The following is a 113,290-nucleotide window of genomic DNA, read 5'->3' on the forward strand; positions in this document are numbered from 1 at the left end:
GATCGCCCAGCAGGTCGCCGGACTGCACGCCATCGGTGAGTTGCGGGCGATCTTTCACCGAAGCGATCACCGCCGGGGCCAGGCCCGGCAGCAACAGGCCGGCGCCGACGGCTTGCATCACGCGGCGACGGCCGAGGTCGAAGTGGCTCATGCAGGTGCCCTCTTGAGTATCAAAAGGGAAACTTAACCACGTCGGGATGAAAGCCAGATGACACCCCACTGTAGGCGCCGGCAAGCCGGCCCCTACAGGATCAGGCAGGGGCGACGGCCAGCTCCACCGCTTCCGGGCGCTTGATCAGCGCGTACACCAACCCGGTCAGCAGGCTACCCGCGACAATCGCCAGCAAGTACAGCAACGCATGGTTCATCGCATTCGGGATCACCAGCACAAACAGGCCGCCATGGGGCGCCGCCAGTTTGCAGCCGAAGTACATCGACAGCGCGCCGGTCAACGCGCCGCCGGCGATGCTGGCCGGGATCACGCGCAGCGGGTCCTTGGCGGCAAACGGGATCGCGCCTTCGGAGATAAAGCACAGGCCCAGGATCATCGCGGCCTTGCCGGCCTCGCGTTCAGTCTGGGCGAACTTGCGCCGCGCCAGGAACGTGGCGATGCCCATGCCGATCGGCGGCACCATGCCGGCGGCCATGGTCGCGGCCATCGGTGCGCCACTCTGCGCGGCCAACAGGCCGACGGAAAACGCATACGCGGCCTTGTTGATCGGCCCGCCGAGATCCACGCACATCATGCCGCCCAGCAGGATGCCCAGCAGCACCGCATTAGTGGTGCCCATGGTGCTGAGAAAATCCGTCAGCCCGGTGAGCATGCGCGCCACCGGCGGGCCGACCAGGTAGATCATCGCCAGGCCGGTAAACAGGCTCGCCAGCAACGGGATGATCAGGATCGGCTTGAGCGCTTCCAGGCTTTGCGGCAACTTCACCGCGCGGGTGATCAGCTTGACGCAATAGCCGGCGAGGAAACCGGCGAAGATCCCGCCGATAAACCCGGCGCCCAGCGTCCCCGCGAGCAGGCCGCCGATCATGCCGGGCGCAATGCCCGGACGGTCGGCAATCGAGTAGGCGATATAGCCCGCCAGCAACGGCACCATCAGCATGAAGGCGCGGTCGCCGACGGTTTTCAGCGCCGCCGCCAAGGTGCCTTCCTGTTCGAACGCGTGGATGCCGAACACGAATGACAAGGCGATCAGCAAGCCCCCCGCCACCACCATCGGCAACATGAACGACACGCCCGTGAGCAGGTGTTTGTAGACGCCGGTTTTTTCCGGCTTCTTGCTCGCCGCACCGCCGGCCGCGCTTTCCACCGCGCCTTCGGCCAGGGCCTTGTTGAGGGTCGCTTCGGACTGCTTGAGCGCAATACCGGTGCCGCAGCGGTAAATTTTCTTGCCGGCGAAGCGCTCGGTGGCGACTTCAATGTCGGCCGCCAGCAACACCACATCGGCGTCGGCGATGGCCTGCGGGCTCAACGGCGTGCGGGCGCCGACTGAGCCTTGGGTCTCGACCTGCAAGTCATACCCCAGGCGCTTGGCCGTTTGCTGCAAGGCTTCGGCAGCCATGAAGGTGTGGGCCACGCCGGTGGGGCAAGCCGTGACGGCAACGATGCGCGGGACGTTTTTCGCGGCGACGGGGGCCGTCGCGACATACACCTGGGCCTCTTGCGCACCGCGGCGCAAGACCGCCTCGACATCCGCCAGCGCCTGGGCCGGGGTGCTCTGGAACACGCGCTTGCCGACAAACCGCTGCATGTCCACCGCGGTGCTGCTGACCAGCAACACCCATTCGGCCGCGTCGAGGGTCGCCTGGGACAGCTGGCGCTCCGGACGTTGCACGTCAACCACTTCGACGCTGGTGCTCCAGCCTTGACGCTGCGCGGCTGCGTCCAACAAGCGGGCGCACAGCACACTGGTGACCATGCCGTTCGGGCAGGCAGTAACAATGGCTAACTTCATCACAATCCCTCTTATTGTTCTGTCAGCGTGCGGACGTCGACGCCGTTTTGCAGGCGCGCCAACTGCGCGTCATCGCTGATGCCGAAACCGATCTGCGTCACCGCCATCGCGGCAATCGCCGTCGCGCGGCGCAGGGTGTGCTCCGGTGTATCGCCACTGAGCAGACCGTGAAGCATCCCGGCCAGCAGCGAGTCACCGGCGCCGACCGTACTGGCGACCGTCACCCTGGGCGGCGTGGCATGCAGGGCCGCCTGCGGGCTGTACCAGGTCACGCCTGCGGCGCCGTCGGAGACGACCACGTGTTCCACCCCTTGCTGATGCAGTTGGTGGATGACGTCAGTGGAATGCCCCAGGGCATCGGCCAGCTCCTCGGTATTGGGCTTGACCAGCCATGGGCTGGCCTTCAGGCCGGCGCGCAGGGCCTCGCCGCTGGTATCCAGGGCGACTTTCAAACCCAGGTCCTTGAGTTGCGCCAGCATGCCCTGGAACCACTGCGCACTGACGCCGCGCGGCAAGCTGCCAGCCACCACCACGGCATCGAACTCAGGGCCGATCACCGCGAGCAGCTTGAGCAAGGCGTGTTGTGCCTGCTCGCTCACCAGCGGCCCCGGCGCGTTGATGTCGGTGACCCGACCGTCCTGTTCGGCAATCTTGATATTGCTGCGGGTTTCGCCCGGCACGCGAATGAACGCGTCGCCAAACCCTCGGCTGGCGATCAGCGCCTCGAACGCCTCGGGGTTGGCCGCACCGAGAAAGCCGCCCACGCTCACCTGATGGCCGAGGTCGGCCAGCACCTGCGCCACATTCACGCCCTTGCCGGCCGCGTGGGTCAGCAGGGTTTCGCTACGGTTGACTTCACCCGGCTCCAGGCGCCCCAGGCGTACCGTCAGGTCCAACGCCGGGTTCAGCGTCAGGGTCAGAATCATTGCCATCTACACGGCCTCCACAAGGGCACGCACTTCGGCGGGCGAACCCACCGCGAGTGCTTTTTGCGCCAGACCCTGGGCCTCGCTCAGACTGAATTCACGCACGCGCGCCTTCACCTCAGGAATGCTGCGGGCCGACACGCTCAGCTCATCCACCCCCAGGCCGACCAGCACCGGCACTGCCAGCGGGTCTGCCGCCAGCTCACCGCACACACCCACCCATTTGCCCTGGGCATGGGCGGCGCGCACGGTGATGTCGATCAGTTGCAGCACGGCCGGATGCAGGCCGTCGGCCTGGGCTGACAGGGTCGGGTGGCCACGGTCGATGGCCAGGGTGTACTGGGTCAGGTCATTGGTGCCGACGCTGAAGAAATCCACTTCCTTGGCCAGCACCGGCGCGAGCAATGCCGCAGATGGCACCTCGATCATGATCCCCAGTTGCAGGTCGGCTACCGGGATTTCCAGGCGCAGGCGCTCGGTCATGTCGCGGGCCGCGCGCCATTCATCCACGCTGCCGACCATGGGGAACATGATGCGCAACGGGCGGTTGTCCGCCGAGCGCAGCAGCGCGCGCAATTGCGCCTCCATGATCTGCGGACGTTGCAAGGTCAGGCGAATGCCACGCACGCCCAGGAAAGGATTTTCTTCCTCGGCGATCGGCCAATACGGCAGCGGTTTGTCGCCGCCCACATCGAGGGTGCGCACCACCAGCGGACGGCCGCCCAGGCCGTCGAGCACGCGGCGGTATTCGGCTTCCTGGGTGGCTTCATCCGGCGCTTGCGGATGGGCCATGAAAATCAGTTCGGTGCGCAGCAAGCCAATGCCTTCGGCGCCCTGCTCCACCGCGCTGGCCACACCGGCGCTTTCGCCGATATTGGCGAACACTTCCACCGCGTGGCCGTCACGGGTCAGGGCCGGCTCATGACGCTGGGCCGAGGCGGCTTGCAGGCGTTGTTCGCGGGTATCGCGTTCGACGGTGGCTCGTTGCAGGGTGGCGGCATCGGGGTCGACATGCAGGCGGCCGCGCTGCCCATCCAGCAACAACGCGGTGCCGGCAGCCAGCAGCAACACCGTCGGACCGGCGCCCACCAGCGCGGGAATCCCCAGGGCGCGAGCGACGATGGCGCTGTGGGCCGTGGCGCCGCCACGCGCGGTGAGGATGCCGGCGACGCGCGCCGGGTCCAGCCGCGCGACGTCCGAGGGGCCCACTTCGTCCATCACCAGGATGTAGGGTTCGCTCGGCTCCTGGGCGGTTTCGACGCCGCACAGTTGCGCCAGCACGCGGCGACCAATGTCGCGCAAATCGGCCGCGCGCTCGGCGAGCAAGGCGTCCTGCAACGACTCCTGCTGTCTGGCGGCGGCTTCGATCACGCTCATCCAAGCCGCTTCGGCGCTTTCGCCTTGCTTGAGGCGGGTGTCGACTTCGTCGGTGAGTTCCGGGTCGTCGAGCATTTCCTGGTGGGTGATGAAAATTTCGCGGATAGCCTTGGCCTGGCTGCGTTCGATCAGGCCCTGGATATCGCCGCGCACGTCGGCCAATGCGGCCTGCAGGCGCTGGCGCTCGATGACCGAGGACTCGCCGCGCAGCGGGTACTCGAACACCTGCTGAACCTGGACATGCGCCGGACCAATCGCGATGCCGGGGGCGGCGGCGATGGCCTGGAGCTGGCTGCCGGCCAGCGGTGCGCTGAGCACCGGTGCGCTATCCGGAGTGGCAGGCTGGGCACTCACGGTCGGCAGCGGCTCGACTTCTTCGCCGAGGCCGGCTTCAACGGCAGCCAACAGCGCGGGCAGCGCGTCACCGGCAATCGCCGGTTCAGCGACAAACTCCAGCACCTGGCCACGTCGGGCGCCGAGGCTGAGCAGCTTGCTCAGGCTCTTTACCGACACGGCGCCTACCGGGCCGTCGACAATGCGCAGACGGATATCGCCGTCAAAACTTTTCGCCAACTGCGCGAGGATCTTCGCCGGCCGCGCGTGCAGGCCATGGGCATTGGCGAGGGTGGCGCGCACGCTGGGCCAGTCCGGCGGCAGTTCGCCACCCAACACTTCGAGCACCGCGCGGCTGCTGGTGGCGCGGCCCAATTCCTGGCCGCGCCCTTCGATCAGCAATGCACACAGGCGTTCCAGCAGGGCCTGGTGCGCTTCGCCCAGGCTGGCCAGGCAGAACAGGCCGTTGAGCGGCTGGCCAAGGTAGCGCATGGGTTTGTCCGGGGTGACAAACGCCAAGCCCGGACGCTTGACGGTCTGCTCGCTGTGCAACCACCACAGGCCATCGCCCAGGGGCAGCGCATCGACCTGTTGCAAGACGGCGGCGAAACCATTGCTCACACAATCGGCCTGACGCAACAGCCGGGCGCCGCGCCATACCAGCTCTTCAAAGTCATCGGCGGACACGCCCAGGCTGATCATCTGCGCGTCCAGCGCCAGCTCCTGTGGCGCACCCTGCAACAGTTTCAGCAGCGCTTCGGCACTGCCGGCACGCCGCAGCGCCTGGCCCAGGTCGGTTTCACCGAGGGCACGGGTAAGCAGTTGCAACAGGCGCAGGTGTTCATCGGACTTGGCCGCGATGCCGATCGCCAGGTAGACGATCTGGCCGTCGCCCCAGTCCACCCCTTCGGGGAACTGCAGCAGGCGCACGCCGGTGGAGAACACCTGGTCGCGGGTTTCGGGGGTGCCGTGGGGGATGGCAATACCTTGGCCGAGAAAGGTCGAGCCTTGGGCTTCACGGGCTTGCAAGCCACTGAGATACCCCTCGGCGACCAGGCCGTCAGCCACCAGTTTGTCAGCGAGCAGGTGCAGGGCGGCAGATTTATCCACAGCCGTCTGGCCCATGGAAATCTGCTCTACAGTGAGCTCAAGCATGCCGTTCTCCTAGTTAGTGCGGGGGCCGCACTAGGTATTGTTTTGAATAAAACAGTGTAAGGGCGTTTCGGAATAACTGACTGAGCAGTCAATTGGCAGTAGGTACTCAGTCGCGAACGTCGTAAAAATACGCTGGCTGAAACGTTTAATCTAGAATTTATGGCAGATTACGCGTTAATTGCGCATCCTTGAAGGACCACTCGGCACTTGCGCTGAGACATTGGTCGCGTGCCGTAATCGGTTACGATTGGACAAAATGTCGGGGCAAGCTCCAAAAAACAAGGAAATCCCGGTTTGAAACTCAGTGATATCGCGCGTCTCGCCGGTGTGTCCGTGACCACCGCCAGCTACGTCATCAATGGCAAGGCTGAACAGCAACGGATCAGCAACGCCACCGTCGAACGGGTGCGTGCCGTGGTCGAAGCCCATGGCTTCACCCCCAACCCCCAGGCCGCCGGGCTGCGCAGCCGGCACACGCGTACCTTGGGGTTTATCCTGCCGGATCTGGAAAACCCCAGTTACGCGCGCATCGCCAAGCTGCTGGAGCAAGGCGCACGGGCACGTGGCTATCAGTTGCTGATCGCCAGTTCCGATGACGAGGCCGACAGCGAGCGCCAACTGCTGCAGCTGTTCCGCGCACGCCGTTGTGACGCGCTGTTCGTCGCCAGCTGCCTGCCCGCCAGCGATGACAGTTACCGCGAGTTGCAGGCCAAGGGCTTGCCGGTGATCGCCATCGACCGGGTGATGGAGCCCGGGCAGTTCTGCTCGGTGGTCAGCGACGACCGCCAGGCCTGCCAGCAATTGACCAGCAGCCTGCTGCAGCCGCTGCCCAAGCAGATCGTGCTGATCGGCGCGCGTCCCGAGCTGAGCATCAGCCAGGAGCGCGCGGCAGGTTTCCATGAGGCGCTGCAAGGCTTCAAGGGCGAGGTAGTGGTCGAACACGGCGAAGCCTTCAGCCGTGACTGTGGCCGACAATTGATGGAGCAATTACTGCAACGCCTGGGGCATTTGCCTGACGCGCTGGTGACCACGTCCTACGTGCTGCTGCAAGGCGTGTTCGATGCGCTGCATGACTTCCCGTTGAAGTCGCGGCCCCTGAGCCTCGGCACCTTCGGTGACACCCAACTGCTGGACTTCCTGCCGTTGCCTGTCAACGCCATGGCCCAGCAGCATCAACTGATCGCCGACACCGCCCTGCGCCTGGCCCTGGCCGCCATCGAAGACGAGCAGTACCAACCCGGCGTGCACGCCATCGGCCGCACGTTCAAGCAGCGTATTCACGAGGCCTGAGCGTGGAGCTGATCGACACCCACACCCACCTGGACTTCCCGGACTTCGACAGTGATCGCCGCGAAGTCCTCGCCCACAGCCGCGCGCTGGGCGTTCGGCGCATGGTGGTGTTGGGCGTGTATCAGCAGAATTGGCAGCGGCTGTGGGACCTGGTGCAAGCAGACGAAAACCTGTTCGCCGCCTTCGGCCTGCACCCGGTGTACCTCGATGATCATCGACCTGCCGACCTGACCGAACTGGGCGACTGGCTGACCCGCCTGCAGGGCCATCGGCAACTGTGCGCCGTGGGCGAGATTGGCCTGGATTATTTCCTCGAAACCCTGGACCGCGAACGCCAGCAACACCTGTTTGAAGCCCAGCTCAAGCTCGCCGTGGACTGCCAACTGCCGGCATTGCTGCATGTACGCCGCAGTCACGCGGCGGTGATCGCCACCCTCAAGCGCATCCGCCTGCCACGGGGCGGCATCATCCATGCCTTTGCCGGTAGCCGGGAAGAAGCCCGCGAGTACATCAAGCTCGGCTTCAAACTCGGACTGGGCGGCGCCGCCACCTGGCCCCAGGCCTTGCGTATGCACAAGGTACTGGCGCAATTGCCGTTGGACGCGGTGGTGCTGGAAACCGACTCACCGGACATGGCGCCCGCCATGTACCCTGGCCAACGCAATAGCCCGCAGCATTTGCAGGCGATTTGCACCGACCTGGCCGCGCGCATGGGGACCACGCCCCTATTGCTGGCTGAGGCGAGCACACGCAATGCGTGCGAGGTGTTCAACTGGTAGTGCCGGCATGACCGCTTGCAGGTCCAGGGTGATCCGCTGCCGCGAACGGGCATAACGCAATGCCAGGAAGTGCACCAGCAGCACCACCAATGACACGTTGAGCTGGCCGATCACACTGATCAATCCCACCCACTCCGCCACCAGTGCCACGATCAGCACCACACACGTCAGGACCGCCATGCTCGGGTGCACCAGCGCCCAGTGGTCGAGCGCCTTGAACTGACGCAGTTGCCGCGGACAGCTCAGCTGCAACACCCGATGACAATACGGGCAATCGAAGGGCTCTTCGATGGCGATGGCATTCAACTGCCAAGGCTTGAGCTCAAACGTGATGTCGCAATGGGCGCAGTGCCCTTTGATGCCAATTGCCGTGGCCATCGCCGTGCTCCCCAGTACCTTGAGTGTGTGAAACAAATTCTCACCCATTCACACAGCCACAGAAGAGCGAGCGGCGAATCAAGACACGAACTACGTCATAAGTAGACAATTCCTACTCTTGCGCCTTACACACGAAACGCCCCGATCAGTTGCTTCAATTCGATCACCTGCATCGACAGCTGCCGGCTCGCCGCTTCGGTCTGATGTGCGCCCTCCGCTGCATGCTCGCCGGCACGATTGATTTCGACGATGTTCTGGTCGATATCGTGGGCGACGGCGGTCTGCTGCTCCACCGCGGCGGCAATCTGCTGGTTCTGATCGACGATCATGCCTACGGCCCCGAGGATGTTTTCCAGGGCCTGCTGGACTTTTTCCGACTGCCCTACCGTGCCATTCGCCATTTCATGGCTGGTGCCCATGGCCTTCACCGCAGCCGCCACACCGCTGTGCAAACGACTGATCATCTGCTCGATTTCTTCGGTGGAATGCTGGGTGCGGCGGGCCAACGTGCGCACCTCATCGGCCACCACCGCAAACCCGCGCCCCTGCTCACCCGCCCGCGCCGCCTCGATGGCAGCATTGAGCGCGAGCAGGTTGGTTTGCTCGGCGATGCTCTTGATCACTTCCAACACGCTGCTGATCGACTGGCTGTCGGTGGCCAGTTGGTTGATGACCCGCACTGACTCATCGATCTCCGAGGCCAGCCGGGCGATGCTGCCCTGCTGGGATTGCACCAGGCCACGGCCGCTGACAGTTTCATCATTGACACTGTGGGCACTGCTGACCGCCGCCGCCGCACTGCGCGCGACTTCTTGGGCAGTAGACGACATCTGGTTCATGGCCGTTGCGACCTGCTCGATCTGAGTGCGCTGGCCGGAGACCGCCTGGTTGCTCTGCGCCGAGACCGCTTCCACCTGGCCGGCCTGCAGTTCAACCTGGCTGACGGTGTGACCGACGCGCTCGATCAAGTCATGGATTTTTGCCACGGTGCCGTTGAACACCTGGCCCAGGTCGCCCAATTCATCGCGGCTGTGGGCGACAAAAGTGACGGTCATGTCACCGGCGGCGACCTTGTCCATCATCGCCCCCAGGCGCCGCAGCGTGGTACGCGTGGAGGCGTAGAAGCCTGCATACAAGTAAAAGATCAACAGGAACACCGCGCTGAGGGCCGACACCAGCACCACCATGTGTGTGCGGTTCTGCGCCAGACGCTGCTCCAGTTGCTGGCCGATGAAGCTCAGGGTCGCTTCATCCAATTGATACGTCTGCGCCATCAGTTGGGTGACGTTGTCGTAGAACGCCTGCCAGGGCGCGTCGAGGGTCTCGGCCATCACCACCTGTTCTTCAAACAGCTCGCTGCCTTGCTTGAGACTGGCGTTGCTGGCCTTGGCCAAACTGTCGAGCGCGGTGTGCGCGGTCTTGCTGGAACCCAACGCGTCCTGCAACTTCAAGCCGTATTCGGCCTGGAGCTTTTCCAACTGCTGCAACAACTCGTCAAAGCGCGTGCTGGAGGATGAATTGAGAAACCCCTGGCCCAGCGAATACGCGCCCATCGCCCGGCCCTCCCCCAGGGTTTGCGTGACCTGCGGGGTCACGCTGGTGATGAGTTCGCTGAGTTGGCGCAAATCGCTCTGGGGGTCGCGGCTCAAGCCGGATTGGCTGGCGATGATCTGGCTGAGCATCTGCGCCTTGTTGAGCAATTTGCCGATCAACGCACTTTTACTCAGCAGCGAGGTTTCCTGTTGCTGGGCCTTGAAGGCCGCGACCAACTCGTCGCGCTTGGCGTCAAAGGCGGCGATTTGCTCAGGGTCGGTGGCCATCGCGCTGAGGCCTTGCAGGCGGGTCAGCACGCTTTGCTCCAGGGCAGTGATCTTGCCCTCCAAGTCACCGGCTTTACCGGCCTGCCCCAGGGTCGCGTTGATCTGCACCTGATTATTGAGGGTTTCTAGGTCGCGGCGCAGCGCCAGGCTGCTGCCGAGTAGATCCAGGCTTTGCAGTTCGATACGCGTGCCCTGGAACTCGCGCCAGGAATCACGTACCAGGTAATAGTTGGTTGCCAGCATCGGCAGCAGGAACAGCACGCTGATCAGGCTGAACTTCATGCCGAAACTCAGACGGTTCATCAGCGCGACGGCGGGATAGAGCAAGCTCTTCACAGGTGAACTCCCTTTCTATTATTTTTATTTGAGGCGCAGGGCGGCGGCAGAAAGCCACTATTTGGCGCTCTGTCTGTATAGCTCAATTTGAAAGGGAGTTTTGTAACGTAAAGTTAACGAGATAGGCGCCGGCTTGCCGGCGATCGACGCAACTCGGGGGGGTGTAACCACCAAAGTGCTCGTATCGCCAGCGAACCGGGGGTCTGCGAGGATCAGGGCAACACGGTCCAAATAGCGAACCCGGCATACCACAGCACCGCCGCGCGCAGCAGCAGCTCCCACAGGCGGTCCAGGCTGTTGATGCCATCGGCACCGACCACTGGCGGCGGGATTTCGGCGGCAACCAGGCCCACCTTTTCCACCAGTTGGGCGGCGCTGATATCCCAGTTCAACAGCTCGTGCAGCATCACGCGGCTGACCGCGACGAAATTGCCTACCAGGGCGAAGCTGGCTGCCAGCAGGCGAACCGGCAACCAGTCAAATGCATGCCGCAATTGCCCGGCACGCTCGGCCACCAGCGGGTTCTTGCTGTGTTCGCTGGCCAGCGCCAGCAGGCGATACGCCAGGGCGGCCACCGGGCCCAGCAGGAAGTACCAGAAAATCACCGCGAAAAAGCTTTGGTAGGCCTGCCACAGCAGATGCCCCTGGACGCGCTCGAGCAACTGTTCGCCGCTGTCGGCATTCAGGCTCAGGTCGCGCTCGGCCACGTGCTCTGCGGCTTGGAGGTCGCCGCGCCGCCAGGCATCGCGAAACGGGCCCAGCCCGGCCAGTAGATCGCCACGCCCCAGGCTGTAGATCACCACCACCAGGTGCACTGGCAGTGCCAACAACCCGTAGGCCACCGGCTCCAGCACCAGAAGCAACAGCGCCAGCAACGCCACCGGCAGCAACACCATCACGGTCAGAATCAGCCAGGGCTGCTTGCCCATGCGCGGGCTGGATTCCAGCTTGGCCAGCTCGCGCAACCAGCCGCCATCGCGTTGCACACGCCGGCGCAGGGCCGAGAATTTCTCGATCCAGACCGCCAGCACCAACACCAGAAAACTCATTGTGCGTGTCCTCCATCCAGCAGGGCGCTGCGAAAGCGCGTCCAATCAAAAGCGGGGCCGGGATCGGTCTTGCGTCCCGGCGCGATATCGCTGTGGCCACAAATCCGCTGCGGCGTGATCCCTGGATAGGCCGCCAGCAACTGGCGGGCCAGGTCGATCAGCGACACATACTGGGCGTCGGTGAACGGCAGGTCATCGGTGCCTTCCAGCTCGATTCCCAGGGAAAAATCATTGCACGTCTCTCGCCCTTCGAAGCACGAGACCCCGGCATGCCAGGCGCGGTCGATGCAGGACACAAACTGCGTCACCGCGCCGTCACGCTCAATCAGAAAATGCGCGGACACCCGTAGGTCAGCAATCCCTTCAAAGTAGGGATGTTCCGTGACATCCAGGCGGTTCTGGAAAAACTCCTGCACCTTGCCGGTAGCGAACTGCGCGGGCGGCAGGCTGATGTTATGCACCACCAACAGTGAGATTTCGCCTGCGGGGCGCTCGTTGAAGTTGGGCGAAGGGCAATGACGAATACCCTTGCACCAACCGCTGGCGGAGTCCAACTGCATACCGGTTCCTTGAACGAGACAAAGTGTCACCAGTATGCCGCGTTCGCCCCTGTGGTTGCGATCACTTGCCGCGATTGAGTTGTCGCAGCTTGCCCACCACCGCCGCCAGCGCGCGCTCGAACAAGGGCCCATCGTCGAGCATATGCAGCGTGCCAGCCTTGAATGCCGCCGCCAGTTGGCCGGGGCTTTGCTCCAGGACCTTGAGCCCCGTGCGACTGACAAAGATGTAGCGATTGGCCGGCGCCATGACCATCGTGAGCTTGCATCGCAGGCTGCTGGCAGTCTCGCGTTGGAACTCCAACCACTGCCCCATCCGCAACTGCCGAGCCTGGAGCAGGTCGGGATCGTTGTCCGGCAGCTCTTCATCCGCCTCATGCGGGACCGCCCCAAGTACAAAGGGCTCACTCACCTCGATCAGCTCATCGAGGTCGTCAGGCGCCTGCCTATGCAGGGCCTGCAGCCGCACAAAAAAATCACGCGTGCTGAATGGGTCGAACGCAGCGCTGGTCAATCCGTCACGCAACGCCTTGAGCAACCCCGGTAACTGCTCCAGCAAGTGGCGCCCGGCTTCGGTGTCTTGCTGCAGGCTGACACTCCAGATCAGTTCGTCGAGGGTGCGCAGCCCCGCTTGCCATTGCACCGACTGCTCACCGTGCTTGAGGCTGGCCAGCAACAGCACCTGGCTCCAGGCCTGCTGCAGGAACTGCACCACCGTGCGTGGCAGGACCTTACCCAGCAGCCGCCGGTTGAGCACATCGGCCACTCGCTGACGGGCCGCTTCGGTGCGTACGCGAGCTTCTTCGGCCTCGCGGGTGTGCTGTTCGAGCAATTCGCTGCGGTGCCGCTCATCGGCGGTAAACGCACTGAACTCGGTCAACAACCCGGAAAAAATCGCCGGGTCTTCGACATAGTCGTTGAGCAGGCGCTGCACCACTTGTTCGATACGCAGGTACAGGTGGTCGCGCTGATAGTCATCACACGGGCTCCAGCCCATGGCCGCCGCCGCGACTTCATTGAGCAGGCGCCGCGCGGGGTGGTTGGCGCGGGTGAAAAAGCTCTTGTCCAACACCGCGACTTTGAGCATCGGGATCTGCAATCGGCCGATCAAGGCCTTGAAGGCATCGGGCACCGTGCGGTCATTGAGGATGAACTCGAACAACAGCGCGACCAGGTTGATCACGTCTTCGTCCGCATCCTCCACCACCCGCGACTTGCCACTCTTGACGCTGACACGCGTAAGCAGTTGTTCCAGCTGGTTGCGCAGATCGAAGTCGTCTTCAAGCTCCGGCTCCGGCACATACTGCTGCAAATGGGACAGCAGCCGGAGCAGGTCACGGGTGGCGATTGGCTGGGGCTCGGCGCTGGCTTCGAGGGTAGGGGCCACGCTGCCGCGCACGGCTTTGAGCAGCTCCTGCAGGACGGCGAACGCTTGCTGGCCGCTGTCATCGACAGGCTGCTCGGCGCCCGGCTGCGCATCCGGGCTGGGTTGTTCACGGGCGGCACGCCCACCGGGGCGGCGCGAGGGGGCGGCCTTGAGTTCCGGCAACACCCCCGTCGCGACCAGCAATTGGTTGGCTTCGCCGTACAACTGGTCGGCATCGCTGAGCACGTATTTTTCGAAGAGCTTGAGCATGATCAGCTTGACGCGAATTTCCACGCCGAGGCTGCGCCCCGCCCGCAGGAAAAACTCGCAGAGCAGCGCCGGACCGAGCGGGTTCTCCCGATCGTCCAGGCGATTGCCGAGCAATGCACTCAAACGGGCGGTCAGTTGCCCCAGCGCCAGGCCGTCGCGGTGATGCACCCGACCCAGCATGGCTTCCAGCGCCACGGCTTTTTCCAGTTGATCCCTGGAGGTACCGGGTGCAGCGTCGTAGGACATCACCGGCACCCATTTCAACGCCCCCCGCCCCGCGTCGCCCAGGTTGGCAAAGGCTTCGAACAGGCGCTCCATGAACACGCGCTCGAAATTCTTGCGCTTGAGGCGCAGGTCGCGCATGGCTTCGAAGAAAATATGGTGATCGACGTTGTTACGGGCCTTGTCGGCCATTTCGAACAACGTGTCGTCGGCGTTATCGAACAGTTCCTGCAGCCCCTGCTGCAGCTGTTGCGCCGCCTTGTCGCGAACCTGCAGCAACACCACCGGCAACCGGGCGAGCGGAGATGGCGTGGCGTGTGCCTTGTTGATTGGCACCACCTTTCCGTCATTGTGCATCCTGGCCTCCTGAAACGGCGGTATTGAGTGGGGCAAAGATCGGCTACAGGCCCGCGTGGGCACACTGGATAGCCGGTGATTACCATGACGTCAAAGCTATGACGCCAATTGAAAGGCGCGAGATTATCTTGCAAATGAGGGGGGTTGCGCCAGCAAACTCTGCGACGGCGCGGTAAATGAGCAGCGAGTGTGGGTTCGGACGCGCACTGCCCCTATAATCGGGGCACTTTGTTTGTGGAGCCTGTTATGCCGAATCTCCGTCTTGCCGACCTCACCGCCGAAATCGAAGCCAACGTGCGCCGCGCACTGCTGGAAGACATCGGCAGCGGCGACATCACCGCACAGTTGATCCCGGCCGAACGGCTGGCCACGGCCGCCATCATTACCCGCGACAACGCAGTCATTTCCGGTACGGCCTGGGTCGATGCAGTGTTCCGCCAGTTGGACCCACGCGTCGCCGTGCATTGGCAGGTGGCCGACGGTGAGCGCGTCAGCCCCAATCAGGTGCTGTTCCGCCTTGAAGGACCGGCACGCTCGCTGCTCAGCGGCGAACGCTGTGCGCTGAATTTCCTGCAATTGCTCTCCGGGGTCGCTACCCGCGCGCAGTACCTGGCGGATTTTGTCGCGAGCACTCAGGTCAAGCTGTTGGACACCCGCAAAACGCTGCCGGGCCTGCGCCTGGCGCAGAAGTACGCGGTGACCTGCGGCGGCTGCCACAACCACCGTATCGGTTTGTACGACGCGTTCCTGATCAAGGAAAACCATATTGCCGCCTGTGGTGGCATCGCCCAAGCCATCACCGCCGCGCACAAGATCGCCCCCGGCAAACCGGTGGAAATCGAAGTGGAAAGCCTGCAGGAACTGCGCGAAGCGCTGGCGGCGGGCGCCGATATCATCATGCTCGATGAGCTGAGCCTGGAAGACATGCGTGAAGCCGTGCGCCTGAATGGCGGCAAGGCCAAGCTGGAGGCCAGCGGCGGGATCAATGAAAGCACGCTGCTGCCTATCGCCGAGACCGGGGTGGACTACATCTCCATCGGCGCGATGACCAAGGATGTAAAAGCGGTGGATCTGTCGATGCGTCTCAGCATCTGAGGATAATCTGCAGGAGCCGGGTTGCCGGCTCCTGCAGGTTGATTCAAACGACCAGGCCGTTCATCTCGCAATATTCTTCCCAGTCGACGCCCAGTACCTCGGACGCCTCTTTGTGCAAGGCGAGCCTGGCGGCTTCGAATTCTTCCGGTGTCGAGGTGTAATAAAGGGTCAGCTCCCAGGGCTGGTAGCCCCGGCTCTCGGCCTCGTCCTCGAATGCCCACTGAATCTGGTCGCGCTGATCATCGGCGCTCAGGTCCTTGATCTCTTCTTTAAGCTGCGGCGACTCCTCGAGGTATTTTTCGAGGGCTGCTTGATGCCGAACTTCCTGGGTCATTTCAGTTGTGGTCATGTTGTTCTCTTAGATCGAGGAATGGGGATGCATCTGGGTCATCAAGGTTGCGCAGATACAAAAGAGCGGGCGCAAATGCCAGCTCGTCTGGCCTTCAGAACCATTCTGGGATCATCTGAAAACAGTGTTGCCTTTGAGACAGTGTTGCCTTTGAAACAGTAGTGCCCTTTTGCCCGAGACAGGAATCGAACCTGCGACCTTCGCGTTACGAGTGCGCTGCTCTACCGGCTGAGCTACACGGGCGGTGGGCTAAAGCTAGCACCGCATCGGGCGTCCGGCAACTTGCGGCCCTCAACGGGCAATCACGCCCTGGGTCCAGAAGCGGGGTTGCAGCAAATTGCCATGGCTGTCCAGGTACTGCTGCTGGGCTTGGGTGATGTGTGGGATGTCGCGCGCTGCGATGAAGATCAACAGACCAACGGCCAATACACTCAGGGCTTTCCATGCCCCCCGCAACCATGGCACCGCTGCGAAGGCCGGCAACCGCCACTCATGCAGTGCCAGCAGCCAGCCCACGACCAGCGCCAGCCAGACCTGGGAGACTGGCATCACAATCACGCCGTCGACCATGGACTGCACCAACGCGCCAACCAATGCCGCAAACAGGCATAGCCTCAGCAGGTCCGCACGTTCGGCGGACAGCGCGCGCTCACGCAGCACAGCCAACGTGGCCCAGCCACCTCGCCACGCCAAGGCCGCAACGCACACGGCGGATGGCACTCCCCATTCACTGGCCCATTGCAGGATAGCCTGGTGGGGGTGAGCGGCAATTTTGTTGGCAATATCGGCAAAATGCATCGGCCCGAAGCCCAGCCAGGGGCGCTCGACGAGCATATGCCACGCTTGCCACCAGATCGGGCCACGCCCCGACAGCGAGGTGGTGAGGCGATCACGCGCAGCATTGGTAATCTCGATTCCCAGGTAATTCGCCAACACTGTGAACAACAGCCAGTACAACAACAAGCCGCATGACACCGCAGCCAATTGCCAGCCGAGCCAGCGCCGCCCCCACGGCCCCAACATCGCCAGCGCCGCCCCGGCCACGCCGAGGCCAAGCCATGTACCGCGCGTGCCGCCGCTGATCGCGATCAACCACCAGACACACAGCAACGCAAATACCAGGCCTCGCTGGGTTCGAGAGGCCTTGGGCAGTAACAGGGGGAGCGCCAGCAGCGGCAAGGTAAAGGTCTGGAACTGGCCGTAAAAGCGCTTGTTGGAAAAGCTCGACAGCAACAGGTCAGGGTCCAGCGTCAGCGCACCACTGCTGAAGGCCACCGCGCCGGCGTACAGGTATTGGATGGATTTGATCAGGCACAGCAACACCACGACCAGGACCAGCAAACGGTCCAGAGGCTCACCTTCGCGGCGACGCAGCACGGCAAACGCCACGGTGATCGCCGCGCAACCGACAAACAACGCCACTTCGGTAAACGCCCAGAGCGGCTGTCGGGCCAGCGCCGAGGACACCAGCCCCAGCACAATGATCAGCGCGAGCCCAAGGGCCGTGAGCCGATCCACCAACCGTTCCTGCGAAGTCACCGACAGCCCATACAGCACCGCGCAGACGGCAATGGCAATCTGCAATGTCCGCTGTAGATCATGCCCACTGAAGGGCACGCATATGCCAACAACCAGCAAACACACCGTCACTACCAGGAAAATACTGCCACGCTGCTGTTCAGATAACGACATCGGCCACCTCTACGTCCATGTGGATGGTTTAGCAGTCAGGCACCGTCGGCGCCGCAACCTTTGGCTGCATATTTGGCATCGGCGGTCGTACTGCACTTCCAGCCCGTGGTGGCATTGCGCGTGAGGTTGATGCTCTTGCCCAGCACCGGTGCCGGTGCGTCGAGTATTTCGCAGCTGATGGAACCGGCCCCCGTGGCAACGTCGCCGGAGACGTCGATCTTGCAGTTGGCCGTGGGGCTGGTGCCGCCGATCAATGCCAGGGTGGGCACGGTCCCTTGATTGAGGGTGTCTTCGTACCCGGCTTTCAACGCCGTGATTTCAGCCAGGCCGGCAGTGAATTTAGCCTTGGCCTGGTGGGTGGTGTACATCGGCAGGCCGATGGTGGCCAAAATGCCGATGATTGCCACGACGATCAGTAACTCGATCAGGGTAAAACCTTTCTGACGCATCACATTCACTCTCCAGAATAAAACTCATGACCAGGCGCGTCCTGCGCCCCGTATTTTGCAGCGGCGCCAGTGTACTCATCCACAAGCGGTCAATCGCGCACAAGACGCACATTCTGACATTTTATCGGTGGTTCCCCGCCAGCCCGAATCCGTCACCTGACTAAGCTATAAATCTTCGACGACTTGTGTGCGGAACCGTGACATGAACAACGCCTCGACGATTTACGCCTGGGAAGGCATCAACCGCAAAGGACGCAAGGTCTGCGGGCATGCCACGGCGCACAACCCGGCCCTGGTAAAGGCGCAGCTGCGCCAGCAAGGCATCAGCCCCGGTCGCGTGCGCGAACGATCGCATTGGCTGCCGAGCCTCACCCCGCCCGTTAAACCGGCGGACATCACCTTGTTCACGCGCCAGTTGGCCACGCTGCTCAAAGCCGGGATCGCACTGCTGCAGGCCTTCGACATCATCAGTGAAGGCTTCGACAACCCCTCGGTGCGCGAGCGGGTGCAGCGCCTGAAGCAGGAGGTCGCCGCCGGTACCAACCTGAGTGAAGCGTTGCGCAAACAGCCGCGCTATTTCGATGAGCTGTACTGCAACCTGGTGGCTGCCGGTGAACAAGCGGGGGCACTTGAGACCTTGCTGGAGCGCGTGGCGGTCCACCGGGAAAAGAGCGAACGGCTCAAAGCCAGAATCAAAAAGGCCATGACCTACCCGATCGCAGTGCTGGTCGTCGCGAGCGTCGTCACCGGCGTGCTGTTGATCCACGTGGTGCCGCAATTCCAGACGTTGTTTGCCGGGGTCGACGGCAAGCTGCCGGATTTCACCCTCCACGTGATCGCGCTGTCCGAGTTCATGCAACGCGCCTGGTGGATCGTGGCGCTGGGCCTGGGGTCTGCAGCCATGGGGTTGCGTCACGCCTATCGCGCTTCAGTAGAGGTTCGTCGCTGGCTGGACGCCGGTTTGTTGAAAACGCCCCTGGCAGGCAAACTGCTGCAGAAATCGGCAGTAGCCCGCTTCGCCCGTACGCTCTCCACGACGTTTGCTGCCGGCGTTCCGCTGGTGCAGGCGCTGGGGTCTGTGGCCGGCGCTGCTGGTTCAGAACCGTTCAAACAGGCAATCGAGCTTATGCGACACGATGTATCCACCGGTATGCAATTGAATCAATCCATGGCCGCCAGCGGGCTGTTTCCCGGCATGGCGATCCAGATGACGGCGATCGGCGAAGAGTCGGGCACCCTGGACCGCATGCTGGAAAAAGTCGCCAGTCATTACGAGGCCGCAGTGGACGATCAGGTCGATAACCTCACGAGTTTGATGGAACCGCTGATCATGGTGGTATTGGGCGGGATTGTCGGGGCACTGGTCGTCGCCATGTACCTGCCGGTTTTCCAATTGGGGAGCGCATTTTGAGCCTGCTGCTGAGCGAGCACGCCTGGTTTTTTGTGTCGATGGCCTTGGTGCTGGGTGTGATCGCAGGCAGTTTTCTCAACGTACTGGTGTGGCGCCTGCCAAAAATGCTCGAACGGGAATGGCGAGCCCAGGCCCATGAAGTGCTCGGCTTGCCCGCCGAACCTGCCGGGCCGACCTACAACCTGATGCTGCCCCACTCATGCTGCCCCCACTGCAATCACCCGATCCGCCCTTGGGAAAACATTCCTCTGCTCAGTTATCTGTTGCTCAAGGGCCGCTGCGCTCACTGCCGGGGAGCGATCAGTGCGCGCTACCCACTCACCGAACTGGCGAGCGGGTTGCTCTGCGCGCTGGTGGCCTGGCATTTCGGTTTCGGTTGGCAAGCCGCAGCGCTGATGCTGTTGAGCTGTGGGTTATTGGCGATGAGCTTGATCGATGCCGACCACCAACTGCTGCCGGATGTGCTGGTATTGCCGCTGCTGTGGCTGGGGCTGATCGTCAATAGCTTCGGGCTGTTCACCACATTGCCCGATGCCCTGTGGGGCGCCTTGATCGGCTACCTGAGCCTGTGGAGCGTGTTCTGGCTGTTCAAGCTGGCCACCGGCAAGGACGGCATGGGCCACGGCGACTTCAAGTTGCTCGCCCTGCTCGGGGCCTGGGGCGGCTGGCAGATCCTGCCCATGACACTGCTGATGTCATCGCTGGTGGGGGTATTTTGTGGATTGATCCTGATGCGAATGCGCAAGGCCAAGGCGTCGACACCCATGCCATTTGGTCCGTATCTGGCGATTGCCGGCTGGATTGCATTGCTCTGGGGTGGTCAAATAACCGACTTCTATTTGCAGTCTGTCGGTTTCAGATGACCAATTCTGTTGCAACACCCTGGATTCTTGGCCTGACTGGCGGTATCGGCAGTGGCAAGAGCGCAGCAGCCCAGCACTTTGTCGACCTGGGCATCGACCTGGTGGACGCCGATCACGCCGCGCGCTGGGTGGTCGAACCTGGGCGGCCGGCACTGGCATGCATCGCCGAGCATTTCGGCGACGGCGTGCTGCAACCTGACGGCCAACTGGATCGCGCCGCACTGCGCAAGCTGATCTTTGAAGTACCTGAAGAGCGACGCTGGCTCGAAGCCTTGCTGCACCCGCTGATTGGCGAAGAGATTCGCAGCCACCTGGCGCGCGCGCAGTCACCCTACGCGATTCTGGTGTCGCCGCTGCTGATCGAGTCCGGCCAGTACAGCATGACCCAGCGCATCCTGGTGATCGACGTGCCGCAATCGCTGCAGATTCAGCGTACCCTGCAGCGCGATGGCATCAGCGAACAGCAGGTGCAGGCGATCCTCAAGGCCCAGTCCAGCCGCGAAGACCGCCTGAACCATGCCGATGACGTACTGGTCAATGACCAGGACCTGGCCTGGCTGCACAGCGAGGTCGAGCGACTGCACCACTTTTACCTTACTTTGCGTGGAGGCCGATCATGAGCCAACCCTTGACCGTCGACTGCCCAACCTGCGGCGCCCCCGTGGAATGGAAAGCGACCAACCTCAACCGGCCGTTCTGCTCGGACCGTTGCAAACTCATCGACCTCGGCGCGTGGGCCGCTGAGGAACACAAGATCCCAGTGGCTCCGGATGCTGAAGACGAGCTGTTCTCCGAAGACCTGCCGCCGCGCCATTAAGGGCGCATAAAGGCGTATTCCTGCTGGTCGTCGAGATTCTCTGCAAGGTATTGCAGCTCGTCGGCCAGGTCTTCGAAACTGCGCACTCCCTTGCTCTGCTGCACCACCGCGCTGAGCATGGCGCGCAGGGTCAAGCCCGGGTCGAAACCGATTTCCTGTGCCGCGTCCTGGCTTCTGCGCAACTCCTGCCGTGCCCATTCGTACACACTCATGTCCGTGCTCCTGGAAAATTTTGCAGAGCATGGGCCTGCGCGACCCCGCGGGATTTGATCTGGATCAACGCCGCGAATCGTCATCCTTCCAGGGCGCCGACAGGTATCGTGTGCGATTGAACGTCTCCAACCACTCCGGGCAAAACACCACCAGGGCGCTGATGACCATGCCGTTGATAAAGGCCTCGGGGAAGATGATCAGCCACAGGTAGCCGATGAAATCTTCCAGCCATTCCGGCATGGCAAAACGCCCGTCCAGCCACAGCAGGCCCAATGCGGCTAGCAGGCAGAGCAACGCCGACAACGCCGCAGCGAAGAAACCGGAACAGAAGATGTACACGAAGGGATTGCGCGGTTGCGCCCGCTCCACCAGCAGTGCGCAGCCTTCAGTGACCAGCACCGGCAACACAATCAGCAGCATGCCGTTGACGCCGAGGGCTGCGAGATCCTGGCGCCCCAGTGCCATCAGGCCCAGTTGGGCGGCAAACCCACCGACAATGGCCAACGGCCAATCCAGCAACAGGGTCACGGCAGTCATGCCGATAAAGTGGTAGGAAACCCCGGTATCGAAATCACGCCGTACCAGCCACAGCATGAACAGCGCGAATACCGTGCCGAACAGCAAATGCTGGCGCCGCCGGTCGGCAAACAACTCGACCCACGGCGAGCGCAGGATCGCCCACAGCAACACCGGCGCGTACAACAACCAACCGATGCCGAGCGTCGTCGGTGCCAGCACGGCGGCGCTGATCACGGCTTCACCTGCTCCAGGGCCTGGCGCAGATCGGTGGCGGAGCTGTATTCGCGCTGCTCAATCAATTGGCCTTTATCCAGCTGCAGCCACAGCACTTTATCCGCAGCGCCCGGGTAGCGCGGGGCGATGCGCGCGTCCCGATCGAGCATGACCCGGTAGTTGTAGGCCTGCATGGCGGGCACCGCGAATAACTTGGCGATCAGCCGCGGCATGCGCTGAATGTCCGCGACAAACACCGCATGCCGCGCTTCCAGGTAACCTTTGGGCTGGCCTTGCAGCGCTGCGTCCACTTGCTTGGCGGCGTCCATGCTGCGCGCGACCAGCAGAATCTGCGCCTGATCATTCAGGGTGTAGGCCTGGTCAAATTGATCCAGCAGGGTCCACGGCGCCAGGCGCTCACCCACCTCGACGGCCTGGGCGCACAAGGGCAGCAGGCCAAGCAACAGCAGCAGAAAAAACTTCACAGCGGACTCCTCATCCTCGGCATAGCGGTCGAGTGGCCAGTCTACACCGACCTTTTGCAGCGGGACTTCCTGCGGTCATCATTTGGACGCTAAGCTGCAAGCATGGATGACTCAGATTATTTGCGCCTGCTCACCGTAGCGGCCGAACAAGCCAATGCGTTCCTGTCCAATGCCCGCAAATGGGAGCGTGAGCGTTGGGTCTGCCAGCGCCTGCTGCAAGGCTTGAATGTGCCTTATCGCGCCGAGGAGTTTCATGCCGCCGGGCAGGAACCGCCGGACGTGCTGTTTCGCGATGCCAGTTTCGAAGTGTTTTTCGTATTGGATGAGGGACGGCGCCTGAACGACGAATGGCGCGACGAATTGCTGCGCCGGCGCAGTGCGTTTTCCCTCAGCCAACTGGTGCGGCGCGAAGCCAAGCCTCGGCGTATTCCCGCCCACGAATTCCTGCTGCGCCTGGCGCCGACCCTGCGCAAGAAGGCCCATAACTACAAGGAACGCGGGATGGACCTGGGCGAGTTGGACATCGTTGCCTTCACCAGCCTCAAACGCGAAGTGCTGGACCTCAACAGCCACTTCCCGCCGCCTACCGAATACCTGCGCCAGGGCTGGCGCTCGCTGTCGCTGGTTGGGCCGACATTTGCGCGGGTATTGTTCGCGCATCCGGATGCACCGGATTTCTTGCGCAACAACCTGGGGCGCAGCATAGTGTTCGACGTGGGTATCAGCCTGTGAAGCAGGCACAGGCTACGCTTGTGGCGAGACCGCCCACTTCCCGACTGTAACGTGGCGCCCTTTTGCAACGTCTACCTGACGAGGCCTTTATGACCAGCCGCCTGAACCCCGATGACCAACAGCATGTCGAAGAGTACCTGCAACTCTCCCAGAACCGAGTCGAGCGCAAGCCTTTCCGGCCGTGGCTGCTCCTTGGTGTGGTGCTGGTGGCGGTGATCGGGCTCGGATTGCTGAGCCGCCTTTTGAGTTACCTGACGCTATGAGCTGCCTGGCGCTCGCGGGGGTAACTGCTCCGATTTCTTTTAGCCTTGCGAGATATCCCCATGACCCATCGTATTATTATCGTCGGCGGCGGCGCCGGCGGCCTGGAGTTGGCTACCCGCCTGGGTAAGACTCTGGGCAAGCGCGGCACCGCCAGCATCACGCTGGTAGACGCCAACCTGACCCATATCTGGAAGCCGTTGCTGCACGAAGTGGCTGCCGGCTCGCTGAACTCTTCGGAAGACGAACTCAATTACGTCGCCCAGGCCAAATGGAACCACTTCGAGTTCCAACTGGGGCGCATGAGCGGACTCGACCGTGAGCAGAAAAAAATCCAGCTGGCCGCCACCCTCGATGAAGAGGGCCGTGAGCTGGTGCCCGCGCGCGTGCTGGGCTATGACAGCCTGGTGATTGCAGTCGGTAGCACCACCAACGACTTCGGTACCGAAGGCGCCGCGCAACACTGTCTGTTCCTCGACACCCGCAAGCAGGCCGAGCGCTTCCATCAGCAATTGCTCAACCACTACCTGCGCGCCCATGCCGGGCAGACCGATACCATTGAACAGATCAGCGTCGCCATCGTCGGCGCCGGTGCCACCGGCGTGGAACTGGCCGCCGAGCTGCATAACGCCGCCCACGAACTGGCAGCGTACGGCCTGGACCGGATCAAGCCGGAAAACATGCACATCACCCTGATCGAAGCCGGCCCACGGGTATTGCCCGCGCTGCCGGAGCGTATCGGCGGACCCGTGCATAAAACCCTGGAGAAACTTGGGGTGACCGTGCTGACCAACTCGGCGGTCAGCGAAGTGACGGCCGACGCGCTGATCACCAGCAGCGGCCAGGTGATTCCTGCCAGCCTCAAGGTGTGGGCAGCCGGTATTCGCGCGCCTGGCTTCCTCAAGGATATCGATGGCCTGGAAACCAACCGCATTAATCAGCTGCAAGTGCTGCCGACGCTGCAGACCACCCGCGACGAAAATATCTTCGCCTTTGGCGATTGCGCCGCCTGCCCGCAACCGGGCACTGACCGTAATGTACCGCCACGCGCCCAGGCGGCTCACCAGCAGGCCTCATTGCTGGCCAAGTCGCTGAAGCTGCGGATCGAGGGCAAGGACCTGCCGTCCTACAAGTACACCGACTACGGCTCGCTGATCTCGCTGTCGCGGTTCTCGGCGGTAGGTAACCTGATGGGCAACCTCACCGGCAGCGTGATGCTCGAAGGCTGGCTGGCGCGGATGTTCTATGTGTCGCTGTACCGCATGCACCAGATGGCGCTGTATGGCTTCTTCCGCACGGCGATGCTGATGCTGGGCAGCAAGATCGGACGCGGGACCGAGCCGCGCCTCAAGCTGCACTGATACCTCACAACCCTGTGGGCGCTGGCTTGCTGGCGATGGCGGTGGGTCAGTCGACTAAGCCGTCGCTGATACAACGCTTTCGCGGGCAAGCCCGCTCCCACAGGGGAATTGCGCTGGCTGCCAGCTCCCACATGGGAATTGCGCCGGCTCGTACAGAGGTTGAATTTCGGGCAAAAAAAATCCCCGTATCTTTCGATACGGGGATTTTTAATATGGTCGGGGTAAGGGGATTCGAACTCCTGACATCCTGCTCCCAAAGCAGGCGCGCTACCGGACTGCGCTATACCCCGGTAAAAAAAAGGCGACCTTTCAGTCGCCTTCTTCGATCAGCGCTTTTGGCCTCTGATCTTAAGATTCGATTCCAGCGTTAACTGGTCTCAAAAATGGTGGGTCGTGTGGGATTCGAACCTACGACCAATTGGTTAAAAGCCAACTGCTCTACCAACTGAGCTAACGACCCAAATATGGTCGGGGTAGGGGGATTCGAACTCCCGACATCCTGCTCCCAAAGCAGGCGCGCTACCGGACTGCGCTATACCCCGGTTTGAAATTGGCTCCGTGACCAGGACTCGAACCTGGGACCCAATGATTAACAGTCATTTGCTCTACCGACTGAGCTATCACGGAACTACATATTTCAAAGTACAACTTTTGCTGCGGTGTAACCTTCTCTTCGACCCGTCCGTATCGCTACGTTCATGTCTCTGAGGCGCGCTATTCTACAATCTTAAAAACCCCTGTCAACCCTTTAAATTGCTTTTAAGACAATGATTTGCGCTTCTTTCTGATTTCTTCTTGGGGAGAAGAAACCCGTGGGCTGACGTTGCTGCGGGGCGCACTTTACAAGCCTTTGCCTTACAGTTCAACGCCCTATCGAAAAAAAAGGCCCCGCAATGCGGGGCCTCCTCTTATCGCCATACAGGCCGGGCTCAGTGGAAGACGATTTCGTCGTTTTCCACCGTCGCCGTGACGCTGGTGCCTGGCATGAAGCTGCCCGACAGGATCAACTGCGCCAGCGGGTTTTCGATCCAGCGCTGGATCGCACGCTTCAACGGCCGTGCGCCATACACCGGGTCGTAACCGACCGCGATCAGTTTGTCCAACGCCTCGCGGCTCAGCTCCAGCGACAGCTCGCGCTCGGCCAGGCGGCCACGCAAGCGACCCAACTGGATCTCGGTAATGCCCGCGATCTGATCCCGCGCCAAAGGCTCGAAGATCACCACTTCATCGACCCGGTTGATAAATTCCGGACGGAAGTGCGTGGTCAGTGCGTCCATCACTGCAGCACGCTGCGCTTCGCGATCACCCACCAACTCCTGGATCTGCGCCGAGCCCAGGTTGGAGGTCATCACGATCACCGTATTGCGGAAGTCCACGGTACGCCCGTGGCTGTCCGTCAGACGGCCATCTTCCAGCACCTGCAGCAGGATGTTGAACACATCCGGGTGGGCCTTCTCGACCTCGTCCAGCAGGATCACCGAGTAAGGCTTGCGCCGCACGGCTTCGGTCAGGTAACCGCCCTCCTCGTAGCCCACATAGCCTGGTGGCGCACCGATCAAGCGGGCCACCGAATGTTTCTCCATGAATTCGGACATATCGATCCGCACCATGGCCTCTTCGGTATCGAAGAGGAACTCGGCCAAGGCCTTGCACAGCTCGGTCTTGCCCACGCCGGTCGGGCCGAGGAACATGAACGAACCGCTTGGGCGGTTCGGGTCGGACAAGCCGGCCCGGGAACGCCGCACCGCGTTGGACACCGCGACCACCGCCTCTTCCTGGCCGATGACGCGTTGGTGCAACAGGTGCTCCATCTTCAGCAACTTGTCGCGCTCGCCTTCGAGCATCTTCGACACCGGGATGCCGGTCCACTTGGAGACGACTTCGGCGATTTCCTCCTCGGTCACTTTGCTGCGCAGCAGCTGGTTCTCGCTGTGGCCATGCTGGTCGACCATCTGCAGGCTGCGCTCCAGGTCCGGGATTACCCCGTACTGCAACTCGGCCATGCGGTTCAGGTCGCCTTTGCGGCGCGCCGCTTCCAACTCCTGACGCGACTGCTCGATCTTTTGCTGGATCTGGGCAGAGCCCTGTACTTCGGCCTTTTCCGAGGTCCAGATTTCTTCGAGGTCCGAGTATTCGCGTTCGAGGCGGACGATTTCTTCCTGAAGTTTTTCCAGGCGTTTCTTCGCCGCATCGTCCTCTTCTTTCTTCAGGGCCTGGGATTCGACTTTCAGTTGAATCAGGCGCCGATCCAGACGGTCGAGCACTTCCGGCTTGGAGTCGATCTCCATGCGGATGCGGCTGGCCGCTTCGTCGATCAGGTCGATGGCCTTGTCCGGCAACTGCCGGTCAGTGATATAGCGATGGCTCAATTTGGCCGCCGCAATGATCGCGCCGTCGGTAATCGCCACCTTATGGTGGACCTCATAGCGTTCTTTCAGGCCACGCAGGATCGCGATGGTGTCTTCTTCGCTCGGCTCTTCCACCAGCACTTTCTGGAAACGCCGCTCCAGGGCTGCGTCTTTCTCGATGTACTGGCGGTACTCGTTGAGCGTCGTGGCACCCACGCAATGCAACTCACCCCGCGCCAATGCGGGCTTGAGCATGTTGCCTGCGTCCATCGAGCCTTCGCCTTTACCGGCGCCGACCATGGTGTGCAGTTCGTCGATAAACAGAATGATCTGCCCTTCCTGCTTCGACAGCTCGTTCAACAGGGATTTGAGGCGCTCTTCGAATTCACCACGGAACTTGGCACCGGCGATCAGCGAGCCCATGTCCAGGGACAACAGGCGCTTGCCTTTGAGACCGTCCGGCACTTCACCATTGATGATGCGCTGGGCCAGGCCTTCGGCAATCGCGGTTTTACCCACGCCAGGCTCGCCGATCAGCACCGGGTTGTTCTTGGTGCGACGCTGCAGGACCTGGATGGTGCGACGAATCTCATCGTCACGGCCGATCACCGGATCCAGCTTGCCTTCTTCGGCGCGCTTGGTCAGGTCGACGGTGTACTTGTCCAGGGCCTGGCGCGATTCCTCATGGTTTGGGTCGTTGACCGCCTCGCCGCCGCGCAGGTTGTTGATGGCGTTTTCCAGGGCTTTCTTGCTCACGCCCTGGCCCAGCAACAATTTGCCAAGCTTGCTGTTGTCGTCCATGGCGGCGAGCAATACCAGCTCGCTGGAAATGAACTGGTCACCTTTCTGCTGGGCCAGGCGATCGGCCTGGTTGAGCAGACGTGCCAGGTCCTGCGACATGTTCACGTCGCCGGTAGGGTTTTGGATTTTCGGCAATTGGTCGAGCTCTTTGCTCAACTCCTTGCGCAGGCTGTTGACGTCAAAGCCCACCTGCATCAGCAAGGGCTTGATAGAACCACCTTGCTGATCCAGAAGCGCCTGCATCAAGTGCGCAGGCTCGATGGCCGGGTGGTCGAGGCCCACCGCCAACGATTGAGAGTCCGATAAGGCCAACTGCAATTTGCTGGTTAAACGATCTATACGCATTAGTCACCTTCCTTTTGAGCAGGCCGGAGCTATGTGCGAGCGAGCTTGCTCGCGATAAACACATCCTGAATGAAGAAACCTGCCAGATACCCCTATAGATGGGGTGGATTCTGGAAGATTCAAGCGACCGACGGTTGATATGGATCAGCGTTGACCCAGATCAACAGAGTCTAGCGTTCAAGCCAGATAAGGGAGGCAAAACGACCGGTGCGGGGGCTGCGCCGGTAAGAAAAGAAGCGCGGGTCGGTGACGGTGCAGAAGCCGCCCCCATAAACCGCGGTGATGCCACGTGCCGCCAGGCGCAGGCGGGCCAACTGGTAGATATCGGCCATGAACTTGCCTGGATTGCGGCTCGGCACAAAGGCTTCGGCGGTAACCGGCAGTTGCTGCATAAAGGCCTCACGCACTTCCGGGCCGACCTCAAAGGCCTGTGGACCGATGGCCGGGCCCAGCCACACCAACACCTCACCGGGCTCGGTATCCAGGCTTTCGAAGGCGGCTTCGAGCACACCCGCTGCCAGGCCACGCCAGCCGGCATGGGCTGCTGCGACACGCGTGCCGGCACGGTTGCAGAATAATGCGGGCAGGCAATCGGCGGTCATGGACGTGCAGGCGATGCCGGGCGTACTGCTCCAACTGCCATCGGCTTCGGCGGTCACTCCAGGATTCGCCTCGACCACCTTCACCCCATGGACCTGACGCAGCCAGGCGGGCTGGATATCGAAGGCATCAGTGAGGCGACGGCGGTTTTCGAGTACAGCCTCCAGGCTGTCCTCGACATGATCGCCCAGGTTGAGACTGTCGAACGGCGCCAGGCTGACGCCGCCCGCACGGGTGGTGACGCAGGCCTTGACCTGAGCCGGCGCGGGCCAGTCAGGAATCAGCCAGTCACTCATCCGATAAACGCCTCGCGATCCTGCTTGAGCAGCGACAGCAACCAGACTAGATCGTCTGGAAGAGGCGATTCCCAACTCATCCGCTTACCGCTCGTCGGATGATCCAGCTCCAGGAAACGTGCATGCAGTGCCTGGCGCGGGAAGTTTTTCAGCGAATCAACCATGGTCGCACTGGCCGCCGGCGGAATGCGGAAGCGGCCACCGTAGGCCGGGTCGCCGACCAACGGGAAGTTGATGTGGGCCATGTGCACACGAATCTGGTGGGTACGCCCGGTTTCCAGCTTGACCCGCACATGGGTGTGGGACCGGAAACGCTCCAGCACACGGTAGTGGCTGACGGCCTGCTTGCCACCTTCCATTACCGCCATACGCTGGCGCTGCTGGCCGTGGCGACCGATTGGGGCGTTGATCTTGCCACCCGCCACCACCACGCCGATCACGATGCACTCGTAGATCCGGCTGACACTGCGGCTCTGCAATTGCGTCACCAGCTGTGTCTGCGCCTGGATGGTCTTGGCCACCACCATCAGGCCGGTAGTGTCCTTGTCCAGGCGGTGCACGATGCCACAACGCGGGACATTGATGATGTCCGGCACGTGGTGCAACAGGGCATTGAGCAAGGTGCCATCAGCGTGCCCGGCCGCCGGGTGAACCACCAGGCCTGCGGGTTTGTTGATGACCAGGATGTCATCGTCTTCATAGACGATATCCAGCTCGATGTCCTGGGCGACCCATTCTCCCTGGGCTTCCTGCTCGGCAGTCAGCTCAAGAATCGCACCGCCATGCACTATGTCTCGCGGGCGGATAACCGCTCCATCCACAGTCAGGCGGCCGTCTTTGATCCAGGCGGAAAGGCGCGAGCGCGAGTGCTCAGCGAATAATTGTGCGGCGACTTGATCGAGGCGTTGGCCGCCCAATTCGGACGGCACCTCTGCGCGAAGTTCAATTTTATCGGACATGCTCAGACTAGGCGTGGCACAGCCTTTGGTTTCGGCTGCGCGCTTGTGGTTAAATACGGCGTCTTTTGCCCCGAGGCTTTCAACGGGGCGCTCATCATAACAGGACGGCCCCGCCCAAGACAGCGGCCGTCATAGGGACGCAAGCCGCCATGCAAGTGAAACACCTGCTGCTGATCGCCATCCTCGCCATGACTGCTGCTTGCTCGTCAACAAAGGAAGTCGTCGACGAAAACCTGAGCGAAGTCGAGTTGTACCAACTGGCTCAGAAAGACTTGGACAATAATAGCTACACCAGCGCCACAGCGAAGCTGAAGGCACTGGAGTCGCGCTATCCGTTCGGGCGCTACGCCGACCAGGCCCAGCTCGAGCTGATCTACGCCAACTACAAGAACGCCGAGCCGGAAGCTGCCAAGTCCGCCGCCGAGCGTTTCATCCGCCTGCACCCGCAGCACCCGAACGTCGACTACGCCTACTACATGAAGGGCCTGACCTCGTTCGACCAGGACGTCGGCCTGCTGGCGCGCTTCCTGCCGCTGGACATGACCAAGCGTGACCCGGGCGCTGCCCGCGACTCCTACAACGAGTTCGCCCAGCTGACCAGCCGCTTCCCCAACAGCCGCTACGCGCCGGACGCCAAGCAGCGCATGATCTACCTGCGCAACCTGCTGGCTTCCTACGAGATTCACGTGGCTCACTACTACCTGACCCGTCAGGCTTATGTAGCGGCAGCCAACCGTGGTCGTTATGTCGTGGAAAACTTCCAGGAAACCCCTTCGGTCGGTGATGGCCTGGCAGTGATGACCGAGGCTTACCAGCGCCTGCACCTGGACGACCTGGCCAGCACCAGCCTGGAAACCCTCAAGCTCAACTACCCTGACCACCCAAGCCTGAAGGATGGCCAGTTCGTGCCTCAGGTTGCCGAAGCCGACAACCGTTCGTGGCTGAGCAAATACACCCTGGGCCTGATCGAGTCCCGTCCGCCGCTGCCGCCGGGCGAAACCCGCGCCAACCAGGACGTGATCAAGCAGTACCAGGACGCCAAGGACGCGATCCCTTCGGACCTCAAGCCACACGACGAGAACGGCGACGTGATCGAAGAGCAAGAGCCGCAGGCCCTGGGCAACAACCAGGACCGCTCGTGGTTCAGCTACATGACCTTCGGTGTGTTCGACTGATTCAGTCGACGCAACGCAAAAGGGAGCCCCACGGGGCTCCCTTTTTTATGCACCAGCATTATTGCGCTGTGCGCCTGTCGCGTCCTTGGCTAAACTGGCGCATTACTCATCGAGAAACTGCCCATCATGGTTCGTCTACTGTTCTGGATTGCCGTCATTGCTGCCGCGGTATGGTTCTGGCGCAAATTCAAAAGCCCGACCGCCAGACAGCAACGCCCCGGCGAACCGGGCGCAGCCCTGATGGTGCGCTGCGCACATTGCGGCGTGCACCTGCCGCAGGATCGCGCCCTCAGCTCACGCCAGGAGTGGTATTGCACCCAGGCGCATCTGGAACAGGGGCCGAAGTCTATCCAGCGTTGAGGCGACCAGCGGGCGCGTAGGGTGCTGGATCAATGATCGGCGCTCGCTCCAGCAACAAATCCGCAAACAGCTGGCAGGACGCCGGCGCCAGCACCAGGCCATTGCGGTAATGCCCGCAGTTGAGCCATAGGCCATTAAAGCCCGGCACCTGGCCGATATACGGAATACCTTCCGGAGAGCCGGGGCGTAAACCGGCCCAGTGCCCCACCACTTCGGCATCTGCCAAGGCTGGAATCAGCTCCACCGCCGACGCCTTCAAGCTTTCCAACGCAGTGTCGGTTGGCGTCTTGTCGAAGCCTTCATGCTCCAGGGTGCTGCCGATCAGGATGTGCCCGTCGCGCCGGGGAATCGCATAGCGCCCCTTGGCCAGGACCATGCTCGAGAGGAAATCCGAGGCACATTTGTACAGAATCATCTGTCCCTTGACCGGCTCCACCGGCAACGCCAACCCCAGCGTACCGAGCAGCTGACCACTCCACGCCCCCGCCGCCAGCACGACCTGATCGCCATGGATCGGGCCATCCGCGGTGTTCACGCCCACGACATCGCCATCCTCGAGGATAAAACCGGACACCTCGCATTGCTCGTGAATCGTCACACCCGGTAACGCCAACAGTGCCGCCTTGAGCGATTTGACCAACCGCGGGTTGCGCACATTGGCCACGTTGGCCATGTAGATCGCCCGGGCATAGCCGCCGCCCAGTACCGGGACGGCATCGTGGGCAGCGGACACATCCACTTTGCTCAACGGCCGACCTTCACGTGCCGCCCAGGCCAGGGCCTCGGCCTCATCATCCAGATCGAGCCAGTACAACCCCGTGGTGTGCACCTCCGGGTCAACGCCCGTTGCCGCATACAGCCGCTCGGCCAGCTGTGGATAAAAATCCTGGGACCAATGGGCCAGCGCAGTGACCGCCGGGCTGTAGCGCCATGGGTACAAGGGCGAAACAATGCCACCGCCGGCCCAGGAAGACTCCTGCCCCACGCCCGCGCGCTCCAGCAGCACCACCGCCTGCCCTTGCGTCGCCAGGTTGTACGCCGTCAACAAGCCGATAACACCGCCACCGACAATCACCACTTGCTGTTGCTTAGCCATCATTTGATCCAGCCGATAAATAGGAACAAGCGCACCCGGCGCCCAATCATCCAGCACTCTCATCATTGCCCCCAGCATGTCTTGCGCGACATGGCGGGTTTGGCGCCAGGGTTGGCCCGCGCACCGCTGCTGGTCAGGCTGAAGTCACCGCAGGGATCGCCGGCCATTCCAGAGTCGACGGCAGGCGTAGCCACCAGGCGGTAATCCTGAGGGTTCAATGCTGCGGTGATTCTATAGCGATCATTGCCCGTACTGACGCCGCTTACGTCAATAAAAGTACCGTTCCTCGCATAAAAGCGCTCCAGGTACTGAGCCTGCTCGGTCAAGAGCGCGACGATCTCGGCGCGATAGACCTTTTTCACATGACCGGCGTACCCGGGGTAAGCGATACCGGCCAGAAGCGCGATGATCGCCACGGCGATCAGTAACTCGATCAGGGTAAAACCCTGGCTATCCATGTCCATCCCTCTACTCCTTATTGAAGTTGTCGCCAGGCCACTCGCCGAAACCACGACCGCCCGTCCTCCTCTACCCGCACATACACACTCTCCAGCACCGTACGCGATTGGCCACTGAACCCGACCGCGGTCACTCGGTACAAGGTGGCCGGGGTTTGCGCCGGCAAATGCGCCACCCCCACGCCAGTCCCCAGGGATTGCACACCGTAGAGACCACTTTTCAGGCCGGCCCAATTCACGCCCGACACGGGATTCACGCCAGCACCTGTCACCGAGAACGCCTCACCGGGGGGCGCACAGGTGACGAACGATTGGCACGGCGCCAACCCCGCGAACTCCCGCTGCACCCTTGACTCTCCCAGCCTCAAGCCACTTTCAGCCGTCTGAAGTGACTGGTTGCGATGCCAGAGGCTCGCGGCAATCTTTTGCTGAGTCACAGCCATCTGCATCGATGACAAACCGACCAGCGACAACAGCAGCAGAAACACCAGGCTGATCAACAGCACCATGCCGCCTTGACGAGAAAACACCATGGCCGCCCTACCCCACACGGTTTCGCAGCGCCACCGCGACGCTGTAGGTTTGATCCTTGACCCGGCCGGTCGGGTCTTGCAGCGTCATCAGGATGCGCACGCTGCGTATCAAGGCAGCGTCGACCGGGCTGTCGTCGTAGCGCGCCACCGTCAATGAGTCCAACCTGTCGGCCACGCCAAAACTGATTTCGAAACGCTGCACGTTATCCACCAGCACCGCCTTGGCCGGCGCAGCGGGCGTGCTGACCTTCAACTGCCCCGCCTCAAAGGTGTAGGTAAGCTGGCGTAGCGCAAAAGAGATTTGCCCAGGCGTTGGCGCAGGTGCGCTGGCGGAGTAGGCATGGGCAGTGCCGGTGCAGTCGGACAGCACCGTCCAGTCGGGTTTGCCACCTGCGATATCAGCGGTGATCAACGTCAGCGACTTTGAGGCGCCCACGGCACTCCAGGCGACAGGCCGATCAAAGGCCGGCGGGGCATTCTCGATAACCGCTGTCGCCAGGCAGCCAAACATGCCGGCCTGGCGAATGTCCTGGATCAACTTGCCCAGGGCAAACCGCGCATCATCCTGCAGCAACATCGCCGCCTGCTGACTGGCAGAGGTCGTTCGCGAGCTGATCGCCACCTGGCTCACGCCGAGGATCAGCACCAGCCCGACGGCCAGGGCTAACAGTAATTCCACCAGGCTGAAACCGCGTGCGTCCCTCCTCACTGTGCGGCCTCCATGCGACTGGTCAGGGTGAAGGTTTCGCGCGCACCCGGGGCATGCGTGCCGCGCTGATCGTTCCAACTGATGCTGACAGTCACCTCATTGGCGCCGATCACCACCGAACCCGTCGCGCTCTCCCCGGCGAAACCGCGAATATTCGCCTCGAAGTCATGCAGATCCAGATCGCGCACGCTGGCGTTTGCGGTACTGGCCGGCACACTCGCCCCAGCGCGCCAAGCGTAATCGGCACCGGCATTGGCGCGAATTCGGTCGAGCATGTCGTAGGCGATGAAACTGGCCTGGCTGGTCATCCGCGAACTGTCGGTGTACTTGAGCGCGTTCAATTGGATCACTGCCGCACCGAGCAGGCCGACGGCGAGAATCAGCACCGCCATCAGCACCTCGATCAATGTAGTGCCGCGCTGGTGCCTGGGCGCCGCATTCAAAAAGCAGGTAGTCGGACAGGCAAGCATTACCGTCGTCATCCGTGTCGAAGGCCAAGGGAAGCAGGAAAATCCTGCTGTGCGGCCCAAGACTAGCGTCGGTTTTCAGCCCGCGCTGCTGCGGGAACAAAGGGAAATACTTTGGACATGAAGGCCATCATCCGTTACCGCCGACGTGGCGCTATACCTACGGCAGCACCCCAACACTGAATCGGGTCCACGGAGGGACAGCACATGCGACAACGAGGTTTTACCCTGATCGAATTGCTGCTCGGGCTGATCGTGAGCAGCATCCTGGCGCAACTGGCGGTGCCCAACTTCAAGCACCTGCTGGCGTCCCAGCAACGACAAAGTGCAGCACAATCGCTGGCGAGCGGACTGCGCTTTGCACGCACGCAAGCCATTGCACGCAACCAGGCGGTGGTGATTCACGCACGCGAAGACGATTGGAGCCAGGGTTGGCGGGTGATAGTGGATGTGAGTGGACGCGGCCATCTGGACGACGACAACCCGGTGCTGCTGGAGCGCCAGGACAGCGGGCAAGTAGCGATCGTGGGCAATGGGCCGGTCAAGAGCCAGGTTCGCTTCAGCGGGTTGGGCGAACCGGTGTTTTCAGGTGGGGGGTTCCGTGCCGGTACCGTGCACGTGTGCGCCACGGACGAAGCTCAGAGCCTGCACCAGATAGTGCTGGCCCCCAGCGGGCGCATCAGCCTGCGCAGCGACAGGGCCGAGCAGGCGTTGTGCCGCAGCTACTCCGGCACCCTGGCATTCAGAGCAGCGAGCGAACCCGCAGCTCCTTGGGCATGGAGAAAGTGATGTTCTCTTCACGACCGGCCAATTCATCCGCGCCTGTAGCGCCCCAGGCGTGCAACTGCTGGATAACACCGCGCACCAGCACTTCCGGGGCCGAAGCGCCCGCAGTAATACCAATTCGCTCGACGCCATCGAACCAGCTGCGCTGCATGTCCTCGGCACCGTCGATCAGGTACGCCGGTGTCGCCATGCGCTCAGCCAACTCGCGCAGGCGGTTGGAGTTGGAGCTGTTAGGGCTGCCGACCACCAGCACGACGTCGCACTCATTGGCCAGTTGCTTGACCGCGTCCTGGCGGTTCTGGGTGGCGTAGCAGATGTCGTCCTTGCGTGGCCCACCAATGGCCGGAAAGCGGCTGCGCAGCGCGTCGATCACGCGGCTGGTATCGTCCATGGACAACGTGGTCTGGGTCACGAAGGCCAAACGCTCGGGGTTGCGCACCTGCAGGTTGGCGACGTCTTTCTCGTCTTCCACCAGGTAGATGGCGCCGCCGTTGCTGGCGTCGTACTGCCCCATGGTGCCTTCGACTTCCGGGTGCCCGGCGTGGCCGATGAGGATGCATTCACGGCCGTCACGGCTGTAGCGCGCGACCTCGATATGCACTTTGGTGACCAGTGGGCAGGTGGCATCGAATACTTTCAGGCCACGGCCTGCCGCTTCGGTACGCACCGCCTGGGAAACACCGTGGGCGCTGAAGATGACGATAACGTCGTCCGGCACCTGGTCCAGCTCTTCGACGAAGATGGCACCGCGCGCGCGCAGGTCTTCGACCACGAATTTGTTGTGGACGACTTCATGGCGCACGTAAATCGGCGGCCCGAAGACTTCCAGGGCGCGATTGACGATTTCGATCGCCCGGTCCACGCCGGCGCAGAAGCCACGCGGGTTGGCGAGTTTGATTTGCATGCTGTGCCTCGTGTCTTTGTAGGAGCTGGCTTGCCTGCGATGCAGTCGACTCGGTGTAGAAGGCAAACCGAGTGGATGCAATCGCAGGCAAGCCAGCTCCTACAGGAACCGGTTTTGTCGGTCAGATTGCTTTAACGTCGATGATTTCAACGTCGAACGTCAAGGTTTTACCGGCCAACGGGTGGTTGAAGTCGATGGTCACTTGCGCGTCATCGAAGGTTTTGACCACACCTGGCAGCTCGGTATTCGCCGCGTCGTTGAAGATCACCAACAGGCCTTCCGACAGGTCCATGTCCTGGAACTGCGAACGCGGGATGATCTGCACGTTTTGCGGGTTGGGCTGGCCAAAAGCGTTTTCCGGCAGGATTTGCAGGGTGCGCTTGTCGCCGGCCTTGAAACCGAACAGGGCGGCCTCAAAACCCGGCAGCAGGTTGCCGTCGCCGACCTTGAAGGTCGCCGGGGCTTTGTCGAACGTACTGTCGACCGTGTCGCCATTCTCCAGGCGCAGTGCGAAATGCAAAGTGACTTCCGTGTTCTGGCCGATGCGTTGCTCAGCCAATACCTGATCAGTCATTGACGGTCTCTCCGGTTTTCTTGCTCTTGAACATATCCAACGCCAGCATGATTGCACCGACGGTGATGGCGCTGTCGGCGAAGTTGAATGCCGGGAAATACCAGCGGTTCTGCCAATGCAACAGAATGAAGTCGATCACATGGCCCAGGGCAATGCGGTCGTACAGGTTGCCGAGCGCGCCACCCAGCACCAGCGCCAGGGCGATGGCGAGCCAGGTGTCATCGCGGCCAAGGCGTTTGAGCCAGACCACCAGCACCGCACTGACCACCACGGCGATCAGGGCGAACAGCCAGCGCTGCCAGCCGCCACTGTCAGCCAGGAAGCTGAAAGCGGCGCCGGTGTTGTAGGCCAAGGTCCAGCTGAAGTAATCCGGGATCACCACGATCTGCTGGAACATCTCCAGCGAGCCTTCGAAATGAGCCTTGCTGACCTGGTCGATGACCAGGACCAGCACGCTCAGTACGAGCCAGCCCAGGCGTCCGAAACGGCTGGCGTTAGGCATAGTGGCGAACCTCGCCAGTACCGCTGATGTTATCCACGCAACGGCCGCAGATTTCCGGATGCTCAGGGTTCACGCCGACATCTTCACGGCAGTGCCAGCAACGGGCGCACTTGGGGAAGGCCGACTTGACGACTTTGAGCTTGAGACCCGGCACTTCAGTGGCCACGGCATCGGCCGGCGCCTGGGCAAAAGGTGCCAGGCTCGCGGTCGAGGTGATCAGCACGAAGCGCAGCTCGTTGCTCAGCTTGGCCAGGTCAGCGGTCAGGCCTTCCTCGGCAAACAGGGTGACTTCGGCTTGCAGGTTGCCACCGACGGCCTTGGCCGCACGCTGCACTTCCAGCTCCTTGTTCACCGCAACCTTCACGGCCATCACGCCTTCCCAGTACTCACGGCCCAGTTCGAAGTCGGCCGGCAGTTCGGTCAGGCCTTCGTACCAGGTGTTGAGCATCACCGATTCGTTACGCTCGCCCGGCAGGTATTCCCACAGTTCGTCGGCGGTGAAGGCCAGGATCGGTGCGATCCAGCGCACCAGCGCTTCGGAGATGTGATACAGCGCGGTCTGCGCCGAACGGCGTGCCTTGCTGTTGGCGCCGGTGGTGTACTGGCGATCCTTGATGATGTCGAGGTAGAAACCACCCAGCTCCTGCACGCAGAAGTTGTGGATCTTCGAGTAGACGTTCCAGAAGCGGTATTCGCCGTAGTGTTCCTGCAACTCGCGTTGCAGCAACAGGGTACGGTCCACGGCCCAACGGTCCAGGGCGAGCATGTCCTCGGCCGGCAGGATGTCGGTGGCCGGGTTGAAACCGGTCAGGTTCGACAGCAGGAAGCGTGCGGTATTACGGATCCGGCGGTAGGCATCGGCGCTACGCTGCAGGATCTGGTCCGACACGGCGATTTCGCCCGAGTAGTCGGTCGACGCGACCCACAGGCGCATGATGTCGGCGCCCAGGGTGTCGTTGATCTTTTTCGGCTCGATCACGTTCTTCAGCGACTTGGACATCTTGCGACCCGTCTCGTCGACGGTGAAGCCGTGGGTCAGCAATTCGCGATACGGTGCGTGGTTGTCGATGGCACAACCCGTCAGCAACGAGGAGTGGAACCAGCCACGGTGCTGGTCCGAGCCTTCCAGGTACAGGTCGGCGCGCGGGCCGCTCGCGTGGCCCATCGGGTGCGAGCCGCGCAGCACGTGCCAGTGGGTGGTACCCGAATCGAACCAGACGTCGAGGGTGTCGCTGATCTTGTCGTACAGCGGCGCTTCGTCGCCCAGCAGTTCGGCAGCGTCCAGCTTGAACCAGGCTTCGATGCCTTCCTGTTCAACGCGCTGGGCCACTTCTTCCATCAGCTCGACGGTACGCGGGTGCAGCTCGCCGCTTTCCTTGTTGAGGAAAAACGGGATCGGTACGCCCCAGTTACGCTGGCGGGAGATACACCAGTCCGGGCGATTGGCGATCATCGAGTGCAGGCGCGCCTGGCCCCAGGCCGGGACGAACTTGGTGTCTTCGATGGCTTTGAGCGAACGGACACGCAGGGTGTCGCCGCTGGTCGGCTCTTTGTCCATGCCGATAAACCACTGCGCGGTGGCGCGGTAGATCAGCGGGGTCTTGTGGCGCCAGCAGTGCATGTAGCTGTGCTTGATGGTGTCGGTCTGCATCAGCGCACCGACTTCGCGCAGCTTGTCGATGATCGGCTGGTCGGCCTTGAAGATGAACTGGCCGCCGAAGAATTCGAGCGAAGGCACGTAGACGCCGTTGCTTTGCACCGGGTTGATGATGTCGTCGTTGACCAGGCCGTATTTCTTGCAGATGACAAAGTCGTCCACGCCATACGCTGGCGAGCAGTGAACAATGCCAGTACCCGAACCCAGTTCGACGTAGTCAGCCAGGTACACCGGCGACAGGCGGTCATAGAACGGGTGACGGAAATTGATCAGCTCCAGCGCGGAGCCAGTGGTGGTGGCGATCACCGCACCTTGCAGCTCATAACGCGCCAGGCAGGCCTCGACCATTTCCTCGGCCAGCACCAGCAGGCGATCACCGACGTCCACCAGGGCGTAGGTAAATTCCGGGTGCACGTTCAGCGCCTGGTTGGCCGGGATGGTCCACGGCGTGGTGGTCCAGATCACGATGGCTGCGGGCTTGCTCAGGCTTGCCAGGCCAAAGGCCTCGGCCAGCTTGGCGTCGTCGGCAATCGGGAAGGCCACGTCGATGGTCGAGGACTTCTTGTCTTCGTACTCGACTTCCGCTTCAGCCAGGGCCGAGCCGCAGTCGAAACACCAGTTCACCGGCTTGAGGCCCTTGAACACGAAACCGCCCTTGACGATTTCGGCCAAGGCACGGATTTCACCGGCCTCGTTCTTGAAGTTCATGGTCTTGTACGGGTTGTCCCACTCGCCGAGCACGCCCAGGCGGATGAATTCGGACTTCTGCCCTTCGATCTGCTCGGTGGCGTAGGCACGGCACAGTTCGCGGGTTTTATCCGCGCCCAGGTTCTTGCCGTAGGTCACTTCGACTTTGTGTTCGATCGGCAGGCCGTGGCAGTCCCAGCCAGGGACATACGGCGCGTCGAAACCGGAAAGGGTTTTCGAGCGCAGGATCATGTCCTTGAGAATCTTGTTCAGCGCATGACCGATGTGAATCGTGCCGTTGGCATAAGGAGGGCCGTCGTGCAGGACGAACTTCGGACGATCCTTGCCAATTTCGCGCAACTTTCCGTACAGGCCAATACTGTCCCAGCGCTGCAGGATCTGCGGTTCGCGCTGTGGCAGGCCGGCCTTCATTGGGAAGGCGGTGTCCGGAAGGTTTAGCGTGGCTTTATAGTCGGTCATTTAAGGCTCTTCGGTTAGCGATGGGCGCTAGGTGCGGCTAGTGCACGGGCGGCGGCGACATCCGCATTGATCGCCGTTTTCAACGCCTCAAGCGAGGCGAAACGCTGCTCTTCACGCAGCTTCTGGTGGAAAACCACCGTCAAACGCCGGTCATACAAATCACCGGCAAAATCCAAAAGATGAACTTCCAGGTGGGCCTTGCCATCACCTGCAACCGTGGGCCTGACGCCTATGTTGGCGACTCCTGGCCACGATTGGCCATCGATGTCGACGCTGACCAGGTAAACCCCGGTCAGCGGCACACGACGGCGCTTGAGTTGCACGTTGGCGGTTGGCGTGCCCAATTGGCGCGCCAGCTTCTGGCCGTGCAGTACCCGTCCGGCAATGCGGAACGGGCGACCGAGCAAACGCTCGGCCAGGGCGAAGTCGGCAGCGGCCAGGGCATTACGCACCTGGGTGCTGCTCACGCGCAGGCCGTCCAACTCGACGGTTTGCGCGGCTTCGACGGTGAAACCCTGGGTGATACCGGCGTGTTGCAGGAAATCGAAGTCGCCGACGCGGTCGCAGCCGAAACGGAAGTCGTCACCGACCTCCAGGTGCTGCACGCCCAGGCCATCGACAAGGATCCGGTCGACGAACTCGGCAGCGCTGAGGCTCTGCAAACGCTGGTTGAAGGCCAGGCACAGGACGCGGTCCACGCCTTCTTCGGCCAGCAATTGCAGTTTGTCCCGCAGGCGGGCCAGACGGGCCGGCGCCGTTTCGGGGGTAAAGTATTCCCGCGGCTGTGGCTCAAAAATCACCACGCAGCTGGGCACGCCCAACTCGACCGCACGCTCGCGCAGCCTGGCCAGGATAGCCTGGTGGCCACGGTGAACACCGTCAAAGTTGCCAATAGTGGCGACGCAGCCCCGATGCTGGGGGCGCAGGTTGTGGAGACCTCGAACCAGCTGCATAACGCGCTTCTTGCTCATAAAGTGGTCGATTATAACCACACCCGGCCCCGGACGACAGGCAACAGCGCAGGCCAAATGGATCGAATCGATAAAACAACCGTTTTATCCCGGCAAACGCTCTATCCGAGGGACTTGCGATTGAAATCCCGCAGGCGGAAGCCCTGCAGCAGCAACATCCCGAAGTACACCACCACGCCCGCCACCACCAGAACGCCCAGGCGCATGAAGCGCTCCAGCATATGGCCTTCGTCCCAGGCCGGCATAAAGTGCATCAGCCCGAGCAACACCGCCGACATTGCCGCCACTGCCACCAGCAACTTGAGGGCAAACATGCCCCAGCCTGGCTGTGGTTGGAACATCTGCTGTTTGCGCAGCTGGTAAAACAGCAGGCCCGCATTGATGCAGGCGCCGGCGCTGATCGCCAGGGCGAGGCCGGAGTGAGCCAGCGGGCCGATAAACACCAGGTTGAGCAGTTGCGTGACGACCAGCGTGAAAATCGCGATCTTCACCGGCGTGCGGATGTTCTGCTGGGCATAGAAGCCCGGCGCCAGCACCTTGATCACAATGATCCCGAGCAGCCCGACGGAGTAGGCAATCAGCGCACGCTGGGTCATCAAGGCATCATGGGCATCGAACTGACCGTACTGGAACAACGACACGGTGAGCGGCTCGGCCAGGATCCCCAGCGCCAGGGAGCACGGCAGCACCAGCACAAAGCACAGGCGCAGGCCCCAATCGAGGATCCGCGAGTATTCCTGGCGGTCCTTGCTCGCGTAGGTGCGCGCCAGCGTGGGCAGCAGGATCGTGCCAAGGGCCACGCCAAGTACGCCTGACGGCAGCTCCATCAGGCGGTCGGCGTAGTACATCCAGGATACCGAGCCCGAGACCAGCAGCGAGGCGAATGCGGTGTTGATGATCAAAGAGATCTGGCTGACCGACACGCCGAGGATCGCCGGCAGCATGTTGCGCATCACCCGCCATACGCCGGTGTCCTTGAGGTTCAGGCGCGGCAAGACGAGCATGCCGATTTTTTTCAGGTGTGGCAGCTGGTAGAGCAATTGCGCCAGGCCACCCGCCAGTACGGCCCACCCGAGGGCCATCACCGGTGGATCGAAGTACGGCGTGAGGAACAGCGCGAAGATGATCATGCTGACGTTGAGCAACGTCGGTACAAAGGCCGGCACCGAGAAGCGGTTCCAGGTATTGAGGATCGCCCCGGCCAGGGACGACAACGAGATCAGCAATATATAAGGAAAGGTCACGCGCAGCAGATCAGTGGTCAGCGCGAATTTTTCCGGGGTATTGGCAAAGCCCGGCGCGGTAGCCCAGATCACCCAGGGCGCGGCGAGCATGCCGGCGATCGTCACCAGCATCAGCACCAGGGTCAGCAGGCCCGAGACGTAGGCAATAAAGGTACAGGTCGCTTCCTCGCCCTGCTGGGTCTTGTATTCGGCCAGGATCGGCACGAACGCCTGGGAAAACGCACCTTCGGCGAAGATACGCCGCAACAGGTTCGGCAACTTGAAGGCAATAAAGAAGGCATCCGTGGCCATGCTGGCGCCAAAAATGCGCGCCAGCAGGGTGTCACGCACAAACCCCAATACCCGGGAGATCATCGTGATAGAGCTGACGGCAGCCAACGATTTGAGCAGATTCATTGAAAGAGTTTGCGCCTATAGGTAAAGAGCAGGCGAACTGTGCGCCTACTTATGCGATACTGCGCGCCTGCAACAGCACAGAGCCAAAGCTCGCGAGTTTACAGGTCAAGCGCCGGAAATAAATCACCCGCCTCTTCAGATCGACCACTCAGCAGTTCGCATCAGCCGCCCTTGACAACCCATCAAGTCATCGGCATGATTCGCGGCCTATTTTGTTTGCTATTTCCTAAAAAGTCTTTCGAGGAGCTCGACGGTGGCCAACACACCTTCCGCCAAAAAACGTGCAAAACAGGCTGAGAAGCGTCGCAGCCACAACGCCAGCCTGCGTTCCATGGTTCGTACCTACATCAAGAATGTAGTTAAGGCCATCGACACCAAAGACGCTGAAAAAGCCCAAGCTGCTTACGTTCTGGCCGTGCCAGTTATCGACCGTATGGCCGATAAAGGCATCATCCACAAGAACAAGGCCGCTCGCCATAAGAGCCGCCTGAATGGCCACATCAAGGCTCTGAGCGTCGCTGCTGCAGCCTAAGTGGTAACAACTGCAACGCAACCTCGGTTGCGAAACAGTTAAGAAATGCCCCGAACCGAAAGGTCCGGGGCATTTTTGTTTGTGCTGTTTTTTTGTTTGTGCGGGCTTTTTGTGGTGAGCGGGCTTGCCCCGCGTTGGGCTGCGTAGCGGCCCCAAAACCAGAGGACGCAGTCCCACTGGAGGAATGCGGTGATCTTGAGGGGGCCGCTGCGCGGCCCAACGCGGGGCAAGCCCGCTCGCCACAAAAGCCCGGTGCATAAGAGCCCTGTGCATAAAGAGCCCGCTGGAGCAAACAGCTGTGCTCGGCTGGATTTTCAGGCACAAAAAAAAACGCCCCGAACCAGTCGGGGCGTTTTGCTACCTATTGATCAAACATCAATCAATGGTGGTGACCGCCTTCACCGTGGACGTGGCCGTGAGCCACTTCTTCCTGGGAAGCGTCGCGGATGGCAACGATCTTCACTTGGAAGTTCAGGCGCTGGCCAGCCAGAGGGTGGTTGCCGTCGACGGTAACGTCGTCGCCGTCCAGGTCACGGATGGTGACGATCTGCATTTGGCCGTCCGGCGCGGAAGCGTGGAACTGCATGCCCACTTCCAACTCATCCACACCTTCGAACATGCTGCGGCTCAGGGTGCTGACCAGTTCGGCGGAGTATTCGCCGTAGGCATCTTCAGGTTCTACGGCAACGGTCAGTTCATCACCGACGTTCTTGCCTTCCAGCGCCTTTTCCAGGCCCGGGATGATGTTACCTGCGCCTTGCAGGTAGACCAGCGGCGCGCCGCCGGCGGAGCTGTCGATGACCTCACCAGCGTCGTTGGTCAGGGTATAGTCGATGGAGACAGCCTTGTTAGCGGCGATCGTCATGGGGCGAGACCTTTTGCATAAGAATGAAGAACGGACAAGTCTAAACAAGGATTTGCCCGAAAGCGAACAGAACCCGGACGGACGGGACCGATCAACGGTCGCGACGATCACCGGATTCCACCAGGATGATGACCAGCACTGGGTTGCCGAGCTGTCTTGTGGCCATACCCAGCACCTGCGCCACCAGCCGCCCTGGCAGTCCCGCGCCTGGGTGCTGGACCCCGCGCAACGCCTGGAAAAAATAGGCCAGCCCTTTGCCTGCGGCTGGTGTGCGCAAGTGCGCGAATAACGATAACCTTGGCGCCTGATTCCCGGTAGGCACTCACGCATAGAGCGCCACCGAAGCCATGCACCTCCAGAGAATTCGCATGCAGACTTTTTTTATCGCGCCCACCGATTTTGGTGTGGGTCTGACCTCCATCAGCCTTGGTCTGGTGCGTACCCTCGAGCGGGCCGGGCTGAAAGTCGGTTTCTTCAAGCCGATTGCCCAGCCACACCCCGGCGACACCGGGCCCGAACGCTCCACCGAACTGATCGCCCGCACCCACGGCTTGAAGCCGCCGCAACCGCTGGGCCTGGCCCACGTCGAGCGCATGCTCGGCGACGGCCAACTCGACGAACTGCTCGAAGAGATCATCACCCTGTATCAACAGGCCGCCGTCGGTAAGGACGTGCTGATCGTCGAAGGCATGGTGCCGACCCGCAGCGCCAGCTATGCCGCGCGGGTCAACCTGCACCTGGCCAAGAGCCTGGACGCGGAAGTGATCCTGGTCTCGGCCCCGGAAAACGAAGTGCTCACCGAGCTCTCCGGCCGCGTGGAACTGCAGGCCCAGCTGTTCGGCGGCCCGAAAGACCCGAAAGTGCTGGGCGTGATCCTCAACAAAGTGCGCACCGATGAAAGCATGGAGGCTTTTTCAGCACGCCTGAAAGAGCATTCGCCGTTGTTGCGCAGCGGCGATTTCCGCCTGCTCGGCTGCATCCCCTACCAACCCGAACTCAACGCGCCGCGTACCCGCGACGTCGCCGACCTGATGGGCGCGCAGATCCTCAATGCCGGTGATTACGAAACCCGGCGCATGACCAAGATCATCATCTGCGCGCGCACCATGCGCAACACCGTGGAGCTGCTCAAGCCGGGCGTGCTGGTGGTAACGCCGGGCGACCGCGACGACATCATCCTCGCCGTGAGCCTGGCCGCGATCAACGGCGTGCCGCTGGCCGGCCTGCTGCTGACCAGCGACACCCTGCCCGACCCACGCATCATGGAGCTGTGCCGCGGCGCGTTCCAGGCCGGGTTGCCGGTGCTGTCGGTGAGCACCGGTTCCTACGACACGGCCAACCAGCTCAACAGCCTGAACAAGGAGATCCCCATCGATGACCGCGAGCGCGCGGAGATCATCACCGATTTCGTTGCCAGCCACCTCGATGCGCGCTGGCTGCACCAGCGCTGCGGCACGCCACGGGAAATGCGCCTGTCGCCGGCGGTGTTCCGTTACCAGTTGATCCAGCGCGCCCAGGCCGCGAACAAGCGCATCGTCTTGCCCGAAGGCAGCGAACCACTGACCGTGCAGGCTGCGGCCATCTGCCAGGCGCGTGGCATCGCACGCTGCGTGCTGCTGGCCAAGCCGGCGGATGTGGAAGCTGTCGCCCGCGCCCAGGGCATCGAATTGCCCGAAGGCCTGGAAATTCTCGACCCGGACCTGATTCGTCAACGCTACGTCGAGCCGATGGTTGCCCTGCGCAAGAGCAAGAGCCTCAACGCGCCGATGGCCGAGCAGCAGTTGGAAGACACCGTGGTGATCGCCACCATGATGCTTGCATTGGATGAGGTCGACGGCCTGGTTTCCGGGGTTATCCACTCCACGGCCAACACCATTCGCCCCGCCCTGCAGTTGATCAAGACCGCACCGGGTTGCACGCTGGTGTCGTCGGTATTCTTCATGCTGTTCCCCGAGCAGGTGCTGGTGTACGGCGACTGCGTGATGAACCCGCACCCCAGCGCCGCCGAGCTGGCGGAGATCGCCCTGCAAAGCGCCGATTCTGCCGCCGCCTTTGGCATTACTCCGCGCGTGGCGATGATCAGCTACTCCAGCGGCGACTCGGCGAGCGGTGAGGAAGTGGAGAAGGTCCGCGAAGCCACCCTCCTCGCCCATGAACAGCAAAGCTCGCTGCTGATCGACGGTCCGTTGCAGTACGACGCCGCCGCCAACGAAAACGTCGCCCGCCAACTGGCGCCCGACAGCCTGGTCGCCGGCAAGGCCACCGTGTTCGTGTTCCCGGACCTCAACACCGGCAACACCACCCACAAGGCCGTGCAACGCAGCGCCGATTGCGTCAGCCTGGGGCCGATGCTCCAGGGCCTGCGCAAACCGGTCAACGACCTGCCTCGCGGCGCCCAGGTCGACGACATCGTGTACACCATCGCGCTGACTGCGATCCAAGCCGCCAACCGACCTATGGATATCTAAATGCTGGATTTTCTACCTGCCGCCGTACGCGGGGTGATCGCGTCCCTGCTGTTGGCGCTGAACACGATCCTGCTGTGTTCGTTCCTGTTTATCGTGGCGCTGTTCAAGGCGCTGCCGTTTGCCAAGCGCTTCAGCGAATGGCTGATGAACCAGACCCACGAGGCCTGGATCAGCAACAACAACGCCTGGATGACCCTGGTGCGACGCACTCGCTGGCACATCAAAGGCCTTGAGGGCCTGGACTATCAGCACTCGTACCTGGTGACGAGCAACCACCAGAGCTGGGTCGACATCATGGTGCTGCAATACGTGCTCAATCGACGGATTCGCCCGCTGAAGTTCTTCCTCAAGCAGGAGCTGATCTGGGTACCGGTGATTGGCCTCGCCTGGTGGGCGTTGGGCTTCCCCTTCATGAAGCGCTACACCAAGGCGTACCTGGAGAAGCATCCGGAGAAAAAAGGCAAAGACCTGGAAACCACCCGCAAAACCTGTGCGAAGTTTCGCGACAACCCGGTGGGCATTTTCAACTTCGCTGAAGGCACGCGCTTTACCCCCGGCAAGCATGCGCAGCAGAAATCGCCGTTCCGCTTCCTGCTCAAGCCCAAGGCTGGTGGTATCGCGTTTGTGCTGGATGCCATGGGTGAGCAGCTGAAGTCACTGGTCAACGTGACCATTCACTACCCTGCCGGGCGCCCTGGGTATTGGGATTTGCTCTGCGGGAACGTGAAAGAGGTGGTCGTGCAATTTGAGGAAGTGCAGATTCCAGCCGAGTTCATTGGCAAGAATTATGAGCAGGATGGCGAGTATCGGTTGGCGTTCCAGGGCTGGATCAACCGGTTGTGGGAAGAGAAGGACCAGTTGCTGGAGAAACTGCACACAGAATTCCCAGGCAAAAGATGATCAACCTGTGGGAGCTGGCTTGCCTGCGATAGCGGTGGGTCAATTACTGATATATCAACTGACAGTCAGCAATCGCAGGCAAGCCAGCTCCCACATTGATTGAGCCTGATCTTGAGAATGTAAAAAAGCCCGTCACCGAGTCATCGATGGCGGGCTTTTTTGTGGCGGCGAAGTTTAGATCGCGCCGCGCTGACGCAACAGTTCCAGCACCTGCTTGACGCTCTCTTCCAGCGACAGGGCCTGGGTGTCGATCACCAGGTCGGCATTCAACGGCACGTCGTACGGGAAAGACTCGCCAGGGATGTTATCCCCACCCGCGGCGTACAGGCCTTGCGGATCACGCTCGGCGCACACCAGCGGCGAGGCTTGCACATAGACCGTGAGCAGGCGGTCGGCGCCGATCAGCGCCTTGGCCTGTTCGCGACCCTCGGCATCCGGTGCAACGAAAGCGGCCAGGGTCAGCAGGCCAGCCTCGTTGAACTGACGCGCCACATGCGCGGCACGCCGCCAGTTTTCGGTACGCCCGGCACGGTCCTGCGGCAGACCTTTGTTCAGGTCGTGACGCAGGTTCTGGCCATCGAGTACGAACACCGCACGCCCCATGTCGAAGAGCTTGCGCTCAACCGCATAGGCCAGGGTGCTTTTGCCGGCGCCCGACAGGCCGCTGAACAACACGGTGGCCGGTTGCTGGCCGAAACGCAGCGCGCGCTCCTCGGTGGCCACATGCGCGAGACTGCCGTGCTGCGCAGCGCCACCATGGTTGACCGGCGGCGCGATGATCATGCCCGCGGCCACAGTGCCGTTGGTCAATCGGTCGATGACGATAAACGCACCGGTGGTGCGGTTGCTGTCGTAGCCGTCCAACGCAATGGCGGCGTCGAGGCTAACCTTGACCCGGCCGATCTCGTTCAACTGCAGCGAACTTGCCGGGCCTTCGGCCAGGGTGTTCACGTCCACGCGGTGCACGATGCTGGTGATGGAACCCGGCACGTAGCTGGTGGCGCGCTTGATGTCGTATTTCTTGCCCGGCAGCATCGGCTCTTCGGCCATCCACACCAGCATGGCGTCGAAGGCGTCGGTCACTTGCGGCACGTTGTCGGCATGCACCAGCAAGTCGCCACGGGAGATGTCGATCTCGTCTTCCATGGTCAGGGTCACGGCCTGGCCAGGACCCGCATGCTCCAGCTCACCTTCGAAGGTGACGATGGATTTGACCCGGCTGCTCTTGCCCGACGGCAGCACCACGACTTCGTCGCCCTTGTGCACGACGCCGCTGGCGAGGGTGCCGGCGAAACCACGGAAGTTCAGGTTCGGACGGTTGACGTACTGCACCGGGAACCGCAGGTCGGTGTAGTTGCGGTCGTTGGCGATCTCGACGGTTTCGAGAATCTCCATCAGCGATTGGCCGGTGTACCACGGCGAACGCTCGCTCTTGTTCACCACGTTGTCGCCCTTGAGCGCCGACATCGGCACAAAGGCCAGGGTGCTCGGCTTGAAGGCGATACCGTCGGCGAACTTCAGGTAATCGGCCTTGATCTGCTCGAATACGCTTTGGTCGAAGCCATTGATGTCCATCTTGTTGACGGCCACCACGATGTGTTTGATCCCCAGCAACGAGGCGATGAAGCTGTGGCGACGGGTCTGGGTCTGCACGCCGTAGCGGGCGTCGATCAGGATGATCGCCAGGTCACAGGTGGACGCACCGGTGGCCATGTTGCGGGTGTACTGCTCATGGCCGGGGGTGTCGGCGATGATGAATTTGCGCTTGGCGGTAGAGAAGTAGCGGTAGGCAACATCGATGGTGATGCCCTGCTCACGCTCGGCCTGCAGGCCGTCGACCAGCAACGCCAGGTCGATGTCATCGCCCGTGGTGCCGGACTTCTTCGAATCGCGGGTGATGGCTTCCAGGTGATCTTCATAGATCATCTTGGAGTCGTGCAGCAGGCGCCCGATCAGGGTGCTCTTGCCGTCGTCGACGTTGCCACAGGTCAGAAAGCGCAACATTTCCTTGCGCTCGTGCTGGCCCAGGTAGGCGAGGATGTCCTCGCTGATCAAATCTGATACGTGCGACATGACAGCCCCTTAGAAATAGCCTTGACGTTTTTTATCTTCCATCGAGCCTGCGCCATCGTGGTCGATGACACGGCCCTGGCGCTCGGAAGTTCGCGTCAGGAGCATTTCCTGAATGATGTCGGTCAGCGTCTCGGCTTCGGACTCCACCGCGCCCGTCAACGGGTAGCAGCCAAGGGTACGGAAACGTACTTTCTTCTTGACGATTCGGGCTTTGTCTTCGTCGGACAAGTGCTCGAGGATGCGGTCGTCGTCGATCATGATCAACGTGCCGTTCTTCTCGATCACGTCGCGCTCGGCGGCGAAGTACAGCGGCACGATCGGGATGCCTTCCAGGTAGATGTACTGCCAGATATCCAGCTCGGTCCAGTTGGACAGCGGGAACACACGGATCGACTCGCCCTTGTTGACGTTGCCGTTGTAGACGTTCCACAGCTCCGGGCGCTGGTTCTTCGGGTCCCAGCGGTGCTTGCTGTCGCGGAACGAGTACACGCGCTCTTTGGCGCGGGATTTCTCTTCATCGCGACGGGCGCCGCCGAAGGCGGCGTCGAAACCATGCTTGTCCAGGGCCTGCTTGAGGCCTTCGGTCTTCATGATATCGGTGTGCTTGGCGCTGCCGTGGGTGAACGGGTTGATGCCCTGCGCCACACCATCCGGGTTGACGTGGGTGATCAGGTCCAGGCCCAGCTCCTCGACCATTTTGTCGCGGAACTTGTACATCTCCTGGAATTTCCAGCGGGTGTCGACGTGCATCACCGGGAACGGCAGCTTGCCCGGGAAGAAGGCCTTGCGTGCCAGGTGCAGCATCACGGCGGAGTCTTTACCGATCGAGTAGAGCATCACCGGGTTGTCGAACTCGGCGGCGACCTCGCGGATGATGTGGATGCTTTCCGCCTCCAGCTGTTTCAGATGCGTCAGTTTGTCGACCATGGTTACTCACGGAAAAACGATCTTATGGACGGCCAGCGGGCCGTGTTCGAGCGGGGCATGCTAGCACAGCACCTTCTTCTATTCAGGGAGCCAGCTAGATCGAAACGGTATATGAATATGCCTCGTGGTTTGGGGTGCAACGCGTTCAGGTGTGGGAGCTGGCTTGCCTGCGATGGCTTCAACTCGGTGTGCCGGATGTACCGAGTTGCCTGCGTCGCAGGCAAGCCAGTTCCCACAGGGGTTCAGTTGCATGGCTTAGATCGGGTTGGGGCAGTCGATGAACAAATGCTCCAGGGCAAAACGCCGCGCCAGGTAATCGCCCAGTGCCTGCACGCCGTAGCGTTCGGTGGCGTGATGGCCGGCGGCGATAAAGCTGATGTCGTTTTCGCGGGCGCTGTGGAAGGTCTGCTCCGACGCCTCGCCACTCAGGAACAGGTCGACGCCGGCGGCAATCGCGTCGTCGATATAGCCCTGGCCCCCGCCGGTGCACCAGCCGACGCGGCGGATCATCTCGCTGCCTTCGATCAGCAAGGGCTCGCGGCCCATGACGTCCTGCACCCGGCGTGCGAAGTCGCGCGGTGACAGCGGCTCGGAGAGCGAACCGACCAGGCCGACGATCTTCGGGTTACTCGGGTCCAGCGGGCCTTCGACCGTGATGTCCAGTTGGCGGGCGAGTTGCACGTTGTTGCCGACGTCAGGGTGCAAGTCCAGCGGCAGGTGGTAGGCCAGCAGACTGATGTCGTGCTTGAGCAGCGTTTTCAGGCGGCGTTGCTTCATGCCGGTGATGCAGGGGTTTTCGCCCTTCCAGAAATAACCGTGGTGCACCAGGATCAGGTCGGCCTGCGCTTCGACGGCTGCATCCAGCAGCGCCTGGCTGGCGGTCACGCCGCTGACGATGCGCATCACCTGCGGGCGCCCCTCGACTTGCAGGCCATTGGGGCAATAATCGGCAATTTTTGCACTGCCGAGGTAGCGGTCCGCTTCCTCGACGAGGGTGGTAAGGGGGACGGCCATAAAAGACTCCTAAATATCCCGTTCCGAGGCGCTCGCAGCCTCGTATAATGCGCGACATTATGGGCGCTCTCCCGCCCCCTGCAACCTGTCAGGACTTACTTGATGCTCAAGGCACTGCGTTTTTTTGGATGGCCATTGCTGGCTGGCGTGCTGATCGCGATGCTGATTATTCAGCGTTTCCCCCAGTTGGTGGGCTTACCCAGCCTTGATGTGAACCTGCAGCAGGCGCCGCAAACCAGCGCGGTGGTGCAAGGCCCGGTGACCTATGCGGACGCTGTCGTTATCGCGGCGCCAGCGGTGGTCAACCTGTACACCACGAAAGTCATCAACAAACCCGCTCATCCATTATTCGAAGACCCGCAATTTCGCCGCTATTTCGGCGACAACGGCCCCAAGCAGCGGCGCATGGAATCCAGCCTCGGCTCCGGCGTGATCATGAGCCCCGAGGGCTACATCCTCACCAACAACCACGTGACCACCGGCGCCGACCAGATCGTGGTCGCCCTGCGCGATGGCCGCGAGACCCTGGCCCGCGTGGTCGGCAGCGACCCCGAAACCGACCTCGCGGTGCTGAAGATCGACCTCAAGAGCCTGCCTTCAATCACCCTCGGTCGCTCCGACGGCCTGCGCGTCGGTGACGTCGCGCTGGCCATCGGCAACCCGTTCGGGGTGGGCCAGACGGTGACCATGGGCATCATCAGCGCCACCGGGCGTAACCAGTTGGGCCTCAACAGCTACGAAGACTTCATCCAGACCGACGCGGCGATCAACCCGGGCAACTCCGGCGGCGCACTGGTGGATGCCAATGGCAACCTGACCGGTATCAACACGGCGATTTTCTCCAAGTCCGGCGGCTCCCAGGGCATCGGTTTTGCGATCCCGGTGAAACTGGCGATGGAAGTGATGAAGTCGATCATCGAGCACGGCCAGGTGATTCGCGGCTGGCTGGGGATCGAAGTACAACCGTTGACTAAGGAGCTGGCCGAGTCCTTTGGCTTGACCGGGCGCCCGGGCATCGTGGTCGCCGGGATTTTCCGCGACGGCCCGGCGCAAAAAGCCGGCCTGCAACTGGGCGATGTGATCCTCAGCATCAACGGCGAACCGGCCGGCGATGGGCGCAAATCGATGAACCAGGTGGCGCGGATCAAGCCGACCGACAAGGTGGCAATTCAGGTAATGCGCAACGGCAAAGAGATCAAGCTGCTGGCAGAAATCGGCCTGCGCCCACCGCCTGCACCGGTCAAAGAAGAGGAATAAGACGCCTCGCCAGGTACCCGTTCGCGGGTACCTGTAAGCTCATATTTCAAAGCGAAGGCATTCCCACTAGAGATGTTATATTGTTTCAATATCGCTATTGGAACGCTCTATCATGCCGTCTCGAAGAATTGCCCCCATGGCTGGCCTGGCCCTGGGCTTGTTGCTTGACCCCGCCTACGCCGAAGACAACACCCTGGAACTCGACACCATCAGCGTCACCACCGACGCCTATGAATCCGCCACCGGCCCGGTCAAGGGCTACCGTGCAACGCGTTCCGCCAGTGCGACAAAAACCGACGCATCCCTGCGCGACATCCCACAATCGATTAGCGTGATTCCCGCAACGGTGCTCAAGGACCTGGGCAGCACCCAGGTAGAACGCGCCCTTGAGTTTGCCGGTGGCGTGTCCAAGCAAAACAATTTCGGCGGCCTCACCCTCTACGAATACAGCGTGCGCGGCTTCACCACGTCGGAGTTTTACCAGGACGGTTTCAGCGCCAACCGTGGCTACCCGAGCACGCCGGATACCGCCAATATCGAACGCATCGAAGTGCTCAAGGGCCCCGCCGCGAGCCTCTACGGCCGTGGCGATCCCGGCGGCACCGTGAACATCGTCACAAAGAAGCCCCAGCCCGATGCCTTCACCACCGTGCAAACCAGCGCCGGAAGTTGGGATCGTTATCGCACCGCCGTCGACCTCAACACCCCGCTGGACAGCGAGGGCAACCTGCTCTCGCGAGTCAACCTGGCCGTGGAAGACAACCACAGCTTTCGCGACCATGTGCAGAGCAAGCGGGTCTTTGTTGCTCCCTCATTCAGTTGGCAACTGGACCCTGACACACATCTGCTGGTGGAAAGCGAATGGGTGCGCCACAGCTCCACCTTCGACCGCGGCATCGTCGACGCCAGCGGCGTGTCCCGCGCCACCTTCCTGGGTGAACCTAACGACGGCGATATCGACAACCATAACAACCGCCTCCAGGCCAGCCTTGAGCATCACCTCAACGACGCCTGGAAACTGCGCCTGGCCAGCCACTACAAACAGGGCAGCCTGTGGGGCGATGCCTCGGAAAACCGCGCACTGAACGCCGACGGCCACACCATCGACCGCCGTTACCGTGAACGCTCCATGGGCTGGCACGACAGCATCACCCAGTTGGAGCTGCGCGGCCTGTTCGATATCGGCAGCTGGCAGCACGAGTTGCTGGTTGGCACCGAATACGAGGACTATCGCAAGAAAGAACGCGTCACGGTGATTGGCGGGAGCCGCTACACCCTCGATATCTACAACCCGGTCTACGGCCAGCCCAAACCCAACGGCGCACGCTCCGGCACTGACTTCTTCGAACAGACCCAAAGCCATGCGCTGAACCTGCAAGACCAGGTCATCTTCACCGACCGCCTGCGCGGCATGGTCGGTGCGCGCTTCGAGCATTTCGAGCAGAGCATCGACGACTTCACACGCAACCACGCCAGGAGCCACCAAACCCACGATGCCTTGACCCAGCGTGCCGGCCTGCTCTATCAGCTCACGCCGCAAGTCGGGGTGTTCGCCAATGCCTCCACGTCGTTCAAACCCAACAGCGGCCTGGGCGCCGACGGGAAATCCTTCACGCCGGAAGAAGGCGTGGGCTATGAAGTGGGGGTCAAGAGCGAGCTGTTCGACGACCGTCTCAGCGCCACCCTGGCCGCGTTCCATATCGAGAAGGAAAATGTACTCACCCTGGACCCCGCCACCAACCTCAACCGCGCCGTGGGCAAGGCGCGCAGCCAAGGCCTTGACCTGCAACTGAGTGGGCAAGTGAGCGATGCCGTGCGAGTGATCGGCGCGTTTGCCTACATCGACGCCGTGGTGACCAAAGGCGATAAAACCCTTCCCGCCGGCAGCCGGATCCTCGGCGTGGCCAAGCGCAGCGGCAGTCTGTTAGGCGTGTATGAGTTCCAGGACGGCGCGTTGCGCGGCTCAGACCTGGGGGCGGCGTTCACTTATGTAGGTGACCGCTCGGGTGAGGCAGGGACGCGTTTCGAACTGCCGGCTTATCACACCGTCGACCTGTTGGCCCATTACAAGGCCACGGACAACCTCACCGTGGGGCTGAGCCTCAACAACCTGTTTGATGAGAATTACTACGAGCGCTCCTACAGCAGCTACTGGATCAGCCCCGGCGAGCCGCGCAATTTCACGGTCAGCCTGACCCTCAACCTGTAACACCCTCTAACTGCAAGCGCCGACAAGCCAGCGCCGACAGGTAGATGGGAGTAAGGCCTGGTTACAGCGCTGTTGGGGCTCTCTCACACAAGGTGTTAAGCGCCTTTGCCCACTGTGGATCATCATTCAGGCACGGCACCAGCACCAGCTCCTCGCCCCCGGCATCGCGGAACTGCTCCAGGCCGCGATCGCCGATTTCTTCCAGGGTCTCGATGCAGTCGGCGACAAACGCCGGGCACATCACCAGCAGCTTTTTCACGCCTTGCTGTGCCAACGCCTCCAGGCGCGCTTCGGTGTAGGGTTCGATCCATTTGGCGCGGCCCAGGCGCGATTGGAACGCCACCGACCATTTGTCTTCCGGCAAGCCCAGGCGTGCGGCAAAGTCACGGGCGACGCTGAAGCATTGCGCGCGATAGCAGGTCTTGAGCACCTCGGCGGAGGCGTTCTTGCAGCAGTCGGCATCCTTGAAGCAATGCTGGCCGGTGGGATCGAGTTTGGTCAGGTGGCGCTCAGGCAAGCCGTGGAAACTCAACAGCAGGTGGTCGTAATCCTGTTCCACATAAGGCCGCGCGCTCGCTACCAGGGCGTCGAGATATTCGGGCTGGTCATAGAACGGTTGCAGGATCGAGAACTGCACATCGAGTTTTTTATCGCGCACCACGCGCCTGGCTTCCTCGATGACTGTGGTCACGGTGCTGTCGGCAAACTGCGGGTACAACGGCGCGAGGGTGACTTTCTGAATCCCCTGGGCAGCGAGGCGGGTCAGCACGCTTTCAATCGACGGTTCGCCGTAGCGCATCGCCAACTCAACCGGGCCCTGGGTCCATTGCGCAGTCATCTGCTTTTGCAGGCGGCGGCTGAGCACCACCAGCGGCGAGCCCTCGTCCCACCAGATGGAGGCATAGGCGTGGGCCGATTGCTCGGGCCGCTTGATCAGGATCAGCGACACCAGCAGACGCCGCACCGGCCACGGCAGGTCGATCACGTAAGGGTCCATCAGGAACTGATTGAGGTAGCTGCGCACATCGGCCACCGAAGTGGACGCCGGTGAGCCCAGGTTGACCAGTAACAACGCGTGATCCGTCATGCAACATCCTATCTCTAGAGGCGGCTGGACACGTCATCCAAAGCCGCGCGCAACTCAGTGAACTGGAAAGTGAAACCGGCCGCCAGCAACCGCTCTGGCAAGGCCTTTTGCCCGCCCAGCAACAGGCCGGACAACTCGCCCAGCCCGACCTTCAACGCAAAGGCCGGCATCGGCATGAACGCCGGGCGGTGCAACACCTGGCCCAACGTCTTGGCGAACTCACGGTTGCGTACCGGGTGTGGCGCGCAGGCATTATACGGACCGCTGGCGTCAGGCTTGTGCAGAAGAAAATCAATCAGGGCGATTTGATCCTTGATATGGACCCATGGCATCCACTGCCGACCGGTGCCGATCGGCCCGCCCAGCGCGAGTTTGAACGGCAGCAACAGCCGCGACAAAAAGCCGCCCTCTGCGGCCAGCACCAGGCCGGTACGCACCAGCACCACACGCAGGCCCAACGCTTCGGCGCGCAGCGCGGTTTCCTCCCAGGCAATACACAACTGGCTGGGGAAATCGTCCTGCACCGGGCCGCTGGCTTCGGTGAGTTCACGCTCGCCGCCGTCGCCATACCAGCCCACCGCCGAACCGGAGATCAACACCGAGGGTTTCTGTGCCAAGCCTTCCAGCCAGGCCAGCAGGGTTTCGGTAAGGCCGATACGGCTGCTCCACAACAGCGCCTTGCGCTTATGGGTCCAGGGACGGTCCGCAATAGCCGCGCCCGCCAGGTTGACCACCGCATCCACCGGGCCGATCACCTCTTGCAGGCGCCCCACACCCAGGACCTGGTCGCCACACAAACGGGCCACCTGTTCCGGATCACGACTCCACACGGTCAAGCGGTGACCCTGGGCAAGCCAGTGTCGGCAAAGTTGGCGGCCAATCAAACCAGTACCGCCGGTCAGCAAAATGTGCATGGGATCTTCCTCATGTAACGTTTGCCGCCCATCGCTAGTCTATTTTATAAGCAGGGACCATTTGTAATCGGGCGTAACGCAGGTTCAAGCCTCAGCTTTAACCATAGGTCACGCCGTAAGAACAGGTAAGCCAAAACTTATACCAAAAAACAATATTGTACAGCTATTGGTGTCGGCGTAGTCTGTACCCAACGGTAAAACGAGGCCTCCCATGACTGTTCCCATCGCGATCATTGGCACCGGCATCGCCGGTCTCTCCGCCGCCCGAGCGTTAAGAGACGCTGGGCACGTTGTACAACTCTTCGATAAAAGCCGCGGCAGCGGCGGCCGCATGTCCAGCAAGCGCAGCGACGCCGGCGCGCTGGACATGGGGGCGCAATACTTCACCGCCCGCGACCGCCGCTTCGTCAACGAAGTGCAGCGCTGGCAAAGCAACGGCTGGGCCGAGCAATGGAAGCCCCAGCTGTACAACTTCAAGTCCGGCCAACTCACCCCGTCTCCCGATGAACAAATCCGCTGGGTCGGCACGCCGCGCATGAGCGCGATCACCCGCGCCCTGCTCGATGACCTGCCAGTGGAGTTCGGTTGCCGCATCACCGAAGTGTTCCAGGGCAAACAACACTGGAACCTGCTGGACGCCGACGGCGAAAACCACGGCCCGTTCAGCCACGTGATCATCGCCACACCCGCCCCGCAAGCCACCGCGCTATTGGCCGCCGCGCCCAAGCTGGCAAGTGCCGCCGCCGGCGTGAAGATGGACCCGACCTGGGCCATCGCCCTGGCGTTCGACAAGCCCCTGGATACGCCCATGCAAGGCTGCTTCGTGCAAGACAGTCCCCTCGACTGGCTGGCGCGCAACCGCAGCAAACCCGGACGCGACACCACCCTCGACACCTGGGTGCTGCACGCCACCAGCGCCTGGAGCAGGGACCACCTGGACCTGCCCAAGGAAGCCGTGATCGAACACCTGCATGGCGCCTTCGCCGAATTGCTGCACAGCGCCATGCCCGCCCCGTCGTTCAGCCTCGCGCATCGCTGGCTGTACGCGCGACCGTCCAGCGCCCATGAGTTCGGCGTGCTGGCCGACGCCGACCTGGGCCTGTACGTGTGTGGCGACTGGTGCCTGTCGGGCCGCGTCGAGGGTGCCTGGCTCAGTGGCCAGGAGGCCGCGCGACGCTTGATCGAGCACCTGCAATGAACCGCATCAACCCCGCTAAATTGCTGCTGTCGAAGTGGACAGCAGCGCACCCCCGCAACAAGGAAAAACACTTTTTGGTCACCGAGCTGATTCGTGACGAAGAAGGCACCGTGCTGGAAATCGACCTGCAAGCAGTCATGACGCGGCGCACCGAAAGGCTGGCGTGGCAAAGCCTGCAGAACGCCGAGCACTGGCAGATCGGCTGGAAATAACCTCCGCGAAAAATACTTGTACAAAATATTTGACTTGTACAGCATCAAACCTATGATGAGATTTAGTTGTACAAGTTTTTAGTCTTGTACAGGAATCTTGTAGAGGTTTGGCCATGTCCCACTCCGGTAAGCCAAAGATCGCGATCAGCGCCTGCCTGCTTGGCGAAAACGTGCGCTTCAACGGCGGGCATAAACAATCCCCTCTCTGCAGCCAGACGCTCAGCGACTATTTCGAGTTCGTACCGCTGTGCCCAGAAGTCGCGATTGGCCTGGGCATCCCCCGCGAACCGATTCGCCTGGTGGGCGACCCGGCGCATCCGCAAGCCGTGGGCACCGTGCATCGCGAGCTGAATGTGACCCAACCGCTGGACGACTACGGCCAGCAGATGGCCGCGGCACACACCGACCTGTGCGGTTACATCTTCATGCAGAAGTCACCGTCCTGCGGCCTGGAGCGAGTCAAGGTCTACCGCGACAACGGCACGCCGGTGGATGGCGGCGGACGCGGCATCTACGCCCAGGCGTTTTGCTCGCGCCACCCCAACCTGCCGGTGGAAGAGGATGGTCGGCTGAACGACCCGGTGCTGCGGGAAAACTTCATGACCCGCGTCTTTGTCTACGCCAGCTGGCAACAACTGCTCGCCGAAGGGCTCAGCCGTCATCGCCTGCTGGCCTTCCATTCGCGCTACAAATACTTGTTGATGGCCCACAGCCCGGCGCACTACAAAAGCCTAGGCCACCTGCTGGGTAGCATGACCCGGAGCACCGACCTCGCCGCCTTGGCCACCGGCTACTTCAGCGAACTGATGAGCGGCCTGCGCAAGTGCGCCACTCGGGGGACCCACACCAATGTGCTGCAACACATTAGCGGCTACCTCAAGCAAGCCATCAGCGCCGACGACAAACAGGAAATGCAGACCGTCATCGGCCAGTACCACCAGGGGATCGTGCCACTGGTGGTGCCGCTGACCTTGCTCAAGCATCACTTTCGCCAACACCCGGACCGCTACATCGCGCAGCAGGCGTACCTGCAACCGCACCCGGAAAATCTCAGCCTGCGTAATGCGATCTAACCTATGAAAGCCGCCCTGCAAGACGAAACCGGCGACGACATCGCCCAAGCCCTCGAAGACGGCTGGCTGCCGATTCGCGAAGTGGCGCGCCAGACCGGCGTCAACGCCGTGACCCTGCGCGCCTGGGAACGCCGCTATGGCCTGATCGTGCCCCAGCGCACGCCCAAGGGCCATCGGCTGTTCAGCGCCGATCACGTGCAACGCATCCACACCATCCTGACCTGGCTCAATCGCGGCGTGCCGGTCAGCCAGGTCAAAGGCCTGATCGACTCTGCCCAAGCCCTTCCAGAGACTGTCGAGAATGAGTGGCATGGGTTGCGCCAGAACCTGTTGAATGCCATCAGCGAATTGATCGAGCGCCGGGTCGACGACGTCTTCAACCAGGCCATGGCGCTGTACCCGCCGCGCACGCTGTGCGAGCAATTGTTGCTGCCGCTGCTGCAGGAACTGGAGCAGCGCTGGCAAGGCCAGTTCGGCGCGCAGATGGAGCGGGTGTTTTTCCTGTCCTGGCTGCGCAGCAAATTCGGCGCACGCATCTATCACAACAACCGCCAGTTGCAGGGCCCGCCGCTGCTGCTGATCAACCAGTCCGACCTGCCGCTGGAGCCGCACCTGTGGCTCAGCGCCTGGCTGGCCAGCAGTGCCGATTGCCCGGTGGAAGTCTTCGATTGGCCACTGCCCGCCGGCGAATTGGCCCTGGCCGTGGAGCACCTGCAACCGCGCGCGGTGCTGCTGTATTCGAGCAAGGCCCTCCACTTGTCGGCACTCGCAAAACTATTGAGCGGCGTCAGTGGCCCAAAGTTGATCGTCGGACCAACGGTATGCATCCACCAGGCCGAGTTAGCCGTATTAACCCGTGACACCCCTGAATTGTTCGTGGCCGAAGACCCCTTGTCGGCCCACCAGATACTGATCCAGCGTGGACTTCTTTAAATGCATTTGATCTGGCTGCGCACCGACCTGCGCCTACACGACAACACCGCCCTCGCCGCCGCCTGCCAGCGCGGCCCGGTTGCAGCCGTGTACCTCATCACGCCGGAGCAATGGCTGGCCCACGATGATGCGCCGTGCAAAGTCGACTTCTGGCTGCGCAACCTGCAGCACTTGAGCCAGGCCCTGGGCAAGCTGAATATTCCCCTGCTGATCCGCCACGCCGCCACCTGGGATCAGGTGCCCGCCGCGCTCGGCAAGCTGTGCCGCGAGTTGTCGGTGGAGTCGGTGCACGTCAACGAGGAATACGGCATCCATGAAAGCCGTCGCGATGCGGCCGTGGCCAAGGCGCTGGAGGCCGATGGCGTCAGCTTTCACAGCTACCTGGACCAGCTGTTTTTCCAACCCGGCAGCGTGCTGACCAAGACCGGCACGTACTTCCAGGTGTTCAGCCAGTTCCGCAAGGTCTGCTACACCCGCTTGCACAGCGCCCTGCCGCGCCTGGTCGCGACGCCGAAGGCCCAGGCGCCTGTCCCGTTGAAAAGTGATCCGATCCCCGAGCAGGTCGACGGGTTCGCACCCCCCAGCGAGACCTTGCGCGCCCTCTGGCCCGCCGGCGAAGAGGAAGCCCGCCGCCGCCTCGACGCCTTCGCCGACCAGCAGATCAGTTACTACAAGGACGAGCGCGACTTCCCGGCCAAACCCGGCACCAGCCAGCTGTCCGCCTACCTCGCGGCGGGCGTGGTGTCGCCGCGCCAGTGCCTGCATGCCGCGTTGCAAACCAACCAGGGCGAATTCGAAAGCGGCGATATCGGCGCCATCACCTGGATCAACGAGCTGCTCTGGCGCGAGTTCTACAAGCACATCCTGGTCGGCTACCCAAGGGTGTCTCGCCACCGCGCCTTCCGCCCCGAGACCGAGGCGGTCGCCTGGCGTGACGCGCCCAAAGACCTCGCGGCCTGGCAACAAGCCCGCACCGGGCTGCCGATCATCGACGCAGCCATGCGCCAACTGTTGGAAACCGGCTGGATGCACAACCGCCTGCGCATGGTGGTCGCGATGTTCCTGACCAAGAACCTGCTGATCGACTGGCGTGAAGGCGAGCGCTTCTTCATGCGTCACCTGATCGACGGCGACCTGGCGGCCAACAACGGCGGCTGGCAGTGGAGTTCCTCTACCGGCACCGATTCGGCCCCGTACTTCCGGATTTTCAGCCCACTGAGCCAATCGGAAAAATTCGACAGCGAAGGCGTGTTTATCAAGCATTGGCTGCCGGAACTGGCCGCGCTGAATAAAAAGGAAGTGCACAACCCCGAGGCAGTCGGCGGCCTGTTCGGCGTGGCGGATTACCCGCGCGCCATCGTTGACCTGAAAAAGTCCCGCGAACGCGCCCTGGCAGCCTTCCGCAGCCTGCCTTCACGCCAGGAGGTCGCCGAACATGAGTGATTTCCTGCGCCGCTTCGCCCAGGCTTTTTCCACCCTCGACAAACACAACCTGCACCTGCTCGACAGCCTGTACAGTCAGGACATCGCCTTTACCGATCCACTGCACGAGGTGCAGGGATTGCCCGCGATGCACCGCTACTTCGCCGAGTTGTACAGCAACGTCAGCCAACTGCGCTTCGACTTCCACGGGTTCGACCAGGTGGCCGAAGGCGAAGGCTACCTGCGCTGGAAAATGAGCTTTACCCACCCGCGCCTGGCCAACGGCAAGGTCATCCGCGTGGAGGGCTGTTCGCACCTGATGTGGCGTGAAAAGGTCTACCGCCATCGCGATTACTTCGATGCCGGCGCCCTGCTCTACGAACACCTTCCCGTAATGGGCAGCGTCGTCAACTGGCTGAAAAGGAGAATGGGATGAACGCACTGCCGCCCCGTCGTTATTGGCTGACCGGCGCCAGCAGTGGCATCGGTGCGTCGCTGGCCGTGGAGCTGCTCAACAGCGGCGCCCATGTGGCACTGAGTTCGCGCAGCAAAGGTCCGCTGCAGGCCCTCGCCCAACGTTTTCCCGGACAAGTGCTGGTGGTGCCTGGCGACCTGACCAACAGCCAGACTGTGCGCGAGATCGGTGAGCAGATCGCCGCGGCCTGGGGTGCGCTCGACACGGTGATCCTGAATGCAGGCACCTGTGAATACGTGGACGCCCGGCAATTTGACGCCTCGATTGTCGAGCATGTGGTGCGCACCAATTTGCTCGCCAGCAGTTATTGCATCGAAGCCGCGCTGCCGTTGCTGCGTGCCGGGCGCACCCCGCATTTGGTCGGCGTCGCCAGTGCCGTGACCTACCTGCCGATGCCGCGTGCCGAGGCCTACGGTGCGTCCAAAGCCGGGCTGCGCTACCTGTTCGAATCGCTGCGCATCAGCCTGTCACCGGAAAACATCGACGTCACGGTGATCAGCCCAGGCTTCGTCGACACGCCGCTGACTGAACGCAATGACTTTCCGATGCCCCTGAGCTGGTCCGCCGACAAAGCTGCACGGCACATCTTCGCCAAGTTGGAAAAACGCCCACTGGAGATTGCCTTCCCGGCGCTGTTTATCGCCACCCTGTGGCCGCTGTCGAAACTGCCCAACCGTGCCCAGTTGATCATCGGCAAGCGCATGCTGCGCAGCCCGCCGCCGCAGAAGGACGACCTGTGAAGATCGCCATTATCGGCAGCGGCATCGCCGGGCTGACCAGCGCCTACCTGCTCAGCCGTCGCCACGACATCACGCTGTTCGAAGCGGGCGACCGCATCGGCGGGCATACCCATACGGTCAATGTGGCGGTCGAGGGTAAAAGCTACGCGGTGGACACCGGTTTTATCGTATTCAACGACTGGACCTATCCCAATTTCATCCGCCTGCTGGGACAGGTCGGGGTGGCGTTCAAACCCACCGAGATGAGTTTTTCGGTGTGCGACGAAAACGCCGGGTTCGAGTACAACGGCAACAATCTCAACAGCCTGTTCGCCCAACGCCGCAATATCCTGTCGCCAGGTTTCTGGGGCATGTTGCGCGATATCCTGCGCTTCAATCGCCAGGCGCCGCTGGACCTGCAGGAGCAGCGCATCAGCGCCGAAATGACCCTGGGTGACTACCTTGAGGCCGGCGGGTATGGCCCGCGCTTTATCCGGCACTACATTGTGCCGATGGGCGCGGCGATCTGGTCGATGTCCCTGCAGGACATGCTGGGGTTCCCGCTGCAGTTCTTTGTGCGCTTCTTCAAGAACCATGGTCTGCTCTCGGTGAACAACCGGCCGCAATGGTGTGTGATCGAAGGCGGATCCAGCCGCTATATCGAGCCGTTGACCCGCAGCTTCCGCGAACAGGTGCGTCTCAATTGCCCCGTGCACCTGGTCGAGCGCGACGCCGAGGGTGTGGTTATCCACAGCGCAGCCGGCACCGAAGCCTTTGACAAGGTGGTGTTCGCCTGCCACAGCGACCAGGCACTGGCGTTGCTCGGCGACCCGAGCCAGGCCGAGCAGGAGATCCTCGGCGCCCTGCCCTATGCCGACAACGATGTCGTGCTGCACACCGACACCCGCCTGCTGCCCGACCGCAAGCTGGCCTGGGCCAGCTGGAATTATCGACTGACCGGCAACATGCAGACCCAGGCGGCCGTCACCTACGACATGAACATCCTGCAAGGCATCGACAGCGCCTCCACGTTTTGCGTCAGCCTCAACCAGACGCCAATGATCAACCCGCTGAAGATCCTCGCCCGCTATACCTACGCCCACCCGCAATACAGCCTCGCGGCGGTGGCGGCCCAAGGTCGTTGGGAAGAACTCTGCGGTACGCGCAACACCTTTTACTGTGGCGCCTACTGGGCCAATGGTTTCCATGAGGACGGCGTAGTCAGCGCCCTGCGCGTGGCGCAAGCCTTCGGGGAGGCCCTGTGAACAGCGCCCTGTACAGCGGCTGGATCGCCCATCGCCGGTTTGCGCCCAAGGCCCACGCCTTTCGCTACCGCATCGGGCTGCTGTACTTGGACTTGAGCGAAGAAGAGCAAGTGCTCGGGCTCTCGCCCCTGGCCGGCGCGAGTCGCCTGGCACCCTTCGGTTTTCGCCAGCAGGATTACCTGCGTGAATTGACGCGCCACGGCATGAGCTTGACCGCCGCCGTGCGCCAGGAAGTCGGCAAGGCGCTGGGGCGTACCCCCCAGGGCGTAATCTGCCTACTGACCCAGGCCCGCAGTTGGGGCCTGGCTTTTAATCCGGTGAGTTTCTTCTACTGCTTCGAGGCCGACGGACGTCTGGCCGCGATCCTGTGCGAAGTGACCAACACCCCTTGGCGCGAGCGCTATCACTACGTGCTGCCGGCCCAGGCCCTTGGCGCGGATGAGCATCAGCATTTCGCCGTGGCCAAGGCCTTTCATGTGTCGCCGTTCTTGCCGCGCGACCTGGAGTACCGCATGAGCTTCAGCCCGCCCGCCGCCAAGCTCGGCGTGCACATGGCCGATTGGCAAGGCGAGCTGAAAGTCTTCGATGCCACGCTGAGCCTGCACAAGGAAACACTCACCCGCGCCAGCCTGCACCGCTACCTGTGGCGCTTTCCGTGGATGACCGCCAAGACCTGCCTCGCCATCTATTGGCAGGCCTTGCGCCTGTTGCTCAAACGCACACCGATTTTTTCCCATCAGGCCGCCGATGGCGCCTCTCGCACCGCAGTCGGGTATACCAAGGATCGCCGCCATGAAATCCCCTAGCTTATCGGTCAAGACCAACCGCCTGAACGTCAATGGCCTGACCAGTGCGCTGCTGCGCAAAGGTGTGCTGCGCCAACTCAGCCAACTGCGCCATGGCCAGTTGGTGGTGATCGAGGATGGCGAGCGCCAAGTGTTCGGCGCACGCGAAGCGCACCTGCTGGGCGAGATCCAGATTCTCGATCCGGCGGTGTGGGGCCTGGTGGCGGCCAACGGTTCCATCGGCGCCGGCGAGGCGTTTATCCACGGCTACTGGAGCAGCCCGGACCTCACCGCAGTGGTGCGCGTGATGGTCAGCAACCTCGATGTGCTCGACGCGATGGAAGGTGGCCTGGCGCGCCTGGCACGGCCGTTCACCCAAGGCCTGCACTGGCTCAACCGCAACACGCGCAAGGGCTCGCAGAAAAACATCGCGGCCCACTACGACCTGGGCAATGACCTGTTCGAAGAATTCCTCGACCCGACCATGATGTACTCGGCCGCGCAGTTCCTGACCGCCGACGACAGCCTGGAACAGGCGCAACTGAACAAGCTTGAGCGTATCTGCCAGAAGCTCGCCCTCAAACCCACCGACCACTTGCTGGAAATCGGCACCGGCTGGGGCAGCATGGCGCTGTATGCAGCGCAGCATTACGGCTGCAAGGTCACCACCACGACCTTGTCCAAGGAGCAGTTCGCCTACACCGAAAAACGCATCGCGGCCCTCGGCCTGCAAGACCAGGTAACGTTGCTGCTGCAGGACTACCGCGACCTGACCGGCCAGTACGACAAGCTGGTGTCCATCGAGATGATCGAAGCGGTGGGCCATCGTTTCCTGCCGACCTACTTCAAGCAGTGCGCACACCTGCTCAAGAGCGACGGTCTGATGTTGCTGCAGGCCATTACCATCCGTGAGCAACGTTTCGAGCAAGCCAAAAACAGCGTCGACTTTATCCAGCGCTACATCTTCCCCGGTGGCGCCCTGCCCTGCGTGCAGAACATGCTGCAGATCGTCAGCCGCGACACTGATATGAACCTGCTGCACATGGAGGATTTCGGCCTGCATTACGCGCGAACCCTACGCCTGTGGCATGAGAACTTCCGCCGCGCCCAGGGTCGCCTGACGGAGCTGGGCTATGACGAATACTTCCTGCGCTTGTGGGAGTTTTACCTGTGCTACTGCGAGGGCGGCTTCATGGAGCGCACCATCGGTACCGCGCAACTGCTGCTGGCCAAGCCGTCGGCCATCAACCCACCGCTGCTTGGGCGCTTCAGTGCTTAAGACCGTGGCCAATGCCGTGCTCTTCCAGTGCGGCTGGTTTGCCTGTGTACTGGGTGGGGACAGCCTCTGGCTGCTGGTGGGACTGGCGGTACTGGCCCTCCATCTGCTGTGGATAAGTGCCTGGTCCCGCGAAGGCCAGGCGATTCTCGCCGTGACCCTGCTGGGGACAGTCATCGATACGTCGCTGCGCACCTTCGGCGTGTTTCACTTCGGCGCGCCCGGGCCGTTGATTCCCTTCTGGTTGATTCTGCTGTGGGCGCTGCTGGCCACGACCTTGCGCCATTGCCTGGCCTGGAGCGCCCAGCCCTGGTGGCGTGCCAGCCTGCTGGGCGCGCTGGGTGGGCCGTTGTCGTATTACGCGGGCAGCCAGTTGGCCGGGGTCAGTTTTGGCTACGGCACTGCCGCCACTTTGATCGGCCTCGCCCTGCTCTGGGCTGTGATATTTCCGGTGTTGCACTGGATTGCCGGGCAACTGGCGCACTGACGTCCGTCAGAGCAGTCATACGCGCATCGTTGCCTTGCCTTACACTGCACGCCTATGACCAACATCCCCCATACCCAAATCACCGAACCCGCCGTTACCTGCTCGACGTGCGCGGCCTGCTGCTGCCAGCTGGAAGTGCTGCTGATCACGGACACAGGCGTGCCGGAGCGCTATATCGATACGGACGATTGGGGCGGCGAAGTGATGCTGCGCCTGGACGATGGCTGGTGCGCGGCGCTGGATCGGGACACGATGATGTGCACGATCTACGAGCGGCGGCCGCTGATTTGCCGGGAATTCGAGATGGGCGCGCCGGAATGCCTGACCGAGCGCGAAGGCATTGCAACAGCGTATCGCTGATTGAACTACATCCTGCAGGAGCCGGCTTGCCGGCTCCTGCAGGAATGTGTGTTTAGAGCGGCATGGTGTAGTGCAGCGAGTAGCTCTCTACGCCATCGTTGTTGCTGCTGATCCCGGCATTGGAGTAGTGGGTGGCGCGAATGCCCACTTCATGCCCACCGGTAAAGCGCAGGCCGAAACCCAGGCGGTCTTCGAACTGGAAGGCCTGGCCGATGTTGTTGTCTTCCAGGCGCGTGCGGGAGAACACCGCCACACCGATCCCCGCCTCGATATAAGGCTTCACCGACTGTCCGGCGAATTCATACACAAACACCGGAGAGAACGACAGGCTGCTCGCGCCTGCACGGTCGTCGCCTTCCCAATAGGTGTAGGCACCGCTCCAGTAACCGGTCAGGCGACCGACATCACTTTGCATCCAACTCTTGTCCCAATCCGACGTCAGCCCCAATCGATAAGTGAGCGTCGAATCACTGGTGGCCCCCAGGCCAAACTCAAGTCCAGCGGCCTGCGCCGAAAAAGAGTGTCCCACCACAGCGGCCGCAATCGCAGCCAAACAGAACAAGCGCTTCATAAGAAACATCCTTTCCGAACGAAGTTATATGGTTTTGTACAGGCAATCCCGCTATAGAAGCCTACGCAGTGTCAGAAGTTCAGCCTGGAATCACGATATTTCACGAATTTTTCACGCGCTGAAGCTTCGCACATCTCCGGGATGTTTCCATAGTGTCGGTAGGATATTTCTGAAATGACACACATCGCCACTGGTCCAGAACTGTGCGGGCTGAGGATTACCGCTGGCGAGCAGGTCGCGCTCGCCGAGCAGACGCTTCAACTGGCGAGCCACGGCGGCGCCGGTGTCGATCAGAATGATGCTGGGCGGCAGCATCTGCGCCAGCAGCGGCTTGAGGAAGGGGTAGTGGGTACAACCGAGGATGATGGTGTCGCAGCCGACGCTGAGCAGCGGGTCGACATAACCCTGCAACAGTTGGCGCAACACCGGGCTGTTCAGGTCGCCGGTCTCGATCAGCTCCACCAGGCCGGGGCAAGGCTGGGTGACCACGCGTACATCGGTGGCGAATCGATCCAGTAGCGCGGCGAACTTTGCGCTTTGCAAGGTACCGGTGGTAGCGAGCACACCGACCACACCACTGCGGGTCGCGGCGGCGGCAGGTTTGACGGCAGGCTCCATCCCCACCAGCGGCCACTCGGGATAGTCCACGCGCAAATCCGCGACCGCCGCGACCGTGGCGGTGTTGCAGGCGATCACGAACGCCTTGGCGCCCCGCTCACGGAAAAACTCGGCGACGGCCCGGGAGCGCTGAAGAATGAATCCCGGGGTTTTCTCGCCGTACGGGATATGCCCGCAATCCGCCACGTACAGCAGCGATTCATGCGGCAGCAGCTGCTGGATTTCATCCAGTACCGACAAGCCGCCGACACCGGAATCGAACACACCGATCGGCGCGCCCTTAACCATGCCGCGGCCCGCAGACGCTGCAGCCGGGGTCGCGCTTGACGCGCAACTCGCGAAAACGCGTGGTCAGCGCGTCAATCAGTAGCAGGCGGCCCACCAGCGGCTCGCCAAAACCGGCCAGCAGCTTCAAGGCTTCCAGCGCCTGCAGGCTGCCGACCACGCCGACCAGCGGACCGACCACGCCGGCTTCGCTGCAGGTGAGTTCGCTGTCGCTGCCGTGCCCATATAAACAGTGGTAGCACGGGCTGTCGGCGCGGCGCGGGTCGAACACCGACAACTGGCCCTCAAGGCGAATCGCCGCGCCACTGACCAGCGGCTTGGTCGCCGCCACGCAGGCGGCGTTGACTGCTTCGCGGGTGGAGAAGTTGTCACTGCAATCGAGCACCACGTCCACCGCCGCCACGGCTGCAGCCAAGGAATCGGCATCCAGCGCACTGCGATGGGCAACCAGGCTGATTTCGGGGTTTATCGCGCCCAGGCGACGCAGGGCCGAGTCGACCTTGGTCTGCCCGACGCTGTCGGTATCATGAATGATCTGGCGTTGCAGATTGGTCAGGTCGACGCTGTCGAAATCCGCCAGGTGCAATTCGCCCACCCCGGCGGCAGCCAGGTAAAGCGCCACCGGCGCGCCCAGGCCACCGAGGCCGACGATCAGGGCGCGGCTGTTTTTGAGGCGCAACTGGCCTTCGATGTCGACATGTTGCAACAGAATCTGTCGGCTATAGCGCAACAGCTCCTGATCGGTCAGCACGGCCGGCGTCCCAGGGTAATGCGTTCGTGGCCGCCAAGGTCGATGCGGCTGGCCACCGCCTCGAAGCCCTGGCTGGACAACAGGTCACGCACGGCCTCGGCCTGGTCGTAACCGTGTTCCAGCACCAACCAGCCACCGGCATTCAGGTGGGCCGGGGCCTCGCGGATGATCAAGCGCAAGTCGTCCAGGCCGTCATGGCCCGCCACCAGCGCACTCGCCGGCTCAAAGCGCACGTCGCCCGCCACCAGGTGCGGATCGTTGTCGGCGATGTACGGCGGGTTACTGATGATCAGGTCGTAGGCATGACCTTGCAGGGCACTGAACCAATGGCTGTTCAGCACCGTGGCATTGTTGAGGTGCAGGCGCTGGCGATTGCGCTCGGCCAGGGCCACGGCCTCCAGCACTCGGTCGACAGCGGTGACCTGCCAGGCGGGGCGCTCGCTGGCCAGGGCCAGGGCGATGGCGCCGCTGCCGGTGCCCAGGTCGAGGACCTTGGCCGGCGTGGCCGGCAACAATTCCAGCGCCGCCTCCACCAGCATCTCGGTTTCCGGACGCGGGATCAGCGTGTGAGGCGCGACCTCCAGGTCAAGTTTCCAGAAGCCTTGCTGGCCGAGGATATAGGCCACCGGTTCACCGCCACGACGGCGCTGCAGGTAGTCGGCGAACGTCAGTGCGGCCTCGCTGCTGACAATTTTTTCCGGCCAGGTGTGCAGGTAACTGCGCGACTTGCCCAGGGCAGCGGCCAGCAACAATTCGGCATCCAGGCGCGCGGTAGGCGAGTCGGGAAGATCGGCGGCGCGCAGCAGGCTGGCGATGATGGTCATTTATTCACCTATCGCGGCCAATTGATCGGCCTGGTATTCGGCGAGCAACGGCTCGATCACCGCATCCACGCCGCCGGCGAGAATCTCGTCCAGGGAGTAAAGGGTGAGGTTGACCCGGTGGTCGGTGACCCGGCCCTGGGCGAAGTTGTAGGTGCGGATGCGTTCGGAACGGTCGCCCGAGCCCACCAGCAACTTACGCTCGCTGGCAATCGCGTTGGCGGCGGCGCTGGTCTGCTGGTCATTGAGCTTGGCCGACAGCCAGGACATGGCGCGTGCACGGTTCTTGTGCTGGGAACGCTCCTCCTGGCACTCGACCACGATGCCCGACGGCAAGTGAGTGATACGAATCGCCGAGTCAGTCTTGTTGACGTGCTGGCCACCGGCGCCCGACGAGCGGTAGGTGTCGACCCGCAGGTCCGCCGGGTTGATCTCGATCGCTTCCTGCTCGTCCGGCTCGGGCAACACGGCCACGGTGCATGCGGAGGTATGGATGCGACCTTGGGATTCAGTCGCCGGGACCCGCTGCACGCGGTGCGCGCCGGACTCGAACTTGAGCTTGCCGTAGACGTTATCGCCTTCGACCCGCGCGATGACTTCTTTATAGCCGCCGTGTTCGCCTTCGTTCTCGGACAGGATCTCGACCCGCCAGCCACGACGCTCGGCGTAGCGCGAGTACATGCGGAACAGGTCGCCGGAGAAGATCGCCGCCTCATCGCCGCCGGTACCAGCGCGGATCTCGAGGAACACGTTACGCCCGTCGTTGGGGTCCTTGGGCAGCAACATGCGCTGCAGGTCACCTTCCAGCTCGGCAAGTTTTTCCTTGGCTTCGCGGACTTCTTCCACGGCCATTTCACGCATGTCCGGATCGCTGTCCTTGAGCAGCGCCTGGGCGCCCTCGAGATCGGCCTGCACCTTAGTCAAGTGTTTGTAAGTGGCCACGATGGGCTCAACTTCGGCGTATTCCTTGGAATAGGCGCGGAACTTGGCTTGATCGGAAATGACCTCGCCGTCGCCGAGCAAAGCGGTCAGTTCTTCGAAACGGTCCTGGAGCACGTCCAGTTTATTGAGCAGTGACGCTTTCATTGCGGTTTTTTATCCGAAGAGCTGTCTGACGCGCCCTCACCGAGGGCAAAGAGTTCCTGGGCCATGGCCAACGCATCGAGGCGGCCTTCGGCAGTCAATTTTTTAAGCTGTACGCTGGGTGCATGGAGCAACTTGTTGGTCAGGCCGCGCGCCAGTTGCATCAGCACCTCTTCGGCGCTGCTGCCATTGGCGAGCAGGCGCTGGGCCTTGATCAACTCCTCATCGCGCAGGCGCTCGCCTTGCTGACGATACGCCTTGAGCACGTCCACTGCCGCGAGTTCGCGCAGGCGCACCATGAAATCTTCGGCGCCGGTGCTGACCATCTCCTCGGCGGCCTGGGCTGCGCCCTGTCGGCTCTTGAGGTTTTCGGCGACCACTTCGTGCAGATCGTCGACGCTGTAGAGGTAAACGTCGTCCAACTCGCCGACTTCGGGCTCGATATCGCGGGGAACGGCGATATCGACCATGAAGATCGGCTTGTGCTTGCGCAGCTTCAGCGCACTTTCCACCGCACCCTTGCCCAGGATCGGCAACTGGCTGGCGGTAGAGCTGATGACGATATCGCTGCGCACCAGCTCGGCCGGGATATCCGACAGCAGCACCGCGTGGGCACCGAACTGTTCGGCAAGGATGCTCGCGCGCTCCAGAGTACGGTTGGCGACGACGATGCGCTTCACACCCAGGTCGTGCAGGTGGCGGGCGACCAGGGTGATGGTCTCGCCGGCGCCGATCAGCAAGGCCTGGCTGCGCTGCAAATCACTGAAAATCTGTTTGGCCAGGCTGACGGCGGCGAACGCCACGGACACCGGGTTTTCGCCGATGGCGGTGTCGGTGCGCACCTGCTTGGCAGAATTGAAAGTGGCCTGGAACAGGCGGCCCAGCAGCGGGCCGACAGTGCCGGCCTCACGCGCCACGGCGTAGGCGGACTTCATCTGGCCGAGAATCTGCGGTTCGCCCAGCACCAGCGAATCAAGGCCGGACGCCACGCGCATCATGTGACGAACTGCCGCATCGTCTTCATGCACATACGCACTGGCGCGCAGGTCGTCGAGGCTCAAATGGTGGTAATCGGCCAGCCAGCGCAGTACCACATCCGCTGAAAGATGTTCCTGCTCTATATAAAGCTCGCTGCGATTGCAGGTCGAAAGGATTGCAGCTTCGCGGCTGTCGGTGAGCCGGCAGAGCTGCTGCAAGGCCTCAACCAACTGCTCGGGCGTAAACGCCACGCGCTCGCGCACGTCTACGGAGGCAGTCTTGTGGTTAATACCGAGTGCGAGGAAGGCCATTCAATATCGCTGATGATGTCGGGAAGCCGACAATTGTCCTACTTCGAAAGATTCAGAACAACCACCGTCGTCTATTGTCCTAATGCCTTGTGTCTATAAAGGCATCCATTGAGACTCGGTTATGTTTGGCCGAAGGCTTGTGTCATGATGATCCGACCGCAGGTTAGTCGTCCTCTTCCTATATGAATAGATCTTCCGCGTTGCTCCTTGCTTTTGTCTTCCTCAGCGGCTGCCAGGCCATGGCACCCGTGTCGCCGGACGGTACGCCGCCGGTAGAAGACAGCACCCCCGCCCCTGAAAAGCCCAAGGTTTATTCCTCATTCAGTGAAGAAACGGTGTTCAGCCTGCTGAGCGCGGAGCTGGCCGGGCAACGCAATCGTTTCGACATTGCGCTGGATAACTACGTGACCCAGGCGATCAACACGCAGGATCCGGGCATTTCCGAGCGAGCGTTTCGCATCGCCGAGTACCTGGGCGCCGATCAGGCTGCGCTGGACACGTCGCTGATCTGGGCGAAAAACGCGCCGGACGACCTGGAGGCCCAGCGTGCCGCCGCGATCCAACTGGCGCGCGCGGGCCGCTATGACGACTCCATGGTCTATATGGAGAAGGTCCTGCAGGGCAAGGGCGACACCCACTTCGACTTCCTTGCGCTGTCGGCTGCCGACACCGACCAGGACACGCGCAATGGCCTGATGAAGAGTTTCGACCGCCTGCTGCAAAAACACCCGAAGAACAGCCAGCTGATTTTCGGCAAGGCCTTGCTGCTGCAGCAGGACGATGAAGCCGAAGCCGCGCTGAAGCTGCTGGAGCAGAACCCGCCGGAAGACGGCGAGATCGCGCCGATCCTGTTGCGCGCGCGCCTGCTGCAGAACCTCAATCGCGGCAAGGAAGCGATTCCGCTGCTGGAAAAAAGCATCAAGAAGTATCCGGAAGACAAGCGCCTGCGCCTGACCTACGCGCGCACACTGGTGGAGCAGGACCGGATGGAGGACGCCAAAGTGCAGTTCGCCAACCTGGTCCAGCAGTACCCGGACGACGACGAACTGCGCTACTCCCTGGCGCTGGTGTGCCTGGAAGCCAAGGCCTGGGACGAGGCCAAGGGCTACCTGGAAGACTTGATCGCCCGGGAAAGCCACGTGGACTCGGCGCACCTGAACCTCGGCCGTATTGCCGAAGAGCGCAACGATCCACAGGCTGCGCTGCTCGAATACGCCCAGGTCGGCCCGGGTAATGACTACTTGCCGGCGCAGTTGCGCCAGGCCGACATCCTGATGAGCAACGGGCGCACCGACGAGGCGGAAAAACGCCTGGCCGCCGCCCGCGACGCCGAACCCGACTATGCGATACAGCTCTACCTGATCCAGGCCGAGACCTTGTCCGCCAACAATCAGGGCGAGCGCGCCTGGAAGGTGCTGCAACAAGCCTTGTTGCAATTTCCTGACGATTTGAACCTGCTGTACACGCGCGCCATGCAGGCGGAAAAACGCAATGACCTGGTGCAGATGGAAAAAGACCTGCGCCTGATCATCAAGCGCGATCCGGACAACGCCATGGCCCTGAATGCCCTGGGCTACACCCTGTCCGACCGCACCACGCGCTACGACGAAGCCAAGGTCCTGATCGAACAAGCCCACAAGCTCAACCCGGAAGACCCGGCGGTGCTCGACAGCCTCGGCTGGGTGAATTACCGCCTGGGCAACCTGGACGAAGCCGAACGCTTGCTGCGCCAGGCGCTGGAGCGCTTCCCCGACCAGGAAGTCGCCGCGCACCTGGGCGAAGTGCTGTGGGCCAATGGCAAGCAGCGCGAAGCCCGGCAAGTCTGGGAGAAATTCCTCAAGGAACAACCCGAAAGCCCCATCCTGCGCGGCACCATCAAGCGCCTGACCGGATCCGAGACCCTTTAAGCTTATGTTCTTGCGCCACGTTATCGTTTTCAGCTTCATCGCCTTGCTCGCCGGTTGCGCGGGCATCGGCAGCCGAGAATCCGTTGAGGGCCAGGGCAACCCGGCGCAATGGAAACAACACAAGGACCAGCTCAGCAGCATCGACGGCTGGCAAATCGACGGCAAGGTCGGGGTTCGCGCGCCGAAAGACTCCGGCAGCGGCACCCTGTTCTGGCTGCAACGCCAGGACTACTACGACATTCGCCTGTCCGGTCCGCTGGGTCGAGGCGCTGCCCGCCTGACCGGCCGACCTGGGCAAGTCAGCCTTGAAGTGGCCAACCAGGGCCGCTATGAAGCGACCTCACCGGAAGAATTGCTGGAACAGCAGATGGGCTGGAAGCTGCCGGTATCCCACCTGGTATGGTGGGTGCGCGGCTTGCCCGCGCCCGACAGCAAAAGTCGCCTGAGCCTCAACGGCGACAGCCGCCTGGCTTCCCTGGAGCAGGATGGCTGGCAGGTCGAATACCTGAGCTACGTGCAGCAGAACGGCTATTGGCTGCCCGAGCGCATCAAACTGCACGGCACCGACCTTGACGTCACGCTGGTGATCAAGGAATGGCAACCGCGCAAGTTGGGGCAATGACGTGACCGAACGCTTGACCCTGCCCTCCCCGGCCAAACTCAATCTGATGCTGCACATTCTCGGACGTCGCGAAGACGGCTACCACGAACTGCAGACACTGTTTCAATTTCTCGACTACGGCGATGAACTGACCTTCGCCGTACGCGACGATGGCGTGATCCAGCTGCACACCGAATTCGAAGGCGTGCCCCACGACAGCAACCTGATCGTGAAGGCGGCAAAAAAACTTCAGGAACAATCCGGCTGCACGCTGGGCATCGATATCTGGATCGATAAAATTCTGCCCATGGGCGGCGGGATCGGTGGCGGCAGCTCGAATGCCGCGACCACGCTGCTGGGTCTGAACCACTTGTGGCAGCTCGGCTGGGACCACGATCGCCTGGCTGCGCTGGGCCTGACGCTGGGGGCCGACGTGCCGGTTTTCGTGCGTGGACACGCGGCTTTTGCCGAGGGCGTGGGCGAGAAACTCAGCCCCGAATACCCCGAAGAGCCGTGGTATGTCGTGCTTGTTCCGCAAGTATCTGTAAGTACAGCAGAAATTTTTTCAGATCCACTGTTGACACGTAACTCTCCTCCCATTAAAGTGCGCCCCGTTCCCAAGGGAAACAGTCGAAATGACTGCTTACCGGTTGTAGCAAGGCGTTATCCAGAGGTACGTAACGCTTTGAATTTGTTAGGTAAATTTACCGAAGCAAAATTAACCGGCACTGGAAGTTGTGTGTTTGGGGGCTTCCCAAGCAAAGCTGAAGCTGATAAAGTCTCGGCCCTTCTTACAGAGACCCTTACAGGGTTTGTAGCAAAGGGAAGCAACATTTCGATGTTGCATCGCAAGCTGCAAAGTCTGCTCTAAAAGGAACCGAGTACTGGGTACTCGTTGCAACAGATACAGGGGCGTCGCCAAGCGGTAAGGCAGCAGGTTTTGATCCTGCCATGCGTTGGTTCGAATCCAGCCGCCCCTGCCATTTTCCTATACTCATCCAGGTTACCCTCAGCCTCTAGGTACTGCGCGTGTCCAAGATGATGGTCTTTACGGGGAACGCTAACCCCGATCTGGCTCGACGTGTCGTACGTCAGCTGCATATCCCTCTCGGTGACATCTCTGTCGGTAAGTTCTCCGACGGCGAAATTACTGCCGAGATCAATGAAAACGTCCGCGGTAAAGACGTCTTCATTATTCAGCCGACTTGCGCTCCGACCAACGATAACCTGATGGAACTCGTCGTGATGGCTGATGCCTTCCGCCGCTCCTCAGCGACTCGAATCACAGCTGTAATCCCTTACTTTGGTTATGCCCGTCAGGATCGCCGTCCGCGTTCCGCACGTGTGGCAATCAGCGCGAAAGTCGTAGCTGACATGCTGACCGTGGTAGGCATCGACCGTGTTCTCACGGTTGACCTGCACGCTGACCAAATCCAGGGGTTCTTCGATATTCCGGTAGATAACATCTACGGCTCCCCCGTCCTGGTGGATGACATCGAAGACCAGCGCTTTGAAAACCTGATGATCGTGTCCCCGGACATTGGCGGCGTCGTGCGTGCACGGGCTGTTGCCAAATCCCTGGGCGTGGATCTCGGGATCATCGACAAACGCCGCGAGAAAGCCAATCACTCTGAAGTGATGCATATCATCGGTGATGTCGAAGGGCGTACCTGTATTCTGGTTGATGACATGGTCGACACCGCCGGCACCCTGTGCCACGCGGCCAAAGCCTTGAAAGAGCACGGTGCAGCTAAAGTCTTCGCCTACTGCACACACCCTGTGCTGTCGGGCCGAGCGATCGAGAACATCGAGAATTCCATGCTGGACGAACTGGTGGTGACTAACACCATCCCGTTGTCCGCTGCAGCTCAAGCCTGTTCGCGTATCCGTCAACTGGATATCGCACCGGTAGTTGCCGAGGCGGTTCGCCGTATCAGCAACGAAGAATCGATCAGCGCGATGTTCCGTTAAGGGTCAAACCTTTCGGAACACCTCACTGACGAAAAGCGCCCCGCCCCAGCATACTGTTGGGGCGGGGCTTTTTTGCCCATATCGCCTTTAGCGCTGGTCGCAAACGCTGGGGCGAATGTGGTTATTTTGGAGATACAACATGAACGATTTTACTCTGAATGCTGAAGTGCGTTCCGACCTGGGGAAAGGTGCGAGCCGCCGCCTGCGTCGTCTCGCAAGCCTGGTTCCAGCTGTAGTTTACGGTGGCGACAAAGCCCCTGAATCCATCAGCATGCTGGCCAAGGAAATCGCCAAACTGCTCGAAAACGATGCTGCCTACAGCCACGTTATCGAACTGAACGTTGGTGGCACCAAGCAAAACGTGATCATCAAGGCTCTGCAACGTCACCCGGCCAAAGGCCACGTGCTGCACGCTGACTTTGTACGCGTTGTTGCCGGTCAGAAACTGACCGCCATCGTTCCAGTGCACTTCGTTGGCGAAGCTGCTCCGATCAAGAAAGGCGGCGAAATCTCGCACGTTACTTCGGAAATCGAAGTGTCCTGCCTGCCGAAAGACCTGCCTGAGTTCATCGAAGTCGACCTGGCTAACGCTGAAATCGGCGACATCATCCACCTGTCCGACCTCAAGGCCCCTAAAGGCGTTGAGTTTGTTGCACTGGCTCACGGTGATGACAAAGCTGTTGCAAACGTACACGCTCCACGCGTTGCACCAGAAGCTGAAGAAGGCGCTGCAGAGTAATTCACTCTGTATTGCCGGAGCTTGAGGAAACATCGCGGACCGAAACGTAGCGAGAAAGCGGGCGATAACGCGGCGTTTACTCTTGAGTAAATGATCTCTTGTCGTCCACTTTCGCCGCACGCAGGTGTAGCGATGTTATCCACAACTCCAAAGGAAGGGCCCCTGTCGTGACTGCCATTAAACTGATCGTTGGCCTGGGAAATCCAGGCGCCGAATACGAACAGACCCGGCATAACGCGGGGGCCCTTTTTGTTGAGCGTATCGCCCATGCCCAAGGTGTGAACCTGGTGGCCGATCGCAAATATTTTGGCCTGACCGGGCGCTTCTCGCACCAGGGTCAGGATGTTCGTCTGCTGATTCCCACCACCTACATGAACCGCAGCGGCCAGGCTGTCGCGGCGCTTGCGGGTTTCTTCCGGATCAAACCCGAAGAAATCCTGGTGGCCCATGACGAACTGGACCTGCCACCCGGCGTTGCCAAGCTCAAGCTTGGCGGCGGGCATGGCGGGCACAACGGCTTGCGCGACATCATTGCGCAATTGGGCAATCAGAATAATTTCTACCGCCTGCGGCTCGGCATTGGCCACCCAGGCGTCGCCAGTATGGTTTCAAATTTCGTCCTGGGTCGTGCGCCACGCGCCGAACAGGAAAAACTCGATGCCAGCATCGACTTTGCCCTCGGCGTGCTGCCGGATATCTTCGCCGGTGAATGGAACCGTGCGATGAAAAACCTGCACAGCCAGAAGGCCTGACTCTTACCGAGGGGAAACACCATGGGATTCAATTGCGGCATCGTCGGCCTGCCCAACGTCGGCAAATCCACCCTGTTCAACGCCTTGACCAAGTCCGGTATTGCGGCGGAGAACTTCCCCTTCTGCACCATCGAACCCAACAGCGGCATCGTGCCGATGCCGGATCCGCGCCTGGAAGCACTGGCGGCCATCGTCAATCCCAAGCGCATCCTGCCGACCACTATGGAATTCGTCGACATCGCGGGCCTGGTTGCCGGCGCGTCGAAAGGTGAAGGCCTGGGCAACAAGTTTTTGGCCAATATCCGTGAAACCGATGCCATCGCCCACGTGGTCCGCTGCTTTGAAGACGAGAACGTGATTCACGTCTCCAACAGCGTCGACCCGAAACGCGACATCGAGATCATCGACCTGGAACTGATCTTCGCCGACCTCGACAGCTGCGAGAAGCAACTGCAGAAAGTCGCGCGTAACGCCAAGGGCGGCGACAAGGATGCAGTGGTCCAGAAGGGCCTGCTGGAGCAGTTGATCGCTCACTTCACCCTGGGCAAGCCGGCGCGCAGCCTGATGAAGTCCATGGGCGTTGACGAGAAGGCCGTGATCAAGGGCTTTCACCTGCTGACCACCAAGCCTGTGATGTACATCGCCAACGTCGCTGAAGACGGCTTCGAGAACAACCCGCTGCTCGACGTGGTCAAGGCCATTGCCGACGAAGAAGGCGCGATCGTGGTGCCGGTGTGCAACAAGATCGAAGCAGAAATCGCCGAGCTCGATGACGGCGAAGAGAAGGACATGTTCCTCGAGGCCCTGGGCCTGACCGAGCCTGGCCTGAATCGCGTAATCCGCGCGGGCTACGAAATGCTCAACCTGCAGACCTACTTCACCGCCGGCGTGGAAGAAGTCCGCGCGTGGACCGTCAAGGTCGGCGCCACCGCGCCACAAGCCGCAGGTGTGATCCACACCGACTTCGAAAAAGGTTTCATCCGCGCTGAGGTGATCGCCTACAACGACTTCATCCAGTACAAAGGTGAGGCGGGTACCAAGGAAGCCGGTAAGTGGCGCTTGGAAGGTAAGGATTACATTGTGAAAGATGGCGATGTGATGCACTTCCGCTTTAACGTATAAGCGCTACACGCGGTTGACACCGCACATCAAAAAGCCGATGCATTGCATCGGCTTTTTTGTGGGCGACTGATTATAAAATCAAAAATATTTCCACCTAAAATCCAATCACTTTCAGAATTACCCCACTCACCCTACTCATTTCTCATGCTTTCAAATCAAACTCAGGCAAGAAACAAATTTCTCCTACACAACATTGGCAATTTACTTCATCAACGACAAGTGACAACACTAATAAGTTTCGATTTACTGGACCAAGCCTACATGTCGATGGCGCAGCAATAGCAATTATGGAGTAATCACTCAATGTCGGCCTCCCACCCTATTGATAATGACGAGGATATTTCACTGCTTGAAGGCCATGATATTGAAAAAATGTTGATCAGTATTGCTCCGCTCAATGTTGACATTCTATTACTGGGAGAAACCGGCACTGGCAAAGATACCCTGGCGCGGCGAATTCATCGTTTATCAGGCCGGCGAGGAAACTTCGTCGCGGTGAACTGTGCTGCCATTCCAGAGACGCTCGCGGAAAGCCAACTGTTCGGTGTCAACAGCGGGGCCTACACCGGTGCCGTGCAGTCCAGGGCGGGCTTTATCGAAGCTGCACATTTGGGCACCTTGTACCTGGATGAAATCGACAGCATGCCACTGTCTTTACAAACCAAGCTACTTCGGGCCTTGGAGTCGCGGGGTGTCGAGCGCCTGGGGTCAACACGATTTATCCCAGTAAACATGCGCGTCATCGCATCAGCCCAGCAGTCGCTATATGAAATGGTTGAACGAGGGGCTTTCCGGCGGGACTTGTATTTCCGTTTGAGCGTGGTCAACATCCAACTCCCGTCTTTGCGAGAGTGCAAAGATCGTATAATCCCGCTTTTTTTGACCATGGTCCGACAAGAAGCGGAGTCTTTTAAATGCCCTTCTCCGCAGCCGCCAAGTTCCTTACTGCAACAGCTGCTATGCCATCCCTGGCCTGGAAACGTTCGTGAACTGAGCTCCACAGCTAAACGCCTGGTATTGGGACTTCCTCCACTTTCAGTGAGGGGTAAGGATCATGAGGTCACTGAAGCAGGCCTCAAGGAACGTTTACAACGCATTGAGAAATCTCTGATTGAAGAATCATTGCGTCAGAACAATGGCAATGTGGATCTGGCAGCGACTGACTTGAGGATTGCCAAACGTACACTTTATTACCGGATGAAACAGTTGGAAATTGACTGAGCGAATACTTGGGACTATTGCGCATCTGGCAACATATGGAAACATTCGGCTCTCGGTACTTATTGGAACTACTTAATTACCGGATGCCACACAGTTAGCGCCAGATGATCATGTTGTAGCTCGATGTAAAAAACATGAACACTGAGTGACACACTATTTTCCAACCAGCGAAGCGGAGAAGTTCCATGGCTAACATTGGCAATTACCCTGCCTACAATCCCTATACCTCCGGCAATTTCGGCGGCGATACCGCCGGGAATCCGGCTCTTGAATCAGAACAGGCGCGGTCGAAGCGAATACAAGCTGAAGGCTTGAGGATGAGTAACGACGCCACGCAAGATTCCAACGTTAAGGCAGCTGCTGAGAAAAGGCGGTAATGCAAAAAGCACCTCCTCGGCTCACCCGCCAAGGAGGTGCCTGTTTTATTAAAAGGAGCGGATGTTTCAAGCCTGCGTAACAGCACCATTGCTCACCTGTAAGGATTACCAATGCTTGTAGAAGACAATAGCTCAATCGCGCGCTTCGACCTTAAAAGCGCCGCTCTATCATCTGATCGTTCAACCTCCAGTAGTGATGCTGACTTCTTTGCTTCACAACTCGAGCGTCCTGTTTCGTCAAAGCATATGGCAGCACAAATTGAAACGGTGAATGTGCTAGCGAACGCATCTGCGGCGCTCGATATAACAAAAAAAAATATGACGAGAGACTTGAGCAGACTCAGCAAAAACATCGACAGGGAGGCGCTGCGTAAATACCCAAATGATCTTTCCAACGCAATGCTCATGTCGCATTTCCTCGTAAAATCCCTCGGCAAGACGACCCAGTGCATCGACAAAATATGCAACCTGCAGTAGCAAACAGACGCCTCTCGCCGTCCACCCTACTGTCTCTCACTTTCCTATTTCTGTTGAGTGGTTGCGGTGACCGTGTCGAACTGCACCGACAGCTCTCCGAGCAAGAGGCAAATGAAGTCATTGCAGAATTGGCAGACAAACATATTCGAGCTAAAAAAATTCCTGCCAAGGATGGTGTAACGGTAAGTGTGGATACAAGCGACATAGGCCGAGCGGTTCGTACTCTGGAGGCTGTAGGCCTGCCCAGAATCGCTCGCGCCACACTAGGCGATACGTTTCGAAAAGAGGGCGTTATTTCTACACCGCTGGAAGAGCGCGCCCGCTACATCTACGCCTTATCCCAGGAACTTGAAGCCACCCTGTCGAACATTGACGGTGTCATCGTTGCCCGAGTGCATGTGGTGCTTCCCGAACGCATTGCACCTGGAGAACCGGTGCAGCCTGCATCCGCGGCGGTTTTCATCAAACACGATCCTCGCCTCGATCCCGATAATATCCGAGTTCGTGTTCGCCGAATGGTCGCGAGCAGTATCCCGGGGATGACCACAGCCGTGGACAACCCACAAAAACTTACCGTCATATTTGTACCTGCTGCGGCCTATCAAGAGCAAAAACGACTGGTTTACTTAGGACCTTTCCTGATCCCGTCAGATGACCGTAGCTTTTGGTGGACCAGCTTTGTGATTGTGCTGGGCGGTTTGATTTTCACGGCGGCGGGCTCAGTGTTTCTATTAAACCGGCGACAGCGGCTGAATCAGGTAACGCCGGCATCTGACGTAACGGCAGGTCCTGCGCATGGTCATTAGCCATTCCCTATCAATGAGTGAACATCTGGCTTGGGCTCAATGGTGGGCATTTCCCTGGAGAACCGCCCACGAAAGCTGGCGATCTTTTTACCCAGAGATTGCTTTGACCCATGGCTGCGAGACCTTGATAAAGAGCGAATTTGCAGGCGCTGCTCCCTGCCTGCCTCTCCAGCCTCAGTTTGCTGTACTACGGCTGGCACTTGCATCAACGGAACAACTCAACCTCGCGCTCAAATTGATTCACCTTACCGTCGTTCCCAACGCTGCACCCTCCTTGAGCGAAGGCCACGACCTATGGTGCATGAGTCTTTCCAAAGCCCTACCACCGGCCATGCTTCTACCCGAAGATGATCCTTTGCAATTGCTGTGCAATTGGGTAACGCCCACTGTCTGGCAGCGGCTTCGATTACGCTTTCCGTTTGAGCGAGTGCTCGCAGTCGAAGAAAGATCTCCGGTATTCGCAAACGCGTGCAGCCGATTGATCACGCTCTGGCAAGCCGTGGTCTGGCGTGTCACATCAAGGAATGAACACGACACGCTTCCTGACGCGTATATGCCAGGAGACCGATAATGCTTCAACTGTACAAAATTGAGTTGCGCAAGAACGCTGCCAGTTTTCCAAACCCCTTGGTTCCCCGAGAAGTACTCGCAGATGCCGAAAACGCCAATCAGCTGCTGGTGCATGCGCAAGCGAAGGCTGATGATCTGATAAGAAAAGCGGCTGAGAAATGTGAGGCGATGCAGAAACAAGCCTCGGTCGAAATCTGGCAACGCGCCGATAAGCAATTCAAGCGCTGGGAATATGAGCGTGAGGAAATGCTGGCACATCTTGAGCATCACGCGACGCTGGTCATTAACCAGGCCCTCAAGTGCATTTTTGACGAAGCTGTCGAGCCCCAGCGCCTGCGGGCTCTCATTAAGCAGTTGCTGACGAGTCAAATACCGCAGATCAGTGCAACGCTGCTCTGCAGCCCAAACGATTTGGAGCAGGTAAAGCAAAACCTTGTTTCTCACGGAATGACACTCTGGACGCTGCAGCCAGACGCCACTGTGCCCCCTCAAACCCTGACATTAAGAACAGATGAGGGAGACTTTCTTATCAACTGGCACTCGATGCTCGACCTGTTTTTCAAGCAGCGTCAATAGAACTTAAAACGCCGCCGCACTGGTTCTCCACATATCAAATAGTTTCGCGTGCATGGAACCGACCGACTCATACAAACCACAACACAAAAAAATCGAGGATTCATCATGCGTTTTTTCAGCGACTTATCACTTCAACTTGCGAGAAACAGCACCACCGCCAACCAGAAAGTCGCGCGAGCCGGTGAAGACCCGGGAGACATCGAGCAGTTCTATGCACTCATGATTCAACAAGACTTCGCCAACTTTGCCTATCTAGAGCAAGGCCGCGTTACTCACGAAATGTTCAAAACAACCATCGAAAGCTTTCAGTGATTTGAAAGACCTTATCACCCACTGGCTGAAGAGCGGCGAAGAACAAATCACCTTATTTGAAGGAGACGATGAAATTGTCGTTAGCCTTCAGGGTATTGGTGTGCTGGTTTGCGTCAGACTGACTTCAACTCCACCCAACACCACCGAACTGCAAAGCTGGGTGCGGCTCGGTGCTGCGAGCCTGATTCACTTTCAGGGAGCCCTTGCGCGAGCACCCGACAGTGGCGCTCTCTGGATTATCCAACGCCTCCAGTGTGCACCTGAAGAGCGACGCGTGTTCAGTTGCGTCGAATCTCTGCTCAACCAACGTGATACCTGGCGCGCCATCTACGCACGCCTGAATAAGCCAGCCCATCAGCTCAAACCGACCTCACTACGTGCGTTGCGGCATTAATCAGGAAAGACCTATGCATAATAAGATCTCCAAGCACAGCTGCTTGCATATTGATCCGCCTGTCACTTCATCCAGACGCGCCAACTGGCAATGCCTGGTCCTTTTCGCCTGCATAATGGCTCCGGCGCACAATACATTGGCAGCCATTCCCGCTGAATGGAAAAACACCGCCTACGCCTACGAGGCCGAACACAAACCCCTGCGCGATGTACTCGAAGACTTCGCCCAGACCTTCGGCACGCAACTGCAAGTCGAAGGCCTGCTGGAGGGCAACGTCAACGGCAAGATACGCGCCAATACCCCGCAGTCGATGCTCGACCGTCTCGGTGTAGAGCACCGTTTCCAGTGGTACCTCTACAACAACACCCTCTATATCAGCACCCTCGACCAGCAGGAATCCGCGCGCCTGGAGGTCTCCTCCGAAACCATTGCCGACCTCAAGCAGGCACTGACCGATATTGGCTTGCTCGACAGTCGATTCGGCTGGGGTGAGTTGCCCGAAGATGGCGTGGTGCTCGTCTCCGGTCCGCGGCGCTACATTGAGCAGATCAAGCAGTTCAGCAGTCAACGCCGCTCTCCGGATGAGAAACAGAGCGTGCTGAGTTACCCACTGAAGTTCGCGAATGCGGCGGACCGTCATGTCGATTATCGCGGCGAGAAGCTTGCTGTCCCGGGCGTTGCCAGCATTTTGCGCGGGCTGCTGGAACCGCGGCCCGCCTCGACGCTTGCGGGGATGAGCCAACGCCCCACGTCACCACCCGCGCCGCTCACACCCAACACTCCCCGCTTGGGTAATCCGTTGCTGGGCCAGATGCTCGGGGCCAACGCCAATTCAGCGCAAATGGACCTCGGTCCCACGCTCACCTCACGCGCACCGACCTCCAACAGCCGGATTCGCGTCGAGGCCGATATACGCAATAACGCCGTGCTGATCTATGACCTGCCGGAGCGCCAGGCCATGTACCGCGAGCTGATCACTCAACTCGATGTGGCGCGCAAGCTTGTGGAAATCGACGCGATCATTCTCGATATCGAGCGCACACAGTTGCGTGAGTTCGGGGTGAACTGGGGTTTCCAGAACAGCCGCTTCCGCGGTGGTGCCAACGTGTCGCCGGGCACCTCGTCGCAACTGACGATTGAAAATCGCGATCGCTTCTATGCCGACATACGCGCATTGGAAGCCAAGGGGCTCGCCACCATGGTCTCCAACCCCTCGGTGCTCACCCTGGAAAACCAGCCGGCGGTCATCGACTTCAACCGCACGCAATACCTGACGCCCGGCAGAGAGAACGCCACCATTTTGCCGGTCACCGTGGGCACCAGCTTCCAGGTCGTACCCCGCGTCATCACCAGCCGTGGCGGCCATCAGATCCACTTGGTGGTGGATATCGAAGACGGCAATTTCGACGAGACCAACCCCCTCCCCGGCAACCTGGATGTCCGTCGCGGCAAAGTCAGCACGCAGGCGGTGATGGCGGAAAAGCGTTCGCTGGTGGTCGGCGGGTTCCACGTGACTGAAAGCACTGACAAGCACAACAAAGTGCCGCTGCTGGGGGATATCCCGCTGCTGGGCAAGGCGCTGTTTTCCTCGACCGAACGACAGAACAATCGGCGTGAACGCCTGTTCATCCTGACCCCGAGGGTCATCGGCGACCAGGCCGACCCCTCGCGCTACTTGCCCCAGGCCGACCAGGTTGATTTGCAGGCCGCGCTCACACCGCTGGCCAGGCGTTATGCACCTCACCAGCCGGTGATCAAGCGCAGCGACATCATCAGCACCCTGGCGCACCTGGTCAGTGGCGAAGTCCCCAAAGCCTTCAAGGCTGCACCGATGCCGTTGGGGCTGAACACCTTATGCAGCACACGGGATTTGCTCGCGCTGAACACCGAGCGCAGCCAGTGGTTTGCAGGCCCTGAGTACAACGTGGCCGTCGTGGTGTTGCGCAATCAGTTCAAGCGCAATGTGCGTATCGACGAAAAGGAATGCAGCAACTCGCAGACCCTGGCCGTCAGCGTCTGGCCGCGCGCCTGGCTCAAGCCTGGTGAAGAGGCCGAGGTATTTATCGCGATGCGCCCCGTCGTAAAGGATGAACACCTCAGTGTGCCCCGCCCCTCCATGATCACTCCCGCTCAAAAGGCTACGCCATGAAACACCGCTTACTCTGCGTCACCCTGATCGGCACTGCGCTGCTCGTCGCCGGCTGCACACCCACCTGCAAGGGCGACTCGTGCTCTCGCCCGCAATCGAGTCAGGACAAAATGGTGATCTGGTGGCCGGCGCAAATGCGCGTCGAGCCTGGTCCTGCCGGGGAACGGGCGGACTATCAAACGATCTCGCTCGAGCGATGAACCTCCAGGAAATGCCCGACGCACAACGCCAGGTGTTTCTGCAGAATCTGGTGAGCGGCACTGCCGCTCACCTGTCACTCGCGCCTGGAATCAAGGTCTGCAAACAGCAAGCCGGTCAGCTGCCGGGGCTGGCGTTGCATGTCGCTCGCGAAGTGTTGCAACCAGGGCAATTGCAATGGGTACTGGAGCGGCGCTTTGAGCATGCGGCGCTGTACGATGGCTGTTTCATCTACCTCGACGCCCAGCACGCCCTGGTGATCTGGCACGCACTGCCTGCAGTGCCTGGTACGCTCGACAAGGTCCTCAGCCGGATGTTGTCGTTGGCCAACCTGAGCGCCCTGGATACACCTTCCAATCGCTGATCAGCGGCGCTCAAGCTCCGGCAATTCCAGGGTCTCGCGCTTGGCTTCATCGTCCAGTTCGCGCAAGGTGCGATAGATCAGCGCCACGGCCTGCAGGGTTTCACGAGGAATGCTTGCGCCCAGCTGTTTCGTATAGAGCATGCGAGCCAGCCACACACACTGGATCACCGGCACGTCGGCGGCCTTGGCTCGTACGATCAACGTGCGGGCCTCGGCGTCGGTGCCTTTGCTGATCAGCAACGGCAGCGGCGTCTTACCGGGCCGGTAGTACAGGGCGACAGCAAAGTGCGTCGGGTTGACCACCAGCATATCGGCCTCCTCCAGCTTGGGCAGCTTGACCTTCGGTTCCTCCTGGGCCAGTTGGTGCGCCAACGCGCGGCGCTGGCCTTTCACATGGGGATCGCCTTCCATGTCCTTGTACTCCTTGACGACTTCGACCTGGGTCATGCGCATGCGCTTGGCAAAGAAGTGCTTCTGCAAACTCAGGTCGATGAGCGCCAGCACCAGTAACAGTCCGAGACAGGCGTGCAGCAAGTGACGAAACAGGGCTATCAGCGCCAGCAGGTAACTTTGCAGATCGCTGTTCGCCAGGTTGATCAACACCCCTAATGAAGGCCAGACCACCAGGTACACAATCAGGCCGATAAGAAATGCCTTGGTGATGCTCATCAGCAGATTCATCACCGACTGGGCTGAGAACATCTGCTTGACCTGGCTGACCGGGTTGAGCCGATTGAAATCGAGCTTCAGGGTTTCCGGGGCGAACAACAACCCGAACTGCATCCAGCTGCTGATCAGCTTCGTGGTGATCACCACGCCAACCATCAACAGGGAGAACGAGAAAAACATGACCAGCCCATCAACCAGCACTTCTTCCAGCGCTCGTGCGAACGGCTGGTTGAAGCGCGACATCGGCAACACCATCATTTGCTGGAAGCGTTGCAGGCTGGTCTCGGCGGTGAACAAGGCGATCTCACTGATGGCCGTGAGCGCCAGTAACTTGGGGACGTCCTGACTTTGCGCGACCTGGCCTTTTTTGCGTTGGTCGCGCAGCTTCTTGGCTGAAGCCGGGTGCTTCTTTTCGCCTGAATCACTCATGGCACCGCGGCCTTGAATAACAGCCCGAGTGAATGTTTAAGGTCGCCCAACTGGAGCATGCGCCCGACAATCAGGTCCTGCAGCAGCGCAAAGTACAACAGCACAATGCCAATACCGGCCAGGCTCTTAACCGGCGGCGCCAGCGTACTCACCTGCAATTGCTGGCTGTAAACCCCCAGCAGCGCAATACCGAACTCCAGCAACAGCAGCACCGCGATGAAGGGCGCGGCGTACAACATCATGTGCGTGAAGGTATCGCCAAGCAGGCTGACGAACACACTCATGCCATTCGGCGCGGGGAGCGGAAACCATACGGTGGGCGGCCAGATCAGGTAGCTGTCCCAGATCACCTGGGTCAAGGCGCCCAACCCCAGGCTGACCATCAGCAGGAAAATCGCCAGCTGCTTGAACAAGTGCCCGATCGGCGTTGCATCCGGGCCCAGTGAAGGGTTGAGTTGGCCACCGGCCAAGGCGCCGCGCTGGTTATCCAGCAACGCCCCCACCGCCTCGAACATCCAGAACGGCATCGCCAGCAGCACCCCCAACAACACCCCCAGCGCCAGTTCCTTGAGCACCAGGGCGCCGAGCATCAGCGCCGAGTAATCCTGGCCCTCCAACGCCGCATGGATACCCGGTGCGGGCATCAGTGCCATGACCATCACCAGGGTGTGCCGGGGCATGCCGCGTATATGTTGAAAACAAAACGCCGTTACCAGAATGCCGCAGGGATAGATACGCGCCATGCCGATCACCAGGCTGGGCAGGAACTCGAGATAGAGCAGCACAGGCGCCCCCTCAGTTCAGGGCCGAACGGCCGATCATGTCGAAGGTCAGGTTGATCAACTGGATCAACTCCACACCGATCCAGCGCCCCGTCATGATCAACGTGATGCCCACCGCTACCAGCTTGACGCCAAAGGGCAGTGTCTGGTCCTGTATCTGCATGAGCGCCTGCACCAGGGAAGTCATCACCCCCACCACCACCGCCACGATCAACGGTGGCGCGGACAGCACCACCACCAGCAACATGCCCTGCTTGAACAGCACGATAGGTTCCATAAGCCACTCAGAGATAGGAAAGGAACAGACTGTCGAGCAACCGTGACCAACCGGACACCAGCACGAACAAGAGCAATTTGAGCGGCAGGGAAATGGTCATCGGCGAGACCATTTGCATGCCCAGCGCCAGCAGCAGGTTGGACACAATCAGGTCGATGACGATGAAGGGGATATAGATCAGGAAACCGATCTCGAACCCCGCCTGCAGTTGCGACAATACGAACGCCGGGACCAGCAGGATCAGGTCCTCGCGCTCCACCTCCTGGGCCATTTGTGGCGGCCACAGGCGTGCGGTGTTTTCCAACAGATGCGTCAGCACGTCCGGGTCCACGTTGCGCAGCATGAAGGCGCGCAATGGCTTGATGGCCTCGCCACCGGTCTGCAGTACCGTTTGCACATTGCTCATGTCCAACGGCGACGCCTTGACGCTTTCGGCGATTTCGTACCCAACCGGCGCCATGATAAATAGCGTCGCTGCCAATGCGATGCCATTGATGGCCATGCTCGGCGGCACCTGCTGCACACCGATGGCGTTTCGGGTAATCATCAGCACGATCACAATCTTCAAGAACGATGTGCAGATGACCAGCAGCATGGGCATCAACGACAACGCACCAAGAAATAGCGCGAGAACGAGGGGATCGAGCCCCTGGAGTATCATCGGCCGAACAACACACGGGATAACTGCAACCCCAGGCGCCCGTCGACTTCCACCAACTGCCCCTGGCCAATAGGCCGATCACCGTAGTAAAGACCGGCCGTGCCAGGCGCGTAGCCGCTGATGCCCAGTACCGAGCCGGGGCCCAGGTTTCGCAGCTCGCCCAGCGTCAGGTTCAACGTCCCGCAGCGCACATTCAGCGCCATGCTCAGCTCATCGAATGGCTCATGGCCGAAGACATCCACCACCGGCTCGTCTTCCTCATACCCCGAGTAATGGGGCGCTGCAAACTCTTCGTCCACGGACGTGTCCTCAATAGAAGTAAGGGTCAGACACAAGGGCCCGCAAGCATCATCGATGCACCCATGCAGCCTTTGTTTTCCAACCTGTATGTAGCCGTTGCCCTGGGCTTGAAAAAAACTCTGCTCCAGCAGCAGCACATCACCGGTACGCAGGCTGCGTGCCTGAGCTATCGGCAATTGCAAACGCCCAAGGGTCACCGCGAGTGCCAGTTGGAACGGTGCCGGCATGGGTGCGGCAGTGGCGCACCACGGTCCCGCCTCGCATAACGCCAGGAAGCTCTCGGGGGCCAGCCACATATAGCTCGCGACCCGTGCGGCCCCCAGGGTTACGCTGAGTCGGCAACCAAAGCCCTTGGGACGATCGGTCTCCAGCAATCGCATGTAGCCCAATAAGGCGCTCACCTGCGGGCTCAGGTGATGCTGGAACAGTGCCCAGAACCACGAATCCGGATCATTGCCGGAGGGCGCCAATGTCACTGGGCATTCCCCCAGCAAGCTGAGCAGCGGCCCCGCTTCCGCAAGGGCCAGCACGCCACACACGGTTTCAAAGCACACCGCCTTGGCCCCTGCGGACGCGCGCCCCGGCTCCAGCCGCAGTTCACCGTCCTGGCCGGCAACCTGGAACGCCAGGCACAAGCCGCGCCCCAGTCGATGGCGTGCGGCAACGGTATCGCTCTTGATCACAGGTAAGGTCAGCAGCGGCACTAGCATGTGCACCCGGCGTCAGGCACAAGCAGATTGACCGGCCGCCCCAGCGCGCCCGAAAACCGCTCCTCACACTGTTGTCGCACACCACTGAGCCAGCGGGCCGTGGCGTCGTGCTCCGCTTCAAGCTCGATGGTCCAGGCACTCTGCTCACGGTGCACGCTGGCCTTGATCCGCCCCAGCCGGGGCAGGTACAACACAGCCTGCAACGGCCACTGGGCCCCGGCCTGTATGCGCGGTGCCAGTTGTTCGGCGAGGGCCTCGATCATGGCGACACTGGCCGGCGTCTTGACTCCCGCCAGGGACGCTCCCGACCCGCTGCCTTCATCGTTATCGGTAAACAACTGAGCGAACAGTCGACCCTGCTCCCACTCCACTGCACCGGTGGCCCGTGGCTCACGTTCCTCACGCGCGTCACGTGGACGTGGCCGCTCGCTGGGTTTATTTGAAACCTGGTTCATATCGGCTCCTGAGCCAGTAAAAGAGATAACTCCTGAAGTTTCTCCACTTGCCGCAGGCATTCGGTGACCTGTTTCTGTGCTGTGCCGACACGGCTTTGCTTGTCATCCTGCTGGCCCCGCAACGCCTCCAACTGGCCCATTTCTCGCCGGGTACTGGCCGATAACGAACGCTCCTGCGCGCCCCAGGATTTCAGGGCCTTGAGCGTCATCACTTGGCCTTGATGCCGACTGAGCAACTCGGCACTTTGCCGGGCCTCCTCCAGTCGCGTGTGCTCAAGCGCATCCTGGGCCTGTTGGATATGCGCAAGCAGGGCCTGCTGGGCGCGCTTGGCTTCGCGCAGTGCCCGCTCGGCCCGATCGGCGCGATGCCGGCGCAGGCGCCGCAACGTCTCGACGTCAGCTTGCAACACATCAGAATGGGACATGGGTGGTCAGCTCCTTGAGTTGCTCCAGCGTCACCATCATCGGCGTGGGCTCGCGCAGATCCTGGCGCAGGAAGCCATCGACCGCCTGGCGGCTGTCCACCGCCAGGTCGGTCAGGGCATCACTGCCGGGTTGGTACTCACCCAGCTTGAGCATCAGTTCGATCTGTTGATAAGCCGACAACAAACGGCGCAATCCGGTACCGGCCTGGATGTCTTCAGGAGTTGCCACGTTGCTTAAAATCCGCGAAAGGCTCGCCAGCACATCCACTGCCGGGTAATGCCCGCGCTCGGCCAATTTGCGTGACAGCACGATATGGCCGTCGAGCAGCGAGCGCACTTCATCGGCCACCGGATCGTTCATGGAGTCCTGCTCGATCAGCACCGTATAGATCGCCGTGATCACGCCGTCACGCGTCAGACCCGCGCGCTCCACCAGCCGTGGCAGCAGGCTGTACACCGAGGGTGGCAAACCGCCGCGCCCCAAGGGTTCGCCGGCAGCCAGGCCGATTTCGCGCTGGGCCCTGGCAAAACGGGTCAGCGAGTCAATCAGCAGCAAAACCCGCTGCCCCTTGCGCCGGAACCCTTCGGCCAACGCGGTGGCCGTGAAGGCTGCACGGGCGCGCTCCATGCTGGAGCGATCGGACGTGGCACACACCAGCACTGCTTTGGCGCGCAGTTGATCATCCAGTTCGTGGTCGAGAAACTCACGCAGCTCGCGGCCCCGCTCGCCGATCAGGCCGAATACGATGACATCGCACTCCACGTTACGGGCGATTTCAGCCAGCAAGGTGGTCTTGCCGCACCCCGCACCGGCGAACAGGCCTACACGCTGACCTTCGCCAAGCGTCAGCAAGCCATCGATCGAACGCACCCCGGTCGCCAGCGCGCGGTGGATCCTCGGCCGCTCGGTGGGCAATGGCGCTTCACACAACACGGCACTGGTGTCCGGCAGGTCAGACTCGACAAACGCACTGGGGCCCTCCCCTGCAATCGGCCGACCGAACCCATCCAGCACCTGCCCCAGCAGGGCATCGCTGACCTGCACCCGATGCGATACCCCCAGGCGCTCCACGCTGGCGCCCACCTTCACGCCTTCAAGGTTGCCCAAGGCGCTGAGTACCGCGTCCTGGTTATCGAAGCCAATGATCTCGGCCAGCATGAATTCCCCCGGGTTTTTCTCCACCTGGCACAAGTCACCGATACGCGCCTGGGGGAGCCGGCACTGCAGCAGCATGCCGTTGACGCGCTGGATTCGCCCGCGCACCGTCACCGGTGCAAAGTTGCTCAGTGACTGCGCCTGGCGCTGCTGCCAAACGTCGAGCCGCGCTTGCAATTCCGTACTCACCAGCGCACCTCGTAACGCTGCACACCATCGAAGACCACCTTGCTGTTGTCGATCAGCACCAGTCGCAACCCTTCCACTTCATCACCGACAAACAGCCGGCTGCCCTCGTCCAGGACCACATGGCCATTCGGCCCTCCGACGATCTGCACAATCCTGAACGGCAGCGCCGAGTCACGTGCCCGCACACGGCTGATCACCGGCACCGCGCTGTCGAACTGCTCACCAAAACGGGCGAGCATGCGCGCCACCAGTTCCACATCGTCCTGGGAGACATCCCCACTGAGCGCGACCTGGCCATTGATCACTTGCAAGCTGACTCGCTGGCCCAACTCACGCTCGCTGAGCATCTTCAGCAGCTGCTGGCGCACTTCAAACGGCGATGCCAATTCGTGTTTCTGAGCCACCGGCGGCATCAAGGACGCCTGTGCATCGTGCTCCCCGGTGGGGAGCATGCTCACCACCGCGATAATCACCGCCACGACCAGCACCAGGCTGATCAAGCGCTTTTGCTGCGAATGGGATATGGACGACAACTTCAGCGCCGGCACGGGTTCACTGGCGGGCGGCGGTGGCGCTTGCACGGGGGCTGCAGCCTGCGGCCAGGGCTGATCGGCCAAGGTGACACACAAGCGCACGCCTCCGACCGAAAACGGGACACCCGGTACCAGGCTCGCAATCTGTGCCAGTACCTGTCCTTCGGCGCTCTGCAACAGCCCGGCCTCGGCCTGCACCGACCACTGGGCATCGATAAGCCGCAGTCGCGCATGCTGCTCGACCACCTCGGGATCATTGAGTACCAGGTCAGCGTCCAGATGGGCGCCGATGCTCCACTGCTCCCCAAACAGCGGCAAGGCAGCACCCTGTCGCTGTCCATCAAGCACGCGTAATTCAAACATCACCGCCCCCTCCACGCTGGCCAACGCCAATGACTCATGCCACCGCACCACGCATGAGTTCGTCCTGGCCCAGGTCGATACGTCCGAGCACTTTGACTTTGGAGGTGCTGCTCAACTCGGCAAACGACAGCACCGGAACATGGTTGAATTCTTCCAGCAGCAGAGTGCGCAAAGGGCTGCGCAGGTCCTGCGAGACCAGCATCACACTCTTGCTTTTTGCCCTTATCGCAAAGGCCTGATTGAGCAGGTTGATCAACGCCGCGCTGTAATCGTCCTCAAGGGCGAAGAACACGCCGGTCTGGGTTTGGCGAAGCGCCTCGCGCAGGATGTTTTCCGAATGCGGCGACAGCAACCAGGCATGCAGCCCGTCGGCCTCTCGGTACTGATGGAAGATCTGCGCCTTGAGGGCGATGCGCGCATAGTCGGCCAGGGCTTCCGGTTCACGCTCATGCTGGCCGTACTCGATCAGTGACTCGACAATCAGCCGCACGGCCCGCAGTGGCACGCCTTCGCCGGCCAGGCGTTGCAACACCGCCGAGAAACGCGACAGCGGCATGATGCGCTGCAGCTCCTGCACCAGCTCCGGCTGGTTATGCTCCAGCCAGCCGAGGATCGACTTGCTCTCCTGGATCCCCAGGAACTGCGGCCCGCTGAGCATCATGGCTTTTTTCATGCGCTCGAGGATCAGCTCCGTCGACGTGAAGCGCTCCAATTGCGGGTCATCCAGCAACGGATCATCGGGCGCCAGCCAGACCCAGCCCTGTTCATCGCGATCGACCAGGCCCGGTATTCCATCAGCCGGCTCAACCGTCAGCGCCTGGCTGTCGACCGCCAGGCGACTGACGACCGACGCCTTGACCATCGGCACTTCATGCACACAAAACCGCATCTCATCGTCGGCCAGGGTGTCATCGAGTTCGACTTCAAATGGCGGCAACGTCAGGCCGATGTTGGCGACCAGTGAATTTCGAGACTGGCGGATGCCATGGATAAGCTCGGTGACCTCGGGCGTCCCGCGCAGCGCCGCGGGAAATTGCAGCAGGTAGGGTCGCGAAGGATCGAACCCGCGAAGATCCTCCTGGCCATTTTCTTCGGGACGAACCGCCGGAGCCGCCTCAGCGGCGGGCTTAGCCTCTTGCTGACGCTTGCGCATCAGGTAATAACCCAGGCCGCCGGTGATCAGCGAAATGAAGATAAATACCCCGGTCGGCATACCGGGGACAATTGCAAACGCGAGCATGCCCACCGACGCAATCATCCAACTCTTGGGCTCACTGGTCATTTGCCGGGCGATTTCCGCGCCCATGTTACTCACCCCCCTGCGTGCATCCGGCGCCACGCGGGTAATGATCATGCCGGCGGTCAGGGAGATCAGCAGTGCCGGAATCTGTGCTATCAGGCCATCGCCGATGGTCAACACCGAGTACAACGCCATCGAATCAGCGGCACTCAAGCCGTGCTGGAACATACCCGTGGAGAAGCCGCCCAACAGGTTGACGACCACGATGATCAAACCGGCGACGGCGTCACCCTTGACGAACTTCATGGCGCCATCCATAGCCCCGAACAATTGGCTCTCGCGGGACAGCTGCTCACGCTTGTCGCGTGCCTGTGCTCCGTCGATCAGACCCGCCCGCAAGTCACTGTCGATCGACATCTGCTTGCCGGGCATGGCATCCAGGCTGAACCGCGCGGCGACCTCGGCGACCCGCTCCGAGCCCTTGGTGATCACGAGGAAGTTGACCAGGGTCAGGATCAGGAAGATCACCATCCCCACCGCCAGGTTGCCCCCCACCACGAAATTGCCGAAGGCCTCGACGATGTCTCCAGCGTCCTGTTCCAGCAGGATCAGGCGCGTGGTCGCAATCGACAGCGCCAGGCGAAACATAGTGGTCAACAGCAGGATCGACGGAAACGAGGAGAACGCCAGGGGCCCCGGCAGGTACAGCGCCAATACGATCAACAGACAGGAAATGCAGATATTCAGCGCGATCAGAATGTCCACCAGCCAGGTAGGCAGCGGCACGATAAAGATGAAGACGATGGCCAGGACCACGACAGCGCCCAGCACTTCGGCGCGCTGGGCAACTTTAAGCAATACACGGTTGATGGCCAGTAGCACGGTCACGCCAGGGACCTCGGCACCACGGTAAACCGTGTGCGCCCGCGCAGGTGCAGGTCCAACTCGTCCATCACGGCCATGAACCGTTGCAGGGTGTCCTGGCGTACTTGCCTGTCAGGCCACAAGGCCAAGGGCAACTGCTTGAACAGCGGATGAAGCGCGTGAAGGGCGACCAGTTGACGCAAGGCCGGACCACCGCCCAGGTCATGGCCGAAGGTCAGGAGTTCAGTGGAGTCGATGCCGCTACCGGCGTAAGTCAGCATGCGCTGCAACAGCTCCACCGGGTCATGCGCGATGGCCAGGCGCTCGATCAATGCCCGACAACCGGCCCACACGCCATTCAACTGCCCGCAGCTGTTGAGACTCAGCAACAAGGTGCGCAACAACGGCAGCGGCCTCGACGACACCAATGCCGCAATATCATCCGCCAAGGCCCTGCGCATCGACTGGAGGCCAACATGAAACCGCTCGCCACCGTAGAGCCTGAGCAGTTCCTTCATCATCAGGGTCGGGGATTGACGCACGACCACGCTGGCGTAGTAGAGCATGCGCAGCTCCTGACGCGCCTGCGGATCGAGACCGGCCGCCCGCAATGACAAGGCGGTGTTCAGGCCCGCCTGGATTTCGCCTTTGAACCCGACCTCCAGCCTGGCAATGGCCTCGCGCGCCAGGGCCGCCTCGGTCGGGCGCGCTTCAGCGTCCGCCTGGGCCGCCACATGCTTGAGGACCACGAACGCGCGTGCAGGGTCTCCGCCCGTGAGCGCGAGCAGCTTGGTCACCGCAGGCTGTTGTTGCAATTGCAGCCTGAGGCGAAGCGAAATAGATGCCAGGGTCGCCTGCGCCGGGTGCCCCAGTTGTTCGTAAAGCTGAATGATCTGTTGGATCGGGGGCACACGCGTGCCTATCTTCCGCTCGCCCAACAAGCGCTGATTGACTTCCACTTCCTGACTGAACAGATACGCGAGCTCATCCACCCCTTTGTCGGGCACCGGCACGGAGGTCTTACTGATGACGGGTGAGTCAAGGCGCGGGATGGCGTGCACATCGCTTTTTGAATTGACGTCTATGGACATAGTGTTCAGACCGGCACAGGAAGAGTGTTTCCCTGTGTGGCGAAACAGATGCATACGGTTCCATTGCATTCCACATCAACGCGCGCTTGAAAAGACTTGCACAAAGCCTCGTCGAGAAGTGCAAGAACTTGCTCAAAATCGACTCAATTCAAGATATTTCTATATATAAATCAATGCTTTATTAGGTTTTTCATGATTGGCACAGGCAGTGCTAACGGGTTCCTGTCGACATCCTTTCGACTGCGTCTACCCAAAGGAAAACATCATGAATATCCCTATTGATGCTTTAGCTCATCTCGTTGGCAGCTCGCCTCAATTCATGCTCCACCTGACCGACGACCAGCAAAAAAAACTCCGGCGTTTCATTCACAAGCGCGTGCTCAATCCGGAAGATGCGGACGACCTTCTGCAATTGACCTACCTTGAAGCCTGGCGCAATCGCGAACGGTTCAGCGGCACGGCAACCCTCAGCACCTGGATGTGCGGCATCGCGCAGAACCTGATCCGCAATCACTTTCGGCGCATGTATGCCAAGCCTGTGCATTGCGAATTCGATGAGTCGCTGTGGCATGGCCAGGAAGAAAACAACAGTCTGGATTGGGAGTTCGAGGTCAACCGCCGCCTGGAAAATACCCTGAGCGCGATTGACCACCTGCCGCCCGAAATGCGTAAAACGCTGTACGCCTCGCTGGAAACCGACGGCAGCTACCAGGACACTGCCGACGTGCTGGACATTCCGATCGGTACCGTTCGCTCACGCCTGTCGCGGGCACGCGAACAACTCAAACGCGTCACCCGCAATTCGACCTACCCGTAGCACAAGCCTGGTGTTGGGCGGCAGGGATATCTGCCCAACTCCCTCAGGACTTGCGGGTACGCGGCAGGAAGATCGCCAGCAGCCCGAACAACGGCAAGAACGAGCACAGCGTGTACACGTACTCGATACCATGAATGTCTGCCAAGTGCCCGAGCAGCGCCGCGCCGATCCCACCGAAGCCGAACATCAGCCCGAAGAACACCCCCGCAATCATCCCCACATTGCCCGGCACCAACTCCTGCGCATAGACCACGATGGCCGAGAATGCCGAGGCCAGCACGAAGCCGATGATCACGCTGAGCACGCTGGTCCAGAACAAGTCCACGTGAGGCATCAACAAGGTAAAGGGCGCCGCGCCAAGGATCGAAAACCAGATCACCGCCTTACGGCCGATCTTGTCGCCAATCGGCCCGCCAAAGAACGTCCCCGCCGCCACTGCACCGAGAAACAGGAACAGATGCAACTGCGAGCTGGCGACCGACAGGTCGAACTTTTCGATCAGGTAAAAGGTGAAGTAACTGGTGATGCTGGCCATGTAGAAATACTTGGAAAACACCAGCAGGCCCAGCACCACCAACGCGCTCATGACGCGCTTTTTCGACAGGCCATGAGTGGCCGCCTGGCCGGCCTTGAGCTTGAACAGATTGAGGTGGTTGCGGTACCAACGGCTGATGGCATACAGCACCACCAGCGCAAAAATTGCGAACAGGCCGAACCACGCCACATTGCCTTGCCCGAAAGGGATGATGATCGCTGCCGCCAGCAACGGGCCGAATGCAGAACCGGCATTCCCGCCAACCTGGAACGTCGACTGCGCCAGGCCATAGCGCCCGCCCGAAGCCAGCCGCGCCACACGGGAGGCTTCCGGGTGAAAGGTCGAGGAGCCGATACCGATCAGGCCGGCCGCCAGCAATATCAGCGGGAAACTGCCCACCTGGGACATCATCAGAATGCCCACCAGGGTGCAGATCATCCCGCATGGCAATAGAAACGGCTGCGGACGCCGGTCGGTGTAATAGCCCACCCACGGTTGCAACAATGACGCGGTGAGCTGGAAGGTCAGGGTAATCAGCCCGACCTGGGTGAATGTCAGGCCGTAGCTGGCCTTGAGCATCGGATAAATAGACGGCAGCACCGACTGGATCAGGTCGTTGATCAAATGGGCCAGCGCCACCGCGCCGATGATGCGCATCACCAGCGGACTGGTCTGTCCGGTGGTCGTGGGGGTGTTCAAAGCCATGGGAAGGTTTCCGTACCGCAGGGGAAGTGCACAGGTGCAGGTGCGACAATGTGCCACTTTTGCCGGTGGGAAGGCTATCCCGTTAGCACGCTAACGACTGCGCGCCCCCTGACAGTCGCAAGCGCGACGGATGCACTGCACGCCACCGCGAATTGGCGCACCACTCGTCGCCAGATCCGCCCATTCAGGTTAAACAGTTGAAAGCGTAGATAAAAATTCAAAATAAACGCTTGACGCATTGTCGTTCTACGCGAATAATGCGCGCCACTTGGCTACATAGCTCAGTTGGTTAGAGCATAGCATTCATAATGCTGGGGTCCGGGGTTCAAGTCCCTGTGTAGCCACCAAGTACCGATCCATAGATGTCTACAGCAGTCTATGAATCACCTCAAGAAGCCCGCCTCGTGCGGGCTTTCTTGTTTCTGGCTATCTCTCCTTGTATCCCCCCCTATACCATCCCCCGGTGTATCCCCCACAAATAATTAAACCGAAGGGACAAGTCCACCACCTCGTACGGTTACCATCTGTCAAAACGCCCGCGTAAGCGTATAGAAAAGGTTGAAGCATGACCTCCATAGAGAAGTGGCTAGATAGACTGAGGAACAAACCAGTACCTGCTTCCTCATGGTCTGAAAATCGACGCAACGAAGCCTTGGAACTACTCAAAAATGCCAAGAGTAAAGAGACCTGGGTAGAACTCAGCTCCCACTACAACGGTTTCATTCGAGAAGTCGCAGTCAGGGAACTGTGCAGCCACCCGTCTCCGGAAGCGTTAGTGGCTTTGATAAATCGGCTGAATGATTGGGTTCCGCAGATTCGCGATTTGGCGTTAGTCGGCATGAATCACTATCTGTCGACATCCCAGACTCAAGCGTTGTTATTTGCGCTGGAGCCTCTTATGGCGCTGGCTGCGCGGCAGAGAGCCGATCATGGCCCCACGTTAAAATCCGTACGCGATGTACTACAGTCGCCCGAAATCCAAGATGAGGTCTACGCAAATTTCCTTACCCGGCAAGGAAAAGCTGCGCGCTATCTGTTTGCGCTTTTGCTGGAAAAAAATACCGCACCAGAAGCCCTTCTACGTAGCGCCCTGGCTCATCGTGAGCTGACCGTAAGGCTAGCAGCCGTGCCTGCATGCCAGGAGCTGCCAGTTGCGCAAGCTTCGCCATTGCTGCTTGAAGCCTTGTCGCAGCCAGGAGCCAAAGTGCGGGTCTGCGTACTACGCGCGCTGCTCCCATTGCTCGACAATCCAAGGCAGCTTTTACGCCAGGCCTTGCTGGATGCATCGCCCTCGATCCGTAGCCTGGCACGCTTTGAGGCACCCCGTAATAACGTCGACACACTGGCGGTGCTATCAGAACGGGTGAACCAGGATCTGCCCACAGGGAAAGGTGATTGGCTCGGTGTTCTTGGCCTGGCAGCAGAGCTTAACGCCGACCTCGACGAACGATGGCTGACACAAGCGCTACGTTCCAGTTATTCCACCGTACGGCATGCGGCTGTGCGCCTGCTCGGGGATGACCAATTGCCCGAACTGTTTGAGGCGCTTGATGATCCGTCGGACAAAGTGTTTCGCGCTGCGGTGACGGCGCTAGACAAACAACCATGGAGTTCCGTGAGTGCGGGAGTGGGCGCAAAGTTAGATCAAGACTGGCATGAACTGTCGACAGCCCGCCGCCAAGCGATACTTCAATTAAAGCCGGGATGGCAACAGGTGGCATATCTGTTGGAACGGCTCGACACAGAGCCCGTTGTGAACGTTTTCTGGCTTCGTCAAGTTGAGCAATGGTGCGATCGTCAATATCAGATTGTCGACCCGGTAACGTCGAAAATTGAGCGAGGAGTGCTGGTGAAAAAGCTTCAGGCCTTGGCCGCAGGAGGCCTCATCCGCAGCGATATTGTTGCCCGCATAGTTTGATGACTGGGGTGTAAACGGCGTATTACCGCTTAACTCGTGACTCGATACCCACCTGGTTGCCATCTATCACAGTGATCTCCGTCACCGAGTCGCCCGCCACCCGCCAATCTTGATAATTGTTAACAGGGTTATCGGCTGGCCAACCTCTTAAGGGACTGCTTTTGGCCGGCAGCGCTCATTGTCGAACGGCGGCCAAAAGCCATCGCTCACCCTCTAAGAGATCCCGGTCGCGATGCGAGGACAGCTTCTGCTACCGGAACCGTCGGGACAGAGCGTCGCAGCGTGCTTATCCGCTGGCTGGAAGACCGTGCCGATTGTCCCAGGCGATATTTCTGTTGTGTGTAACGGCCATGCAATAGGTATTCGCGAAGAACCCTGCCCTAATAGAGTTTTTCCAGTCTACAGGCACCTGTTTGATGACCCGACTCCCTCTCATATTCCTGATGGCTGCTGCAGTTACCAGTGCGAACGCCGCCGATGATGTCCCTTTGGAGCGTTCTATCAAGGACTGGGTTATCGGCTGTGATAACACGCGTACCTGCACGGCTATCGGTGCCGTCCCGGAGCGCGACGATATCGGCATCTCGACGTTCAGCCTGCGTGTAACGCGTGAAGCCGGCCGGCAGGGCAACTTGCGGGTAGGCGTGTTCAGCTACAACGCCACCCGTGGTCAACCCACACTCGATGGCAAACCGCTGAAAAATCGATTCGAGCCAGGCGAACGCAAAGAAGGTGAGGTATCTGAGGTGTTTGCTCTGACCGGATCAAATGCCGACGCCTTGATTGCAGAGTTGCGCAACGGGCGGGAGTTGACTTTACCCATTGAGGGTGGCACCTCCGTCGCCTCGCTAAACGGGATGAGCGCGGCGCTTTTGCTGATCGACTCGGTTCAGGGGCGGGTTGGCACACAGGACGCACTGATTTCCAAGGGGCAGGCGCCCGCCAGCAGCGTGCCGCAAGCACCTGCTGCACCGCCGGTGCCGAGTTGGCAGGCACCCGTTGCGCTTACCCCGGACAGGGCAAAAGAGGTCGCGGATGCAGTGGTGGCTGCCACGCGCAAGGAGTGGCAGGAGGATCTGAATGAAGGCGTTGCGCCAAAAGCAAACGCCTATGCCTTGAGTGCAGATCAAGCGCTGGTGATCATCGAAACCGGCTGTGGGGCATACAACTGTTTCTACAATATCTACCAGGCGCCCCTGGACCACCCTGAGCAGGCGCGCCCAGCGCGGGTCGCCGAAGTGCCAAATCTGTCGGAAAGAGAGCCCAACGGCCTCGTCGATTTTGATCCGGCCACGGGTGCACTGAGCAGCCAGGCAATGGCGATGGGCATGGGCGGTTGTGGTACTTCGCTGCGCTGGCGCTACGACGGTAACGGTTTCACGCTGACGCATGCGGCTGAAATGAACACCTGCATGGGGCTGGAGCAGATTTATTGGCCTGTGCTGTGGCGTACCGAGGCAAGCCGCTGAAACTGTCGAATACATCAGTGTGGCGAGGACGCGAGCGCCCTCGTCACACACCGGTGTAGCCCCTTCCCCCTTCAGGAAGCCTTCAACGCCCGCAACTCACCTTCTACACGCGCCGCGTTGCAGTAGGTGTCCAGCATCTCCAGCACTTGTTCGCCGGTGAGGACTTTACCGTTCAGTTGCAGGCCGAACAGCGTCAGGCATATCTGTGGCTCCCGGGAGCGCTTGATCTTGACGTGAGGCATCAGTGGGCCCGCGGCGTTTTTGCAGGCGGGCAGCGGGGCGCCCTCGCGCAATGTCAGCGTGATCCATAGCTTGACTCGGCCCTCTTTGATGTGGATATCGCCGATATCCAGCAGATCGATGTCTGCATCAAGGTTGCGAAACCACAAGTGGCTATGGGTCAGGCGCATCAGGATTTCTTCGCCGGCCCGCCGGTGCAGCCACACCCCGCTGAGCAAGACCAACGCCACGATTGCAAAAATGCCTCCCATGAACGCGTTTTTGCCATCCCACGCACTCCCGCCAGCCATCACGAAAGCGAACACTGAAAAGAGCAACAGGGTGCGGCGCACCTTGCGTGGGTAGGCCAGTTCGGTGACTGGGGGAACCTCGGCCAACCACTCCTCGCGTTCCTGGATGGCCGCCTGCAACTGATCGCCAGTGTGCTGATTAAAATCCTCAGTGAGGGATTGGGCCAGGCTGGCCAGTGGATCATCAGGGTGGTTCATACCGGTACTCCATTCTTGTTGGCATCTTCAGCCGACTGCGGATCATGAGTGAGTTGACTGAACCACTGCCGGTCGTGCGCGGTGGGCGTCCGTGTTGCCTGGGCCAGCAACTGGTCGTCGAGAACCACACCCAGTTGCTGCAGGCGCACGGCAGTGGGGGGATGGGTATCGAACGGATGAGCGATCGCGTGATCCATCACCGCCTCGTTCAAGATCACCGGAGCCTGGCGAAGGTGTTCTGCTAACGCCTGGATCAAGTTGGTGTGGGTACGCTGGCCAAGCAGTTTGTTGACTTCGGCATCAAGGGCGATGACGCGCAGCAGCGCCTGGCAAAAGAGTCGCTCGCCGGCAATTTGCGCGCCGACCTTATCCGCCACCAGTTCCTGCGCACGGCTCCAGTGGTGCACGGCAATCTGGAAGTGATGCAAAAAGCGCCACGTCATCCAGATCGCCGGACGTTCGATCCAGGACGGCATGTCATCCACCGCACTGATGTTCAGGAAATGCATGTACATCAGGCTGAACCGCGCCCCAGCTTCACTGCCACGCTCAGTGTCGCGGCTGCTGAAGTGGCCAAGCTCATGGCCGATAATCGAGGCTGCTTCTTCCTGGCTCAAGGTCGACAGGAAAGTCAGTGGCAGGTACATCGTACGGCCCGTCAACAGTTGCCCCGAGGGTTGCAGGGCCACCTGGACGCTGGTGACGAAAAACGATTGGTCGACCCCAATCACGATGTGGTCTGGCACAGGCGCGCGGGTGACGGCTGCCAGTTTTTCGATCCATGCCCATAAGGCCGGGGCGCTGGCCCGGCTGATTGAACGCCCCAGAAACCCGGATTGCGGCGTTTCCATATCCTGCCATTGCCGACGCAGGCGCCCGATCAATAGCACGCCCAGGTACAGCATCACCAGCAAGGGCACAACGACCAGCAGTATCACCATGCCGCTGTTCTGGCGGTTGCTCCAGCCCCAGCTGACTTCATACAGCAGGGCCATTGCCAACGACCCCACAATCAACCCGGTGTAGACCACCAGCCACCGTCCCAGCGCACGCCAACTCAGGACCAGGCGATCATAAAGAAAGTCCCGCGAGCGCAGCGCGCGCCAGGCATCCAGCCGCAGTTTCACCCAGGTAGCGGAGCCTGCCAGCACGGCCGCGACTGCCAGCCAGTAGCCAAGAAACGCCAAGACCTGGCGCATGTGCACCCAACCCTGGTCAGCATCGGCCCGAGCGACCTCACGCTGCAGGTAGCCGCGCAGACTGTCGTCCGAGAGCGCCGGCGTTGTGCGCCATTGTTGCGGCAGTTTCTGCCTCAATTCATCGCTCGGGCTGGCGAGCCATTGGCGCATCACCTGCGCTTCTTCCAGGGTGCTGTCGGCCCGCCAGCTTTGAATGCTGCTCCAACCCATCAGCACCAGCGGCAGCAGCAACATCGCCAGGCCCCATGACCATCGTCTCAACAGACTCATGGCTCAGTTCGCCTGGAGATAGTCAGTGAGAAACGCTTGCGCATTGCCCTGACTCGCCAGGGCTTCGTTATAGGCGACGGCCAGCGCTTTTGCTTCGCCTGGCAAGTACAGTTCTCCCCAGCCATTTTGCAGAATCAGTACGACGAACTTCTGACCGTCTACCGTGGTGTAATAGCGCGTGTCCTTGCTGGTCTTCTCGACAGACATCTTTTGAATTTTCAGATTCCAGTCGTGGTCAGCCCCTTCCACCTGCACCAGTGCCTGATTTTCTTCACGCGCCCCGATACGCAGTGTCCAGACTTTCACCCCGGCCTCACCCGAATACGCAGCGACCTTATCTGCTACGTCTGGGCGATCTTGAGCGAAGGTATTGCCCGTTATGACGGCCAACACCATGCTTAGCACGGCAGCCCATTTGCGAAAAATCAGCATACTCAGATTCCTTGAATTTCATGGCCAACCATTGAAATTCACCCTCAGCGATCTGCCAACCGTGCAGGCCGTTGCGCACAACTATAAGGCTGCGGTTCACAACGACACCTGACGGGGTACAATGCGGCGGACATGCAAGGAAGTGATCAAGCCCTTCTCGATGAAACGCCAGAATCCTTATCTTGATACGCACTTTTCTTTCGATCACCCGGGCGCTCTGGATCAAGCCGGCGTATTCGACGACAGCGCTCGTCAGGTTGTTGGCTCAGCCGTCGGCCACTACCGGGCACGAACAGTGCGGGCAGATCTGCAGTATTTCGACTGTGATTTGCAGTTCCCCGAGCCGCTGACTATCCACAAGATATTGCCCGACAGTGTGTGCATCGTGCATGTGCTCGGCGGACAGTGGCAGCATCGGGTCGACGGTGTGCTCAATGAATACACCACTGGTGCAGTCCATGCGCTGGGGCTGAGTGAAAGTATGGAGACCGTCGATCAACTGCCCGCCGGCAGTCATGCGCGTATGGCCGGACTGCGTATCGCCGGCGATTATTTGCGCGAGCTGTCCGAGGAAGACTCATCACTCCAGCCCTTACTCAGTCTGCTTAACGACGGCATTCAGTTTTCGACGCTTCGCGGCTGTCCTGCGCTGGGGCGTTTGCTGGAGCGCATTTACTACTCTCCGTACCGTGGAGCTCTGGAGCGCCTCAATCAGGAAAGCCTGAGTCTGGCAGCACTGATAGAGTTGGCCACGCACCTTGCTCCCCATTCGGCCAAGCCGCTGCCTGCCGTGCGCGGTCAGGCAGACTTGGCCCATGAAGCGCGCTTTCAACTTGATGCAAACCTCATTGACCCTCCCGGTACTCAAGCGCTGGCCCGAAGCCTGGGGGTGGGAGAAACCACGTTGCGCAGGGCGTTCAGTCAAATCTACGGCCAATCGATGCTGGATTATGTGCGCCAGCAACGCATGGAACTTGCTCGCGACTTGCTTCGCCAGCGCAGGTGGCAGGTGGCGCAAATTGCCTACCGTCTGGGCTACGCCAATCCCGCAAACTTCAACCATGCATACAAGGCCTACTTTGGTCACCCACCAGGCGCCGAACGCTAGAAACAAGCAACAGGATCTGATGTGGGCGCCATTACATTGAAGTGTATTTGCTGTTCCGGCTTTGAGCCGAAACCTTCCAGTATCCGCCTAGGTATCCACGAATTGATGCTGAGCCAAGATGGAGACCGAGGGCGGTGACCGCCGTTAGTGACCACTTCGCATCATGATGCCCGACTCGCGAAACAACTCCATGGAAGGCTCGCGTCAAGTGGTGGTCGACACTTTTTCGCGCAGTGCTTCGCGCACGCACGTCGCGCACTTGGTCAATGCGCAAAGCCATCCGCCAGCGAAGTCTCCAGCAGCACATTCACTCACTGGGAGCCGTGTAAAAGCTGATGTAACAGCAGATCGAATTGTTGAAGATCGGGGGCACATGATGCCAGCGCGAGGATGTAGACGCCCCAGCGCCAGCAATGCCCCGCCGGTTCAATGAGCAACAATTGCGCACCGCTATTACGCATTCTGGATGCGCACAGGCAGCGGGTTCGCACTGAGGTTCGCACTTCCGCTTCGCAACCATAAAGGCGCGAACCAGGCCGCCCACCGCAGATCAAAAAATTTGATTACCAGGCACTGGTTTCAACTGGAAATTACTCCGTTTTCGGAAAATCTGATGAATTGGCTACGTGGCTCTGTCCAGTCTCTCTTCCCCCGGCTGTAAAGAGGTAGTACCCAAAATGCTTTTTGCTAGCGTACGATAGGTTTTTTCGATGCCGTGAGATCTGATCCTATGCCTCAAACGAACGTTAAAAAGTCAGGCGACCAGCGAACAAAGTCAATATGCTTTTTTAACAATAAGGGTGGAGTGGGAAAGACTACCCTTGTGGCAAACCTTGCCGCAGAACTCAGTTTAAATCATGGATGCAACGTTTTAGTTATTGATGCCGACCCACAATGCAACCTAACTCAGTATGTCTTGCCAGATGAAGAATTTCTCAAAATATACGGCTCATTAGATCCGCAAACCATATACAGCGTGATTCATCCCTTGTCGACAGGCAAAGGCTACAGAACAAATTTGCCGATACTAAAATCAAAGAATTTTGGATTCGACATTATAATTGGCGACCCCCGCCTTGCGCTTAAAGAAGATCTCTTGGCGCAAGATTGGAGAGATGCCAAAGCCGGAGGAATCAGAGGTTTAAGAACTACTTTGGTGTTTCACAACGTCATAGAGCAAACTCAACAATATGACTTCATTTTCTTTGATATGGGGCCATCTCTCGGCGCCATTAACAGAGCCATACTTCTGGCAGTCGACTACTTCTTAGTTCCAATGTCCATTGACATCTTCTCAAGCTGGGCTCTCAAAAATATCGGGGAAGCCGTAAAAGTATGGGAAAAAGATTTGGAATTCGGGATGAAGAATTCTGAAGACCCAACTGAACTACCACAATTAATCAGCAAAAAGTTAAGATTTTTAGGATATGTAACCCAACAGCACAAAGAACGTAAAGAAAAACAGGGCACTCGGATTGTTGAGGCTTACAACCATATCAGTAAACAGCTACCGGCAGTGGTCAGCAAAAACCTTAGTTACTTTTATCCTAAGTCACTAAATCCGCACATAGGAGAGATTAAACATTTGGCCAGTCTTGCGCCAAAATCACAAACTCTTCATCAGCCAATGATCAACGTGAGTGCTCTCGGTAGCTATACATTAATGAGAAAGCAAGCTAGAGAAATTTACAGTACACTTGCTCTACGCTTTCTAGAAAACCTTTCTGTTACAGAGGCCGAACGGACTGAGAGCCAGTAACTATGCGCCCGATCAACCCAGATTTGATTAACGACCTCGCAGAAAGAAGAGCTGCTATATTTATCGGCGCTGGAGTATCCGCTGGAGTCACAACAGTTGCTGGCGGAAGAATAAAGCTATGGTCAAGCTTCTTGGAAGACGCTGCAGACTTGCTTGCTGATAAAAAGCTTAAATCGCATGCGAAGCAGATGATCAAAAGCCAAGATTATTTGATGGCTTGTGAAATGATCAGTCGGGGGATGGGAACTGATGAGTGGAAAAAACTGCTCACTGCTGAATATGCTCAAAGAGGAACACCGACCGAACTGCAAAAAACCTTGATGCAACTAAATCAACGCATCGTGTTAACCACAAACTTCGACCTATACCTCGAAGGCGCATGGAACGACGTAAACAAAAATGCCACACATCATCCGCACATTGTAAAGTCAATAGGCGAAGATTCCTTTCAAGCTTTTAGGGACTCTCAAAGCTATATATTTAAAATCCATGGGTCTATCGACGACATAGATACCATGATTTTCACCAAGAAAGATTATTCAGATAAAGCATATGGAAACTGGGCTTATGCAAAATTCATAGAAACTGTACTTCTTACCCACACAGTACTTTTTGTAGGGTTCTCACTGAGCGACCCAGCAATTTCTCAAGTCATTGAAAATTATGCTCACAATATCCCCAACGCTAGGCCGCACTATATATTTTTGTCAGGTACACACACGGACAAATATGTAGAGATCAATAAAGAGCTTCGAAGGATATTCATCATTCCTTATGACAAGAAGGACAACCATTTAGAACTCACTGAAATATTCAAAAAAATCTCTACGTTAGTAGATAGCCGCCGCAGAGAGCTAAGTATTGAGGTAATGAGATCACTCGAGCCTGCGGAGACTCCACCAGAAGCGGGAGGGCACCTCAACGAGGAGCAAGCACCCTAGCAGCACATCGAAAACAATCTCAACTTATTAGCCATCGATTTTACCTTTGATTTATGTTGAAAGGACTGTTTAAAAACCAATCTAATCTTGGAGAAGGTCGCGGTTACCAAATAGATATTTTCACTGCGGTTTCAAATGTATCGTATGTATCGTAGCGTGATCTACTGGTGACCCGACCAAAGCACCGAATGAACCAGCGGCAATGCCGAGGCTTCTTACGGAGAATCCCGGACATCACCCTCTCGCGCCCCCCATGAATGACCACTACCCTGATCCGGGGTGGTGCTGGCGCAGGAGAATCGCAAGAACTTCTGTGTGATGGAACTGCCACACGGCGCCAGCACCATCGCCGCAAATGCGTGGGGATGGTTCCTCAAAAGTGCGGAGCTAGATAACTGGGCCACTTATGGACTAAACCATCAGTAGTGGTGACATTATGGTTCGTCGGGGATGGAGCAACGAACCTATAAGACTTTTTCAGCCAGCGTGAAACGGGCCAAAAACATCCCAGCAGACAGCGCCGTGTATCCCCAATGTTTATCCCATGAAAATACAAATAAAAAAATCAAACAAAAATAACAATTTACGTACCAGTTCAAATGTCTGAGTACCACCAAGTACTAAAAACGGCTTACCGAAAGGTAGGCCGTTTTTTTATGCCCGCAGAAAAGCACGGCCAACTGCTAAGATCCCGTCCTCTCCCAGCACTAAACGGAATCAGTGTTCGATGGCCGCCAAGTTTCTGCTGCTTGCACTCGCACGCTCAACCCCGCCCCTGCTCGCGCATGCTGCCCAGGGCAGAAGCCCGTTGGAGCGTGCCACGATGGTGACCACGGGCGTGCCGTGCCTGCTCACCGCCGGCACCACGTGGCTGACCTCAAAGCCGTTCGAAAGGCTCGCCGCCGCCAAGCGCGATGCGCTGGCATTCATCGGCTCGGATGGCGATATCCGTAGCGCGCAGTTTGAACTCGCGGTCAGGACCGACCACACGTCCTACCTGGCGCCGCACATGAATGACATGCAACTGGCCCAGGCCATTGCCGTGACCTACTGACAAGCAAACGAGAGATCCCACATGGCGATGGCAATGCTTGATAACGCAAGCCGCAACTCATGAGCCTCGACGTCTTCGCGATCATCATGCTCGGCGCGGCGCTCCACGCTACCTGGAATGCGGTGGTCAAAGGCGGCATAGACAAACTGATGACCACCTGCATGATCGCGTCCGTTGCGTCGTTGATTGCGTTGGCTGTCGTCCCCTTCCTGGCGCTGCCGGCGAAGGAGAGTTGGCCGTTCATCGGTGCCTCGGTGGTTTTGCAGGTGGTGTATTTCGTACTGGTCGCCTCGACTTATCGCATCGCCGACATGAGCCAGACCTACCCGATCATGCGGGGCACCGCGCCGCTGCTGGTGGCCGTGGTCAGCGTGTTGGTGTTGGCCGAGCCATTATCGGCGTCTGCCTGGCTCGGGATTGCGGTGATTTCCCTCGGCATCTTGAGCATGGCTGCCGGCCCTTCGGCCGGGCAGAGAAAAGGGCTGATCCTGGCACTGGTCAACGCCGGCGTGATCGCCGGCTACACGCTCATCGATGGCTGGGGTGTGCGTCAGTCCGGTGCGCCAGCGGCCTACACACTGTGGATTTTCCTGCTCACCGGCCTCCCGCTTGCCGCCTGGGCGTTAGTCACCCGGCGGGTGGAGTTTTGCCGTTACGTCCTGCGCAATGGGCGACTCGGCCTCGTCGGCGGAGCCGGCACGCTGGCGTCCTACGGGCTGGCCCTGTGGGCGATGACGCAGGCCCCCATCGCCACTGTATCGGCGCTGCGGGAAACCTCGATCCTGTTTGGCGTGGTGATCTCGGCGTGGGTGCTCAAGGAACATCTCACGCGAGTGCGCATCGTCGCCGCGTGCATCATTGCCGCCGGCGCAATGGTCTTGCGCCTGGGCTGAATGGGGGCATGCGCGCAAAAAACTGCGCATCTGTATTTTGACGCTCTCCTGAGCCACTGTTAGTGTCCAGCCTCCCCCACACACGGAGTGCCCCGGATGAAACTGGATATCTACCAAGTCGACGCCTTCAGTCAGCACGTCTTCGGCGGCAACCCGGCAGCCGTCTGCCCGCTCACCGAATGGCTGCCCGATGAGCAACTGCACAACATCGCCGCCGAAAACAACCTGTCCGAGACGGCGTTCTTCGTGCCCCGTGGCGAGTTCTACGAGTTGCGCTGGCTGACCCCGGAAGTCGAAGTCGACCTCTGCGGTCATGCTACGTTGGCGGCGGCGTGGGTGCTGATCCATCAATTGGGGAATGCGCCTGACGTGCTGCGCTTTGCCACCCGCAGCGGCGAGCTTCGGGTAACGCGCAATGGCGACGAACTGGCGATGGACTTCCCGGCCAAGCAGCCGCAGCGCTGCGAGCCGCCCAGCGGGATGTTGAGTGCATTAGGGATCGAGAACGCGCACGTATTCGGCACCGATGACTACATCGTCGTGGTCGACGATGAGGCCCAGGTCGCCGCGCTCACGCCAGACTTCGCACGCCTCAAGGGCCTGCCCAAACGCGGCATCGCGGTGACGGCCCAAAGCACCCGGTTTGACTTTATCTCGCGCTGGTTCGGCCCGAACGTGGGCATCAATGAAGACCCGGTCACCGGCTCCGCGCACACCTCGCTGGCGCCACTCTGGGCCGAGCGCCTGGGCAAACAGCAACTCACCGCCGAACAGGGGGGCAAGCGTCGCGGCCAATTGCGTTGCGAGCTCAAGGGCGACCGGGTGATTATTTCCGGCAAGGCCGCGCTGTATATGCAGGGCACTCTTTACCTGTAGAAAAGCACGGGACATGGCGCAAGCCGGCATTGCTTGACGGCTTGCGCCTCGTTTACCTCACGGCCTGCGGCGTCCTGATGCGCTGGCTGGCCAAATCAAGGGTCAGATCGTGTCGGGGCAAACGGCTCAACGTATCGTTGAGGTTCATCTTCAAGGGTTTATCCGGATTCACGCCGTACTCCAGATCGACGTTGACCTGTTTTTGCGTGTGGCTGAGCGCAGCGCTGCTGGAAAAGCTGAGGTTCGTCATCGCCGGTATCGACATGCTATGGGATTGGGTGGCGGTGTAGCTCATGCTCATACTTTTTACGCGTAGGTTGTTGCGGTCATTGAGTGCGTGCTTGATCAACGCCTCGGTGCCTTTACCCGCAAGGTGGCTGTGCTCGATCGCGCGCAGCACCTGCGGCTTCAGCTCCATGCCGAGTCGCACTGAAGTGCCCTCCCCATGCTGCAGCTGATCGAGCACCTGGGCAAAGTGCGGGTCGTCCCTGGCCCATTGTTCGATGGCCGCTTTGTTGGCCGGCGCGACATCATCTAACCAGGCATGCTGCCCGTTGTCGCGCAAGCCCACACGTGTGACGGAAGATTCAACCGATGCCAGCTGGCGAAGCCCGCTTTTCATCAGGTCCCGTTGGATCAATAACTTATCCAACGACTGGCCAATCGCGTGGTAGGCGTCCGCCTTGGTCGCCAGGGACGGATGAGTCGCCAGAAACCCCTGCAAGCTGGCCAACTGTTCATCCGTCGTGGCCCCCGACCGTTCCGTAGCGGCCAAGTCCCGTCTGAATTGCGGCGAATACAGCGAAAGGCTGTGTCGCAGGTCATTGATCTGCGATTGAGTCACCGCGTGTGGCGGCTTGAAAGAGAAACTGAATGCCTGTGATTGGCTCCGATCGAATTTCACCATGACCGATATTTCCGGCAATGCAAAAACGGCAGCAGCTGGCCCGCCAGTTTCAACCCTGCCCAACGCCAGCGCGTTCAAAGGCGCAACGTTGAAACCCACGCCACCCTGCCTCAGCCATTGTGCGCTGCGTCCCTCGGCGTGAC

General features: G+C 60.5%; 114 protein-coding genes, 7 tRNA genes and 1 pseudogene (2 of these 122 only partly in view). 59 read left to right on the plus strand and 63 right to left on the minus strand.

Going from position 1 to position 113,290, the window contains the following annotated elements; translation table 11 throughout:
* The 4 genes from NTD80_RS30125 to ptsP form a co-directional block, all read right to left on the minus strand.
* A protein-coding gene (locus NTD80_RS30125; protein ID WP_262135828.1) for an alkaline phosphatase D family protein crosses the window boundary here: on the minus strand, positions 1 to 151 show its beginning. 1,391 nt of this gene lie to the left of the window's left edge; 151 of the gene's 1,542 nt are visible here — the first part of the coding sequence; it begins with the start codon at positions 149 to 151; its stop codon lies off the left edge, out of view.
* A gap of 100 nt (positions 152 to 251) precedes the next feature.
* Entirely contained in the window at positions 252 to 1,964 is a 1,713-nt protein-coding gene (locus NTD80_RS30130; protein ID WP_262135829.1) for a PTS fructose-like transporter subunit IIB, read from the minus strand.
* Between the two features lie 11 nt (positions 1,965 to 1,975).
* On the minus strand, positions 1,976 to 2,896 hold the full coding sequence (pfkB, locus tag NTD80_RS30135) for a 1-phosphofructokinase (protein ID WP_262135830.1): 921 nt from the start codon (positions 2,894 to 2,896) through the stop codon (positions 1,976 to 1,978).
* Positions 2,897 to 5,755: a phosphoenolpyruvate--protein phosphotransferase gene (gene ptsP, locus NTD80_RS30140; protein ID WP_262135831.1), complete on the minus strand. Its 2,859-nt coding sequence runs from the start codon at positions 5,753 to 5,755 to the stop codon at positions 2,897 to 2,899.
* Positions 5,756 to 6,049: 294 nt separating this feature from the next.
* Between ptsP and cra the strand changes: the two genes are divergently transcribed.
* Positions 6,050 to 7,045 (plus strand): catabolite repressor/activator, encoded by a 996-nt coding sequence (cra, locus tag NTD80_RS30145; RefSeq protein WP_262135832.1) that lies wholly within the window; start codon positions 6,050 to 6,052, stop codon positions 7,043 to 7,045.
* A 2-nt stretch (positions 7,046 to 7,047) separates the two neighbouring features.
* Positions 7,048 to 7,824, plus strand: a complete 777-nt coding sequence (locus NTD80_RS30150; RefSeq protein ID WP_262135833.1) for a TatD family hydrolase — start codon at positions 7,048 to 7,050, stop codon at positions 7,822 to 7,824.
* Here NTD80_RS30150 and NTD80_RS30155 read toward each other — a convergent pair.
* The 6 genes and pseudogenes from NTD80_RS30155 to NTD80_RS30175 form a co-directional block, all read right to left on the minus strand.
* Positions 7,771 to 8,202 (minus strand): hypothetical protein, encoded by a 432-nt coding sequence (locus NTD80_RS30155; protein ID WP_065900596.1) that lies wholly within the window; start codon positions 8,200 to 8,202, stop codon positions 7,771 to 7,773. The genes NTD80_RS30150 and NTD80_RS30155 overlap by 54 nt on opposite strands.
* Before the next feature lie 125 nt (positions 8,203 to 8,327).
* Positions 8,328 to 9,041, minus strand: a complete 714-nt coding sequence (locus NTD80_RS31500; RefSeq protein WP_371920711.1) for a methyl-accepting chemotaxis protein — start codon at positions 9,039 to 9,041, stop codon at positions 8,328 to 8,330.
* Between the two features lie 144 nt (positions 9,042 to 9,185).
* Positions 9,186 to 10,325 (minus strand): annotated as a pseudogene (locus NTD80_RS31505) (HAMP domain-containing protein); the annotation flags it as partial.
* A 245-nt stretch (positions 10,326 to 10,570) separates the two neighbouring features.
* Positions 10,571 to 11,407, minus strand: coding sequence for a regulatory signaling modulator protein AmpE (ampE, locus tag NTD80_RS30165; protein WP_262135834.1), 837 nt, complete (start codon positions 11,405 to 11,407; stop codon positions 10,571 to 10,573).
* Positions 11,404 to 11,967 carry a 1,6-anhydro-N-acetylmuramyl-L-alanine amidase AmpD gene (ampD, locus tag NTD80_RS30170; protein WP_106805180.1) on the minus strand — a complete coding sequence of 188 codons (564 nt, stop codon included), beginning with the start codon at positions 11,965 to 11,967 and terminating at the stop codon, positions 11,404 to 11,406. Before ampD ends, ampE begins: the two co-directional genes overlap by 4 nt.
* A 61-nt stretch (positions 11,968 to 12,028) precedes the next feature.
* Positions 12,029 to 14,179 carry a DUF1631 domain-containing protein gene (locus NTD80_RS30175; protein WP_262135835.1) on the minus strand — a complete coding sequence of 717 codons (2,151 nt, stop codon included), beginning with the start codon at positions 14,177 to 14,179 and terminating at the stop codon, positions 12,029 to 12,031.
* Positions 14,180 to 14,425: 246 nt separating this feature from the next.
* Here NTD80_RS30175 and nadC point away from each other — a divergent pair, with 246 nt between their 5' ends.
* Positions 14,426 to 15,274, plus strand: a complete 849-nt coding sequence (gene nadC / locus NTD80_RS30180) for a carboxylating nicotinate-nucleotide diphosphorylase (protein WP_065900584.1) — start codon at positions 14,426 to 14,428, stop codon at positions 15,272 to 15,274.
* A 43-nt stretch (positions 15,275 to 15,317) separates the two neighbouring features.
* Here nadC and NTD80_RS30185 read toward each other — a convergent pair whose 3' ends face one another.
* The 4 genes from NTD80_RS30185 to NTD80_RS30200 form a co-directional block, all read right to left on the minus strand.
* On the minus strand, positions 15,318 to 15,623 hold the full coding sequence (locus NTD80_RS30185) for a DUF6388 family protein (protein WP_065900582.1): 306 nt from the start codon (positions 15,621 to 15,623) through the stop codon (positions 15,318 to 15,320).
* Between the two features lie 170 nt (positions 15,624 to 15,793).
* Positions 15,794 to 15,866 (minus strand) — tRNA-Thr (locus NTD80_RS30190).
* Between the two features lie 48 nt (positions 15,867 to 15,914).
* The gene (locus tag NTD80_RS30195) at positions 15,915 to 17,315 is read right to left on the minus strand and encodes an O-antigen ligase family protein (protein ID WP_262135836.1); all 1,401 of its coding nucleotides are present in this window, start codon (positions 17,313 to 17,315) and stop codon (positions 15,915 to 15,917) included.
* Between the two features lie 35 nt (positions 17,316 to 17,350).
* Positions 17,351 to 17,764: a pilin gene (locus tag NTD80_RS30200; protein ID WP_065900578.1), complete on the minus strand. Its 414-nt coding sequence runs from the start codon at positions 17,762 to 17,764 to the stop codon at positions 17,351 to 17,353.
* Positions 17,765 to 17,966: 202 nt separating this feature from the next.
* Between NTD80_RS30200 and NTD80_RS30205 the strand changes: the two genes are divergently transcribed.
* From NTD80_RS30205 to yacG, 4 genes are read left to right on the plus strand one after another with little or no spacing between them, the layout of a single operon-like run.
* Positions 17,967 to 19,175, plus strand: coding sequence for a type II secretion system F family protein (locus NTD80_RS30205; RefSeq protein ID WP_262135837.1), 1,209 nt, complete (start codon positions 17,967 to 17,969; stop codon positions 19,173 to 19,175).
* Complete coding sequence (locus NTD80_RS30210; RefSeq protein ID WP_315974952.1) at positions 19,172 to 20,038, plus strand: A24 family peptidase; 867 nt, start codon at positions 19,172 to 19,174, stop codon at positions 20,036 to 20,038. The genes NTD80_RS30205 and NTD80_RS30210 overlap by 4 nt, the downstream gene beginning before the upstream one ends.
* A complete protein-coding gene (gene coaE / locus NTD80_RS30215) occupies positions 20,035 to 20,658 on the plus strand; it encodes a dephospho-CoA kinase (protein WP_065900573.1) in 624 nt (207 codons plus the stop codon). The genes NTD80_RS30210 and coaE overlap by 4 nt, the downstream gene beginning before the upstream one ends.
* Positions 20,655 to 20,855, plus strand: coding sequence for a DNA gyrase inhibitor YacG (yacG, locus tag NTD80_RS30220; protein WP_003188437.1), 201 nt, complete (start codon positions 20,655 to 20,657; stop codon positions 20,853 to 20,855). The genes coaE and yacG overlap by 4 nt, the downstream gene beginning before the upstream one ends.
* Here the strand turns inward: yacG and NTD80_RS30225 are convergent.
* The 3 genes from NTD80_RS30225 to NTD80_RS30235 all read right to left on the minus strand — a co-directional run bounded on the left by NTD80_RS30225 (position 20,852) and on the right by NTD80_RS30235 (position 22,285).
* Complete coding sequence (locus NTD80_RS30225) at positions 20,852 to 21,067, minus strand: hypothetical protein (RefSeq protein WP_003171680.1); 216 nt, start codon at positions 21,065 to 21,067, stop codon at positions 20,852 to 20,854. The two genes, yacG and NTD80_RS30225, sit on opposite strands and share 4 nt — an antisense overlap.
* Positions 21,068 to 21,131: 64 nt before the next feature.
* Positions 21,132 to 21,821, minus strand: coding sequence for an energy-coupling factor ABC transporter permease (locus NTD80_RS30230; protein ID WP_065900572.1), 690 nt, complete (start codon positions 21,819 to 21,821; stop codon positions 21,132 to 21,134).
* Positions 21,818 to 22,285: an FAD/FMN-containing dehydrogenase gene (locus NTD80_RS30235; RefSeq protein ID WP_262135838.1), complete on the minus strand. Its 468-nt coding sequence runs from the start codon at positions 22,283 to 22,285 to the stop codon at positions 21,818 to 21,820. Before NTD80_RS30235 ends, NTD80_RS30230 begins: the two co-directional genes overlap by 4 nt.
* Before the next feature lie 102 nt (positions 22,286 to 22,387).
* Between NTD80_RS30235 and NTD80_RS30240 the strand changes: the two genes are divergently transcribed.
* The 3 genes from NTD80_RS30240 (at position 22,388) to NTD80_RS30250 (ending at position 24,639) form a co-directional block, all read left to right on the plus strand.
* Positions 22,388 to 23,017 carry a DUF1780 domain-containing protein gene (locus NTD80_RS30240; protein ID WP_010213242.1) on the plus strand — a complete coding sequence of 210 codons (630 nt, stop codon included), beginning with the start codon at positions 22,388 to 22,390 and terminating at the stop codon, positions 23,015 to 23,017.
* Positions 23,018 to 23,106: 89 nt separating this feature from the next.
* Positions 23,107 to 23,280, plus strand: a complete 174-nt coding sequence (locus NTD80_RS30245) for a DUF3094 family protein (protein ID WP_064450648.1) — start codon at positions 23,107 to 23,109, stop codon at positions 23,278 to 23,280.
* Between the two features lie 60 nt (positions 23,281 to 23,340).
* Positions 23,341 to 24,639 (plus strand): NAD(P)/FAD-dependent oxidoreductase, encoded by a 1,299-nt coding sequence (locus NTD80_RS30250; protein ID WP_065900570.1) that lies wholly within the window; start codon positions 23,341 to 23,343, stop codon positions 24,637 to 24,639.
* Between the two features lie 213 nt (positions 24,640 to 24,852).
* Here NTD80_RS30250 and NTD80_RS30255 read toward each other — a convergent pair.
* The 7 genes from NTD80_RS30255 to rluD all read right to left on the minus strand — a co-directional run bounded on the left by NTD80_RS30255 (position 24,853) and on the right by rluD (position 29,988).
* A tRNA-Pro gene (locus NTD80_RS30255) sits at positions 24,853 to 24,929 on the minus strand.
* A 94-nt stretch (positions 24,930 to 25,023) separates the two neighbouring features.
* Positions 25,024 to 25,099 (minus strand) — tRNA-Lys (locus tag NTD80_RS30260).
* Between the two features lie 5 nt (positions 25,100 to 25,104).
* A tRNA-Pro gene (locus NTD80_RS30265) sits at positions 25,105 to 25,181 on the minus strand.
* 9 nt (positions 25,182 to 25,190) lie between these two features.
* A tRNA-Asn gene (locus tag NTD80_RS30270) sits at positions 25,191 to 25,266 on the minus strand.
* Positions 25,267 to 25,568: 302 nt separating this feature from the next.
* Positions 25,569 to 28,133 carry an ATP-dependent chaperone ClpB gene (gene clpB / locus NTD80_RS30275; RefSeq protein WP_065900568.1) on the minus strand — a complete coding sequence of 855 codons (2,565 nt, stop codon included), beginning with the start codon at positions 28,131 to 28,133 and terminating at the stop codon, positions 25,569 to 25,571.
* Between the two features lie 170 nt (positions 28,134 to 28,303).
* A complete protein-coding gene (gene pgeF / locus NTD80_RS30280; RefSeq protein WP_262135840.1) occupies positions 28,304 to 29,029 on the minus strand; it encodes a peptidoglycan editing factor PgeF in 726 nt (241 codons plus the stop codon).
* Positions 29,026 to 29,988, minus strand: coding sequence for a 23S rRNA pseudouridine(1911/1915/1917) synthase RluD (rluD, locus tag NTD80_RS30285; RefSeq protein ID WP_010213248.1), 963 nt, complete (start codon positions 29,986 to 29,988; stop codon positions 29,026 to 29,028). Before rluD ends, pgeF begins: the two co-directional genes overlap by 4 nt.
* Positions 29,989 to 30,137: 149 nt before the next feature.
* Between rluD and NTD80_RS30290 the strand changes: the two genes are divergently transcribed.
* Together NTD80_RS30290 and NTD80_RS30295 are read left to right on the plus strand one after the other, a co-directional pair.
* A complete protein-coding gene (locus tag NTD80_RS30290; protein WP_262135841.1) occupies positions 30,138 to 31,163 on the plus strand; it encodes an outer membrane protein assembly factor BamD in 1,026 nt (341 codons plus the stop codon).
* A 126-nt stretch (positions 31,164 to 31,289) separates the two neighbouring features.
* Positions 31,290 to 31,523: a PP0621 family protein gene (locus NTD80_RS30295; RefSeq protein WP_065900562.1), complete on the plus strand. Its 234-nt coding sequence runs from the start codon at positions 31,290 to 31,292 to the stop codon at positions 31,521 to 31,523.
* Here the strand turns inward: NTD80_RS30295 and thiO are convergent.
* The 5 genes from thiO to pilV form a co-directional block, all read right to left on the minus strand.
* Positions 31,510 to 32,619: a glycine oxidase ThiO gene (gene thiO / locus NTD80_RS30300; protein ID WP_262135842.1), complete on the minus strand. Its 1,110-nt coding sequence runs from the start codon at positions 32,617 to 32,619 to the stop codon at positions 31,510 to 31,512. The genes NTD80_RS30295 and thiO overlap by 14 nt on opposite strands.
* Positions 32,620 to 32,681: 62 nt before the next feature.
* Positions 32,682 to 33,083 (minus strand): type IV pilin protein, encoded by a 402-nt coding sequence (locus NTD80_RS30305; RefSeq protein WP_262135843.1) that lies wholly within the window; start codon positions 33,081 to 33,083, stop codon positions 32,682 to 32,684.
* A gap of 11 nt (positions 33,084 to 33,094) precedes the next feature.
* Complete coding sequence (locus NTD80_RS30310; RefSeq protein WP_262135844.1) at positions 33,095 to 33,610, minus strand: PilX N-terminal domain-containing pilus assembly protein; 516 nt, start codon at positions 33,608 to 33,610, stop codon at positions 33,095 to 33,097.
* Between the two features lie 7 nt (positions 33,611 to 33,617).
* Complete coding sequence (locus NTD80_RS30315) at positions 33,618 to 34,319, minus strand: PilW family protein (RefSeq protein WP_262135845.1); 702 nt, start codon at positions 34,317 to 34,319, stop codon at positions 33,618 to 33,620.
* Positions 34,316 to 34,789, minus strand: a complete 474-nt coding sequence (pilV, locus tag NTD80_RS30320; RefSeq protein ID WP_262135846.1) for a type IV pilus modification protein PilV — start codon at positions 34,787 to 34,789, stop codon at positions 34,316 to 34,318. The genes NTD80_RS30315 and pilV overlap by 4 nt, the downstream gene beginning before the upstream one ends.
* Positions 34,790 to 34,993: 204 nt before the next feature.
* Between pilV and NTD80_RS30325 the strand changes: the two genes are divergently transcribed.
* Complete coding sequence (locus NTD80_RS30325) at positions 34,994 to 35,575, plus strand: GspH/FimT family pseudopilin (protein ID WP_262135847.1); 582 nt, start codon at positions 34,994 to 34,996, stop codon at positions 35,573 to 35,575.
* On the opposite strand, the gene ispH is transcribed toward NTD80_RS30325, so the two are convergent.
* The 6 genes from ispH to murJ form a co-directional block, all read right to left on the minus strand.
* On the minus strand, positions 35,529 to 36,476 hold the full coding sequence (ispH, locus tag NTD80_RS30330) for a 4-hydroxy-3-methylbut-2-enyl diphosphate reductase (RefSeq protein WP_065900550.1): 948 nt from the start codon (positions 36,474 to 36,476) through the stop codon (positions 35,529 to 35,531). The two genes, NTD80_RS30325 and ispH, sit on opposite strands and share 47 nt — an antisense overlap.
* A 121-nt stretch (positions 36,477 to 36,597) precedes the next feature.
* On the minus strand, positions 36,598 to 37,035 hold the full coding sequence (gene fkpB / locus NTD80_RS30335; protein WP_173390393.1) for an FKBP-type peptidyl-prolyl cis-trans isomerase: 438 nt from the start codon (positions 37,033 to 37,035) through the stop codon (positions 36,598 to 36,600).
* Between the two features lie 7 nt (positions 37,036 to 37,042).
* Positions 37,043 to 37,552: a signal peptidase II gene (gene lspA / locus NTD80_RS30340; protein WP_262135848.1), complete on the minus strand. Its 510-nt coding sequence runs from the start codon at positions 37,550 to 37,552 to the stop codon at positions 37,043 to 37,045.
* Positions 37,545 to 40,376: an isoleucine--tRNA ligase gene (gene ileS / locus NTD80_RS30345; RefSeq protein WP_065900543.1), complete on the minus strand. Its 2,832-nt coding sequence runs from the start codon at positions 40,374 to 40,376 to the stop codon at positions 37,545 to 37,547. The genes lspA and ileS overlap by 8 nt, the downstream gene beginning before the upstream one ends.
* 14 nt (positions 40,377 to 40,390) lie before the next feature.
* Entirely contained in the window at positions 40,391 to 41,329 is a 939-nt protein-coding gene (ribF, locus tag NTD80_RS30350; protein WP_065900541.1) for a bifunctional riboflavin kinase/FAD synthetase, read from the minus strand.
* A gap of 119 nt (positions 41,330 to 41,448) precedes the next feature.
* Entirely contained in the window at positions 41,449 to 42,987 is a 1,539-nt protein-coding gene (gene murJ, locus NTD80_RS30355; protein ID WP_262135849.1) for a murein biosynthesis integral membrane protein MurJ, read from the minus strand.
* Positions 42,988 to 43,240: 253 nt separating this feature from the next.
* Between murJ and rpsT the strand changes: the two genes are divergently transcribed.
* Positions 43,241 to 43,519: a 30S ribosomal protein S20 gene (gene rpsT, locus NTD80_RS30360; protein WP_016976313.1), complete on the plus strand. Its 279-nt coding sequence runs from the start codon at positions 43,241 to 43,243 to the stop codon at positions 43,517 to 43,519.
* Between the two features lie 379 nt (positions 43,520 to 43,898).
* On the opposite strand, the gene NTD80_RS30365 is transcribed toward rpsT, so the two are convergent.
* Complete coding sequence (locus NTD80_RS30365) at positions 43,899 to 44,384, minus strand: peptidylprolyl isomerase (RefSeq protein ID WP_003188398.1); 486 nt, start codon at positions 44,382 to 44,384, stop codon at positions 43,899 to 43,901.
* Between NTD80_RS30365 and NTD80_RS30370 the strand changes: the two genes are divergently transcribed.
* From NTD80_RS30370 to NTD80_RS30380, 3 genes are all read left to right on the plus strand, one after another.
* Complete coding sequence (locus NTD80_RS30370) at positions 44,383 to 44,673, plus strand: DUF3565 domain-containing protein (protein ID WP_106805194.1); 291 nt, start codon at positions 44,383 to 44,385, stop codon at positions 44,671 to 44,673. The two genes, NTD80_RS30365 and NTD80_RS30370, sit on opposite strands and share 2 nt — an antisense overlap.
* Positions 44,674 to 44,752: 79 nt before the next feature.
* Complete coding sequence (gene pta / locus NTD80_RS30375) at positions 44,753 to 46,852, plus strand: phosphate acetyltransferase (RefSeq protein WP_065900536.1); 2,100 nt, start codon at positions 44,753 to 44,755, stop codon at positions 46,850 to 46,852.
* On the plus strand, positions 46,853 to 47,752 hold the full coding sequence (locus NTD80_RS30380) for an acyltransferase (protein WP_262135850.1): 900 nt from the start codon (positions 46,853 to 46,855) through the stop codon (positions 47,750 to 47,752). It begins immediately after the preceding gene.
* A gap of 174 nt (positions 47,753 to 47,926) precedes the next feature.
* Here NTD80_RS30380 and cysN read toward each other — a convergent pair whose 3' ends face one another.
* From cysN to NTD80_RS30395, 3 genes are all read right to left on the minus strand, one after another.
* On the minus strand, positions 47,927 to 49,825 hold the full coding sequence (cysN, locus tag NTD80_RS30385; protein WP_262135851.1) for a sulfate adenylyltransferase subunit CysN: 1,899 nt from the start codon (positions 49,823 to 49,825) through the stop codon (positions 47,927 to 47,929).
* A 9-nt stretch (positions 49,826 to 49,834) separates the two neighbouring features.
* Positions 49,835 to 50,752: a sulfate adenylyltransferase subunit CysD gene (gene cysD, locus NTD80_RS30390; RefSeq protein ID WP_017137614.1), complete on the minus strand. Its 918-nt coding sequence runs from the start codon at positions 50,750 to 50,752 to the stop codon at positions 49,835 to 49,837.
* Positions 50,753 to 51,007: 255 nt separating this feature from the next.
* Entirely contained in the window at positions 51,008 to 51,766 is a 759-nt protein-coding gene (locus NTD80_RS30395) for a Nif3-like dinuclear metal center hexameric protein (protein ID WP_262135852.1), read from the minus strand.
* Between the two features lie 102 nt (positions 51,767 to 51,868).
* Between NTD80_RS30395 and algW the strand changes: the two genes are divergently transcribed.
* Positions 51,869 to 53,023 carry a Do family serine endopeptidase AlgW gene (gene algW, locus NTD80_RS30400; RefSeq protein ID WP_065900528.1) on the plus strand — a complete coding sequence of 385 codons (1,155 nt, stop codon included), beginning with the start codon at positions 51,869 to 51,871 and terminating at the stop codon, positions 53,021 to 53,023.
* A 112-nt stretch (positions 53,024 to 53,135) separates the two neighbouring features.
* Positions 53,136 to 55,232: a TonB-dependent siderophore receptor gene (locus NTD80_RS30405; protein WP_315974953.1), complete on the plus strand. Its 2,097-nt coding sequence runs from the start codon at positions 53,136 to 53,138 to the stop codon at positions 55,230 to 55,232.
* A gap of 61 nt (positions 55,233 to 55,293) precedes the next feature.
* On the opposite strand, the gene hemH is transcribed toward NTD80_RS30405, so the two are convergent.
* Positions 55,294 to 56,319 carry a ferrochelatase gene (hemH, locus tag NTD80_RS30410; RefSeq protein ID WP_262135853.1) on the minus strand — a complete coding sequence of 342 codons (1,026 nt, stop codon included), beginning with the start codon at positions 56,317 to 56,319 and terminating at the stop codon, positions 55,294 to 55,296.
* Between the two features lie 14 nt (positions 56,320 to 56,333).
* Positions 56,334 to 57,233: a TIGR01777 family oxidoreductase gene (locus NTD80_RS30415; protein ID WP_106805196.1), complete on the minus strand. Its 900-nt coding sequence runs from the start codon at positions 57,231 to 57,233 to the stop codon at positions 56,334 to 56,336.
* A gap of 211 nt (positions 57,234 to 57,444) precedes the next feature.
* Here NTD80_RS30415 and NTD80_RS30420 point away from each other — a divergent pair, with 211 nt between their 5' ends.
* The 12 genes from NTD80_RS30420 to NTD80_RS30475 all read left to right on the plus strand — a co-directional run bounded on the left by NTD80_RS30420 (position 57,445) and on the right by NTD80_RS30475 (position 67,438).
* A complete protein-coding gene (locus NTD80_RS30420) occupies positions 57,445 to 58,431 on the plus strand; it encodes an NAD(P)/FAD-dependent oxidoreductase (protein WP_201143508.1) in 987 nt (328 codons plus the stop codon).
* The gene (locus tag NTD80_RS30425; protein WP_262135854.1) at positions 58,428 to 58,643 is read left to right on the plus strand and encodes a TIGR02450 family Trp-rich protein; all 216 of its coding nucleotides are present in this window, start codon (positions 58,428 to 58,430) and stop codon (positions 58,641 to 58,643) included. Before NTD80_RS30420 ends, NTD80_RS30425 begins: the two co-directional genes overlap by 4 nt.
* Positions 58,644 to 58,756: 113 nt before the next feature.
* Positions 58,757 to 59,716 carry a YbgA family protein gene (locus tag NTD80_RS30430; RefSeq protein WP_262135855.1) on the plus strand — a complete coding sequence of 320 codons (960 nt, stop codon included), beginning with the start codon at positions 58,757 to 58,759 and terminating at the stop codon, positions 59,714 to 59,716.
* A gap of 3 nt (positions 59,717 to 59,719) precedes the next feature.
* Positions 59,720 to 60,649 carry a MerR family transcriptional regulator gene (locus NTD80_RS30435; RefSeq protein ID WP_262135856.1) on the plus strand — a complete coding sequence of 310 codons (930 nt, stop codon included), beginning with the start codon at positions 59,720 to 59,722 and terminating at the stop codon, positions 60,647 to 60,649.
* Positions 60,650 to 62,092, plus strand: a complete 1,443-nt coding sequence (gene phrB / locus NTD80_RS30440) for a deoxyribodipyrimidine photo-lyase (protein WP_262135857.1) — start codon at positions 60,650 to 60,652, stop codon at positions 62,090 to 62,092.
* Positions 62,085 to 62,507 (plus strand): nuclear transport factor 2 family protein, encoded by a 423-nt coding sequence (locus tag NTD80_RS30445; RefSeq protein WP_262135858.1) that lies wholly within the window; start codon positions 62,085 to 62,087, stop codon positions 62,505 to 62,507. Before phrB ends, NTD80_RS30445 begins: the two co-directional genes overlap by 8 nt.
* The gene (locus tag NTD80_RS30450) at positions 62,504 to 63,286 is read left to right on the plus strand and encodes an SDR family NAD(P)-dependent oxidoreductase (RefSeq protein WP_262135859.1); all 783 of its coding nucleotides are present in this window, start codon (positions 62,504 to 62,506) and stop codon (positions 63,284 to 63,286) included. Before NTD80_RS30445 ends, NTD80_RS30450 begins: the two co-directional genes overlap by 4 nt.
* Positions 63,283 to 64,530 carry an NAD(P)/FAD-dependent oxidoreductase gene (locus NTD80_RS30455; RefSeq protein ID WP_262135860.1) on the plus strand — a complete coding sequence of 416 codons (1,248 nt, stop codon included), beginning with the start codon at positions 63,283 to 63,285 and terminating at the stop codon, positions 64,528 to 64,530. The genes NTD80_RS30450 and NTD80_RS30455 overlap by 4 nt, the downstream gene beginning before the upstream one ends.
* On the plus strand, positions 64,527 to 65,336 hold the full coding sequence (locus tag NTD80_RS30460; RefSeq protein ID WP_065900510.1) for a DUF1365 domain-containing protein: 810 nt from the start codon (positions 64,527 to 64,529) through the stop codon (positions 65,334 to 65,336). The genes NTD80_RS30455 and NTD80_RS30460 overlap by 4 nt, the downstream gene beginning before the upstream one ends.
* The gene (locus NTD80_RS30465) at positions 65,323 to 66,594 is read left to right on the plus strand and encodes an SAM-dependent methyltransferase (RefSeq protein ID WP_065900509.1); all 1,272 of its coding nucleotides are present in this window, start codon (positions 65,323 to 65,325) and stop codon (positions 66,592 to 66,594) included. Before NTD80_RS30460 ends, NTD80_RS30465 begins: the two co-directional genes overlap by 14 nt.
* Entirely contained in the window at positions 66,587 to 67,078 is a 492-nt protein-coding gene (locus NTD80_RS30470) for a DUF2878 domain-containing protein (protein ID WP_106805201.1), read from the plus strand. The genes NTD80_RS30465 and NTD80_RS30470 overlap by 8 nt, the downstream gene beginning before the upstream one ends.
* A gap of 54 nt (positions 67,079 to 67,132) precedes the next feature.
* Entirely contained in the window at positions 67,133 to 67,438 is a 306-nt protein-coding gene (locus NTD80_RS30475; protein ID WP_065900507.1) for a YkgJ family cysteine cluster protein, read from the plus strand.
* A 52-nt stretch (positions 67,439 to 67,490) separates the two neighbouring features.
* Here NTD80_RS30475 and NTD80_RS30480 read toward each other — a convergent pair whose 3' ends face one another.
* The 6 genes from NTD80_RS30480 to hemA all read right to left on the minus strand — a co-directional run bounded on the left by NTD80_RS30480 (position 67,491) and on the right by hemA (position 72,856).
* A complete protein-coding gene (locus NTD80_RS30480) occupies positions 67,491 to 68,009 on the minus strand; it encodes an acyloxyacyl hydrolase (RefSeq protein ID WP_065900506.1) in 519 nt (172 codons plus the stop codon).
* 111 nt (positions 68,010 to 68,120) lie between these two features.
* A complete protein-coding gene (murI, locus tag NTD80_RS30485) occupies positions 68,121 to 68,915 on the minus strand; it encodes a glutamate racemase (RefSeq protein WP_065900504.1) in 795 nt (264 codons plus the stop codon).
* Complete coding sequence (moeB, locus tag NTD80_RS30490; RefSeq protein WP_065900502.1) at positions 68,908 to 69,663, minus strand: molybdopterin-synthase adenylyltransferase MoeB; 756 nt, start codon at positions 69,661 to 69,663, stop codon at positions 68,908 to 68,910. Before moeB ends, murI begins: the two co-directional genes overlap by 8 nt.
* Positions 69,657 to 70,487, minus strand: a complete 831-nt coding sequence (gene prmC / locus NTD80_RS30495; protein ID WP_262135861.1) for a peptide chain release factor N(5)-glutamine methyltransferase — start codon at positions 70,485 to 70,487, stop codon at positions 69,657 to 69,659. The genes moeB and prmC overlap by 7 nt, the downstream gene beginning before the upstream one ends.
* Positions 70,488 to 71,570: a peptide chain release factor 1 gene (prfA, locus tag NTD80_RS30500; protein WP_012722110.1), complete on the minus strand. Its 1,083-nt coding sequence runs from the start codon at positions 71,568 to 71,570 to the stop codon at positions 70,488 to 70,490.
* Entirely contained in the window at positions 71,567 to 72,856 is a 1,290-nt protein-coding gene (gene hemA / locus NTD80_RS30505) for a glutamyl-tRNA reductase (protein ID WP_065900498.1), read from the minus strand. Before hemA ends, prfA begins: the two co-directional genes overlap by 4 nt.
* 182 nt (positions 72,857 to 73,038) lie before the next feature.
* Here hemA and NTD80_RS30510 point away from each other — a divergent pair, with 182 nt between their 5' ends.
* From NTD80_RS30510 to NTD80_RS30595, 18 genes are all read left to right on the plus strand, one after another.
* A complete protein-coding gene (locus NTD80_RS30510) occupies positions 73,039 to 74,763 on the plus strand; it encodes a tetratricopeptide repeat protein (RefSeq protein ID WP_065900496.1) in 1,725 nt (574 codons plus the stop codon).
* A 4-nt stretch (positions 74,764 to 74,767) separates the two neighbouring features.
* Positions 74,768 to 75,385, plus strand: coding sequence for a lipoprotein insertase outer membrane protein LolB (gene lolB, locus NTD80_RS30515; protein ID WP_065900494.1), 618 nt, complete (start codon positions 74,768 to 74,770; stop codon positions 75,383 to 75,385).
* A 1-nt stretch (position 75,386) separates the two neighbouring features.
* On the plus strand, positions 75,387 to 76,235 hold the full coding sequence (gene ispE, locus NTD80_RS30520; RefSeq protein ID WP_262135862.1) for a 4-(cytidine 5'-diphospho)-2-C-methyl-D-erythritol kinase: 849 nt from the start codon (positions 75,387 to 75,389) through the stop codon (positions 76,233 to 76,235).
* Positions 76,236 to 76,272: 37 nt separating this feature from the next.
* A tRNA-Gln gene (locus NTD80_RS30525) sits at positions 76,273 to 76,347 on the plus strand.
* A 46-nt stretch (positions 76,348 to 76,393) separates the two neighbouring features.
* The gene (locus NTD80_RS30530; RefSeq protein ID WP_003208392.1) at positions 76,394 to 77,335 is read left to right on the plus strand and encodes a ribose-phosphate pyrophosphokinase; all 942 of its coding nucleotides are present in this window, start codon (positions 76,394 to 76,396) and stop codon (positions 77,333 to 77,335) included.
* Positions 77,336 to 77,474: 139 nt separating this feature from the next.
* The gene (locus NTD80_RS30535; protein ID WP_065900493.1) at positions 77,475 to 78,074 is read left to right on the plus strand and encodes a 50S ribosomal protein L25/general stress protein Ctc; all 600 of its coding nucleotides are present in this window, start codon (positions 77,475 to 77,477) and stop codon (positions 78,072 to 78,074) included.
* Positions 78,075 to 78,241: 167 nt separating this feature from the next.
* The gene (gene pth, locus NTD80_RS30540) at positions 78,242 to 78,826 is read left to right on the plus strand and encodes an aminoacyl-tRNA hydrolase (RefSeq protein ID WP_010213318.1); all 585 of its coding nucleotides are present in this window, start codon (positions 78,242 to 78,244) and stop codon (positions 78,824 to 78,826) included.
* Positions 78,827 to 78,847: 21 nt separating this feature from the next.
* Positions 78,848 to 79,948 carry a redox-regulated ATPase YchF gene (gene ychF / locus NTD80_RS30545; RefSeq protein WP_262135863.1) on the plus strand — a complete coding sequence of 367 codons (1,101 nt, stop codon included), beginning with the start codon at positions 78,848 to 78,850 and terminating at the stop codon, positions 79,946 to 79,948.
* A gap of 303 nt (positions 79,949 to 80,251) precedes the next feature.
* Positions 80,252 to 81,169 carry a sigma 54-interacting transcriptional regulator gene (locus NTD80_RS30550; protein ID WP_150676020.1) on the plus strand — a complete coding sequence of 306 codons (918 nt, stop codon included), beginning with the start codon at positions 80,252 to 80,254 and terminating at the stop codon, positions 81,167 to 81,169.
* A gap of 185 nt (positions 81,170 to 81,354) precedes the next feature.
* Positions 81,355 to 81,546: a hypothetical protein gene (locus tag NTD80_RS30555; RefSeq protein WP_262135864.1), complete on the plus strand. Its 192-nt coding sequence runs from the start codon at positions 81,355 to 81,357 to the stop codon at positions 81,544 to 81,546.
* A 111-nt stretch (positions 81,547 to 81,657) separates the two neighbouring features.
* Positions 81,658 to 82,023 carry a type III secretion apparatus protein RspB gene (locus tag NTD80_RS30560; RefSeq protein WP_262135865.1) on the plus strand — a complete coding sequence of 122 codons (366 nt, stop codon included), beginning with the start codon at positions 81,658 to 81,660 and terminating at the stop codon, positions 82,021 to 82,023.
* Entirely contained in the window at positions 82,008 to 82,829 is an 822-nt protein-coding gene (sctJ, locus tag NTD80_RS30565; protein ID WP_262135866.1) for a type III secretion system inner membrane ring lipoprotein SctJ, read from the plus strand. The genes NTD80_RS30560 and sctJ overlap by 16 nt, the downstream gene beginning before the upstream one ends.
* A gap of 570 nt (positions 82,830 to 83,399) precedes the next feature.
* On the plus strand, positions 83,400 to 83,975 hold the full coding sequence (sctL, locus tag NTD80_RS30570; protein WP_262135867.1) for a type III secretion system stator protein SctL: 576 nt from the start codon (positions 83,400 to 83,402) through the stop codon (positions 83,973 to 83,975).
* Between the two features lie 105 nt (positions 83,976 to 84,080).
* Complete coding sequence (locus NTD80_RS30575) at positions 84,081 to 84,287, plus strand: hypothetical protein (protein WP_262135869.1); 207 nt, start codon at positions 84,081 to 84,083, stop codon at positions 84,285 to 84,287.
* Position 84,288: 1 nt separating this feature from the next.
* Complete coding sequence (locus NTD80_RS30580) at positions 84,289 to 84,681, plus strand: type III secretion protein (RefSeq protein ID WP_262135870.1); 393 nt, start codon at positions 84,289 to 84,291, stop codon at positions 84,679 to 84,681.
* A gap of 13 nt (positions 84,682 to 84,694) precedes the next feature.
* The gene (gene sctC / locus NTD80_RS30585; RefSeq protein WP_262135871.1) at positions 84,695 to 86,830 is read left to right on the plus strand and encodes a type III secretion system outer membrane ring subunit SctC; all 2,136 of its coding nucleotides are present in this window, start codon (positions 84,695 to 84,697) and stop codon (positions 86,828 to 86,830) included.
* Entirely contained in the window at positions 86,827 to 87,030 is a 204-nt protein-coding gene (gene hrpT, locus NTD80_RS30590; RefSeq protein ID WP_262135872.1) for an HrpT family type III secretion system protein, read from the plus strand. The genes sctC and hrpT overlap by 4 nt, the downstream gene beginning before the upstream one ends.
* An 11-nt stretch (positions 87,031 to 87,041) precedes the next feature.
* Complete coding sequence (locus NTD80_RS30595) at positions 87,042 to 87,392, plus strand: transcriptional regulator (RefSeq protein ID WP_262135873.1); 351 nt, start codon at positions 87,042 to 87,044, stop codon at positions 87,390 to 87,392.
* Here NTD80_RS30595 and sctU read toward each other — a convergent pair whose 3' ends face one another.
* Genes sctU through NTD80_RS30650 form a run of 11 tightly spaced genes read right to left on the minus strand, consistent with a single transcriptional unit; the run spans position 87,393 to position 97,530 of the window.
* On the minus strand, positions 87,393 to 88,490 hold the full coding sequence (gene sctU / locus NTD80_RS30600; protein ID WP_262135874.1) for a type III secretion system export apparatus subunit SctU: 1,098 nt from the start codon (positions 88,488 to 88,490) through the stop codon (positions 87,393 to 87,395).
* Positions 88,487 to 89,275 (minus strand): type III secretion system export apparatus subunit SctT, encoded by a 789-nt coding sequence (gene sctT / locus NTD80_RS30605; RefSeq protein WP_262135875.1) that lies wholly within the window; start codon positions 89,273 to 89,275, stop codon positions 88,487 to 88,489. Before sctT ends, sctU begins: the two co-directional genes overlap by 4 nt.
* A 10-nt stretch (positions 89,276 to 89,285) precedes the next feature.
* A complete protein-coding gene (gene sctS, locus NTD80_RS30610; RefSeq protein WP_262135876.1) occupies positions 89,286 to 89,549 on the minus strand; it encodes a type III secretion system export apparatus subunit SctS in 264 nt (87 codons plus the stop codon).
* Positions 89,550 to 89,556: 7 nt separating this feature from the next.
* A complete protein-coding gene (gene sctR / locus NTD80_RS30615) occupies positions 89,557 to 90,210 on the minus strand; it encodes a type III secretion system export apparatus subunit SctR (protein WP_065900470.1) in 654 nt (217 codons plus the stop codon).
* Positions 90,207 to 91,220 (minus strand): FliM/FliN family flagellar motor switch protein, encoded by a 1,014-nt coding sequence (locus tag NTD80_RS30620; protein WP_262135877.1) that lies wholly within the window; start codon positions 91,218 to 91,220, stop codon positions 90,207 to 90,209. Before NTD80_RS30620 ends, sctR begins: the two co-directional genes overlap by 4 nt.
* Positions 91,214 to 91,675 carry a type III secretion system HrpP C-terminal domain-containing protein gene (locus NTD80_RS30625; protein ID WP_262135878.1) on the minus strand — a complete coding sequence of 154 codons (462 nt, stop codon included), beginning with the start codon at positions 91,673 to 91,675 and terminating at the stop codon, positions 91,214 to 91,216. The genes NTD80_RS30620 and NTD80_RS30625 overlap by 7 nt, the downstream gene beginning before the upstream one ends.
* A complete protein-coding gene (gene sctO, locus NTD80_RS30630; RefSeq protein ID WP_065900464.1) occupies positions 91,672 to 92,100 on the minus strand; it encodes a type III secretion system stalk subunit SctO in 429 nt (142 codons plus the stop codon). Before sctO ends, NTD80_RS30625 begins: the two co-directional genes overlap by 4 nt.
* A complete protein-coding gene (locus NTD80_RS30635) occupies positions 92,087 to 93,445 on the minus strand; it encodes a FliI/YscN family ATPase (RefSeq protein ID WP_065900462.1) in 1,359 nt (452 codons plus the stop codon). The genes sctO and NTD80_RS30635 overlap by 14 nt, the downstream gene beginning before the upstream one ends.
* Positions 93,442 to 94,341 carry an FHA domain-containing protein gene (locus tag NTD80_RS30640; protein WP_262135879.1) on the minus strand — a complete coding sequence of 300 codons (900 nt, stop codon included), beginning with the start codon at positions 94,339 to 94,341 and terminating at the stop codon, positions 93,442 to 93,444. Before NTD80_RS30640 ends, NTD80_RS30635 begins: the two co-directional genes overlap by 4 nt.
* 34 nt (positions 94,342 to 94,375) lie before the next feature.
* The gene (gene sctV, locus NTD80_RS30645; RefSeq protein ID WP_262135880.1) at positions 94,376 to 96,469 is read right to left on the minus strand and encodes a type III secretion system export apparatus subunit SctV; all 2,094 of its coding nucleotides are present in this window, start codon (positions 96,467 to 96,469) and stop codon (positions 94,376 to 94,378) included.
* A complete protein-coding gene (locus NTD80_RS30650) occupies positions 96,466 to 97,530 on the minus strand; it encodes a TyeA family type III secretion system gatekeeper subunit (protein ID WP_262135913.1) in 1,065 nt (354 codons plus the stop codon). Before NTD80_RS30650 ends, sctV begins: the two co-directional genes overlap by 4 nt.
* Positions 97,531 to 97,801: 271 nt before the next feature.
* On the opposite strand from NTD80_RS30650, the gene NTD80_RS30655 reads away from it, so the two are divergent.
* Complete coding sequence (locus NTD80_RS30655) at positions 97,802 to 98,353, plus strand: RNA polymerase sigma factor (RefSeq protein ID WP_065900458.1); 552 nt, start codon at positions 97,802 to 97,804, stop codon at positions 98,351 to 98,353.
* Between the two features lie 43 nt (positions 98,354 to 98,396).
* On the opposite strand, the gene NTD80_RS30660 is transcribed toward NTD80_RS30655, so the two are convergent.
* Positions 98,397 to 99,593, minus strand: a complete 1,197-nt coding sequence (locus NTD80_RS30660; RefSeq protein ID WP_120447581.1) for an MFS transporter — start codon at positions 99,591 to 99,593, stop codon at positions 98,397 to 98,399.
* 270 nt (positions 99,594 to 99,863) lie between these two features.
* Here NTD80_RS30660 and NTD80_RS30665 point away from each other — a divergent pair.
* The 3 genes from NTD80_RS30665 (at position 99,864) to NTD80_RS30675 (ending at position 102,980) form a co-directional block, all read left to right on the plus strand.
* Positions 99,864 to 99,940, plus strand: a tRNA-Met gene (locus tag NTD80_RS30665).
* A 218-nt stretch (positions 99,941 to 100,158) separates the two neighbouring features.
* Entirely contained in the window at positions 100,159 to 101,511 is a 1,353-nt protein-coding gene (locus NTD80_RS30670; protein ID WP_262135881.1) for a PBS lyase, read from the plus strand.
* Positions 101,512 to 101,927: 416 nt separating this feature from the next.
* Positions 101,928 to 102,980: a DUF1176 domain-containing protein gene (locus tag NTD80_RS30675; RefSeq protein ID WP_262135882.1), complete on the plus strand. Its 1,053-nt coding sequence runs from the start codon at positions 101,928 to 101,930 to the stop codon at positions 102,978 to 102,980.
* Between the two features lie 71 nt (positions 102,981 to 103,051).
* On the opposite strand, the gene NTD80_RS30680 is transcribed toward NTD80_RS30675, so the two are convergent.
* From NTD80_RS30680 to NTD80_RS30690, 3 genes are read right to left on the minus strand one after another with little or no spacing between them, the layout of a single operon-like run.
* Positions 103,052 to 103,708 carry a hypothetical protein gene (locus NTD80_RS30680; protein WP_262135883.1) on the minus strand — a complete coding sequence of 219 codons (657 nt, stop codon included), beginning with the start codon at positions 103,706 to 103,708 and terminating at the stop codon, positions 103,052 to 103,054.
* The gene (locus NTD80_RS30685; RefSeq protein WP_262135884.1) at positions 103,705 to 105,177 is read right to left on the minus strand and encodes a M48 family metallopeptidase; all 1,473 of its coding nucleotides are present in this window, start codon (positions 105,175 to 105,177) and stop codon (positions 103,705 to 103,707) included. Before NTD80_RS30685 ends, NTD80_RS30680 begins: the two co-directional genes overlap by 4 nt.
* Positions 105,178 to 105,180: 3 nt before the next feature.
* A complete protein-coding gene (locus tag NTD80_RS30690) occupies positions 105,181 to 105,609 on the minus strand; it encodes a hypothetical protein (protein WP_262135885.1) in 429 nt (142 codons plus the stop codon).
* 160 nt (positions 105,610 to 105,769) lie between these two features.
* On the opposite strand from NTD80_RS30690, the gene NTD80_RS30695 reads away from it, so the two are divergent.
* From NTD80_RS30695 to NTD80_RS30720, 6 genes are all read left to right on the plus strand, one after another.
* Positions 105,770 to 106,717: a helix-turn-helix transcriptional regulator gene (locus tag NTD80_RS30695; RefSeq protein WP_262135914.1), complete on the plus strand. Its 948-nt coding sequence runs from the start codon at positions 105,770 to 105,772 to the stop codon at positions 106,715 to 106,717.
* Between the two features lie 730 nt (positions 106,718 to 107,447).
* Positions 107,448 to 108,476, plus strand: coding sequence for a ParA family protein (locus NTD80_RS30700; protein WP_262135886.1), 1,029 nt, complete (start codon positions 107,448 to 107,450; stop codon positions 108,474 to 108,476).
* Between the two features lie 2 nt (positions 108,477 to 108,478).
* Positions 108,479 to 109,417, plus strand: coding sequence for an SIR2 family protein (locus NTD80_RS30705; RefSeq protein WP_262135887.1), 939 nt, complete (start codon positions 108,479 to 108,481; stop codon positions 109,415 to 109,417).
* A gap of 727 nt (positions 109,418 to 110,144) precedes the next feature.
* Positions 110,145 to 110,471 carry a DUF2388 domain-containing protein gene (locus tag NTD80_RS30710; RefSeq protein WP_262135888.1) on the plus strand — a complete coding sequence of 109 codons (327 nt, stop codon included), beginning with the start codon at positions 110,145 to 110,147 and terminating at the stop codon, positions 110,469 to 110,471.
* 59 nt (positions 110,472 to 110,530) lie between these two features.
* Entirely contained in the window at positions 110,531 to 111,364 is an 834-nt protein-coding gene (locus tag NTD80_RS30715; RefSeq protein ID WP_262135889.1) for a DMT family transporter, read from the plus strand.
* 96 nt (positions 111,365 to 111,460) lie between these two features.
* Positions 111,461 to 112,240: a PhzF family phenazine biosynthesis protein gene (locus NTD80_RS30720; RefSeq protein WP_262135890.1), complete on the plus strand. Its 780-nt coding sequence runs from the start codon at positions 111,461 to 111,463 to the stop codon at positions 112,238 to 112,240.
* Positions 112,241 to 112,292: 52 nt separating this feature from the next.
* Here the strand turns inward: NTD80_RS30720 and NTD80_RS30725 are convergent, their stop codons facing one another.
* Positions 112,293 to 113,290: the end of an AvrE-family type 3 secretion system effector gene (locus NTD80_RS30725; protein ID WP_262135891.1), read on the minus strand. It continues 3,247 nt past the right edge of the window; only the last 998 of its 4,245 coding nucleotides appear in the window; its start codon lies beyond the right edge, outside the window; it ends in the stop codon at positions 112,293 to 112,295.

This window comes from Pseudomonas sp. 13B_2.1_Bac1 (assembly GCF_025466155.1).
Taxonomy (GTDB): Bacteria; Pseudomonadota; Gammaproteobacteria; order Pseudomonadales; family Pseudomonadaceae; genus Aquipseudomonas; species Aquipseudomonas aylmerensis.

Coding starts and splice junctions, on each gene's coding strand:
- NTD80_RS30415 (WP_106805196.1), bottom strand. CDS start 57,233: ATGCACATTTTGCTGACCGGCGGTACTGGTTTGATTGGCCGCCAACTT.
- prfA (WP_012722110.1), bottom strand. CDS start 71,570: ATGAAAGCGTCACTGCTCAATAAACTGGACGTGCTCCAGGACCGTTTC.
- ptsP (WP_262135831.1), bottom strand. CDS start 5,755: ATGCTTGAGCTCACTGTAGAGCAGATTTCCATGGGCCAGACGGCTGTG.
- NTD80_RS30510 (WP_065900496.1), top strand. CDS start 73,039: ATGAATAGATCTTCCGCGTTGCTCCTTGCTTTTGTCTTCCTCAGCGGC.
- algW (WP_065900528.1), top strand. CDS start 51,869: ATGCTCAAGGCACTGCGTTTTTTTGGATGGCCATTGCTGGCTGGCGTG.
- hemH (WP_262135853.1), bottom strand. CDS start 56,319: ATGACGGATCACGCGTTGTTACTGGTCAACCTGGGCTCACCGGCGTCC.
- pilV (WP_262135846.1), bottom strand. CDS start 34,789: ATGCTTGCCTGTCCGACTACCTGCTTTTTGAATGCGGCGCCCAGGCAC.
- NTD80_RS30155 (WP_065900596.1), bottom strand. CDS start 8,202: ATGGCCACGGCAATTGGCATCAAAGGGCACTGCGCCCATTGCGACATC.
- NTD80_RS30445 (WP_262135858.1), top strand. CDS start 62,085: ATGAGTGATTTCCTGCGCCGCTTCGCCCAGGCTTTTTCCACCCTCGAC.
- NTD80_RS30695 (WP_262135914.1), top strand. CDS start 105,770: ATGAAACGCCAGAATCCTTATCTTGATACGCACTTTTCTTTCGATCAC.
- sctC (WP_262135871.1), top strand. CDS start 84,695: ATGCATAATAAGATCTCCAAGCACAGCTGCTTGCATATTGATCCGCCT.
- NTD80_RS30430 (WP_262135855.1), top strand. CDS start 58,757: ATGTCCCACTCCGGTAAGCCAAAGATCGCGATCAGCGCCTGCCTGCTT.
- murI (WP_065900504.1), bottom strand. CDS start 68,915: ATGGTTAAGGGCGCGCCGATCGGTGTGTTCGATTCCGGTGTCGGCGGC.
- NTD80_RS30680 (WP_262135883.1), bottom strand. CDS start 103,708: ATGAACCACCCTGATGATCCACTGGCCAGCCTGGCCCAATCCCTCACT.
- NTD80_RS30480 (WP_065900506.1), bottom strand. CDS start 68,009: ATGAAGCGCTTGTTCTGTTTGGCTGCGATTGCGGCCGCTGTGGTGGGA.
- lspA (WP_262135848.1), bottom strand. CDS start 37,552: ATGCCTAACGCCAGCCGTTTCGGACGCCTGGGCTGGCTCGTACTGAGC.
- NTD80_RS30420 (WP_201143508.1), top strand. CDS start 57,445: ATGACTGTTCCCATCGCGATCATTGGCACCGGCATCGCCGGTCTCTCC.
- thiO (WP_262135842.1), bottom strand. CDS start 32,619: ATGGCTAAGCAACAGCAAGTGGTGATTGTCGGTGGCGGTGTTATCGGC.
- sctR (WP_065900470.1), bottom strand. CDS start 90,210: ATGATACTCCAGGGGCTCGATCCCCTCGTTCTCGCGCTATTTCTTGGT.
- coaE (WP_065900573.1), top strand. CDS start 20,035: ATGACCAATTCTGTTGCAACACCCTGGATTCTTGGCCTGACTGGCGGT.
- NTD80_RS30185 (WP_065900582.1), bottom strand. CDS start 15,623: ATGACCACAACTGAAATGACCCAGGAAGTTCGGCATCAAGCAGCCCTC.
- NTD80_RS30250 (WP_065900570.1), top strand. CDS start 23,341: ATGACCCATCGTATTATTATCGTCGGCGGCGGCGCCGGCGGCCTGGAG.
- prmC (WP_262135861.1), bottom strand. CDS start 70,487: ATGACCATCATCGCCAGCCTGCTGCGCGCCGCCGATCTTCCCGACTCG.
- NTD80_RS30640 (WP_262135879.1), bottom strand. CDS start 94,341: ATGTTTGAATTACGCGTGCTTGATGGACAGCGACAGGGTGCTGCCTTG.
- cysD (WP_017137614.1), bottom strand. CDS start 50,752: ATGGTCGACAAACTGACGCATCTGAAACAGCTGGAGGCGGAAAGCATC.
- NTD80_RS30675 (WP_262135882.1), top strand. CDS start 101,928: ATGACCCGACTCCCTCTCATATTCCTGATGGCTGCTGCAGTTACCAGT.
- NTD80_RS30475 (WP_065900507.1), top strand. CDS start 67,133: ATGACCAACATCCCCCATACCCAAATCACCGAACCCGCCGTTACCTGC.
- NTD80_RS30560 (WP_262135865.1), top strand. CDS start 81,658: ATGCTTGTAGAAGACAATAGCTCAATCGCGCGCTTCGACCTTAAAAGC.
- NTD80_RS30290 (WP_262135841.1), top strand. CDS start 30,138: ATGCAAGTGAAACACCTGCTGCTGATCGCCATCCTCGCCATGACTGCT.
- ileS (WP_065900543.1), bottom strand. CDS start 40,376: ATGACCGACTATAAAGCCACGCTAAACCTTCCGGACACCGCCTTCCCA.
- lolB (WP_065900494.1), top strand. CDS start 74,768: ATGTTCTTGCGCCACGTTATCGTTTTCAGCTTCATCGCCTTGCTCGCC.
- cysN (WP_262135851.1), bottom strand. CDS start 49,825: ATGTCGCACGTATCAGATTTGATCAGCGAGGACATCCTCGCCTACCTG.
- NTD80_RS30710 (WP_262135888.1), top strand. CDS start 110,145: ATGGCCGCCAAGTTTCTGCTGCTTGCACTCGCACGCTCAACCCCGCCC.
- NTD80_RS30310 (WP_262135844.1), bottom strand. CDS start 33,610: ATGGTGTTTTCTCGTCAAGGCGGCATGGTGCTGTTGATCAGCCTGGTG.
- sctJ (WP_262135866.1), top strand. CDS start 82,008: ATGCAACCTGCAGTAGCAAACAGACGCCTCTCGCCGTCCACCCTACTG.
- nadC (WP_065900584.1), top strand. CDS start 14,426: ATGCCGAATCTCCGTCTTGCCGACCTCACCGCCGAAATCGAAGCCAAC.
- NTD80_RS30625 (WP_262135878.1), bottom strand. CDS start 91,675: ATGAACCAGGTTTCAAATAAACCCAGCGAGCGGCCACGTCCACGTGAC.
- NTD80_RS30685 (WP_262135884.1), bottom strand. CDS start 105,177: ATGAGTCTGTTGAGACGATGGTCATGGGGCCTGGCGATGTTGCTGCTG.
- pta (WP_065900536.1), top strand. CDS start 44,753: ATGCAGACTTTTTTTATCGCGCCCACCGATTTTGGTGTGGGTCTGACC.
- NTD80_RS30555 (WP_262135864.1), top strand. CDS start 81,355: ATGGCTAACATTGGCAATTACCCTGCCTACAATCCCTATACCTCCGGC.
- murJ (WP_262135849.1), bottom strand. CDS start 42,987: ATGAATCTGCTCAAATCGTTGGCTGCCGTCAGCTCTATCACGATGATC.
- NTD80_RS30365 (WP_003188398.1), bottom strand. CDS start 44,384: ATGACGATCGCCGCTAACAAGGCTGTCTCCATCGACTATACCCTGACC.
- NTD80_RS30550 (WP_150676020.1), top strand. CDS start 80,252: ATGTCGGCCTCCCACCCTATTGATAATGACGAGGATATTTCACTGCTT.
- NTD80_RS30130 (WP_262135829.1), bottom strand. CDS start 1,964: ATGAAGTTAGCCATTGTTACTGCCTGCCCGAACGGCATGGTCACCAGT.
- NTD80_RS30575 (WP_262135869.1), top strand. CDS start 84,081: ATGCGTTTTTTCAGCGACTTATCACTTCAACTTGCGAGAAACAGCACC.
- rluD (WP_010213248.1), bottom strand. CDS start 29,988: ATGTCCGATAAAATTGAACTTCGCGCAGAGGTGCCGTCCGAATTGGGC.
- NTD80_RS30325 (WP_262135847.1), top strand. CDS start 34,994: ATGCGACAACGAGGTTTTACCCTGATCGAATTGCTGCTCGGGCTGATC.
- NTD80_RS30380 (WP_262135850.1), top strand. CDS start 46,853: ATGCTGGATTTTCTACCTGCCGCCGTACGCGGGGTGATCGCGTCCCTG.
- ispH (WP_065900550.1), bottom strand. CDS start 36,476: ATGCAAATCAAACTCGCCAACCCGCGTGGCTTCTGCGCCGGCGTGGAC.
- pgeF (WP_262135840.1), bottom strand. CDS start 29,029: ATGAGTGACTGGCTGATTCCTGACTGGCCCGCGCCGGCTCAGGTCAAG.
- NTD80_RS30450 (WP_262135859.1), top strand. CDS start 62,504: ATGAACGCACTGCCGCCCCGTCGTTATTGGCTGACCGGCGCCAGCAGT.
- NTD80_RS30395 (WP_262135852.1), bottom strand. CDS start 51,766: ATGGCCGTCCCCCTTACCACCCTCGTCGAGGAAGCGGACCGCTACCTC.
- NTD80_RS30295 (WP_065900562.1), top strand. CDS start 31,290: ATGGTTCGTCTACTGTTCTGGATTGCCGTCATTGCTGCCGCGGTATGG.
- NTD80_RS30225 (WP_003171680.1), bottom strand. CDS start 21,067: ATGAGTGTGTACGAATGGGCACGGCAGGAGTTGCGCAGAAGCCAGGAC.
- NTD80_RS30425 (WP_262135854.1), top strand. CDS start 58,428: ATGAACCGCATCAACCCCGCTAAATTGCTGCTGTCGAAGTGGACAGCA.
- NTD80_RS30435 (WP_262135856.1), top strand. CDS start 59,720: ATGAAAGCCGCCCTGCAAGACGAAACCGGCGACGACATCGCCCAAGCC.
- NTD80_RS30175 (WP_262135835.1), bottom strand. CDS start 14,179: ATGCACAATGACGGAAAGGTGGTGCCAATCAACAAGGCACACGCCACG.
- NTD80_RS30705 (WP_262135887.1), top strand. CDS start 108,479: ATGCGCCCGATCAACCCAGATTTGATTAACGACCTCGCAGAAAGAAGA.
- NTD80_RS30240 (WP_010213242.1), top strand. CDS start 22,388: ATGGATGACTCAGATTATTTGCGCCTGCTCACCGTAGCGGCCGAACAA.
- NTD80_RS30245 (WP_064450648.1), top strand. CDS start 23,107: ATGACCAGCCGCCTGAACCCCGATGACCAACAGCATGTCGAAGAGTAC.
- NTD80_RS30465 (WP_065900509.1), top strand. CDS start 65,323: ATGAAATCCCCTAGCTTATCGGTCAAGACCAACCGCCTGAACGTCAAT.
- NTD80_RS30595 (WP_262135873.1), top strand. CDS start 87,042: ATGCCCGACGCACAACGCCAGGTGTTTCTGCAGAATCTGGTGAGCGGC.
- yacG (WP_003188437.1), top strand. CDS start 20,655: ATGAGCCAACCCTTGACCGTCGACTGCCCAACCTGCGGCGCCCCCGTG.
- NTD80_RS30655 (WP_065900458.1), top strand. CDS start 97,802: ATGAATATCCCTATTGATGCTTTAGCTCATCTCGTTGGCAGCTCGCCT.
- NTD80_RS30700 (WP_262135886.1), top strand. CDS start 107,448: ATGCCTCAAACGAACGTTAAAAAGTCAGGCGACCAGCGAACAAAGTCA.
- NTD80_RS30535 (WP_065900493.1), top strand. CDS start 77,475: ATGAACGATTTTACTCTGAATGCTGAAGTGCGTTCCGACCTGGGGAAA.
- NTD80_RS30205 (WP_262135837.1), top strand. CDS start 17,967: ATGAACAACGCCTCGACGATTTACGCCTGGGAAGGCATCAACCGCAAA.
- NTD80_RS30720 (WP_262135890.1), top strand. CDS start 111,461: ATGAAACTGGATATCTACCAAGTCGACGCCTTCAGTCAGCACGTCTTC.
- hemA (WP_065900498.1), bottom strand. CDS start 72,856: ATGGCCTTCCTCGCACTCGGTATTAACCACAAGACTGCCTCCGTAGAC.
- NTD80_RS30620 (WP_262135877.1), bottom strand. CDS start 91,220: ATGCTAGTGCCGCTGCTGACCTTACCTGTGATCAAGAGCGATACCGTT.
- phrB (WP_262135857.1), top strand. CDS start 60,650: ATGCATTTGATCTGGCTGCGCACCGACCTGCGCCTACACGACAACACC.
- ychF (WP_262135863.1), top strand. CDS start 78,848: ATGGGATTCAATTGCGGCATCGTCGGCCTGCCCAACGTCGGCAAATCC.
- ribF (WP_065900541.1), bottom strand. CDS start 41,329: ATGCAGCTGGTTCGAGGTCTCCACAACCTGCGCCCCCAGCATCGGGGC.
- sctL (WP_262135867.1), top strand. CDS start 83,400: ATGCTTCAACTGTACAAAATTGAGTTGCGCAAGAACGCTGCCAGTTTT.
- NTD80_RS30305 (WP_262135843.1), bottom strand. CDS start 33,083: ATGGACATGGATAGCCAGGGTTTTACCCTGATCGAGTTACTGATCGCC.
- sctO (WP_065900464.1), bottom strand. CDS start 92,100: ATGTCCCATTCTGATGTGTTGCAAGCTGACGTCGAGACGTTGCGGCGC.
- NTD80_RS30660 (WP_120447581.1), bottom strand. CDS start 99,593: ATGGCTTTGAACACCCCCACGACCACCGGACAGACCAGTCCGCTGGTG.
- NTD80_RS30715 (WP_262135889.1), top strand. CDS start 110,531: ATGAGCCTCGACGTCTTCGCGATCATCATGCTCGGCGCGGCGCTCCAC.
- NTD80_RS30690 (WP_262135885.1), bottom strand. CDS start 105,609: ATGCTGATTTTTCGCAAATGGGCTGCCGTGCTAAGCATGGTGTTGGCC.
- NTD80_RS30670 (WP_262135881.1), top strand. CDS start 100,159: ATGACCTCCATAGAGAAGTGGCTAGATAGACTGAGGAACAAACCAGTA.
- ampD (WP_106805180.1), bottom strand. CDS start 11,967: ATGCAGTTGGACTCCGCCAGCGGTTGGTGCAAGGGTATTCGTCATTGC.
- NTD80_RS30405 (WP_315974953.1), top strand. CDS start 53,136: ATGCCGTCTCGAAGAATTGCCCCCATGGCTGGCCTGGCCCTGGGCTTG.
- clpB (WP_065900568.1), bottom strand. CDS start 28,133: ATGCGTATAGATCGTTTAACCAGCAAATTGCAGTTGGCCTTATCGGAC.
- ampE (WP_262135834.1), bottom strand. CDS start 11,407: ATGAGTTTTCTGGTGTTGGTGCTGGCGGTCTGGATCGAGAAATTCTCG.
- NTD80_RS30370 (WP_106805194.1), top strand. CDS start 44,383: ATGGGGCGAGACCTTTTGCATAAGAATGAAGAACGGACAAGTCTAAAC.
- pfkB (WP_262135830.1), bottom strand. CDS start 2,896: ATGGCAATGATTCTGACCCTGACGCTGAACCCGGCGTTGGACCTGACG.
- sctU (WP_262135874.1), bottom strand. CDS start 88,490: ATGAGTGATTCAGGCGAAAAGAAGCACCCGGCTTCAGCCAAGAAGCTG.
- NTD80_RS31500 (WP_371920711.1), bottom strand. CDS start 9,041: ATGAACCAGATGTCGTCTACTGCCCAAGAAGTCGCGCGCAGTGCGGCG.
- sctS (WP_262135876.1), bottom strand. CDS start 89,549: ATGGAACCTATCGTGCTGTTCAAGCAGGGCATGTTGCTGGTGGTGGTG.
- hrpT (WP_262135872.1), top strand. CDS start 86,827: ATGAAACACCGCTTACTCTGCGTCACCCTGATCGGCACTGCGCTGCTC.
- NTD80_RS30200 (WP_065900578.1), bottom strand. CDS start 17,764: ATGCGTCAGAAAGGTTTTACCCTGATCGAGTTACTGATCGTCGTGGCA.
- NTD80_RS30195 (WP_262135836.1), bottom strand. CDS start 17,315: ATGTCGTTATCTGAACAGCAGCGTGGCAGTATTTTCCTGGTAGTGACG.